Genomic DNA, 114981 nt, shown 5'->3' on the forward strand with positions numbered 1-114981 from the left:
CAAGGATGTCAGCGGAGTACGCAGATCATGGCCGATTGCGGCCAGCATCCGGGTCCGGTCTTCCACGAAGCGGTGAAGGCTCTGCTGCATGCGGTTGAATGCCTCTGCGGTCCGTCGGATATCGTCGGGCCCTTCCTCCGGCAGGGGCGGGAGAGACTCTCCGCGGCCTAAAGCCTCCGCCGACACGGCAAGCCGTCGAAGCGGTCTTGCGATACGGTTTGCCGTCAAAACCCCGATGACCGAGAGGACAAGAGCCGTTATCGACAAAGTGAAGAGGGATTGTGAAGTCCACCAGTTGTTGGGAATGACTTTGTAATAGGCGGAGTTCAGCCACCGCCCGTCTTGAAGCTGGACCGCAAGACCAAACCCGTCCCACTGGCCGATATAGGCGAACTTCGCCGGCTGTGGGAGACTCCACAAACCAGAGGCGGGCGTGACCCAGGCCTCGCCGGCGTTTTTCGCAACAATCCTCCTGCGCTCCTCCGGCCTGTCGATGGCTGCCGGCTGAACGCGCCATTCTGGCGGAAAATTCGGGAGGTTCGGCAGGGGACGTGCAAGCTCCTCGACGGCACGACCCCGCCAGGCATCGGGGTCATCTGGAGCCTGCTCGCTCAGCCAGAACCGGGCATAGCTGGTTTCGCTGGCGGCGAGGACGTCATGCCTCAGATTGAGCGGAATCGACTCCATGAGCCTGGTAATGGTCGCCGTGCGGCTGAAGAACTCGCTTTTTGATACTGCCTTGAGCGCCTTGTCGCGTTCATCCCAGGAGATCAGGAACGACAGTGCCTGGGAACACGCGAGCGCGAGGAGCATGAAACCGATAAACTGCGCAGCGAGACTTCTGGTCCAGAACCGTATCATTGCAGCACCACATCGGTGGAAAGACTGTAGCCGCCGCCCCAATGGGTCTTGATGATTGTCGGGTTCTTGGGATCGGCCTCGATCTTCTTGCGCAAGCGGCTGACCTGGTGGTCGATGCTGCGGTCGAAGATCTCCGCGGCTTTGCCGGCAGTCAAGTCGAGGAGTTGGTCGCGCGTGAGAACAAACCCGGGATGTTCGAGAAAAGCCTTCAGCAGACGGAATTCCACGGTGCTCAGGGACACGACAACGCCGTCCTCGTCGGTCAGTTCTTGCCGGCCGACATCAAGCCGCCATTGGTCGAACTTGATGACTTTTGCCTTGATGTTGTCGCGTTGCTGCGTTGGCAGGGTGGTTGCTCGCCGCAAGACGGCGCGGACGCGGGCGAGCAGTTCCCTGGGATTAAACGGCTTTACGACATAGTCGTCCGCTCCCAATTCCAAGCCGATGATACGGTCGGTATCATCCGCCATGGCGGTCAGGAATATGATGGGCACATCCGTCGTGCTGCGTATGTGTCTGCAGACCGAGAGGCCGTCTTCACCGGGCATCATGATGTCGAGAATGATGAGATCAAGAGCGTTCCGCTCGAGGATCTTGCGCAGGGCGGCGCCGCTGTCGGCCGAGCTGATGCGATAGCCTTGCTGCCCGAGATATTTCCCGACCAGATCCCGGATGTCCTGATGATCATCGACAACTGCGATATGGGATGATGCCTGCATGAACTGCCCTCTACACCCGGAAATTATAGCATTGCATCGGCAAGCCCTTCCATCGAATTCTCTAGCAAGTTCCCAAGGCCCGGCTCCCATGACGTGCCGCAGGATCGGACGTGAGATGGGATAGGGTGGGGTGGGACTGCAGCGAAATTGATAATTTTGGTTCCCGCTCATCCGCCTGAATTCAGACCGGAGAGGGGCCGCCGCGGCAATATTTGCGACCTTGCCGCGGACGGTGCCTTGAATGAACTGCGAGCTGTTAGTTCGGACGGTTGGCGCCCTCATAGTAGTCGCCGCTGTCGAACGGGCGACGATCATCGCGGGTGGTCTCGCCAAACACCGACTGGCCGGTCTGGTTCGGATAGCCGAAGGTCCTGGTGCTGTCGGCCCGCAGAGGATTGGCAGAACGCGAAGAAGCACCGCTCTTGGAGGCGCCTTCATAATAATCACCCTCGGCAAGTGCCGGGACGGCGAACGTGGCCGAAGCCAGCAGAGCAGCGATAGCGGTGGATAGGAAGATCTTGGTCATCAGTTTCTCCTTCAGTTTCGATAGCGTCTCCTTGACGCATCCCAAACATAGAAGGTGTTTGTCGCACGCGTATGCCGCAGAACAGGGAAATTGTCGCAAAGTATCGCAGCGCAACATTCCATTCCTCAACGTGGAGACAGACGATTTTACGCGGACCGGCTTGCAGTCGGTCCAGGCTGAGAGACGTCGCCAGGCTGCCCGTGAGGGCTCAAAAGCGGTCTGTGCCGCTCCATTTAGTGGGGGCCGCGCCTCTTGAGGACCTGACGCACCAGCGTCCCGTAACATTTCTTAATGTGACTACACAGTGCGGCTCCGCCCCATCGCTATCGTGTGACCAAACAAGCCAGGGCGCTCTGCGGCCCACTTAAAAGGTCCACTCAATGATCGCGTTATCGACCGTATCATCCACGCTTCGACGCTGCTGCTCGCTTTTCGGTAAAGCAGCGACGCTCGCATGCGTGTTTTCGACCGTGGCGTCCGCAGACGCCCAAATGCCGGTAACGACGATCGTCGCCAAGCGAGGTGCGCTGACGGAAAGGATCGAGGTGGTTGGTTCGCTCGCGGCGCGGGAAGAGATCGAAGTCTATCCCGCCGTCCTCGGCAAGGAGGTGCGGCAGATCTTGGTAGAGGCCGGACAACATGTTGAACGCGGCCAGGCGCTCGCGGTCCTGGACACGACCGAAGCCCTGATGTTGCTGGACAAGAACGCGGTGAGCCTCCTTCGCGTGCGTGCTGCCGTGGCGGTCGAGAGCAGCAAGATAGACGTGGCAACGGTCACCGAAGCCGAAGCGCGCAAGAAGCTTGAACGCAGCCGCTCGCTACAGCCAAAAGGTGCGATCGCCGACAACGTCCTCGAGGAAGACTTGAACGCTCACGCCCGAGCCGTCGCGGAGTTGCGACTGGCGCGCCAATCGTTGGAGCTCGCCAACGCAGATCAACAGCTGATCGCCAGCGAGCGGCGGGAAATCGAGCTGACTGTTCAGAGGAGCACCCTGCGGGCCCCCAGCTCGGGTCGAATCTTGAGCCGGAAAGCGCGTGTCGGTGCGATGACATCGAGTTCTGCCGGACCTCTTTTTGTCATCGCTGACGATGATGACATCGAGTTCGTGGCGCAGGTGACGGAGACAAGCTTCGTTCGGCTGCGCGAAGGCATGAGCGCCGAAATTACCTTGCCAGGACGCGACCAAGCCATCGCAGGAACCGTCCGGCTGAATGCCGCGCAACTCGATCCCAAGACAAGAAGCGGGACGGTGCGGATCGAACTTGCAGACAAGGCCAGACTTGTCCCAGGCGTCTTCGCGCGCGGTAGCATCAGTGTCGAAGACCGGCAGAATGTTCTCCTCCCGGGAACGGCCGTCAAAAGCACGGCGGCCGGCAACAACGTTTACGTCGTTTCAGACGGGCTCGTGGATATCCGCCCGGTCCGCATCGGATCCCAGCAAAGCGGCTTCGTGGAAATCCTCGACGGCATCCGCGAGGGAGAGGAGGTCGTCCTGAAATCAGGTGCCTTCCTGAAGGCACAGGAGCGGGTGAGGCCGGTATTGGCCGCGACGCCGGCAACGCGTGCCGACGCGTCTGCATCTACCCAAAATCGGCTCGGAGCTCGACTTCAATGAACATATCGGCCTGGGCAATTCGTAATCCGCTTCCCTCGATCCTCCTATTCCTAATCCTTGTCACCGCCGGTCTCTACAGCTTTTCACGGCTGCCCGTCACTTACTTCCCGACCATCGACGAGCCGGCTGTGAATGTGATTATCGACCAGCCCGGGGGAGCGCCGAGTGAGTTGGAGACTGAAGTTACGCGTCTTGTTGAAGACGCGGTAGCGTCTCTTGCAGGCGTAGAAGAGATCAAGTCGACCGTCACTCAAGGCCGTTCCGTTACCGCTGTCGAATTCGAGTTGGGCGTGATTTCGCCAGACCGCGCCATGGGTGACGTCCGCGACGCGGTTGCCAAAATCCGCAGCGACCTTCCCGATGGAATAGATGAGCCTGTGATCGAACGGGCCGAGGAGGAAGCACAGGCGGTGGTGACCTATGCCGTGACAAGCCAGGACATGACCGTTGCAGAGCTTTCGTGGTTCGTCGACGATGTTGTTGCCCGGCAGTTGCAGGGTCTGAAGGGCGTTGGCCGCATTGATCGTGTCGGAGGTGCTGACAGGGAAATCCATGTCGAACTCGATCCTTCGCGATTGCAGGCGCTCTCCCTGACGGCAAATGTTGTCAACGAAAGCCTCATCGCAAGCCAGTTGGATCGTTCCGGGGGCCGCAGCAACCTGAATGGCCGGGAACGGACGCTGACGACCGCCGCGGCGGCGCAGACGATTGCAGAACTTGGTGGTTCTCGCATCCTCCTGTCGGACGACGCCAGTGTGAAACTGGAAGATGTCGGAAACGTCCAGGATACGATCGCCGAAGCCCGCGCCTTTGCGACTCTGGATCAGGAGGACGTTGTAGGTTTCGCGGTCTATCGCTCAAAGGGTTCGAGCGAGCTCGCTGTTGCGAAGGAAGTGGCCACCGCACTGGAGAAGCTACATCTCGAACAGCCGTCGATCCGCTTCAAGCTGGTCGACGACAATATGTCCTACACGGCGGGCAACTACAACTCGGCCATGCATACCCTCTATGAGGGCGCGGCATTATCAATCGTCGTCGTATTTCTATTCCTGCGCGACTGGCGGGCTACGGTCGTAGCCGCAATCGCGCTTCCGCTTTCGATCATCCCGACCTTTTTTGCCATCGATCTCCTGGGCTTTTCCCTCAACATCCTCAGTCTGCTTGGGATCACCCTGGTGACGGGAATTCTCGTGGACGATGCGATCGTTGAAATCGAAAACGTGGTGCGTCACCGCGACATGGGCAAATCCGCCTACCGGGCTGCATTGGACGCCTCCGACGAAATAGGACTTGCTGTCATAGCCATATCCGCAACGATCATGGCTGTCTTCACACCCGTGGGCTTCATGAGCGGCGTGGTCGGACTGTACTTTCGAGAATTCGGGCTGACCGTTGCGATAGCGGTGTTCTTTTCACTTCTGGCGGCCCGCTTGATCACCCCAATCATGGCTGCATACATTATGACGAACGCTCCTCAGTCGCACATTCGGAAAGGGCGCCTGGTGTCGGCGTATGAGGGACTGCTGAAGGTCAGCCTGCGGTGGCGATGGATGACAGTCGGATCCGCATTTGCAGCTTTTGCACTGGCTTTATACGCCCTGACCTCCCTGCCGACCGCGTTTTTGCCGGAAGAGGATACGGGGCGGTTGACCCTTTCGGTGGAGCTGCCCCCTGGGGCGGCTTTGCAGGAGACACGAGCAGCGACGCACGGAATAGCCGCCCTGATCCGGCGGGATTCTGCGGTGGAAGGCGTATTCGTCAGGGCGGGGTCGAGTACGGTCGGACGGGAAGACATACGATATGCCGTCGTCCTGATCGATCTGCTCCATAAATCCGAGCGCGACCGTTCATCGTTCTCGATACAAGCCGATCTTGAAAAGGCGCTTTCCTCCATTTCGGATGTCAGGCTGCGCTTTCTCAACACCCGCGGTGGGCGGGACATATCTTTCGCTGTCCTGTCCGCGGATGGCGCTCTGGCTCAGCGAACAGCAGATGACATATTGCAGGAGCTCACCGCCGACAGAAACTTCGTCAACCCGACCGCCGACAACGCGGCAACGCGACCAGAACTGCGGGTGAAAATCGACGCGGACAAGGCTTCAACAATCGGTGTATCTCCGGCAGAACTTGCCCGCACGATCCGCGTATCGACCGTGGGCGACGTCGACAGCCGGCTGCCCAATTTCATCGACGGCGGCCGACAGATTCCAATCCGCGTGCTGCTCCAGACGCATGCTCGCGACGATTTGCCAACCCTTGAAATGCTGTCGGTACCGACGACGAGAGGGACGTCGGTTCCGTTGTCTTCGGTCGCCGACGTCAGCTTCGATGAGAGGGTCGCCGCCATCGAGCGATTTGATCGCCAGCGTCGCATCGAAATCTCAGCGGATATGGCTGACGGCATGACGTCGGGCCAGGGTCTCGACAGGCTGGCACAGCTCGATAGCGTCAAGAGCCTGCCGGCGGGCGTGCGCATTCAGGCGACGGGGGATTCCGATACCGAAGGCGAGGTGTTCTCAAGCTTTGCGGTGGCGATGGGATCGGGTGTCATGCTTGTGCTTGTGGTTCTCATCCTCCTCTTCGGAAGCGTGTTGGCGCCCTGGACCATTCTGGCCTCCCTTCCCCTGTCGATCGGCGGCGTTGCAGCTGGCCTCATGTTAAGCGGCAACGCCGTCTCGCTTCCCGTCGTCATCGGTATCCTGATGCTGATGGGGATCGTGACGAAAAACGCCATCATGCTCCTGGACTTTGCCATTGAACGCGAAGCCCATGGCTTGTCTCGGGTCGATGCGATCGTCGAAGCCTGCTCGGAGCGGGTTCGCCCGATCATCATGACCACGTTTGCCATGATCGGGGGAATGGCCCCCTCCGCGCTCGGGGTAGGGGACGGAGGCGAATTCAGGGCGCCGATGGCAATCGCGGTGATTGGCGGCCTGCTCGTGTCTACGGTTCTATCGTTGATCGTCATCCCGTCGCTCCACCTGATGGTTTCCGACTTTGGCGATCGTACCGCTCGGATCTTCAAGCCCTTCCTCCAGTCGGCCGAGATCTGAAGGTTGCAGGCGCCGCAAGGACGCTTGCACCACCAGCGGAGGGCCGGCCAACCACCTGGCCGGCCCTGCCGTATCGCCGAGCGGTTGCGGCGCTTATCGCCATGGCTGGGCACGTTTGGTATCACTGCGAGCAGCGATCGTAACAAAACTTCATAAAGCGAAATATTCGAGGACCAGCAGCCCGCCCATTGTAGGGTCCTCAAACAGGAAAAGACCTATGCAGCCCAATTCAGCATCCGCGAAGATATTGATCGTGGAAGACGACTTCGAAATCGGCAATCTTCTGGCGTCGACAATTCAGGAAAGCGGAATGCTGCCGACTGTCGCTGAGGACGGAAACGTGATGCAGTCGCTGCTTCGCAGCAATTCCTATGACCTGATCATCCTCGATGTCATGCTGCCGGGCGAAGATGGCTTGAGCATTTGCAAACGCATCCGTTCGGAAAGAACGATCCCGATAATCCTGCTGACGGCACTCGGAGAGGAGGTCGACCGGATCGTGGGACTGGAAGTCGGCGCCGATGACTACATTACGAAGCCCTTCAGCCCGAGAGAAGTGATCGCCCGGATTCGCAGTCTCCTGCGTCGCGCCTCTTACGGCCTGACAAGCAGCTCTGCTCAAAGGAAGCTGCGCTTCGACGGATGGGTGATTGACCCGATGCGGCGCCGGCTTCACGATCCCGGCAACGCTCGCATCGCTTTGACAACAACGGAATTCGATCTTCTGCTGGCGTTCTGCAGAAATCCGGGCAGGGTCATCACCCGCGAGGAGCTGCTCTTGTTTACCCATTCCGGGCTGGCTGGGCCGATCGAGCGCAGTATTGATGTGCATATCAGCCGCCTCCGCCAAAAGATCGAGGCCGATCCTCGCGAGCCAACGCTCCTGCAGACAGTCAGGCTGGGAGGATATACCTTTACCGCGTCGGTGGAGGAAGTCTGAAGTAGAGGCCCCAATCCGGCCGCGATCGCAGGGCCAGCACAAATAATCGAACAAGATCGCTTGGTGCAAGCCCGATGCTATGACTGGGAGCCGGCGCTTGGATGCCCGCTCCCAGCTGCCACGGCATTGCATCTTGCAGTCAAAAATATTGCGCAAGGCAACGCGTGTCGCCTGCTGGATCGGAAGCGATCCGTGCAGGCGACACGTCATTTATTTTCTCTCCCCGGTTTCAGAACTTGTAGCCGACAAAAGCAGAAACGGAAGGCTGGATCTTCTTCTCGACGATCGGGCTATCCGCGGCATCTCCGGTGAGCACGCCGATGCCTGCTTCACCACGCACCAACCAATGATCGCTCAGTGCGTATGTGGCGGAGGCAGAGAAATCGACACGCTTCAGGCCCGCTTCTGCTTTATATTCAGGCAGGCCTGAACGTGCCGATTGAGCGGCATTGACGCCAAAATAGGCCTGCATGTGCTTGCCATCGGCCACGGTGGCTTCGGCGCGTGCGCCCAGAATGAGACGTTCCGTGACCGGGGCCGAGTATTCTACCCCAAACTTTCCAATCAGGCTTTCGCTGCCGCCGATGGTCTGGTCGACGCTCGCATAGATTTCGACCGGGCCCCAATCATAGCCGACTTTTGCACCGACTGTCGCGGCGAAGTCGATGTCGCCGAGGCCGCGGAGGCGATCGCCGTCACCGTCATCCCGTCCCGATTCGTAACCAACTTCAGCGGAGATGGAAAATCCGTCGTGATCCAGGACAGTGACGCTGATCCCACCTGGATCGATTTCCAACCATTCGCCATAGGTGAACACCACGAAGGGAATAGGGCTGACTTCAAATTCATCGCTCCCTTCGTATTTGGGGTCGTAAGAAGCGCCGGCACCAATGATCAGGCTCCAATTGCGCTCCGGTTGGCGTTTGTCGAAACGCTGCTTGTCGAAAGGTGGCTCCGGCGTCTGCTCCGTGGCGGTCTGGTCGGCGCCATAGGCGTTTGGGGAAAATCCCGCAACGCTGATTGCGGCGCATAAGGCGAGGGGCGAAAGACGCCGCTTGGCTTTTTTAAGATGTAGCATGAGGGCTCCAGAACAGGTTATCAGTCCCCCCAATAGAGGAGCCTGTGACGGCTTGTGTTTCATGCCAGAGCCCTCCGGTGCGTGTTTTTTTGTTACGCTTTGTTGCAACTCGCCGCGATCAGCAACGAGGCGGCCCCGCCGTAACAAAACGTAATAATCGCGCAGCAGGAAACGCGGGATCTTGTGAGGGAATTCGCTTATATTTCTGCTTCGCCGAGCGACCTCGGCTCAAGCGCGCTTCACAAGCCAAACGAGTGCTCATGTTTTTCCGCCGGCTTCCAGGCCTATCGACGATCCATAGTCAGATCACGGGCGTTATTGTTCTCGGCCTCACCATCACCGTTTTAGGCGGCTCTTTTCTCGAGCAGCGTGTTGGAAATGGATATCCGATGGTTGACGTTGAGGAACTCGCCGATAGTGTGTTTACGATAGGTTCCATCCTCAAAACTGCCACACCCGAAGAGCGCGACATCGTTCTTCGTGCAGCCAATCGTGCCGGTTGGGATCTCAATCTGCGACCGCGCGCCTTGGCGGAAACGTTCAAGAACTCATCACCGCAGGAAAGCGTTCTGGACGCGACGATAGATTGGCTTTTTTCCCCCGACGGGAGGCAGACGCCACTCGGTGGCTGGCAAACCTTTGTTGATGACAAGCGCGTCGTCTCAACCGAGGTTGATGATAAAACAATCCTCGTTCTGGGCGGCCTTCCAAGCACGGCGTTCTGGAGTGAGGTCCTAGTCCGGGCGCCACACTATCTACTGGCACTCATCACCTTGATCGTGCTGTTTTCTTCGTTCGGGGTCTGGGCGATCACGCGACCGCTGCGGAAGATTGCTTCAGCGGCTGCGAATGCCGACCTCACGTCCGGCCGGGTAATCTTCGAAGAGGAAGGCAGCGTGGAGATCGTCGCTGTTGCACGCTCCTTGAACGGGATGAGCGATCGTATCACCGATATGATCCAAGGCAGGACGCGGATGCTGCGTGGGGTGAGCCACGATCTGCGCACGCCACTGACGAGACTGAGACTTCGAGTAGAGCGGGTCGGCGACGGGCAATTGCGCGATATGTTGCTGGCGGATATCTCTCGCATCGATAGCCTTCTCAAAGAGAGCCTCAGCTATCTGCGTGACGACCATCATCGTGAGCAGGTGGAAACGATCGACCTGGCAACGACGCTGCAGACGATTTGCAGCGAATTTGACGATGTGGGCCACAAGATCAATTATATCGGCCCCAATCATCTGTCCGCCAATTGCAAGCCTCTCGCGATAACGCGAGCAGTGACTAACCTTTGCGAAAACGCTGTGAAATTTGGCGATAAGGTCGCAATCGAGCTGAAGCGAAGCGGAGACAAGGTGGTTATCGACGTATCGGACAATGGCCCCGGGATACCGAAGCAATCACGTGCGCAGGTATTGGAGCCATTCTTCAAGCTGAATGCGGCCAGGACTGATGGCAACGCCGGGTTCGGGCTGGGATTGTCCATCGTTGCGGAAGTCGTGCAAGCCCACCGGGGGACGCTGGAACTCTTGGACGGGGAGCCATCCGGGCTCTTGGCGCGGTTGACGTTTCCAGCAGATCTCCAGGCTGACGGCGTCACCGCGCAGGTTCGGTGAACGCTTGCGCGAATGGCTTTGATCGGCCTGCGGGCGTGTTTTCTGGCTTCGCCTATCTGCGTGATAACCTTAGCTATTGCTATAACTCGGCGTTTGCCCGCTCCAGGCCGGCATTTGCTGTGGAGGCATGGGCCCCGGCGTCGAAATTGTCTGCGGCATTGGCGAGAGAAGCCAGCATCGCGTCCGCCTGTTTGAAGTATTGTTTGATCCATGGGACCGGACCGACGCCAAATCGCCTTTTCGATCCCCATCGCTGGCCTTCTTCGACCATCGTATCCCAGGGCCTCGGTTTTCCGTGGAAGACGATGATTTTCGCGTTCCGTGGCTGCTTGATCCTCGGCAGGAGCAGATTGATCGGAAAGTATTTCGTGCAGCTTCTCTTGAAGCTGACGCAGAAACCTGCCGGCCAGTAACTTTTTTGCCGCACCGCATGCGTCAGGTAGGACTGGTCGTTCTTGAATTGCGCGATGATCGCGTCGGCTTTGCTTACGAAATCGTGGTAAATTCCATCGACATTTCCTGCATGAAATCCAAAGACGGATGACTGGGCACCCCTGTCCGGCCTGAAGCTGTTTGGGAGCAGGCTCCAGAGATCCGGATTCCATTCCCGCTGGATCACAAAATGACGGCGCTCCCGAAGCAGACCGATCAGCGGGGCGAGTGATCGTTGGACCATGATGTCGAGATCGAGGAAAAGCACGACGTCTCCGGGCGGGAATAGACCCGGGGCAAACACGCCGATCTTGGGCCAGCACCCTCGTCTCCACGCCTGCTCAGGCAGGCCAAGGTTCGGGATATGACGAGTGAGAATGCTGGAAGCAAGGCCGCGACGATCGTCCGTCAGGCAGACAAAGTCGAATGGCTCCTCCATGTTGCGCAACACACCGGCATAAAGAGCATTGACATGGCTGGCGGTGAAAGCCGTACCCCATTTCATGCAAACAATCGTAACCAACATGCCGCTCCATCAATAATCTGGAGACGGTTTAAGCGACTTTGGTGCGGGTGATTGTTTATAGTTGTTATATGATGTTGCCGAATATTGTCATTGATGTCGGCGGTGCGGCTGAACCGATAGTGCCGCGGCTGAAGATACGTGCGATCAATTTGCTTCGGCCCATACTGGCCAAACAAGGTCAGATCGGCCGACCCCGGTTACCGGAAAACTCGCTCTCACTAAATCAAAAATCTTGATATAGATGAAGGGCAACGGCATGATCTGAAGTATGAAGCCGAATTTTCTCTCAATATCCGCCAACACCGGCAGCCTGGTTCTCAAGGGCCTGGCGTCACCCATCCGGGTCAACATCCTTCAACTTCTCCATGATCGGGGAAAGCTGAACGTCAACGAGATCAGCGCGGCGCTCTCGCTGCCGCAGTCGACGGTTGCCGTGAACATTCTGACCCTGGAGGAGGCCGGCCTCATCGAGACCTCTTCCGTCAAGGCGACCAAAGGCAATCAGAAGGTTTGCAGCGCCAAATACGACGAGATCATCGTTCGTTTCGACACCGCTGAAAAAGCGACCAGAAACAACCAGATCGAGGTCGCGATGCCTCTCGGGCTCTACACGAGTTGCGAAGTTTCTGCACCATGCGGGCTTTGCTCGCCGGAAGGTGTCATCGGCCTGCTGGATGTTCCCGATTTCTTTCTCGATCCCGGCCGGGTGCAGGCAGCGTTGATCTGGTTCGGCCGCGGCAATGTCGAATACAAATTTCCGAACAATGCCAAGCTTGTTAACTCGGCGGTCGAGGCGATCGAATTCTCGATGGAGCTCTCGTCGGAAGTGCCCGGCACGAACGTCAACTGGCCGTCCGACATAACGCTGTGGATCAACGAACATCGCATCGGGACCTGGACGTCACCCGGTGACTATGGCGACAAGCGTGGGGTCTACACGCCGCAATGGTGGAAGCTTGAAGGTTCTCAATACGGCAAGCTGAAGACTTGGCGCGTCACCAGGCAGGGATCATTTATCGACGGCGTATCGATCTCCAACGTCACAATCGACGACATCGGCCTGGCCGAGCATCATTCGATCCGGATGAAAATCGGCATAGAAGAGAATGCCCCCCACCCGGGGGGCATCAACGTCTTCGGTCGCGGGTTTGGCAACTACGACCAGGACATCATCATGCGGCTCTATCTTGCCTGACGGCAGGTAGGAGGCGCTACGACCCCGTCCTCGACTTCGGCTTCACAGGGAAGCGCCAAACCGGACGACGCTCCAGGACGCGGGAGGAACGGTGACCGTGACGCTGCCACTCGTCACGTCTATCTCCCTCAGATCGTGAGGCGCCACCTTGTTCGGTTCATTCTTGGTGTTGCTCGCCTTGAGGTCATGGTGATGCAGCGAATGTGCTCGCTGCAGCTTCAGCCCGCCAAAGCCGGTTGCCGCGACGTCAATCTGCATATCGTCGGAAAGGTGCCGGTTCAGGATGAAGAGGGTAACCGTCTTGTTCTCCTCCGAATGCACCGCCGAGAACTTGAGGTAAGGAACGGCGTCGATCTTGTCGTACAGGTCTTCCGTGTGCGTGGGGTCGTAATAGCGAGTGGCATAGGTCGGCGTATCGACGCGGGTCCTGAGGACGCTGCCCCTGCCAAGATTGCTGAAGTCCGAGAAGGGCCAAAAGATCGTCTGCCGCCAGGCCGGACCACCGGTTTCCGTCATGATGGGGGCGATGGCGTTTACAAGCTGGGCGAGGCATCCGGCCTTGACGCGGTCGGCGTGATTGAGGAGCGAGATGCATGCGCCGCCGAAGGCAAGCGCATCCTGCATGTCGTATTCCTCCTCCAGTATGGGTGGGGCAACAGGCCAGCCTTCCTTGACGCGGTTCTGTTCGCCGCGCCGGGTGCGATACCAGACATTCCATTCGTCGAAGCTCAGCATGATGCGCTTGCGGGAGCGACGTCGGGCCGCGACAGCATCGGCAATCGAAACCACCTCTTCGATGAAGCTGTCCATCAGGTCGGGGCTTGCCAGGAACGAAGGCGTATCGTCGGCATAATTGTTGAGATAGGTGTGGAGCGATATGAACTCGACATGATCGAACGTGTGTTCGAGGACGATCCTCTCCCATTCGCCATAGGTCGCCATTTTTCGTCCGGAGGATCCGCAGGCCGCCAGTTCGATCGTCGGATCGGTCATCCGCATCATCTTTGCCGTCTCGGCGGCGATCCGACCATACTCTTCGGCCGTTTTCGCTCCCATCTGCCAGCCGCCGTCCATTTCGTTGCCCAGGCACCAGAATTTGATGTCGTGCGGTTTCTCCCAGCCATGCTGTTGGCGAAGTTCGGAAAGGTGGGTTCCGGAAGGATGATTGCAATATTCAAGCAGATGGCGGGCTTCGTCCGGTCCGCGCGTGCCGAGGTTGACAGCCAGCATCGGTTCGATACCGGCAACTCGGCACCAGTCCATAAATTCGTTGGTTCCGAACTGATTGGTGTCGACGGATTTCCATGCCAGGTCGAGGCGGCGTGGGCGCTGCTCGACCGGCCCCACGCCATCCTCCCAATTGTAACCGGAAACGAAATTGCCGCCGGGGTAGCGCATGATGGTGGGATTGAGCTCGCGCACGAGCTCCAGAACATCCCGCCTGAACCCCTTTTCGTCAGCCGTTGGATGTCCAGGTTCGAAAATGCCGCCATAGACACAGCGGCCAAGATGTTCGACGAATGCACCGAACAGACGGTTGTCGGTTTCACCAATGATAAAGTCCCGGTCGAACCGGGCTTGGGCCTTGATCATCTCTCAAATCTCACTTTGCTTCAGGAAACGGGTAATTTGCCGCTAATGCGGCTGCAGCTCTGTCTCTTCGGTCGACGGCTGGGGTGATGCGCGCGCTTGCTGGGACGCGGCGCTGTCGCCGGTCAGCACGCCGCGACCGTTCGGGTCGGGAGACAGGATGGCGGACTTCAGGAGTTGCGAATACGGATGCTGGGGGTTGTCAAGGACCGAGCGAGCCTCGCCGCTTTCGACGATTTCACCCTTGCGCATGATGATGATCCTGTCGCTCACGTAATAGGCCGTCGCAAGATCGTGCGTGATGTAGAGGATCGAAACCTTGAGATCATCGCGCAGGGCACGAAACAGATTGACGATCGACATTCTCAGCGAGGCATCGACCATCGAAACCGGCTCGTCCGCGACCAGCATCGACGGGCCGGGGATAAGCGCCCGGGCAATCGCCACCCGCTGGAGCTGACCTCCGGAGAGCTCATGGGGAAACCGGCCGCGGACTTCGGCAATCGACAGGCCGACGTTGTTCAGCGCCCTGTCGGCAACGGCTTCCAGCTGCGCGGGTGAATGGGCGTCAGTGAAATTTTTTGCCGTCATGAACAGATAGCGATCGACGCGTTTCAGTGGATTGAACGCTTCGAAGGGGTTCTGGAAGATCGGCTGGACCTCTTTCATGAATCTTCGCCGCGCTCCCGTCCCACGGATCGAAGCCAGGTCGCCGCCCTTGAAGAAGATCGTCCCCGCGCTTGGCCGGACCATGTTGAGGATCATCCTCGCAAGTGTCGTCTTGCCGCTTCCGGATTCGCCGATGATCGTGAAGACCTGAGGTTCATCGCCCTCCAGGCGGAATGATACATTGTCGACGGCCCGGAATTCCTGACGGCCAAGCAGGCCGCCTCGTTTGTAGAGCCTGGTGACGCCGTCGAGATGCAGAAGAGGAGCCGTCATCGCTCTATCTCCAATTCCTCGTGCCGGTTTGGTTTTCCATCAGGTGTCGGCAGGACGTCCGAGCTCGCTGCGAAACATGCCACCCTGTGATCTTTGGCGAGGGTGGTAAGGGCGGGATTCTCATGTCGACAAATCTCCATCGCCAGTGGACATCGCGGATGGAAGCGGCATCCTTTTGGAGGATCGGCGAGGTTCGGCGGGGTTCCGTGAAGCCCGTCGCGTGTATGCCTGTCGCCGAGCGTCGGCAGGCTGGCGATCAGATGGGCCGTGTACGGATGCAAAGGGTTGGCAAAAACGTCGGCGGTTCGCCCTTCTTCGACAAGCCGGCCGGCATACATGATGCCGAGCCTGTCAGCGATATTTGCATGAACCGTCAGGTCGTGGGTCACGAAGATCATCGACGATCCGAATTCATGTTGTGTTTCCCGGATCATCGCCAGGACGTCTTTCTGGACGACAACATCGAGCGCGGTCGTCGGTTCGTCGGCGATGATGAACTCCGGCTTGCAAAGCGTTGCGAGCGCGATGCAAACGCGCTGTCGCATCCCGCCCGAGAGTTCGTGCGGATAGGAGCGGAGGATCTCAGCAGGAAGGCGCAGCCGTTCCAGATGGCGGCGCACCTCCTGGTCGAATTCGGCGCGTGGCAAATGCATGTGCCGGAAGGCGAAATCCTCGAACGTTTTGTGAATGCGACGAACGGGATTGAGCACGTTCATCGAGCCTTGCAGGATGTAGGAGAGGTGCCGCCAGCGTATGGCCGTGCGTCGTGCCGGGGGCAACGCATAGAGATCATCGTCGATGAAGCTGTAGTTCACCTGGCCGCCGACAATTTCCAACGGAGGCCTGATCGCAGCCGCGATCGCTTTGATGAACGTGGTCTTGCCGCAGCTGGATTCACCTGCAATGCCATAGATCTCGTGCTTGCGCACATGCATCGAGATCCCGTCGACAGCCCTTACCTCGCGGTCGATCCCGAAATATTTCATCCGGTAGTAGGCGCGAAGATCGCTCGTTTCCAGAACGTGGGCGTGCTCGCGGCCGGCTGAGGCTGAGATTTGCGTCATCAGGAATTCCCCATCCGATCGAGCCGGCTTCGCGGATCGATATATTCATTCATCGAGATGGCCAGCAGGAAGAGCCCGATGAACGTCAACGTCACGAAGAGGGTGGGAAAGAAGTACCACCACCAGACTCCGGACACCATTGCGCTGTGCTGGTTGGCCCAGAAGATCATGCCGCCGATGGTAGGGGTGTCGACATCTGTAAACCCCAGGACAGCAAGCGTGACTTCGAGCCCGATCGACCAGTTCATGTTGTTCATGAACGTCGAGAAGACGATCGGCAGCACATAGGGTAGATGTTCCTGCGTGACGATCCTCGGCATAGACATGCCGGAGAAAACGCTGGTGTTGGTGAATTCACGGGTTCTGAGGCTGATCATCACCGATCGAATAAGCCGCGCGTCATAGGCCCATCCGAGGCCCGCCATGACGAGCGCAAGCACGAACCAGGTCATGTCGTCCCGCAATACGAAATAGAGCAGGACCAGAAGCGGGAAGAGCGGAATGACAATAAAGGTATCGTTGATCGACATCAGGATGCGGTCGACGATTCCGCCCATATAACCGGAGATCAGTCCGATCACCAGGGAGAGTATCCGGCTGATGAGCGCCACGATGAAGCCGAAGGCGAGGGTATTGCGAATCGCAAAGGTCAATTGCCAGAAAATGTCCTGACCGCGCGAATTGGTGCCGAATACATATTCCAGCGACGGTGGCGCATCCAAGGCCACAAGGTAGGAGTCGATCGGCTCGTAGGGGGAGAAGAAGGAGGCAGCGGCGATGCCGAGGATGATCGCCATGATCATGCATCCGATCGCGAACTCGCCGTTATAGCGGAACAGGTCTCTCAGGACGGCAATCATTGGGTCACCTGTACGCGCGGGTCGATCAGGGGATAGATGATGTCGATGATGAAGACGGCTGCCGAGACCGCGATGATGGCAATCGACGTGATCCCCAGAACGAGCGAATAATCTGCTGCATGAACTGCCTCGACCAGGAGGCGGCCGATGCCCGGGTAGCCGAAAACCTGTTCGGTGATCACCGCGCCGTTGAATATGGCGCCGATCGACATCGCAAGGCCGGTGATCTGCGGCAGGAAGGCGTTGCGCATGACGTAGGACGTTACGAGTTTTTTGTCCGGCACGCCGGCGAGTGCAGCGTAGGTGACATAGTCGTCGGTAACGATATTCGAGACCAGCGCCCGCATTCCCATGAACCAGCTGCCGACACCGACGAGGATGAGGGAAAGCGATGGCAGAATGGAGTGCAACAGCGCGCTGCCCGCGAATTGTGGCGTCCAGCCGGTCGCAAGGTTCATCTCATAGCCGCCGCTGCTCGGCAGGATCGGCAGGAGGAATGTGAAGACGATCAACAGGACGAAGGCAACAATGTAATAGGGCACCGGATGGAGCCCCATCATGATCATGCCAAGGATCCGAAGGATACGATTGCGGCTGTAGTAGCCCGCCAGTCCGCCAAGGATATTGCCAATAAACCAGCTCAATATGGTGGACACTGTCAGGAGACCAATCGTCCAGGGAATGGCTCTCCCGATCAGTTCACTCACGGGCGTCGGAAATGCCGACAGCGAGGGGCCGAAGTCGAGCATGGCAAGTCGACGCCAGAAAATCAGATACTCCTCCCACAGATTGTCTCCGACGCCGTAGAGTTCCTTGAGGGACTGCCGAAGAAGCTCGATGGATTCGGGGCTGGAAAAGCCAAATGTGCTCACTTGTGCGACGGCATGCTCGACCGGATCTATCGGCGTAAGATGCGTGATCAGAAACGTGATGCTGATGCCGACGAAAACGACCAGCGCGAACTGCAGGACGCGCTTGGCCACGTAGATGGCGTAGGATCGCATTGATGCCTCGTATTTCGGGATGAGGTCTCCGCCCGGTGCCTTGGAGGCTCCGGGCGGCAGTTTCTCACTTTGCCGGCTTGGTCGGCTTCAAATTGACCATCATGTATTTAGTGTTGCCCCAGTTGGCGACCGGGTTCGTGTATGGCTTCGTTGCGAGGCTCGGGAAACCGGTCCAGTAGGTCGTGTCCATGGTCGCGAAGACGTTGTAAGCCATGAGCGGAATGATCGGCATTTCTTCCGCGGCCAGCTTCAGATAGTCGAGACCAAGCTCGACCCCACGGGGATCGTCGAAATCGATCGTGCGGATCTCCTCGATGATCTTGTCCAGCCTCGGTTCTTTCCAACGTTGCCAGTTTCTCGGCGGTTGCACCTTGCCGACATCGACAACAAACTGGGAATGCCAGCTGTCGAGGAAGAACGACAGGTCAGGGTGACCACCCCAGGTCTCGACGCTCCAGCCTATGAAGGTGTCGAAGTCGCCGACGCCTCGCCGGTCAAGCATCGTTCCCTGGGCGACGTCGATATTCGCATCGATGCCGAAACGCCGCCATTGTTGCGCGATGATCGATCCGGCGCGCGTCATGACCGGCCGGAGATCGCCTTCGACCATGACCTTCACCGAGAACGGTTGCCCGTTCGGTTGAAACCAGCGGTCCCCCTGTTTGGTGAAGCCGGCTTTCTGGAGAAGTTCGGTTGCCGCCTCCGGATCAGGTTTCCACCATCCCCTGCCAAACGCGGTCGCAATATCTGCCGGGTCCGTTGGTATCTGGTCCTTGAGGGACGGACGCAGCATTTCTGCGATCTGTTTGCCGATCGTCGGATCGTAGGGCTTGATCTTCCGCTTGCCCGTGTCGAGCTCGAAACCAGTCAGCCACTGCTCCATGGGTGCGAAATAGTATTTCGGATAAAGTCCGGTGGGCGGCACCCCGATCGCGGAGATGGTGGCTGCGCCGCGATAGGAGGCCATGCTGACGGCCTTGATGTCGATCAGCAGCGCCAGCGCCCAGCGGACGTCCTTGTTCTGGAATTTTTCCAGCCGATTGTTGAAGATGACCGAAGGCAATGTCGGATCAGGATGTGCATAGGGGAACCCCTTGAACCAGCTGACCGACGAGGGCGAGTCCTTGGCGAGCGTGAACATGCCCTCGGGGGACAGGTCATGGATGACGTCGAGACGATGATTGAGCTGCTCGATAACCCGCTTTTCGGGCGGTCCCGGGTCAATATAGGCGAGGTAACCGGGGCCGGGTTCGCCGAACCGGGCGACCGAGGTACGCTTCCAATCCTCGCGTTTCTTCCAGATGAACCACTTGCCGCCGCGGTCGAAATTGTGGAGCGTATAGGCACCCAGCCCAACCGGCGGGTTGAAGTCGAACTTGAGAACGTCGCCGACCTTCTCAAACACGTGCTTCGGCATCATCCACATGGCGTTCCAGCGAACCGTAAACAGCGCATGGAAGCGTGAATTGGGCTTTTTGAGTTTGAAGAGCACTTCCGTCGGGCTCTTCTTCTCGATCGCCGCGACGTTGATCTGGACCGGTGCACTCCAGCGCAGGCCGCTGGTCTTCATGTGGGTCTCGATGGTGAACACCACGTCGTCCGCGGTGAACTCGATGCCGTCGCTCCAGAAGACGCCGGAGCGGAGCTTCACGGTCATCTCCGTGAAGTTCTTGTTATAGATCGGCTTTTCGGTCGCAAGGGAATTGTCCCAGACGCCGTCGATGCCGTGATCGGGGTCGATGTACCAGAAAGTGTCCATCACGTTCTGATGGAGACCCGTCGATTGACCGCCGGCGTTGATGGCCCAGATGTTGAACCATCCGGCGTTTTTGATCGTCCCTTCCGGGTTTTCGAGAATCAGCAGCTGTTCTCGGGGCAAATCGTTACTCGGCACTTGCCCAAGCGCCGGCCTGGTCGCGAGAAAGGTCCCCGCGAGCCACATAAACGTCCTTCTCGAAAGCATGCCGTTATCCTCCCAGTTCCAGCGTGCTAATCGGCTATCCGAATGGCCTCGATACTGCCTGAGCGACTAAAAATGTCAACCGAATTTGTGATCTATATCATATTTGCGGATATAGTTCCGTTTGCACGGCAAAGGTCACGGGTGGGTGGAAGGGGACGCGCAAGCGAACTATGGCCAAAGGCATGTCTCATTTTCCCTCATGAACACGAGATGTTGCTTGTTCATCTGGTTGCCAAGACGGCATCATTGTTGCACCAACATTGCGTAGTATAGACTCGATTTTGCAAATGGGATCAAAGCTGAATGCGCATACGATATGGTTTCCTTGGCCTGTTCCTTGCAATCGCACCGTCGGCCTACTCCTTGGAACTTGGACCGCCGCCGGTCTTGTCGCCGCTGCAGGAGCAGGCGCAAGCCGCTCATTTGAGCGCACAGTTCCTGACGCGATATGCTTACAAGCCTGTTCCGCTCAACGATGCCTTGTCGGCTAAAATCATGGATCGGTTTATCGAGTCTCTGGATTCCGACCGGAGCTTTTTCCTGCAAGCCGACATCGACAAGTTCGCGGCCGACAGCACCAAGATCGATGATGCCATCGTCGGCGAAGACCTGAAGGTTCCGTTTTCGATTTTCAACGTCTATTCGCAGCGAGTTGTGGACCGCATGACATATGCGCGCAACTTGCTCAAACAGGGCTTCGATTTCAGCGTGCGGGAAGACTATTCCCTGTCGCGCGACAAAGAGCCCTGGCCGAAATCCGAAGAGCAGAGCAATGACCTCTGGCGCAAGCGCGTCAAAGGCGACTGGCTGCGGTTGAAACTGGCAGGCCAAGCCGACACGGCTATTCGCGATACCCTCGACAAACGTTACAAGAATATCCTGGAGCGCGTTTATACCTACAAGAGCGACGACGCGTTCCAGTCATTCATGGGCGCCTACACCACGTCCGTTGATCCGCACACGGACTATTTCGGCGCCGCCGCTTCGGCCAATTTCGACATTTCGATGAAGCTCTCACTGGTCGGTATTGGCGCCGTACTGCAGGAGCGCGATGGTTACACGACGGTCCGTGAGCTCGTGCCGGGTGGGCCTGCGCAATTGTCCGGAATGCTGGCGGTCGGCGACCGCATTGTCGGTGTTGGTCAGGGCGATGATGGCGCCATAAAGGAAGTCGTGGGCACGCGCCTTGATGAAGTCGTGCAAATGATCCGCGGGGCGAAAAATTCCGTTGTGCGCCTGGATGTCTTGCCGGCGGATGCCGGAGAGAACGGAAGCCGCCGCGTCATCAGCCTGGTGCGAGACAAAATCAGCCTCGAAAAACAGGCCGCAAAAAAGACCATCCTGCCCTTGGAGGACCGCGGTGTCGCGCGCAGAATTGGTGTGATCACCTTGCCGGCGTTCTATGAGGACTTCGAAGCGCGGCGAAAAGGCGAGAAAGACTACAGAAGCGCAAGCCGAGACGTTGCCAAGCTTCTTGGCGAACTGAAACGGGAAAAGGTCGACGGCGTCCTGATCGACTTGCGCGACAACGGTGGAGGCTCGTTGGCCGAGGCGATTGACTTGACAGGCCTGTTCGTCGGGAAAGGCCCGGTGGTTCAGCAACGCGACGCCGATGGCAAGATCAAGGTAGAAAGCGATGATCTGCCGACGCCTGCGTGGGCGGGTCCGCTCGGGGTATTGATCAATCGCGGCTCAGCGTCGGCCTCGGAGATTTTTGCCGCAGCGATACAGGATTACGGTCGCGGCGTGATCGTCGGCGAACCTAGCTTCGGTAAAGGTACCGTGCAAACGGTGGTCGACCTCGATCAGGTGGCCCATAACAGCAAACCAAAATTCGGCCAATTGAAACTGACGATCGCCCAATTTTTCCGGGTCGACGGCGGCACGACACAGCTGCGCGGCGTGACACCCGATATTAGCTTGCCGGGCCTCTCGGACCCGAAGACCCTTGGTGAAGCGAGTTATGACAATGCGCTGCCTTGGGGTCAGATCAAGCCTGCGAATTATGCGGCCGCAGGCAACAGGAGCGGGCTGCTGCAGCAACTGCAAGGCCGGCATGATACTCGGGTACAAAGCGATCGGGATTTTCAACGTTTCGCAGAAGACGCCGCAGAGCTGAAGGTGCAACGTGAAAAGCGTGTCATCTCCCTCAATGAAGTTGAACGTCGGAACGAACTCACTGCTCTTACGACCCGTCTCAAGGCGCGCGAGCAGGCAAACGATGGTTTGGTTCCCGATAAAGACGATGGCCTGCAAGCAAATGAGCGGAGCCTGAATGCTGATATCGCGATTGAAAATGCCCGCAAGAACGCCAAGGACGTCTTGAGAAACGAAGCAGCCTCAATTGTTGCCGATCAGGCCGATTTGGCTGAAAATGCGCGAAAGACCGGCACCCGATAAATGGGGGATGCCTACACCCAGAGCGTGGGCTTCTAAACCCCCGAACGGAAAGCGTTCCGCCTTGGGAGAAGTCCTTTCGTAGGGGGACGAAGTCAGATTGACCGGCCACCCGACGCACCTGAACAGACGGGTCAAGTCAGCAATAGACCGCGGCGCAAAATTAGGCCAGTTTGCTGCTACCAAGCAGGAGTAAGCTGCCCTTCATCGGCCGGAGAATAAGAGGCTCGAAAAGAGCCCCACTCAGCCATCGATCGGCCGTTATCAGCAATCGTTGGAGGTTGAATGGCTGGTCGTCTGGACGGTAAGATCGCGCTCATCAGTGGCGGCGCGGGTGGGTGCGGCCTTGCCGCCACCGAGCTTTTTGCGCGAGAGGGGGCGGCTGTGGGGATTGTCGATCTCCCGCATAGCCAGGGGGCGGCTGTCGCAGCACGGCTGCGTGAAGAAGGCCTGAAGGCTGCGTTTGCACCCGCCGACGTTTCCGACGAACTGCAGGTGAAACAGGCGGTAGACGCAATTTCCGGTGAACTCGGACCGATAACGGTGCTGTTCAATCATGCCGGAACGATCATCGTCCGGCCGTTCCTCGAAACTTCTGTGGCGGACTGGGACCGGCTGATGGCCATCAATGTCCGCAGCATGTTCCTGATGACCCGTGCGGTCCTGCCGCACATGATCAAGGCGGGTGGCGGGTCCATCGTCTGCACGTCGTCGATCTCGGCGGTCGCCGCGACACCGATGGAAGTTCTCTATGATACGACCAAGGGCGCCTGCCACATGTTTGCCCGGGCGATCGCGGTCGAATTCCGCGACCGCAACATCCGCTGCAACGCGGTTTGCCCCGGCTTCATCCAGACGCCACACGGCCAGAAGGAGGTCGAGGAACTGACCCGCTACGGCGTGGACGTCTCGGATGCAGCGATCACGGCTCAGCAAGGCAGGATGTGCCGGCCGGACGAGGTCGCCAAGGCGGCGCTCTACCTGGCGAGCGACGACGCCAGCTTCGTCAGCGGGACCCACCTGTTTGTCGATAATTGTTTTACAGCGATGTGAGGGGAAAACATGGCTCTGGAAAAAGGCGGCCTGTGGCGCAACTGGGTCGGCAATCAATATTGCGTTTCACAATTCAAAGCTTCGCCGGAAACGGAGGCTGAAGTGGCGGAGCTTGTCCACGAAGCCGACAGGCGTGATCTGGCAGTGCGTGTTTCGGGCTCTGGACATTCCTTCACACCCGTCGTCGGCACCAACGGGCTGTTGCTGTCGCTCGCAAACCTGCGCGGCGTGCAAAACATCGACCGTGATCGAAAACAGATCACGGTGGCAGGCGGAACACGCATCAACGAAGTCGGGAGGACGCTGAAAGAACACGGTCTTTCATTGATCAACCAGGGCGACATCGACAGCCAGGCTGTTGCCGGTGCGTTTACGACCGGGACCCACGGTACCGGGATCAAGCTCGGAAACCTGGCCTCATCGATTGCCGGCTTGCGTATCGTCACCGCGACCGGCGATGTCCTCGATATCGACGGTCGCGACAGTGACAGGCTGCACGCAGCCCAGGTCTCGGTGGGAACGCTCGGCGTTATCTCCTCGCTGACGCTCAACGTCATGGACGCCTATAATCTGCACGAGCGTCTCTGGCGGGACGATTTCGAGACCTGCATGGAGCGTCACGACGAGTTGGCTTCCAGGCACCGCCATTTCGGCTTCTTCTGGTGCCCGACGCCGGAAAGCCGTCATCTGTACTGCCTTCCCGACACGTCTGCGGTGTCGAGCACGAACAAGCTGGCCGATGTCTGCGAGATGAAGGTGATGGACATCACCGACGCCGCGCCGATGGAGAGCGAATTCGAAAAGATCGCCTACAGTTCCGAAGTCTATCCGATCGAATACGTGCCGAATTTCGTCGAACTGGAATATGCCGTTCCCCTCGAACACGGCAAGGCCGCGATAAGGGCTGTCCGGGATCTGATGCTGAACAAGCACACCAACTGTATCTATCCGATCGAATACCGCTTCACGGCCGGCGATCCGGCATGGATGAGCCCCTTTCATCGCCAGGACAGCATCACCCTGTCGGTGTCGGGTGGCCCAGGTATCGATTACTGGCCCTTCCTGAAGGATGTCGATCAAATTCTAGGCGGATACAATTCTCGCCCGCATTGGGGAAAGATGCATTTCCTCGACACGGACGACGTGACAAGGCTTTACCCTCGCGCCAAAGAGTTTCGAGCACTGAGACGGGATTTGGATCCGAAGGGCCGGTTCCTGAACGATCATTTGAAGATGTTGTTTGGATAGGCGTCAAGCTAGGCGAGCCTCGACTTGGCGCTTCGGCCGACCCGCTATCGTGGTGGCCGCGGCACATCCCATCAGTGCGGCAGGATCAGAGTTCGGGCCGGGTATCGCCCAGGGGTCTGGACCGCCGGGGCGATAGGGGTTATCTGGCAGGGCTTGTCGCGATGCTGAAAGCGTCGCCGAAACATCACCGCAGACACCCAAGGCCTCTTAAAGTGAAAAAAGTCCAGCGCAGCTTTGCCGTCGAGTACAGATCGGGTCGGCGAAAACTCAATTCCAATCCGAACTCGATCTGGGGAGACATGGATCTCAAGTCCGTGGCGCAGGATCTGCAGGACGAGGCAATGCCATTCGTGCCGGAAACTTCCGAGGTTGGCAGCCCCGGAATGTCTTTCGCCGGCGAACAACAGGCCGCGGCGTTGTTGACACCGCCGATCGAGCAGGAGACAAATGCATCGGCTTTACAGGAGACCATAATGGCCGACGAAAACAATACGATGACAGATGCTGACATGCCGACGGTTGCGGCGCCCGCACCGAAGAAGGAGCGCAAACCTCGCGCCAAAAAGGCGGCGCCCGAGACGGCCTCAGCCGCAATTTCGGCACAACCGGCAGCGGCTTCGAGTGCCGCAGCGGTCAAGCCGAAGAGAGGACGCAAGGCAAAATCCGACGAAGGTGCTGCAAGCGCCAAACGTGCGCCTGTCAAACGTGCTCCGAAGGCCGTGCAGGCAGCGACCGCGCCGTCGGTGGCGGCCGTTGACGAGTTTGCGGATCTTCTGCAGCTGGAAGAGGAAAACCAGAGACTGCGCAAGCAACTGGCTGAGAAGCTGCGTGCTGAAAATGCCGATCTGCGAAAGCGGCTCAACCTCGGTTGATCGGCAGCCGTCGGTCAAGCGCTGGCCGCATTCTCAAGGCTATATCGAGACGAATATCTTGGCGGCGGCTAGTCCCGCCGCCAACGCTTTTGCTCGCAGCCTGCATGCGGGATAGAATACGAGGTCGAATAAAATGGCGTCTCCATGGAAACTTCTTGCCCGGCTTGTGTCACCGCGACGTCAGCAACGCCAAGAACACGGCCCGACCGATGACGTGAAGCCGGACATATTGGCCATCGCCAAGCCGACTGAAACGGTCGCCGACAACGGGTTGAACGCCGCGGATCCTCTGGTCGACGAAAAGCCGGTCGCTTACGAACAATCGGAGGCGGTGTCAGCGGACGCGGATCATTCCGAAGAAACGGCAAGCGATATCCACGGCACGGCAGATATCGAAGGCGCCGGGCCCGCGGAGGCGGTTGATCCGGCCTTGTCCGATGAGGCCGATACTGCCGCACACACCGCACCAAAACCCTCCCAGGCGGGCGAAGGTGCAACGCGAAAGCGCAGCACCCGGGGCAAGAAAGCGGCAGGGGGTGAAGCCGTTCCGCCACCCTCTCCAGGCGTTCCCGCCGTTTCTGACGATGCAATCCGCCTTGATGACGAGATCAGGCTGCTGCGGGACCAGCTGGCGCGCAAGCTTCAGCTGCAAAATGCGCAACTGAAGAGGATGCTGGAGCGGTTCGAACGCTGAACGTGCCGTTGTCCATCGCACCCTAACCCAGCCAATGCAACTTGGCCAAGCTTCATGACGACCCCACAAATCCTCATGCTCCCCAAGATTGCACTTGATGGCCCCCGTTGGTCCGCTACAAAACGACGACGATAGCCACGAAGCAAAAGAATTTGGGATGCATGGCAAAAAAGGCAGATAGCGGAACGTCCAAAGTCGATCGCGCGGATGAGCCGCGGGAGCGGATTGTTGCGGCCGCGCGCGAAGTATTTATCGAGCAGGGGTTTGATCTGGCGACCGTTCGCGACATCACGAGGCGGGCCGATGTGAATGTTGCAGCCGTCAATTATTATTTCGGCTCCAAGGAGGAGCTCGTCAGCGAGGTGCTTAACCTGATGATGGAGCCCTATACCCATGCCCGGATAGAAGCTCTGGAAAAATGCGAGGCCTCAGCGCGGCCGGGATTCCCGATTTTGGAGGAGGTCGTCGGGGCTCTTGTCCGGCCGATGGTACAATTCAGCCGTGACGCCTCGGGCGCCCGTCCTTTGACGCGGCTGATCCTGCAGGTCCGTTCGCGGCCGCGTGAATCGACCAACCGTTTTTTCATACGTCGCGTCGATCCTGCCGTGTTCCGTTTTATCGATGCCTTTAGTCGAGCACTACCGGATATGCAGCGCCGCGATATTTTCTGGCGTTACAATTTCTCGATCGGCGCCATCATGCAGGTCCTGATCGATTCAGACCCGGCATCGTACCGCCTCAAGCAACTGTCCGGCGGCCTTTGCGATACCGATGACGACGAAGAGATCATCCGTCAGCTCTCGCGGTTTATCTGCACTGGATTCCAGGCGCCTGCCGTCGCGTGATGATGCCAAATCTCGAACTTACAGCTAGAAGCTGCTTAAGCTAAGATATACTTCAGTTTCTATCCAATATCGGGTCTACGCTGGATAATAATCTTTTTTATTGCCTTTTGAGAAAAAGGTTGGGGCATATATTTCAAGATTAGACTGTCTTTCCGGTTATCCCTTCGATCGCATGCGGGTTTTTCCAAAGTCACCGGCCGCTGCTTGATTCTTGGGCGGTCTGACCGATTAAAGTCATTGACTCCGCCTCGTCTCAAATTATGTTTCAAACATCGTTTAACATTCCTGGAGTCGTGCAATGACTGCTGCTGCCCCCAAGATCACCGGATCCTTCGTTGCCTTGATCACACCGTTCGACAAGTCGGGCGCCGTCGATATGGGCGCATTCCGCGCATTGCTTTCCTTCCACGAGGCGAACGGCACCTCTGCCGTCTTGATCATGGGCTCGACCGGCGAGGTATCCATGCTGTCGGCTGACGAGAAGAAGAAAATCATCGTCGAGACGTCGAAGATGAAAACGGCCAAGATGCCGATCTTCTTTGGCTGCACCGGCAACAACACGGACGTTACGATTGAAAATGTGAAGTTCGCCAGGGATAACGGCGCAGACGGCGCCATTCTCGCTGCGCCAGCGTATATCTGCGCCCCGGAAGCCGACATCGAAGGTTATTTCCTGGAGATCGCCGACGCGACCGACCTGCCCCTCGGGCTCTACAACAACCCGCCGCGCGTCAAGAGCGACCTGCATTGGGACCACCTGCTGCGCATCTTCAAGCATCCGAACTACGTCATTCACAAGGAATCCACTGCGCGTGTCGGGCAGGTTGCCCAGGTTCTCGCCGCGCGTCCGGATGTTTCGGTCATGTGCTGCGACAGCCCCAATCTCGGCCTCGTCGTTCCAACAATGAGCCTTGGTGGTCATGGCACCGCCAATATGGGCGGCAATATTGCCCCGGCCGAAGTGGCGGTGATGTCGCGTCCGTGGACGAGTTATGCCGAAGCCGAAGGCTTCCGCGACACCTATTTGAACCTTCTGCCGCTGCTGCATTACAATTACTCGGCGATCAATCCGGTGGCCGTGAAATCGCTGATGAAGGCTGTCGGACTGCCGGCTGGCGAACTGCGGCGGCCATTGACCGGCCTTGAAGGCGAAGCGCTCGCAAAGGGCATTCGCATCGTCCAGGATCTCGGCCTCGACAAGAAATACGGCTGGAAGCTGAAACCCGCTTCGGCCTTGGCCGCCTGAGGCTCGGCCGATGGATCTCGGGATCTCCGGTCGGAATGCTATCGTTACCGGCGCAAGCCGGGGCATGGGTAAGGCCGCCGCAATGGCTCTCGCGCGGGAGAATGTGGATCTGACCATCATCGCCCGCACGCCCGAAACACTGCAGGCGACAGCCGCAGAAATCCGCGCGGCTACCGGCGCCCGCGTCACCGCTGTCGTCGGCGATATTACCACGCTTGCCGGTCGCGAAGCCATTCTGTCTGTCTGCCCAAAACCCGACATCCTGGTCAACAACGCCGATGGCGAACTGCCCGGTGATTTCCGCAACTGGTCTCGTGAGGACTGGTTGCGGGGCATTGATCGGATGATGCTGACACCGATCGACATGATACGCCTGACTGTCGACGGAATGATGGAGCGCGAGTTCGGCCGCATCGTCAACATCGTGTCGCGGAGCGTCAAGATCGCCCAGGCCGAGCTTGGCATGTCGAATGCGGCACGCTCCGGCCTCGTCGGTTTCGTCGCGGGCCTGGCTCGGCAGACGATCGCCCATAATGTGACGATTAACAACATGCTCCCGGGCATTGTTGCTTCGGATGGCCAGCGCCAGCATGTCGAGGTACTTGCTCAGGAAAGCGGTCGTTCTTTCGACGAAATATGGGCCGCCCGTGCGGCACAGAATCCGGCTGGCCGTTACGGACGCCCCGAAGAAGTTGGCGCCTACATTGCCTTCCTCTGCTCGGCGAATGCCGGCTTCGTCACCGCTCAGAACCTGCTGATCGATGGCGGGCAATATCCCGGAACGTTCTGAGGTCGGAGCGGATTGCTGCTCGCCGCGAAGGATCCGCGATGCATAAAATGACTTTCGACTGCATACATCCTCTTGGAGCCAGAAGGAATCCATCTATGAACCGCTTCGCAACAGCATTGCTTTTTCTCTCGGTGACGCTGCCGGTGGCCGGCCTCGCCAAGGCGGACGACTATCCCAGTCGGCCGGTATCCATTGTCGTGCCTTATCCGCCGGGCGGTGCAGTCGATGGCGTTGCACGCGTTCTTGCCGCCGCGCTTTCGCTCAAGACCGGCAAGACCTTCGTGGTCGATAACCGTGCGGGCGGTGCCGGCGGCGTGGTCGGTTCGTCCGATGTGGTCAAGGCTGCTCCCGATGGCTACACCCTGCTGCTGAATGCGTCGATCCATGTGGTCACGCCGCTGATCAACAAGAACGTGCCTTTCGATGTCGTCAATGACTTCACGCATATCAGCGGCATCGCGGCTGGCCCGCTGCTGATCACCACCAATCCGTCGGACAAGGCCAACACGCTGAAGGAATTCTTCGCCGAGGTGAAGGCAAATCCGGATTCCTACAACTTCGCCACCTCCGGTTATGGCTCGGCCGGTCATCTGGCTGTGGAAGTCCTGAAGGGTGAAGCTGGCGTCGATACTGAAGTGGTCACCTACAAGGGAGCCGGTCCGGCCCTGACCGACATGATTGGCGGCCAGGTGCAACTGATCGCCGACCCGATCCTGTCGTCGCTGCCGCATGTCAAGGCAGGCCGGCTGAAGCCGCTTGCGGTGACCAGCCTGACCCGCTCGCCCCTGGCACCGGATGTCCCGACCGTTGCCGAGAGCGGCATGCCTGCATTGGAAATGCTCTCCTGGTACGGCGTCTGGGCGCCGAAAAATCTTGATCCAAAGGCGGCGGAATATCTCGGCAAGGTCCTGCAGGATGTTGTCACCTCCACCGAATTCAAGGACAAGCTGACGGTCTTCGGCTTCGAGCCGATGTACAAGACCAGCGCCGATCTGAGGACCTTCGTGGTTGACGAGACAAAGCGGTACCGTGAGATCGTCAAGACGGCCGGCATCAAGGTGGAATGAAGATGACGAAGGCTCCGAAAACGACGCAGCATTCGGAGCCTTCGGCAGGCCAGCGCCATGTCGGAACCCATTGGGGGTTCTACACGCATGATGGCTTGCAGGGCGCCATTCGTCCGATGGCGGGCGACCCCGACCCGGTGCAATTCGGTGGCGAACTTCCAGCCGACAGGCTTGCGCCGTGCCGCATTCTCAAGCCAGCAGTCCGGCGATCCTTCCTGGAAAATGGACCGGGCAATCGTGCCGGCCGGCGGGGAGCCGAGGCATTTGTCGAGGTTTCCTGGGAGGAGGCAATCGAGCTGGTTGCCGGCGAAATTCGCCGCGTCAGGGACGAGCATGGCAACGGCGCGATTTTTTCCGGTTCCTACGGCTGGTCGAGCGCCGGACGGTTTCATCATGCGCAAAGCCAGCTGAAGCGCTTTTTCAACATGAATGGCGGTTCGGTTCGTTCCGTCCAGACCTACAGCTATGCCGCTGGCGAGGTCATCCTGCCGCACGTCATCGGTTCCACCGATGGGCTGATCTCCGGCCACAGCCCATGGAGCCAGATCGTCGGCCATGCGGACCTGATCGTGATGTTCGGTGGCACGCCGCTTCGAAACGCTCAGGTCAATGCCGGCGGCGTTTCCCGCCATGAAACCCGCCAGTATCTGCTCGACTGCAAGGAGGCAGGCGCCCATTTCGTCAACATCGGACCCGTCCGGGATGATGCCGCAAGCGAGCTCGATGCCCAATGGATGGCTCTGAGACCCGGGACCGACGCCGCCCTGCTGCTGGCCATCGCCCACGTGCTGATCCAGGAGGATCGTCACGACGCAGCTTTCGTCGAACGTTATACCGTCGGCTTTGAAACATTGCGGGATTATCTGTTCGGTAAGGTGGACGGCGTCGTCAAGGATGTCGCCTGGGCAGCCGGCATTACCGGCCTTGAAGCGCAGGATATCCTCACCCTTGCCCGAACCATGGCCTCGAAAAAAACCTTCATCATGATGGCATGGGCGCTGCAACGCGCCGACCATGGCGAACAGGCCTATTGGGCGGCAATCGCGGTGGCATCGCTGCTGGGTCGCATCGGTCTGCCCGGCGGAGGATTTGGTTTCGGTTATGCATCCATTTCGGGCATCGGCCAGCCGGCGCCGGCCGTGAAATGGCCGTCGCTGCCGCAGGGGCAGAATGCCATCTCCGACTACATTCCGGTTGCGCGGATTGCCGACATGCTGCTTTCGCCGGGAGCGGAATACGACTACAACGGCAAAAAACGGATCTATCCGGACATAAGGCTGATCTATTGGGCTGGTGGCAATCCTTTTCACCATCATCAGGATCTTCATCGGCTGGTCGAAGCTTGGCAGAAGCCGGAAACGATCATTGTCCACGAGCACTGGTGGAATGCCAACGCCCGGCATGCCGACATCGTGTTGCCGGCCGCGACATTCCTGGAACGCGACGATTGGTTGCCAGCGGCCGCGAGAGTTTTCTCGGATATTCGACACACGCGGCAGCACCACCTGCGGACGTATTGTCGGATCACGAGATCCTGCGTCGCATTGCCAAAAAGCTGGGGACTGAAGCGGCGTTCACGGATGGATTGAGCGAACCCGAATGGCTGGAGAAGCTTTATGCCGACGCGCAGGCGAACGCTGCGTTGCGCGACATTTCCCTACCGGATTTTCCCACGTTCCAGAATGCGGGGCTGATCGAGGTGGAAAGCCAAAACGCGGACAGGCCTTTCCTTTCTGCGTTTCGCGCTGACCCGGTTGCCCATCCGCTGCGCACGCCGTCCGGTCTGATCGAGCTCTCCTCGGAGCTCATTGCCGGCTTCGACTATGCCGATTGCCCCGGCCATCCGGCATGGGTGGAACCGGCCGAATGGCTGGGGGGCAAACTGGCGGCCATCTATCCACTGCATCTCCTGTCCTGCCAGCCGCATGACAAGCTACACAGCCAGTGGGACCATGCAGCACCGTCGCGCCGGACCAAAAGCGGCGGCCGTCAGCCGGTGCGCATTCATCCCGATGACGCGTCGGCTCGCGGGCTGGCGCAAGGCGAGGTGGTGACCATTTCCAACGCCCGCGGTGCGTGCCTGGCGGTCGTAGCCATTACCGATGCCGTCATGCCCGGGGTCGTGCAGTTGGCGACGGGCGCCTGGTTCGATCCGGCGGACCCCTTGAAGCCGGGTTCACTGGAACTGAACGGCAATCCGAACGTACTGACGCCGGATCATGGGACGTCCCGTCTCGCACAGGGGCCAAGCTCGAACTCATGCCTTGTCGAGATCTCCCGCTTCATCGGCACGCCGCCGCATGTGCGCGCCTATCGCCCGCCTGATCTGGTTCCCGATCCGCGATCGAAAGCGTCCAACGGAAAGGAATGCCCGTGACCTTACGTGTCAATCCGCAATTGATTGCAGGGCTCCTGTTCGTATTGATCGGCGCGGCTTTCTTGTTGGGCAGCCTCGATCTCTCCTATGGTACCTGGCGCAAAATCGGCCCCGGTGCATTTCCGGGCCTGGTAGCCTCGGGCCTGATCGCCATGGGCCTTGTCGTCGCCTTTACGGCCGAGGAACATGACACCGGCAAAGAGCAACCGAGCCTTTATTCCTCGAAGGTCACGTTCATCATTGCAGCGATCGTGGTGTTTGGACTGGTCGTTCGCGGCGGCGGATTGCTGCCGGCGATCTTCTGTTGCTGCTTCATCTCCTCGTTTGCCTCACGTCCTTTGCAGCCGGCGAAATCAGCGTTGTACGGGCTCGGACTCGGTGCGGCCTGCAGCCTCGCATTCATCAAGGGGCTCGGTATGCCGATTGCCATCATCGGCCCCTGGTTCCGGTTTTAGGAAGATCACATGGAGACGCTGAACGCCCTGCTGCTCGGCTTTGACCAGGCAATCCTGCCGACGAACCTGTTCTGGTGCCTGATTGGCACGCTGCTCGGGACCCTCGTCGGCGTCCTGCCAGGCCTCGGGCCTGCCGCGACCATGGCCATCCTCCTGCCTTTCACCATCGGACTTGAACCGGTGACATCGCTGATCATGATGGCCGGCATCTATTACGGTGCACAATATGGGGGTTCGACGACGGCCATCCTTCTCAACCTGCCGGGCGAAGCATCGTCCGTGGTTACGGCGATCGACGGCTACAAGATGGCCCGCAACGGACGAGCGGGCGTGGCGCTGTCGACAGCGGCGATCGGCTCCTTTTTTGCCGGCACCGTCGCCACGCTGTTGCTGGCATTGTTTGCGCCTTCGCTTGCCGAAATTGGATTGCTGTTCGGCCCCGCGGAATACTTCTCACTGATGATCCTCGGGCTTGTCGCCTCTGTCGTGCTTTCGCGCGGATCGCTGCCGAAGGCACTTGCCATGGTCTTCATCGGCATTCTGATAGGCCTTGTCGGCCAGGACGTGCAAACTGCCGTGCCGCGTTTCACGCTCGGTTTTGAAGAGATGTCGAGCGGGATCAATTTCGTCGTCGTAGCGATGGGATTATTCGGCATCGGCGAGTTGATCAAAGATCTGGAAACCCCGGAAAGCCGTACGGCCATCAATGCACCATTTTTCTCGATGATCCCGTCGCGGGAAGACTGGCGCCGGATGGTTGCGCCGATCCTTCGCGGCACGGGGATCGGTTCCGTGCTGGGACTTCTGCCGGGCGGCGGCGCGCTTCTCGCCGCCTTCGCTGCCTATGCCGTCGAGAAACGCGTTGCCAACCCGCCCGAAGGTTTCGGCGGTGGTGCGATCGAAGGCGTAGCAGCGCCCGAGAGTGCCAACAATGCCGGAGCACAGACCTCGTTCGTCCCGCTGCTCACGCTCGGCCTGCCGGCCAATGCCGTCATGGCCTTGATGTTCGGCGCCCTGATCATGCAGGGTATCGCACCCGGGCCGACGCTGATTTCCGAACATCCGGACGTGTTCTGGGGCGTCATCGTGTCGATGTGGGTTGGCAATGTCATGCTGCTGGTCTTGAACCTGCCGCTGATCGGCGTCTGGACGCGCTTGCTGACGATGCCTTTCCACTATCTCTTTCCGGCTATCGTGGTGTTCTGCTCGATCGGCGCGTTCTCGCTCGGCAACTCGGTCTTCGATATTTGGCTACTCGGCGCCTTCGGCGTCGCCGGCTACGTCTTCGCCAAGCTCGATTGCGACGCGGCACCGCTGGTGATGGGCCTCATTCTCGGGCCGATGATGGAAGAAAATTTCCGTAGAGCCATGTTCCTCGCACGCGGTAATCCCAGCGTTTTTGTCGATCGTCCGATTTCGGCAGGTCTGCTTGTCCTTGCTGTGCTCGCCATCGCCGTGGTCGCCCTGCCGAAGATCAAGGCCGTCCGCGAAGAGGCATTTCAGGAATGAACCGGCTTATTCCAGTCACGCAGAGTGAAACGCCATGCATGTAGTGGTCATCGGAGCGGGTATCGTCGGTGCATCGACGGCACTCGAACTGTTGAACGACGGGCACGAGGTCACCATCGTCGAACCGGAACAGCCCGGTGGTCGCCACGCGGCGAGTTATGGTAACAGCGGCTGGCTGAGCCCCGCCTCGATCATCCCGATGTCGATGCCCGGCCTCTGGAGGAAGGTGCCCGGCTATCTTTCCGATCCCTCCGGGCCGCTGACCATCCGCTGGCGGCATCTGGTACGCCTCGCACCCTGGTTGCTGCGGTTTATGCTGGCCGGCTCGACTGGATCCAAGGTCGAACGGACCGCGAGAATTCTGGCGAGCCTCCTGAATGATGCTCCATCCCGGCATGCGGCACTGGCGGGAAAAATCGGACGGCCGGACCTAATCCACCGCAAGGGCCTGCTCTACGTGTACCAGGATCGCGCGGCTTTCGAGGCCGAGGCTTTTGCGTGGCGCCTGCGACGCGACAACGGCGTTTTCTATCGAGAGCTATCCTCAGCCGAACTGCACGAACTCGAGCCCAATCTTTCATCCCGCTACTCCTTTGCTGCCTTCGTCGAGGATGGCGGTCATTGCGTGGATCCGGGAGGCTATGTCGTAGCGATGGTGGATCATGCGGTGGACCTTGGCGCCCAGCGCATCAATGCAAGGGCGACCGGTTTCATTCTTACCGGCAACCGGCTTTCGAGCGTCCGGACAGAAGCGGGCATCGTGGCGTGCGACAAGGCCGTCATCGCTGCCGGAATACATTCGAAAAAACTTGCGGCGCTCGCCGGTGACACAATCCCGATGCAGAGCGAGCGCGGTTACCACGTGGTCGTTCCCTATCATCTGGGCAAGGGGGAGATGCCGATCATGCCGAGCGACGGCAGGATGGGCAACAATCCGACGCTTGCCGGACTTCGCATTGCCGGACAAGTCGAGCTGGCAAGTGTCGAGGAAAGACCGAACTGGACCCGCGCCGACATCCTGTTGAAACACGCGAAAGGAACCTATCCGGCACTGTCGGATATATCCGAGGACAGGAGTATCGAACGTTGGATGGGGCATCGTCCCTCGACTGCGGACGGCCTTCCGGTGATCGGTTTTTCGCGGTCTTCCGAAGATATCGTTCATGCATTTGGCCACGGTCATGTCGGCCTTGCAGCCGGACCGGTGAGCGGCGCGCTTGTTGCAGGCCTGATCGCCGGGCGCGAATGTGCCGTCGATCTATCGGCGTTGTCTGCCGCCCGTTTTCGCTGATCTGCAACGGCTGACGCGCCATGAGCAACGGCCGAAATTCGACGGGATGCCCGATCGTCCGCACGGATGCCGGAACTGAGCCGGTCCATCAAAAGTTCGTCTGACCCCATCGGCGGCGCGATCGTGTTACGCAACGTTACCGTATCACGCGACTTGATCTCCGAAATCGCGCGGCGGCATTCGAAATACCGAGCGCGAATATGGACCTCTCGAAGATCAAGACCCTGATCGACTTTGTCGGCCGATCGAGCATCACCGAACTCACCGTGACCGAGAAGGACCTGACGGTCCGGATCTTCCGGTCGCAGCCAATGGCGGGAGAGGCCTCCGCCGATTTGGCGCGGGGGCAACAGCCGGTTACGGGTGTGTCGATGGGGCCTGATGAACTGCCGGCTGTCGGCCACGCGTCGGCCATTCCCGTAAAAGCGCCGGTCTCCGGCGTGCTGCATCGCAGTTCGGCACCGGGCGAGGGGCCGTTCGTCAAGCCGGGAGACGAGGTGACGGAGGGGCAGACTCTCTTCATCATCGAAGCGATGAAGGTCTTCAACAAGATCGCCGCGCCGCGGTCCGGGCGTATTGTCAACCTGACCGAAATCGACGGCGGCGAAGTCGAGACGGGTGATCTGCTCGCGGAGATCGCGTGATGCCTGAGACATTCGACAGTCCCCCGCGTTTCGATACGGTTCTGATTGCCAATCGCGGAGAGATCGCGACCAGGATCCAGAAAGCCTGCCGGGAACTGGGTCTCAAGACGGTCGTCGTCTATTCCGAAGCGGATCGGCAGGCGCCCTATGGCAAGACCGCCGATAGCGCCTTGTGCATCGGCCCTTCGAGCGCGGCAAAAAGCTACCTCAACAAGGATGCTCTTCTTCTGGCGGCGCGCTTGACGGGCGCCGGCGCCATCCATCCCGGTTATGGTTTTCTCTCGGAAAATGCCGCATTCGCCGATGCCGTCGAAAAAGCCGGACTGGCGTTCATCGGTCCGAGCGCGTCGTCAATCGAGGCGATGGGCGACAAGATCTCGGCAAAGAGGGCAATGATCGCAGCCGGAGTTCCTTGTGTCCCGGGACCGGATACGGCGCTTTCCGACGATCCGGCCGCCGTCGAGCGCCTGGCCCTGGAGATCGGCTATCCCGTCATCATCAAGGCTGCCGGCGGCGGCGGCGGGCGGGGCATGCGTGTCGTGCCGGAGGCCGGTCTGCTGCAAGAGGCGGTCGCGCTCACCCGGGAGGAGGCGCGGCAGGCTTTCGGCTCGCCGTCGCTCTACATGGAAAAATTCCTCCAGCATCCGCGCCATATCGAAATCCAGGTCCTTTGCGACACCCATGGCAATGCAGTCTGGCTCGGGCACCGGGATTGCTCGATGCAGCGCCGCCATCAAAAGGTCGTGGAAGAGGCTCCGGCACCGGGGATATCGCCGGATGTGATCCGGCCCGTCGGCAGAGCCTGTGTCGAGGCCTGCCGCCAGATCGGTTATCGGGGCGTCGGAACCTTCGAATTCCTCTACGAGGATGGCGCTTTCTATTTCATCGAGATGAACACCCGGCTTCAGGTCGAACATCCTGTCACCGAAATGACAAGCGGGGTCGACATCGTGCAGGCGCAGATCAAAGTGGCTCAGGGTAATCCGCTCGATCTGGCCCAGGCTGATGTGAAATGCGAGGGGCATGCTTTCGAATGCCGCATCAATGCCGAGGATCCTAATACTTTCCTGCCGTCCGCCGGCGTCATCACCAGTCTCGCCCTTCCCGAAGGGATGGGCATCCGGGTCGATACCCATATCCATGCGGGGTACAAGGTGCCACCCTATTACGACTCGCTGATCGCCAAGCTGATCGTTCATGCGCCGACGCGGGCGGAGGCGATGGCAAGGATGCGCGAGGCGCTTGCCGGAACGCGGGTGGACGGAATTTCCACGAATATTCCCTTCCTGCGGGCACTCTTCGAGGACAGCGCGTTTGCGCGCGGCGAGACGGATATCCATTATCTCGAGCAATGGCTGAAACAACGGAGAGCGCCATGAGCGCGATCGATTTCAGCGATCCCGCGACGATCGCGTTTCTCACCGAGGCGCTGACGGCAGCCGGGGCAAGTGGCCTGGAAATCTCCTGGCCCGGCGGACGGTTGCGCATCGTCATTGCCACGGGGAATGAAGCCGGGGTCGATGTGTCCGTGACCCCTCGGCCAGCCCCGACGGCTCAGCCGCTGGTGGTCGTCAAGGCGCCGATGGCCGGCCATTTTTACCCAGGCAGCCCATCGCGGCAGGCAGCCACCGACCGTCTGCCATCGGTTCTCGCCGCAGACATCCTCGGTTTCCTTCGCGTCGGCCCCCTCCTGCTTCCACTTTGTGCCGGCCGCGCAGGTATTCTGACCAAGCAGCTTGCCGAACCCGATGCGCTGGTCGGCTTCGGCGATCCCCTGTTCGAGATCGAGCCTCAATCATGATTGCCACAATCAACAGCCATGCACCGCTGCGCGAAATCCTGCCCGCCACTCACGGCCGGGCTCGGGTTTCGTCGATCGGCGCGAGGTCCTTCCTGCTGGAGGCGCCGGGAGAATTCGATCTCGCCGCACAGCGCCGGATTTGGGCGCTCTCCCAGGCGGTCCGAGGCTGGCCGGATATCGCCGAAATCGTTCCGGGAATGACCAACCTTCTGACGATATTCCAGGAGGCGCCGCAGGATCCCGAGGCCGTCGTGGCGCGGCTGCTGAAGGCATGGGACAATGCCCGCAGCATCGATCTGGACGGAAAGACGATCGAAATCCCTGTTCACTACGGCGGGGAGCATGCGGCGGACCTGCCCGCGCTTTGCGATCTTGCCCGGCTCAGCGACCGTGAGATCGTCCGTATTCATCACGAAGCGACCTATCGTGTTTTTGCCCTGGGCAGCGCTCCAGGCTTCGGTTACCTGCACGGCCTCGATCCGCGCATCTACATGCCGCGAAAGACCGTGCCGTCGCTGAAGATGGCGAAGGGCTGCGTGACCATCGGCGGCATGCAGACCGGCGTTGCAATGCTCACCGGCCCGAACGGCTGGAATTCCATTGGTTTCGCAGAATTGCAGATGTTCGATCCGACGTCGCCCAAGCCGGCGATGATGGCGCCGGGCGATACGGTGCGGTTCGTGCCGGCTAGGATCGAGCTATGATCGAAATTGTGGAAACCGGCCCGTTCAATACGGTTCAGGATCTGGGGCGACCGGGGTATCGCGACATCGGCGTTTCGGGCAGCGGCGCGATGGATCCGCTTGCCGTGAGGATCGGCAATATCCTTGTCGGGAACGACGAGGGTGCGGCCGGGATAGAGGTGCAGACCTTCCCATTCAGCCTGCGTTTCGACCGGCGGACGGTCTTCGCGGTCACGGGCGCCGATGGCGATCCGATACTGGACAGATTGGAATTGCTTCCCTGGTGCGCCTATACCGCCGAGGCCGGACAGGTGCTCGAGCTGAAGCATCCTCCGATACTTGCGCGCGCCTATGTTTCCATCGGCGGGGGCCTGGATGTTCCATCGGTCATGGGGTCGCGCAGCACATCCCTGCGCGGCAGTTTCGGCGGCAATGCCGGTCGGCCTTTGGTAAAAGGTGATCGGATCGTGCTCGGTGACTGCGCCAACTTTGCCCCGGTTCCGGCGAACGGCCTGGCCGTCATCGAGCCCGCCGTGGCGCTCCGGGACGTCTTTCCGGATCTCGTTGACGGCGCGCTGCCGGTCCGTGCATTGCCCGGTGGCGAGCATGCCCTGTTTCCCAATGACGGCGACGCCTTCTGGAGCCAGACCTGGAAGATTTCTTCCCGTAGCGACCGGACGGGCTATCGTCTGTCGGGCGAGCCCATCAAGCCGACGGCGTCGGTTGAGATGCGTTCCCATGGGATCGTGCCCGGTGTGATCCAGGTCCCGCCCGGTGGGGAGCCCATAGTCCAGATGAGCGATGCGAACACGGCGGGTGGCTATCCGAAGATCGCCGGCGTGATCGAATGCGACCTGTGGCGGCTTGGCCAGGCCCGCATAGGCAGCCGCTTGCGGTTCGTGCGGTCCACGCACGCGGAGGCGCGCGCGGTGGAGCAGGCGGTCGCGCGTTATGTCGAAGACGTCCGGACCACATCTGAGATGGTCAAACGCGCCTTGAAGGCGATGGCCTGAAATACGATCGGTCAAAGGGAGTTGCCGATGAAAATCGATCTGAATTCCGACATGGGCGAAGGGTTCGGCCCTTATCGGCTATGCGACGACGAAGCGATGATGAAGGTCGTGTCGTCGGCCAATATCGCCTGCGGTTTCCACGGTGGCGATCCGGATACGATGGCGCGCATGGTGCGGCTTGCCAAGGCGAACGGGGTCGGCATCGGCGCACATCCGGGCCTGCCCGACCGGCTCGGCTTTGGACGGCGCGAAATGCCCTTCCAGGCGGATGAGTTGCGCCAGCAGATGCTCTACCAACTCGGCGCGCTGATGGCGATCGCCGCGAGCGAGCGTGTCACCGTCGGGCATATCAGCTTTCACGCCGCCATGGGCAATATGGTCAACCGCGACCCGGTGCTCGCCGATCTGATGATGGATGCCATTGCGACGGTGGAGCCGGGTCTTGTCGTGTTCGTGACGCCGGACAGCGAAATAGAGCAGGCGGCCAAACGGGCGCGGCTGAAGACGCTGGCGCTTTTCCTGGCCGACCGGGCCTATGATGCCGAAGGCAGGCTTGTTGTCCGCGGCCTACCGGGCGCCGTGATCAAGGATGAGGCTTCGGTGCGGGCAAGGGTGCGCCGCTTTCTTCTCGACGGAACTGTTGAGACTGTCGAGGGCGACACCATTGCCATGCCCGCTCGGTCGATCCTCGTGCACAGCGACACGCCGGGTTCCCTTGAACTTGCGCATATCGTCCGAAGCGAGATCGAAGCCTCCGGCGCGATGCTCGCGCCGGCTGCCGAACTCGCGCTTTGACCCACCGGCTGCCTGGTCGGCCGTCTCCCGTCCCAATCTTCGTCGAAAGTTAATGCCGATGTCTTCTACAGCCGATCGCCTGAAAAACGTCTCCATATCCGCCTCCGCTGCCATGACCCAACGCGCCCGGGAACTGGCCGCAAAGGGTATCAAGGTTGTCAGCCTCTCTTCCGGGGAACCGGACTTCCCGACGCCGCTGCATGCCATCGAGGCGGCCCATGCCGCGGCGCTTGGCGGTGATACGAAATATCCGCCGATGGACGGCACACCGGCGCTCAAGGCGGCGATCAGCAGGAAGTTCAAGCGGGACAACAATCTGGATTATGATGCCAGTCAGATCGTCGTTTCAGCCGGCGGCAAGCAGGTGATCTTCAACACGATGCTCGCCACCTGCAATCCCGGCGACGAAGTTGTCATTCCAACGCCCTCGTGGGTCAGCTATGCCGATATCGTCAAGTTTGCCGGTGGCGTTCCGGTGGCGGTGCCCTGTTTCGAGCAGGCCGGCTTCAAGTTGCGTCCGGAGGATCTGGAAGCCGCGATCACGCCGCGCACCAAATGGCTGATCCTGAATTTTCCCAACAATCCGACCGGTGCGGCCTGCTCCCGCGCCGAAATGGCGGCGATCGCGCAGGTCATGCTGCGCCATCCGGGCGTGTGGATCCTGACTGACGATATCTACGAACATCTGGTCTATGACGGTTTCGAATTCTGCACCATCGTCGACGCGGAACCCCGGCTCTATGATCGTGTCCTGACCATGAACGGCGTGTCAAAGGCTTACGCCATGACCGGCTGGCGGCTCGGCTTCTGCGCCAGCGGCTCCAAGGAGCTCATCGGTGCGATCAGCAATGTCAACGGGCAGAACGGCGGTGGCATCACCACGGTGACGCAGGCGGCGGCCATCGCGGCGCTGGACGGGCCACAGGATCTCCTGAGGGAGCGGGCAGGGATCTACCGCGAGAGGCGCGATTTCGTCCTCGACCGCTTGTCAGAGGTGGAGGGATTGCGTTGCCACAAGCCCGAGGGCGCGTTCTACCTCTATCCCAACATGTCCGGCTTGATCGGCAAGACCAGCAAGGGCGGGCGGAAGATCGAGACCGACATCGATTTCGTCATGGCTCTCGTGGACGAACATCATGTGGCGACGGTGCAAGGCGCAGCTTACGGCATGAGCCCCCATTTCCGCATTTCCTACGCAACGAGCATGGAAATGCTGGACGAGGGATGCGCGCGGATCGCCCAGTTCTGCAGGGACATGCGTTGACGCGTCTTCGATGATTCGGCGTGGCTGCGTCGTGCCGGAACTCGCCTTATGCTCTCAGCCGCGCGGTCAGCTCGAGAAGGATATTTTTGACCGCCAATGCCGGCTCGGACAGCGAGTTCTGTTCGGCAATGCAGAGTGACAGGGTTTCCTCGATCCGCGGGGAAACGAGCCGACAGATCAGCGGCTCGCCCGATTCCGTCACGATACGGTCGGCGATGGCTTTCGGCATGATGGTCGCTCCCAGACCGCTGCCCACGGCGCGCGCCAATGTCCTGACGATTTCAACCTCCGCCACGACTTTCAGGTTAATCCGGCTGCGCGTGAACGCGGTATCGACCGCACGGCGAACGAAGTTGTAAGCGGGCGGCATCAGAAGCGGCAAGCCGTCGAGAGCGGTAACCGGAATGGGCTTGCTGTCCGCTTCGATCGCAAAATCGCGGTGGGCGACGAGATAGAACTCCTCGCTGAGAATCGGCTCGAACCGTACGCCCTTGATCGGCCCGGCCCCGTGGATCAGCGCCATTTCCAGACGACCGTTCATGATCATCTGACTGTAGGTCTGGCCGACGCTTTCTGTGAGATGGAGCAGGATGCCGGGATGGCGCCTGCGCGTTTCGGCCAGCAGGTCCACGGACAGCGTGGCGGCACTGCTGAACGGCACGAGCCCTACCGAAACGCGCCCGGCAAGTGAGTTGCCGGCAGCGGAAGCGTCCGCCTGCGCCTGTTCCATCTGGCGAAGGATGATCTGCGCATGGCGGTACACCGCATGCCCCGCATCGGTCATGCTGACGCCCTGCTGGCTGCGGATCAGCAGCTTCTGACCGAAATGCTCCTCCAGCGCCGCCAGCTGCTGGCTGAGCGCGGGCTGCGCGATATGCAGCAGGTCGGCGGCGCGCGTGATGCTGCCGCTGTCGACGATCACGATGAAGGATTTGAGGCGTCTGATGTCCATTCGGATCTTTGTCTTTTTGTCTTGAGCAAACACATGTTTGCAGACGCGATCTTCTTTTGCAACGGCGCCGACCGTGATCCTGCCCGGTGATGGTCACCTGCCGACATTGCGGAGCCGAGCCTCCATAGCCGTTGCTTATTGCTCCACAAATAATCGGTCTTAGGCAAGAGATTAAAGGTTCGCTACTGTCTGCAGCAACAACAAGGGGATCCGAATGCCATTCTCCGATTACAAGACCGCACTGGTTACCGGCGCCTCCTCCGGTATCGGCGCCGCTGTGGTGGAGCGGCTTCGGCGTGAGAATATCGAGGTCCACGCGATCGCCCGCAGCGGCGATGCTCTGCAGGATCTGGCCAAACGCACGGGCTGCATCGCTCATGTGATTGACGTCACCGACCGCCCGACGCTCGCCGAACTGGCCGGTCGCGTCGAGTTCGATATCCTCGTCAACAATGCCGGCGTCGATCGGCCGAAGAAATTCCTGGAAGCAGACGAGAGCGATATCGACCTTCTCGTTGATGTCAATCTCCGTGCCGTCCTGCACATTTGCCGTTTGATCGTGCCGGGAATGGTCGCCCGCGATCGGGGCCATGTCATCAACATCTCCTCGATCGCCGGCAACTACAATTTCGGCGGCAACTCCATCTATCACGCAGTGAAAGCCGGCGTCGCCATGCTGTCGAACCAGCTGCGCATCGATGCTTTCGGTAAGCGCGTGCGGGTGACGGAAATCTGCCCCGGGCGGGTCGCGACCGACATTTTCAATCACGTGCACGGCGACGATCCCAGTATTCGCGAACGGTTCATCGATGGGTTCGAGCTGCCCCAGGCAGCCGATATCGCCGAAGCGATAGCATTCGCGATCGCCGCGCCGGTGGCCGTCAATATCGGCCACATGGAAATCACGCCGACTTTGCAGGTCATGGGCGGCCTGCAGACAGCCCGGCCGCAGCCGGCTCCCGCAGGTCCGGACAGTTCCAGGGAGCCGGGGCGGTGAACGGATTCGATCTCTGGGCCGTCCTGAGGAACCCTGAATATACCGCGATGCTCTTGCACGGCATCGAGATGACCTTTATCATCTATATCGGGTCGTGGCTGCTGGCCATGACCCTCGCGCTGCTGCTTCTGTGCATCCGGTTTTCGCCGCTCCGCTTTGGCGACAGGGCCGTGGCCGCCTATGTCTCCTACCATCGCAACGTGCCGACCCTCGTGCAGCTGATGCTGTGGTATTTCGGCATATTCACGCTGTTCCCGCCAGGCCTGACGTCCTGGCTCGCGGCCCACAATGCCGAAACGATCTTCGCCGTCATCGGCCTCGGCCTGTGCCAGGCAGCCTATTTCAGCGAGGACCTGCGGTCCGGCCTTCGCTCCGTAAGCCCGGGCCAGATGGAAGCCGCCAAGGCTCTCGGGCACAGCTATGTCTCGGCGATGCGCTTCGTAGTCATGCCCCAGGGTGTGCGCAATGCGCTTCCGCCGCTCATCAACCACAGTGTTTCCCTGTTCAAGAACAGCAGTCTCGCCATCGTTATCGGTGCGTCCGAACTGACGCATGCCGTGAAGGAAGTCGAAAACCTGAGCTTCCGCACCTTCGAAATCTACCTGGTCGGTACGGTTCTTTACCTGTTCTTCTCGCTCCTGATCATGGGCGCCGGCGCCTATCTCTCGATGCGCGCCGATCCGGCCCGGAGTGCGCGCGCATGATCAACGATGTCATCGCCATCATCCAGGACTACTGGCTTCTGCTGCTGATCGGTCAATATCCGAACGGCCCGCTCGGCGGGCTTGCAAACACGCTGATCCTGTCGGCGCTCAGCATCATGCTCGCCTTCCCGGTCGCCATCCTGCTGGCACTCGCGCGCCTTTCGAAATGGCGACTGCTGCGGTGGCCGGTCACCGCACTCGTCTATATAACCCGCGGTGTGCCGCTCCTGATGCTTATCCTCTGGAGTTACTTCCTCGTGCCGCTCTGGACAGGCGCAGACGTTCCGAGCTTCGTGACGATGCTGACCACGCTCGTCGTTTACCAGGGCGCCTTCCTGAGCGAGGTCGTACGCGCCGGCATTGTCGCGCTCGGCAGCGGCCAGATGGATGCCGCCCGTGCCCTCGGGCACAGCTCTCTCGGAGCGATGCGCTTCATCATTCTTCCGCAGGCGCTCTACAACATGATCCCGAGCATCATCTCGACCTTCGTCTCGACGATAAAGGACACGACGCTCGGATATGTCATCAATGTCCCGGACCTCACTTTTGCGGCCAGCCAGGTCAACAACCAGCTTCTGACGCAGCCCTTCCAGGTCTTCCTCATCCTCGCGGTCGTCTACTACGCGATCTGCTGGAGCCTGACGCATGTCGCCAACATAGTCGAGCGCCGCATCACGCGCCGCCGCGCGGGTCTTTCCGGCGGCGCAGCGCCGGTGGCCCTGGTGCCGGCCAAAATCATATCGGAGCAGCTATGAGCACCTCAGCCGCGTGGACCCAGCAGTTGCAGACAATCCACCTTTCGGACGTCTGTAAGAGTTATGGCGATTATCCGGTCCTCAAGAACATTGACGCCGAAGTTGCCCGAGGCGAGGTCGTGGTGATCTGCGGACCTTCCGGTTCGGGGAAATCCACCCTGATCCGTACGATCAACCGTCTTGAGGAGATCAACAGCGGATCGATCACCCTGGATGGTCAGAACATTCATGCGGCAATGCGGACGAGGGAGCTCAACCTGCTGCGCAGCCGGATCGGTTTCGTGTTCCAGAACTTCAACCTGTTCCCGCACCTCTCCGTGGTCGAAAATGTGGCGATGTCGCCGATCCGCGTGAAGGGCGTGGCGGCGAATGTCGCCCATGAGAAGGCGCTGAAGCTTCTCGATCGCGTTGGGCTCGCCGACAAGGCGCGGGCTTATCCCGGCCAGCTGTCGGGTGGGCAGCAACAACGGGTGGCGATAGCGCGCGCACTCGCCATGGAGCCGCCGGTCATGCTGTTCGACGAGCCGACCAGCGCCCTCGATCCGGAAATGGTCGGCGAGGTGCTGGCGGTCATGAAGAGCCTGGCATCGGAGGGCATGACCATGATCTGCGTCACACATGAAATGGGCTTCGCCCGCGATGTCGCCGACCGCATCTGGTTCATCGATGCGGGACAGATCCTCGAAACGGCCCCGCCCGACGAGTTTTTCAAGACACCCCGCCATCCCCGTGCTCAACGGTTCCTCGCCGATCTGCGCCATTGACACTCACCACCAATAACAAAGGAGAACAGCAATGAACTGGAAATACGCAACTCTTACCGCCGTGCTGGCGGGTACCTCGGCGGCCTTGCCGGCAAAGGCGGATCAACTCGACACGATCATGTCGGCCAAGACACTTCGCTGCGCGACGTTTGCCGACGTGGTGCCTTTCGCGGCACCCGATCCGAAGACCCGCGAGATGGCCGGCTTCGACGTCGATCTCTGCAATGCGATCGCCAAGGAACTGGGCGTCAAGGCAGAAATCAAGCCGGTCTCGGTCGAAGCGCGCGTGCCGGAAGTCAAGCTCGGCCGCGTCGACATCACGGTCGCCAATCTGGCCTATACGCTGAGCCGAGCGGAACAGATCCAGTTCAGCGATCCCTACTACCTTGCCAAGGAAATGCTGATCGTTCCGGCCGATGATCCCGGCAAGAAGAAGGTCGATTACGAAGGCCAGCGTATTGCCTCGACCAAGGGCTCGACTTCGGAAATGTCGATCAAGCTCAACAAGTCCGATCCGCTGACCTTCCAGGATACCGCATCCGCCTATCTTGCCGTCCAGCAGGGCAAGGCGCGTGGCATGGTGGCGAATACGATGACGACGACAAAGTTCGTCAACGAATCCAAGACCAAGGGCAAGGAAATGCGGATGATCGAGGACCCTATGCTGTTCCAGCCCATCGGGATTGGCATGGCAAAGGACAATCCGGCGCTGACGGCCAAGATCAACGAGGTGCTCCGCAAGCTTGACACCTCCGGCGACCTCAACAAGATCTGGGACAAGTGGCTTGGCCCGAATACGGAATACAAGATGGCGCGTAACGATAAGGTCGTGCCGCTCTCCGAACTGAAGTTCGACCCGATCCCCTGAGGCCTTTGGTCCGGGTACTCCATCCAATTGCAAAATCATCGAAGACTGCAGGCGGCGGGACGTGCCCGCCGTCGGCCTAACCGTGGGAGGTTTCCATGATCCACATCAAAGACATCGCCGAACGGCCGAGCAAAGCCGACATCGAGGCACTTTCCAAATTTTCGCCGGCGACCATCCACGAAGCGCAGGGACGCCGCGGAGCACTCTCCTCACGCCTGAAGCCGGTGGATTACCGGATGAAGCTGTGCGGCCCGGCATTCACGGTCAAATGCGCGCCGCGTGACAACATCATGCTTCAGCTCGCGATCAACTATGCCAAGCCGGGCGACATCATTGTCGTGTCCGCCGGCGAATACGAAGAGGCAGGCTCGTTCGGCGACGTACTTGCCAATGCCTGCCTGGCAAAGGGCATCGGTGGCCTGGTGACCGATACGGGCGTGCGCGACACGCTGCAACTGAGGGACCTCGGCTTTCCGGTCTTCTCCCTGAGCGTCTGCATCAAGGGTACTGTCAAGGAAACCATTGCGGCGGTGAACGACACGATCATCGTCGGCGGCGAGACGATCAATCCGGGCGACATCGTCGTCGGCGATGCCGATGGACTCGTCGTTGTCCGCCGTGCTGAAGTACAGGAGGCCGCCGTGCTTTCGCAGGCCCGCGAGGATGCCGAAGCCGGCTATATCGCTGCCTACAAGCAGGGCAAATCGGTGATCGAGGTCAGCAAGCTGGAGTCGGTGCTGAAAGCCAAGGGCCTGATCGTCGATGTCTGAGCCCGGCCGCGATTATCACGCGAAGCGCCGGACTTTCTTTTTCGGAAAGAGGTTTGAATGACCTTCCCATTATTTGATTTGGCCGGCCGGCGTGCGTTGGTGACGGGTTCGTCGCAGGGCATTGGGATGGCGCTTGCGCGGGGGCTTGCGCGGCATGGGGCTTCGGTCGTGCTGAACGGCCGCGACCCTGTGAAGCTTCAAGTCGCCGTCGATAGCCTCGAAAATGAAGGCTACGAGGCGAGGGCGGCCGACTTCGACGTTACCGATCCCGATGCCGTCAAACGCGGGGTCGATGCGATCGAGCACGGGATCGGTCCGATCGACATTCTGATCAACAATGCCGGAATGCAGTTCCGCAGCCCGCTGGAGGAATTTCCGGCCGATCGCTGGGAGCAATTGCTGAAGACCAACGTCTCCAGTGTCTTTTATGTCGGCCAGGCGGTGGCCAAGTACATGATCGGCCGAGGGCAGGGGAAGATCATCAACATCGCCTCGGTGCAGAGCGAGCTGGCACGCCCGGGCATCGCTCCCTACACGGCCACCAAAGGCGCGGTGAAGAACCTGACCCGCGGCATGTGCGCGGATTGGGCAAAGCACGGCCTGCAAGTCAACGCGATTGCACCCGGCTACTTCAAGACACCCTTGAACCAGGCGTTGGTCGATAACCCGGAATTCTCCTCCTGGCTTGAGAAACGCACGCCGGCAGCCCGCTGGGGCGATGTCGAAGAGCTCGTCGGGGCAGCGGTGTTTCTCGCCGGCAAGGCTTCCTCCTTTGTGAACGGGCACACGCTCTATGTCGACGGCGGCATCACAACCTGCCTTTAGGGAAGCCCGCCAAACGGGCGGCGACAAACCATCATCTACATCACAATGGAGGAATTCGATGGCCAAGCCGGACATCCTGCTCGTCGGGCCTTACCCGGAATGGGATCTCGTCGAACTGGAAGCGCAGTACAGCGTGCGCAAGCTCTACGAGGCTGAAGACCGCGATGCATTTGTTCAGGACCACGCGGACGGCATTCGCGCCATCGCCACGCGGGGTGAGCTCGGCGCCTCTGCCGAACTGATCGCCAGGCTGCCGAAGCTGGAGATCGTCTCGGTCTATGGTGTCGGTTATGACGCAGTCAATCTCGACGCCTGCCGCGCGCGCGGCATCCGGGTCACCAATACGCCCGATGTCCTGACCAACGACGTTGCCGACCTTGGCGTCGCGATGATGCTGGTCCAATCGCGCGGTATGATCGGCGCCGAGACATGGGTGAGGGACGGAAGCTGGGTGGAGAAGGGCCTTTATCCGCTGAAGCGTCGCGTCTGGGGGAGAAGAGCGGGCGTGCTCGGCCTCGGTCGCATCGGCTTCGAGGTCGCCAAGCGCCTCAAGGGCTTCGACATGGACATCGCCTATAGCGATGTTGCCGCAAAACCTTATGCGGAAGGGATGACGTTCATCGCCGATCCGGTGGAACTTGCCCGGCATTCTGTTTTCCTGTTCGTGACGTTGGCGGCCTCGACTGTCACGCGCCATATTGTTTCGAGGCATGTGATCGAAGCGCTCGGGCCCGAAGGCATGCTGATCAACATCTCGCGGGCCTCCAACATCGACGAGGAAGCGCTACTCGCCGCACTCGAAAGCGGAGCGCTCGGATCTGCGGCGCTCGACGTCTTCGAAGGCGAGCCGAAGCTCGATCCGCGGTTCCTGAAGCTCGGCAATGTGCTGGTGCAACCGCACCATGCGTCCGGCACGATCGAAACCCGCAAGGCGATGGGCAAGCTGGTGCGCGACAATCTCGCCGCCCATTTTGCAGGCGCCGCCCTGCCGACACCCGTTCTCTGAGGATAAGTCCATGAAAGCCGTCGTCATTCATGCCGCCAAGGACCTGCGCGTCGAAGAGAGGGAGGTCGAGGCGCTCGGGCCCGGACAGGTGGAGGTCGCCATCGAGGCCGGCGGCATCTGCGGCTCTGATCTGCACTATTACAATCACGGCGGCTTCGGCACCGTCCGGGTGCGCGAGCCGATGATCCTCGGCCACGAGGTTGCAGGAACGATTAAGGCATTGGGGGCGGGGACATCGGGCCTTGCCGTCGGCGACCGGGTGGCGGTGTCGCCGAGCCGTCCCTGCAATGCCTGCGACTACTGCCTGAAGGGGCAGCAGAACCATTGCCTGAACATGCGCTTCTACGGCAGCGCCATGCCGATGCCGCACATCCAGGGCGCATTCCGCCAGCGGCTGGTCGCAGAACAGTGGCAGTGCCACAGGATAGCAGATGGCGTCTCGATCAACGAAGCGGCGATGGCGGAGCCGTTCGCGGTAACGCTGCATGCGGTGGCCCGTGCCGGGTCGCTTACGGACAAGCGCGTGCTGGTCACCGGCTGCGGTCCGATTGGTGCATTGGCGATCATCGCTGCCCGTGCCCATGGTGCCCGAGAGATCGTCGCGACCGACGTCATGGGCGCGGTCCTCGACAAGGCGCTGGCAGTCGGCGCCGATCGGGTCATCGACGTCGCCAGCAATCCGGAACAGCTTGCCGCCTATTCCGTAAACAAGGGCTATTTCGACGTTCAGTTCGAGGCTTCCGGCAACGAACGCGCCGTACGCGCCGGCCTGGAAGTGCTCCGGCCCCGCTCGACGGTGGTCCAGCTCGGTCTCGGCGGCGACGTCGCCATCCCGCAGAACATCGTCGTCGCCAAGGAAATCGAGATGAAGGGCACCTTCCGTTTTCATGAGGAATTCGGTCTTGCCGTGGATCTTATCGGAAAACGCCGCGTCGATCTGAAGCCGCTGCTCACCGGTATCTTCCCGGTCGACAAGGCCGTGGAGGCTTTTGAGACTGCCGGCGACAGAACCCGGTCGATGAAGGTGCAACTGGCTTTCTAGCGATCGAACAGGATCGACAGGGTTGGCGTCAGTGGAATTGAAGCCGCGCCTCTGCCCGGACAACAAGAGTAGGAGGCGGCTTTTGAGAAGCCGCCTCCTACATTCTTGGGTTCAATACCTGCAGAATAGGATTCCCTTGACCTGCCGAGGCCCGGGCGAGAGCTCAAACAGTCTTTTTCTTGTACAGCAGTGTCGCCAGAGCGAGAACGCAGCCCACCGCACCGACGGTCGCGAAGATGTAGAAGTTCCATTGCGGTGCAAGTCCTGCTCCCAGGACTGCACCGCCGATGGCGGGCCCGATCATGCCCCCGACGCGACCGATGCCCAGCGAAAAGCCAAGGCCGGTGCCGCGAATTTCGACCGGGTAGAGATTTCCGACCAGGACATTGGCTAGAATCTGGGTTCCGATCGTTCCGGTTCCAGCCAGCGCAACCAGACCGTAGACCTGAAGGCCCTGGCCTACCTGGGTCAGCATCCAGATCGAGCATGCGCCGAGGAGAAACATTCCAGCCACGACCATCTTGACGTTGCCAAGGTCGGCAATTCTCGCGCCGATCAGCAAGCCGACTGCCGCACCAAGATTGAGCGTGACGGAGAAGAGAAGGGCGGAACCGAGGTCGTAGCCCATCTTGTTCATGATCGTCGGCAGCCAGTTCACCATGCCGAAAGTAAGCAGAAGCGAACAGAAATGGATGCCCCAGGCGTTCAGGGTCGGCAGCAGGCGGCCTTCGGAAAACAGCGACTTGATGCCTACCTGACGCAGAGCAGCAGGCCTTGGATTGGGATTGGGCAACCCATACTGATCTGCAATCCGATTGGCTTCTGCCTGGCGGTTCTTGGTCGCCAGCCATTCCGGCGATTCCGGGAGGAGGCGCAGGAACAGCGGAAGAAGCAGTATCGGTGCGCCGCCGATGAACATCAGCACGCGCCAACCGTAAGTCTCGATCAGCATAATGCCGAGAATGCCCGAGATGATGCCGCCGGCGAGATAGCCGAGAAGCGCCGTCGAGTAGGCCATGGCTTTCCGCTTGGGCGGAGAAAACTCGATGATCAAGGCAGTTACCGTCGGGAACAGCGCGCCCAGGCCAAGACCGGCGAGAAAACGGGTTCCTTCGAAAATCAGGAAGCTCGGAGCCAAACCGCTGCCGATCATCATCACCGAAAAGCTCAGGAGGCTCCCGATTATGACTTTGCGGCGGCCGATCCTGTCGGCAAGGGTTCCGGCAATCAGCGCGCCCAGCAGCATCCCGAACAGGGTGATTGACGCGGCTCTTCCGACCATGCCGGGCGTCAGAGCCCAGCTTGCCTCTCGAAGCAGCGAAGGTGCGACCGCACCATAAACGATAAGGTCATACCCATCGAAAAGGATCAACAGGCCGCATAGGGCGATGATCATGTTCGGGCTGCGGACGCGTTCCTTGGCGATAGCGACATCTTGTATGGTCATTTTCCCTCCCCACACATTTGAGTACAGGAAGTACGCTCCCGCCATCGGCAGGCCAGCATCGATCCATGTACAAATCCTCCGGATCGTCGTCGGCGTGTTTCCTCCCACACCGGACCCTCATCCCGAAGAGAGATGATGCCAGGACAACGATTGACGCGCCATTAGATACTTGCAGATAAAATATTTGCAAGTGCAAAAGTCATTGGTCGCTGGTTTTCCCTTTTCCGGACATGGCCGGCAGATTGCTGTGCATCCGCTTCAACGCACTTTTCAGGGCGGTGACCTCCTCTTTGGACATGCCCTGCACAGCCGTGGCCTCGAGTTCCATGGCAAGCGGCATCAGCTTTTCGGTCAGGGCCTCTCCCTGTGGGGTCAACCGAACGATGACGATACGGCCATTGTCCTCGGGACGGGTTCTGGAGACCAGCTTGCGTTTCGCCAGAGTGCCGACGAGCCGCGAGAGGGTGGAGATCTCAACCGAGACGACGTCGGCAAGGTCCCCAAGCGTACTTTCCTTGCGTTCCCTCAACATTGCCAACACTCGATACATGGCAACGCTGAGATCGTTCTCGGCAATTCGTTGTGAGAAGACCTCGGCGATACGCACGCCCGCACGGTTGAGCAGGTAGGGAACTGAATCGGTAAGTTTGTACATGTCTCAGTCTGCTGGCGAAATCTCGTGTGCGGCTGACCGCGGCTTGTTCCGACATGCACCTAAATGGCCCAAATGACAACACGAGCCGCTGGACCACTTCGCAAAAAGGATCAACATCGAACGAGAAATTGCCTGCAGTCTAAAATTTGCATTGACAATAGTTGCGTTTGCAATAATTTAACCCCAAGGAGACTCGGGAGGAACTCATGTCTGCCACAGCTGCCGCCGGCCTCATACCGGCAATTCCGCCTATCAGCGATGCGTTTCGCGCAACCATGCGCAGGTTTCCGGCGACGGTTACCGTGATATCCGCCTGCCGTAACGGAGCCGACCACGGCATGACCGCAACGGCGGTGACATCACTTTCCATGGAACCGCCGTCGCTGATTATCTGCCTGAACAACCGCACTTACCTGCACGACATGCTGCTGGAAGTGCCGGAATTTGCCGTCAGCGTTTTGACGCACGAACAGGTTTCCGTATCGGAAGGGTTCAGCGGAAAGATCGCTCCGGAACGCCGGTTCGACGCGGCCGATTGGGTTCGCCATGAACGGGGCATGATGGTCCTGGATTCGGCCCATGCCGCCGTGATTTGCCGTCGCATGGGTGCCGTTCCCTATGGAACGCATACGATCTTCATCGGCCAAGTGATAGACACCCGTCTTTCCAACGATACCACCCCATTAATGTACGAAAACTCGAATTATTGCGCGCCACAGCACGCGCCTTTTACCTCCCATAACTGAGGGCAGTTCCATGAACAGTACAGCAGCCTTGTTTCCCGCTTCGATGCGGGCGGAAAACGCATGTCTTGCCGAGCGCATCGCGCCGGTTCTTGATGAGATCCGCGCCACTGCTCGTGATACCGAGAAGGCGGGGCGGGTGCCGGCCCGCAATATCGACCTGCTGCGCGGCGTCGGGTATTTCGATATTGTCAAGCCGGGCCGTTTCGGCGGCGACCAGGGCTCCTTTGCAGAGCTTGTCGATGCCAATATCGAGCTGTCGTCGGCTTGCGCCTCGACCGGCTGGGTTGCGGGACTTCTCTCCGCACATCAGTGGCTTCTTGCGATGTTCGACGAACGGGTTCAGCAGGAAGTCTGGGGCACGAACGCCGATGCACTTGTATGCGGCTCCTATGCGCCGACGCGCATGGCGGAGCGCGTGGAGGGCGGCTTTCGCCTTTCCGGCGACTGGGCCTTTGCGAGCGGTTGCGAAAATGCGCAGTGGGCATTGTGCGCTGCCATCATCCCGCCAAAAATCGAGGGAGACCGCGCCGTCCCGTCCTTTCTCCTGGTGCCTGCAAGCGACTATACGATCGCCGAGACGTGGGACGTCGTCGGTCTGGCCGGTACCGGTTCCAAGAGCCTGATCCTGAAAGACGTCTGCGTGCCCGAGCACCGTGTCCTGGCTTTCCCGGATGCGACTGCGGGCAGAACGCCGGGTGGGCGGGGATACGAGGGCATCGGCCTTTTCAACATTCCGCTCCTCATGGGGATTCCGTTTTGCCTTGGCAGCGCTGCCATCGGTGCCGCAAAAGGCGCTTTGACCAGCTATCTCGACCATATGGGCACGCGGATCACGCGCGGCGCGGTCGCCGGGGGTAACAACAAGATCGCCGAGTTTCCGACCATCCAGCTGAGGGTAGCAGAGGCATCGGCATCTATCGACGCAGCACGCGAAATCATGCTGCGTGACGTGGCGTGGGCGCAGCAGCTGGCGCAGGCACGCGAAAACGGCACGGTCGAGATCACCGATGAAGACAGAATTCTGGCACGGCGCACGCAGTCCTTCGCCGTCAGCCTGTCCCTTCAGGCGGTCGAAGCCTTGAACGCCTCCACGGGCGGTCTCGGTCTTCAAATGTCCAATCCCGTCCAGCGGGCATGGCGGGATGCGAATGCCGTCGGACGCCACATTTCGATGAACTGGGACGCCGTTGGGACCATGGTCGGCCAGCATCTCTTAGGCCTGCCGCCCAAGGGTCAGTACTGATCCGTACACGCCCATTCTAGATTTGAGACAGAAAAGAGAGAGTATCGTGCAAGGCAAAATAGCGCTTGAAGAACACTTCGCCATTCCCGACACGCTGCAGGATTCGGCAGGTTTCGTGCCCGGAGACTACTGGACGGAACTATCGGCCCGCCTTCTGGACATACAGGACAAGCGCCTGCGGCTGATGGACGCTCACGGCATCGACAAGATGATCCTTTCCCTGAACGCTCCGGCTGTGCAGGCTATCCCGGACAAGGCCAAGGCTCTGGAAATTTCCCGCCGCGCCAATGATTTCCTGGCGGAGCAATGCCTCAAGAACCCCAACCGCTTTCTGGGTTTTGCGGCGCTGCCCCTGCAGGATCCGGATGCGGCGATACGGGAACTGCAACGCTGCGTGACGACGATGGGCTTCGTCGGCGCGCTGGTGAACGGGTTTTCGCAGGAAGGCGACGGCTTGACCCCGCTTTACTACGACCTGCCGCAATACCGTCCGTTCTGGGCGGAGATGGAGAAGCTCAACGTTCCTTTCTATCTCCACCCGCGCAACCCGCTGCCGCAGGATAGCCGGATCTATGCCGGCCACTCGTGGCTGATGGGCCCGACCTGGGCCTTCGCACAGGAAACCGCTGTGCATGCGCTGCGGCTCATGGGGTCCGGTCTTTTTGACGAGCATCCCGGCCTGCGCATCATTGTCGGTCACATGGGCGAGGGACTGCCCTATATGATGTGGCGGATCGACAACCGAAATGCTTGGGTCAAGGTCGAAAAGAGCTATCCCGCCAAGCGCCGCATCGCAGATTATTTCAACGAGAACTTCTACATCACCACGTCGGGGAATTTCCGCACCCAGTCGCTGATCGATGCCATGCTGGAAATCGGCGCTGACAGGATTCTGTTCTCCACCGACTGGCCGTTCGAGAATATCGACCACGCCGCCGACTGGTTTGATAGCACCACGATCTCGGAGGCAGATCGCCTGAAGATCGGCAGGACCAATGCACTTTCGCTGTTCAAGCTCGATCGTTGAACATGGCGCAACGAAGACGGAGTTGATGGGTGTGGTAGCGTCCTTCCAATACAATATCGGTCCGGCAAGGGTCATTTTCGGGCCCGGCTCGCTTGGCCAACTCGCCGACGCAATCACGGGGCAGGGCTGCAAGCGCGCCCTGATCCTGTCCACCCCACATCAAAGTGCGGAAGCCGAAGGTATTGCCGCCGTCCTCGGCCCGCTTTCGGCCGGCCTGTTTACCGATGCCACGATGCATACGCCGGTCGATGTGACCGAGCGGGCGATGGCAACTTATCGTGCCGCCGGAGCCGATTGCGTCGTTTCCCTCGGGGGTGGATCGACGATCGGGCTCGGGAAAGCGATCGCCTATCGCAACGATGCGCCTCAGATCGTGGTAGCGACGACCTATGCCGGCTCGGAAGTGACGCCGATCCTCGGCCAGACGGAAAACGGTGAAAAGACGACCGTCCGGGCCGCCAGCATACTGCCCGAGGTCGTCATTTACGACCCCGAATTGACCGTCGGATTGCCGGTCGCCATGAGCGTGAGCAGCGGCCTCAATGCGATGGCCCATGCCGTAGAAGGTCTCTACGCACGGGATCGCAATCCGATCTCCTCGATGATGGCAATGGAAGGTCTGCGCGCTCTGAAGCAGGCATTGCCACGGATTCTGAACGAACCGCAAGATCTCGGCGCGCGGGGGGACGCACTCTATGGAGCGTGGCTTTGCGGAACTGTGCTTGGCACCGTTGGCATGGCCCTGCACCACAAACTCTGCCACACGCTGGGTGGCAGCTTCGACCTGCCGCATTCAGAAACCCATGCAATCGTGCTTCCGCATTCCGCCGCCTACAACGCCCATGCAGCGGCAGATGAGCTGAAGTCGGCAGCCGATCTCTTCGGTGGCTCGCTGGGAGCCGGTCTCTACGACTTTGCCGCGTCGATCAACGCGCCTACGGCGTTGAGAGATCTCGGTATGAAGGAAGCAGATCTCGACCGTGCAGCCGATCTGGCCACCCGTAACCCGTACTGGAACCCGCGTCCTATAGAGCGCCAGGCGATCCGCGCCCTGCTGCAAAACGCCTGGGAGGGCGCGCGGCCGCAATAACGCATTCGGAGGAGTTTCAATGTCTCGATATTTCAGCGAGGAAAAATCCGCAGAAGCGGTCAACGCACGCATGGCCCAGGATATAGGGCCACGGCTGGCCGAGGTCATGGCATCGCTTGTCACGCATTTGCATGCCTTTGCGAAGGATGTCAGCCTTACCCAGCAGGAGTGGGAGACGGCAATCAGCTTCCTCACCCGGACAGGCCATCTTTGTCACGACGAGCGACAGGAATTCATCCTGCTGAGCGACGCGTTGGGTTTTTCCATGCTGGTCGATGCCATCAACAATCGCCGGCCGGAAGGGGCAACCGAAAACACTGTGTTCGGGCCGTTTCACGTCGAAGGAGCGCCAGTGCGCCAGATGGGAGAGACGATCTCTCTGGACGGCAGGGGCGAGAGTTGTCTTTTCAGCGGCTGCGTGCTGGATCTTGACGGCCACCCTGTCGAGGGTGCGCTGATCGATGTCTGGTCGGACAATTCCGATGGGTTCTACGACGTCCAGCAGCCGGACATTCAGCCAAAATGGAACAATCGCGGGATCTTCGTGACAGGCGCCGACGGCGCCTATAGTTTCGTCGGCATCAAGCCGGTTTCCTACCCGATCCCCGATGACGGTCCGGTCGGCCAGATGCTGAGATCGCTGGGCCGCCACCCATATCGCCCTGCCCATACCCATTATCTGATCACCGCGGAGGGATACCAGAAGCTCGTCACCCACACGTTTGTCGGCGATGACCCCTATCTGGCGTCGGATGCGGTCTTTGGGGTGAAGGACAGCCTGATCGCTCCCTTCGAGCGGATCGATGAAGCGACGATCTGGCGCTCCGATTTCAATTTTGTCCTGACCCCTTTGGATTGCCGCCGATGAACTCTCTAACTTCGTAAGTCGGATAACCTCCGTCTGCTGCGAGCCGGGGTGATGCACTCACCCCGGCCGGCATTCACGGCCAGGCGGCAGCCGCGCTGCCGCCCTCGTTGCGGCTCGACGCCGCGCTGATAGTGTCAGACGGCAATCTTGCCGCCACCCACCTTGGTGATCGCAACGACTGCAGGTCGCACTGGCATGTCGGGCTTGAAGTCCGGCCAGCGGGTGGAAAGGTCCTCGTAATAGGACGGACGGCCATGGCCCGGCCAGTCCTCGCCGCCATCGGCCGGATGCTGGACGGCGACGAAAGCGGTTTCGTCATCCGGTGTGAAGAGTGGACCGCACATCTCGGCACCGACGGGAACGCGGAAGAAGAGCTTGGACGTGGCGCGGGCTTCACCTTCCGTATCGACGGCCCAGAGACCGTCCGTTCGGCCGGTCGCCTTGTTGTTATTGCCATCGGTCGAGACCCAGAGCCGACCGGCGGAATCAACCGCGCAGTTATCCGGCATGCCAAACCAGCCGTTCTTGGTGGTCTCGGTGGAGAAGGTCGCGCCGACCGCCGCAACGGAAGGATCGCCGCACTTCAGAAGCACTTCCCACTTGCCGGAGGTCGCGGTGAAATCGCCGTCGTTTTCGGCGATCTCGATGATATGGCCAAAGGCGTTTTCTGCGCGCGGGTTGGCGGCATTGACCTGGTCGGCCTTGCGGCGGGTGTTGTTGGTCAGCATCACGTAGACCTTGCCGTTGACGCCGTTCGGCTGGACGTCCTCCGGCCGGTCCATTTTCGTGGCACCGAGCACGTCGCCCGCGCGCCGACATTCGATCAACACGTCCGCCTGGCTGTTAAATCCGTTGGCGGCGGTCAGCGGCCCCTGGCCGTGGATCATCGGCAGCCACTGCATGGTGCCGTCTTCGTTGAACTTGGCGACGTAAAGCGTTCCGTTGTCGAGCAGGTTCATGTTGGCTGCGCGGTCGTTCGGGTTGAACGTGCCTTCAGTCACGAACTTGTAGACATAGTCGAACCGTTCGTCGTCACCGAGATAGAAGACGACCTTGCCGTTCTTGGCGACGATCGATTCGGCGCCCTCGTGCTTGGTGCGGCCGAGCGCTGTACGCTTTTTCGGCGTGGAGGCCGGGTCCATGACATCCACTTCGACGATCCAGCCGAAGCGGTTCGGCTCGTTCGGCTCCTTGGCGAGATCGTAGCGGTCGTAGAAATTGGCCCACTCGTAGCTGCCTTCCGGAACGCCGTAACGCTTGTAGTTGGCGGCCTCTTTGTGGCCTTCCGGCAGCTTGCCGGAGAAATAGCCATGGAAATTCTCTTCCGCCATGATGTAGGTGCCCCACGGCGTGACGCCGCCGGCGCAGTTGTTGATCGTGCCGATGGCGCGCGTGCCAGTCGCATCGACATTGGTTTTCAGGCGATCGTTGCCGGCGGCCGGGCCGGTAATTTCCATCGGCGTGTTGGCAGTGATACGGCGATTGTATTTGCCGTCGGTGACGACCTGCCACTTGCCGCCGGCCTTGCGGATTTCGACGATGGTGCCGCCATGGGCCGCCATTTCGACATCCACCTGCTCCTTGCTGAGCGTGCCCTGCTTGATCTTGCCATCCACGACCTTGACGAGGCCTGGGAACATCAGGTGCGGGTTGGTGTATTCGTGATTGACGACGAGCAGGCCGTGCTCGCTCGAACCTTCGAGCGGAATGTAGCCGACATAGTCGTTGTTGTAGCCGAACTGCTTGCTCTGCGCATCGGCCGTCTGTTTGGTCGGATCGAATTTCGGCGCGCCGGGTAGGACGGCATCGCCCCAGCGCAGAAGGATGTCGGCGTCATAACCATCGGCCACGTGGTGGCTGGCATCAACGCCGGCTTCCACTTCGGTGAACTTGAAGGCGGACCCGCTCTTGTCCTGGGCACGGGCCTCGTCGGCGCTCATCAGGGCGACCGGGCTGACCGTGGCCGCGATAGCCGAGACGGCGAGCGAACCCTGCAGAAAATTCCGGCGCGAGAAACGCTTGCCGATGATTTCACCCATGGTCGGGTTGACGCTCGTGTTGTGGCCATCGCCATCCGCGTCTTCAAGCTGAGTCGTCGGGAATATCTTCTGGGAAGTGTGCTCGTTCATTGGCTCGCCTCTAAGTTAGGATTTGCCCCAAGTCTGGAGCCGTTCTAACCTAAAGTTACACTATTACAGGTATGCGACAGGCATCGCCGCGCCGTCCCTCTCTTGTCTCAGGGGTTCCAAATCTTTTTGAAGCCGGCGAAACCATAAGTGTTACCGCTGCGGGCGAGGCCTTCAAGGGAGTGTATTTCAGGGGAGGGTGGAGCCCGCCGCGCGGTAAGCAAGTTCTCGATGCGGCAGCCTATGCCGAACAGCGCCTCAGCCACCGTCCTGTGTGCGTCAGTGGGCGAAAAAGATCGAAAACCGGCCGGTTCGGACCCATCTTGATCTCGGTGGGGTCATGTCGACTTGGGCATTGCGCTCTGTGAATTTACGATGAACTCGCATATAAGGGCGGCGCATTCCTGATGATGCGTCTCAAGCAGAAGATGCGCCCCGTCGTAAATATGCATATCCAATCGGTTGAGCTCGCGGGCATAAGCCATTACCTCATCGAGCTCGAAATAGGGGTCGTGCCGCCCCCAGACTAGCAGCGCCGGCGGCTGGTGATCGCGATGATAGGCCGAAATCTCCGGAAAGCGGGCGACGTAGCGGCCATAGTTGCAGAAGATGCGAAACTGTATTTCGACCAGTCCGGGTCGGCTCATCCGTTCCCAGTCGAGATGCCAGCCTTCCGGCGCGAACTGCGGCTTGAGCCTATCTGGGATGTCGCCAACATATGTGTGCCGCACCCCCTCGAAATTCAGCCATTCGGGCAGGCTCGCGCGGTTCTCCAGGGTAGGTTCCGCCCAGTAGGCTTTGCTGGCGCCCCAAACTGGGCCGAGGCCTTCCTCATGGGCATTGCCGTTCTGAATGATGAGCCCAAGTACGCGGTCGGGTCGTGCCAGCGCCAGATAGTAGGCGACCGGCGCCCCGAAATCGTGGATATAGAGGAAGAACCGCTCCAACCCGATTTCCCGCGTCAAGGCATCGACCGTCCGCGCCATGGCGTCGAACGTGTACTCGTAGTCGTGGGGTGCCTCCGTAAAGCCGAAGCCGGGCAGATCGGGCGCAACGACCCGCGCGACGCTCGCCAGGGGACTGATGACGTCACGGAAACTGTAGGATGAGCTGGGTTGGCCATGGAGCAGCAGCAGACCGGGCGCATCGCGTCGCCCTGCCTCGCGATAGAACAGGTCTACCCCATCTACTTTGACTGTCTGATGCCTGGCCTTTTGCACGTCAAGCATGCCGACCTCCTCGTTTTTCTGACCCGCATGTCAACATTCAAGGAGTGAATTGGTTCACCTGAAAATCCTGCCGTCCGCCCCGTCGTGACCGCATCTGGCTGGATCGGGGCATCTCCAACCGGGCGCGATAAGGTTGGAGCGTTGCCATTTATCATCTGGCGCGCCACATTGCCGCCGCCGCTATAGGAGGAGTTCCATGCATACCGGAAGTGCCAAAGCAGGCCAGAACCTTGCCGGACGCAGGGAGTGGATCGGGGTCTGCGTGCTCTCGATTGCCTGCCTCATCTATTCGATGGATCTGTCCATCCTGTTCCTGGCCATTCCCGCGATCGTCGCAGATCTCGACCCGTCGGCCTCCGAACTCCTCTGGATCAACGACATCTACGGCTTCATGGTTGCCGGCTTCCTGGTCACGATGGGTACGCTGGGAGATCGGATCGGTCGTCGCCGCGTGCTGCTGATCGGAGCCGCCGCCTTCGGCGTCGCCTCGGCACTTGCGGCCTTTTCTACCACCGCGCAACAGCTCATCGTGTCGCGGGCGCTTCTCGGCATTGCCGGCGCGACGATCGCACCCTCAACTTTGTCGCTGATCGTCAACCTGTTCAGCAACGAGGCGGAACGTAACCGCGCCATCGGAATTTGGGGCACGGCTTTCGCCCTCGGTGGCCTGATCGGGCCGCTCCTGGGCGGCTTTCTGCTGCAATATTTCCACTGGGGGGCGGTATTTCTCATCAACATCCCGGTCATGCTCATCCTGCTGATAGCAGCTCCCATCCTGCTGCCGGAATACAAGAGCGCGGACGGCGCCAGGCTTGACCTCCTGAGCGTACTGCTGTCGCTCGCCACCGTGCTGCCAATCATCTATGGCTTCAAGCACGTGGCGGCAGACGGTTTTGACATTCGTCATCTGCTTCCCATCGGCGGCGGGCTCATTGTCGGCTGGCTGTTCGTGCGCCGTCAGAAAACCCTGCCGGATCCCCTGATCGATCTGAAGCTCTTTGCTCTGCCCGCCTTCACGGCCTCGCTTCTGGTAAACCTTGCCGGGATGTTCTTCGTGTTCGGCGTCTTTCTTTACCAGAACCTGTTCCTCCAGTTCGTGCTTGGCCTCACACCGCTCGAAGCGGCTCTCTGGTCGGTTCCCTCATCGATCGTCTTCACAGTCATGTCCTTGCAAGCCTATCGGTTCACCAACCGTTTCGGCCCGGTCCGTACCGTATTGCTGGGCCTGCTGATAAACTCTGCGGGCATGTTTCTGATGTCGATCGCCGCCTATTGCGAAAGCCTGTTCGGAGTTCTCGGCGCAACCATGGTGATCGCCGTCGGTTTCGTGCCGGTCGTGCTGACGACAACCGGCCTGATCGTCGGAAGCGCGCCGCCGGAAAAGTCGGGCTCCGCCTCGGCGATTTCGGAGACAAGTGCCGAATTCGGTGGCGCGCTGGGCATCGCGTTGCTCGGCAGCCTCGGCACCTTGATCTATCGCATGCTGATGGACGGGGTGAATGTTGCAGGCCTCGATGCCGCTGAGAGGGCAGCGGTGAAAACGACGATCGGCGGCGCCGTCGAAACCGCAAGGGCTCTTCAAGAGAGCGTCGTGCCGGCCTGGCTTGACGCGGCCCGCCAGTCTTTCTCGACAGGCTTTGCCAGCTGTTGCCTAGTTGGGATGGCGACGCTGCTCGTGCTCGCAGTCATCGCCCGAAAGATCTACGCCCGCGCAAATATCGACGAGCAGGCCGTTGCGTCTGCCCATTGAGAAAAAAGGTGGTTACATCGGCGAGCCATTAGGTTGCTGATCCTGTCAACGTAATTTCTCAGCTGAGGACTTACGTTCGAGCGCGCTCGCCTGCTGCATCCCAGCGGATGTCTGGCCCTTCGCTCTCCTGCAAATCGGCACGCGGGGACGGCTGGAAACCAAGCTCCAGACCAGGTTTGTCGAGGGAGCTCGACAATAAGGCACGCGGCGAACCAGGTGCTGCCGGAACCGCCATGGCCGCCCTGCGGGCGCAGGCTCCCGATCGTGCCGTCCATTGGGCCAAGCAGCTGCAGGCGGCATTCTACGCTCATGGCCTCAGCCTCTCCGAGTCGAGCACCGTCGCTGCCATAGCGTCCGCAAATGGTCTCGATAAGGGCAAGGTATTGCAGTCCCTTACCGGTGGCGTAGCACAAGCTCAGGCTGAAGCGGACTTCGCCTTGACCCGCACCCTGCGGGTATCTTCATATCCGACGCTGCTCTGGATCGATGGCACCAGCGTCCACCAGCTTCCCGCCACCGGCACGCCACTGGCCACGCTGAACGGCATCCTGGACGAACTGCTCGCGGAAAAACGGGCGGCCACAGCAACAGAGCCGCCTTCAATATTGGCCACCCTCACTGGAGCCGAAAGGTAGCCATAACTAGCCCTTGTATTGCCGACGAAAGCCAATCGGGGTGCGGTCCGTTTCACGCTTGAAGAACTTGGCGAAGTTGGTTGCCTCCTCGAAGCCCAGGCCCTCGGCGATAAGGTAAATGGGCCGGTCGGTGTGAACGAGGAGCCGTTTTGCCTCGAGGGCAATACGAGCCGTGATGACGCTCTTGGCGCTCTGGCCGGTGGCCTCCAACGCCGCTCGCGTCAGGCTTTTCTCCGTACAGCCCAGAGCCGACGCATAGGCGGATACCTGATGCCAGCCAGCATAGTTCTGTTCGACCAGCCGGCGAAACTTGGCGAAGCGCTGCACAGCCAAGCTCCGCGCGTCGGCACCGCCCACCTGCCGGTCCTGCAGAATTGTCAGCCGTAAAAGCAGTGCGCAAAGCTGGTATCGCAGCAGGGCGTGGACATCCTTGGCCATCGCGTCGATCGCCGCATCCAGCTGCATCCTGGTGATGATCTCGCTGACGGCATGAAAGTCCGCGGTCGACAACGACAAATGGTCCGGCAGCCGGTCCAGACCGAGAGCCGGCAACAGATCGGCGGTCGTCTGCGCTTCTGATGGCAGGAATTCGGCCCGGAACAGCACCATCCATCCATCCCACCCTTCATCACTGCCAAAGCTGTGAACCTGCCCTGGCCTGAGCACGAGGAGGGATCCGGCTGAGCAGGTGACCGGCTGAAAGTCCACCAGCTGGGTCACCGCACCATCGGTGACGCAGATCAGGGTGTGAAAGGTATAGTGGTACAGCGCCAGGATTTCCGCGCGGGCGACCCGGTGCCGCAAGTCAGTGAAGCGGAAGACCTCGACGTCGAGCTCGCGACCCCGCGGACGGTACGCGAGTTGATCCACCTTTGACGCGTTCCTTGCCATGTTTTGCCCTCATCAATCAGCAGAGATGTCCATTAAGTATCAGATTTTGGCCCGTATGCACCACGACAGCATGGCGCATCGCCCGTTATTACCACTCCATGAATAGCGCGGTTTCTCCCCGGCAGGTTTAACATCGGCAATGAAAGATAGAAAATGACCAATATCGATATCGCACAGAGCTACATCGAAGCCGTCCAGACCAACGATCAGGCCACGCTTGGCAGCCTGCTTTCCCCGCAGGTTATCTGGCATCAGCCGGGCGCCAACCAGTTCTCGGGCACCAAGAATGGAATTGCCGAATTCGGCGCCATGATGGGTGCCATGATGGCCAGGTCTGGCGGCAGTTTCGCCATCACCCATGCCCATCGCTATCTCGCTAACGGCAACCTGGTGGCCATTGAGATCGAGTTCGCCGGCCAACGTGAAGGCGCCCAGGTCAACCAGCCCGGTATTGATCTGCTGCGCATCGCCGACGGCAAGATCGTCGAAGTGTGGCTGTTCTCCTCGAACCCCGAGCAGGAAGACGCCTTCTGGGGCTGAAACGTCACCGAGCCACGGCGGCGGACCAAGGCGTCCCCGCCCATACTGTTTTCCAAATTCCACGAGTTTTACGATGACCGCGAACAACAGGCAGCTCGTCTTGACCGCCTATCAGCGCATTTCGGTGATCTGGATATCTCGGTCGTAGAAGAACGCAGTGGACCTGGCCTGGGAAGAACTCAGGCGCATGCCGCGCGACAAGGGCGAGGGCACTTTTCTGCTCAGCTCCGCGCTAAAGGGCATCGTGAGACGCTCGGCGCAATCGTCGAGAAACTAATGGTCAAGCACGGCCCGAAGCTTCGCTTCGAAGAAGTCATCTACCACGACGAGTTCCAGGTCAGGTACGCGATGTGAAGCGTGAGCCAAGCGTCCCGCCAGCCGCGCAGAGGCAGGCGGTACGCGAGCCCACAATAGCTACTTCAGGAAATCATCGGCTGCGACGACCTTGCCATAGGCGAAGCCAAGTGCCGCCATAAAGGCCGCGTGGACCTGGCCTGCCGGCACGATCATGCCGTTGAACTCGGCGTCGCGTGTGGCTGCGGCGTCTTGGACGACCGTGACGTTGTAGCCGTGGTCGGCGGCAGCTCGGGCGGTTGCGTCGATGCACATGTGTGTCATGGCGCCAACAATGATCACATCCGTGACACCCTCAGCATCGAGCTTGGCCTTGAGGTCAGTGTCCCGGAACGCGTTCGGATAATTCTTCACCACGACCTGCTCACCGCCGTTGGGACCGACTGCCGGAATGATCTCTGCGCCGGGAGAGCCGGCGACGAAGAATGGCGCGCCCTCGGGGCTCTCATGGCGCACGTGGATGACAGGCACACCCTTGGACCGGGCATGCTTGATCACCTCGGCCGCCTTTTTTACGGCGGCGTCAATACCAATCAGCGGCCAAGATCCCGAGGTGAGATAGTCGTTCTGGAAATCGACGACAACGATTGCTTGCTTGTTCATGGAGTTCATCCTTTCGAAGCGTCTCTTATGGACGGCAACCAAAGATGACGCTATTGGCGGTAATGACAAAGAACGGGTTGGAAACGACATATGCCCGAAACCATCGACATCGGCTTGCTAGAGTACCCTGGCGCGCAGGAGGCCGCTCTACTCGGCCTTGCAGACCTATTTGAGATCGCCAACCGCCCTGACCGACCGACCCTGAGAGTGGCGAGATGGCGGATCGAGAGCGATTATCTGGTCCCTACCGAACCGAGCGGCCACCCAAGCGTGGTCATCGTTCCTTCGGGCAAAGGGGGACCAGTCCCTTCTGAGGTCGCCCGTACTTTCGCAGCGGGTTTGCGACGATTGCATTCAGCCGGCACGATCTTGGCCTCAGTTTGCGTCGGCGCTTTCATTTTGGGCGAAACCGGCCTGTTGAACAGGCGGTCAGCCACCACTCATTGGGGCGCTGCTGAGGCATTCGTGGCGCGCTTCCCCGACGTCAATCTAGACGTCGACCGGCTGATTATCGATGACGGCGACATCATCACCGCTGGCGGCATGATGGCCTGGACGGATTTAGGGCTGAAGCTCGTCGAGCGCTACCTCGGCCCCACGGCGATGATGGAGACCGCAAGCACACTGCTCATCGATCCTCCCGGCCGGGAACAGCGATATTACAGTACCTTTGTGCCTAGCCTGAACCACGGTGACACGGCGGTGCTCAGCGCGCAGCACTTGCTTCATGCGTCGTTCGCGGACGACATCACGCTCGCCGACCTGGCGAGCAAGTCGAGGCTCGAGGAAAGGACCTTCCTGCGCCGGTTCCGCAAGTCGACGGACATGACGGTCACCGAGTACCTCCAGCGGTTCCGCATGAACAAGGCACGCGAGTTGCTCCAGTTCGGCAAGTATCCCGTGGAAGTGATCGCCTGGCGCGTTGGGTACACGGATGCAAGCGCGTTCAGGAAGGTGTTCCAGAGGATCGTAGGTCTGTCGCCATCCGAGTACCGGCGACGTTTCCGCGCGTAGTATCCGCTGTTGATGAAGGATAGGGGCCTGATGCACTATAGACCAGCCGCCGCTTAAGCAGCAGCTCCCGGTTTGGTCCGCCATCATTCCAGCCGGCCCAAAGCGGACGGTCTGCAAGCGGCCCCATAAAAGACCTTCCGAGCGTTACTTGGGTGCGGCCAATCCGGGAGCAAGGTGATGCCGAATCTTGGCGCGGCCTCGCGGAGACGCTCGATCTCCTCAGGCGTCGGCGTTCCTACGATTTCGTTCGGCTGCAGTTCGTGGCCACCCTCCTCGAGAAAGCGTTCAAATAGAGCGGGGGTCCCGATCAAGATGTATCTGCAAGGATTGCCGCTCATGTTTGTAAGCTGGTGTGGAATGCCGCGGGGCAGGAAGATGCTCTCGCCCGAAGTCAGGCGTCGAGGCTGGCTATCGAGCACCGCGGTCAGTTCTCCTTCTATGACGTAAACCGTCTCGTCGTCCCTGGTGTGGACATGGATCGGTATCTTCGTGTTTCCGTCACTCTTGTTCTCGAAGAGGCAAAACTGGCCGGCGGTCTGTTCTCCGGACAACAGGCACTTCATGACGATGCCTGCAAGAACGAACTCCTTGCTTTCGATGTCGCGCATTGTCTGCTCCTTCCTCGAACGAATCGCCCAGGCAAAGGGTTGAGGAAACCATTCGATGCCTGGAGGACCTTCAAGCCGCTTTTCGCGCTTGGTAGGCTTCGATGACCCCGCTGGCAGCTTCAGTGTCGTCTATCCAGGGGAAGAGATTCTGCAGCTTCGAGAAATTCCCGAAGAACCGCTTGTCCGTTTCGAGAGGTCAGGCGCTGGCTAAGAATGCCCGGCTGACGCCACGCGATCGAGAGCCAATTGTTATGCAGGTCGAGAGCGGACAGACGCAGCGGGCGGTCGCGAAAACCGCAGGCGTCTGCCTGCGAACGGTCCGCAAATGGCTCGACCGGTATCGCCGCGAAGGATCGGCGGGATCGCCGCCCCCACAGATGTGGGCTCAGTTGGGCGGTATGGATTGTGCCACCGATCATTTGATCGCCGGTTGTCGGCCGTCGGAATTCAGTTCGCTACTTCATCGACATCAGGTTCGTGATCAGACATGGCTTGATTTCAAATACTGGCGCGGGAACCTCGGAACAACCGATATCTCTCAGCTGTTCGGGGGACAAATGTGCGATTGCCCGACGTCTTGTGATGGTCAGTTGCCAGGTTATGAGAACCCGGATTACAGCCACTGTGGTTTTCAGCGCGAATCCAGGCGGGCGCACTCTCGACAACTTACGGCTGCTGCGGGTTTCGTTGTGAGGCATTTCGGCCTCCCATTTTTCCAGATCAGGGGCATATTCTTGGGGGTGGACGGCAGAACGCCTATTCCACTCTGTTTTACACCTTACGGCTTGCGGCCGATTACGCCGCCGCTGGCGGCGGGCGCGTCGAACCAGACCGTCTCGACGTGCCTAAATCCGGCTTCCTCGATCCATGCCGAATATTCGGCCGGCGTGTAGTTTCGTCCTCCTTCCGTCTCGATCAGCATGTTGAGGCTCATCAGCGCGGCCGACACTGGCCCGGTCTTTTCGTCATCGACAAGAAGCTCGCTGATGACGACTGCACCGCCGCTCGGCAAAGCCTCGAAGGACCGGCGCAGCAGGGCGCGGTTCGTCGCCTCGTCCCAGTCGTGCAGGACCATCGACAAAAGATGTACGTCATGCCCCTCCGGAAGACCATCGAAGAAGCTGCCGCCAACGGTATCCACGCGGTCAGCCAGGCCGGCCACGGCAATCTTGCCTGCGGCGATCTCGGCGCCATGCGGCAGGTCGAACACGGTAGCACAAAGCGCGTCATATTGCTTGCAGAGTTCGATGTCATAGGCGCCAGATCCGCCGCCGATATCCAGCAGCCGGCGGAAACGACTGAAATCCATGGCTTCGCCGAGCTTGCGCGCACTCATCGCGGACATCGAATGCATCGCTTCCCAGAAGTACGCCAGCATTGTCGGATCCTCGCCGTCGAACAGCGAGGATTGTACCTCCGGGTCCCACGTGGTTGGCCGGTTCGTTGGCAGCGCTTCGACAAGTTTGCCCCAGCCCGCGTAGAGCCGCTTGTCGGCCATCAGCACGAAGCCACCGAAGTAGTTCGGTGTCCCGCGCACGAGATAGGCTTCGCTTAACGGCGTATTGCGATAACGGCCGTCCGTTTTCTCCAGAAGCCCGAGTGCAGCGCAGCCGGTCAACAGCATCTCGGCCGGGCGTGGATGTAGACCGAGCGCTTGCGCCAGCTCGCCGGCAGTCGCGCCCGGGCCGCCCGCAAGGCGGCTGAAGAGGTCCAGCTCGTGGCAGCGGCCAGGGTCTTGAAGGCCCAGAACCCGGCGAAAGCGCCATCAGCGGGACGGCGGAAGGAAGCTCCGGCGTAGCAATCGGCTGGACGTTCATATGCTTGGCCGGACGTGCTGCCTGCGAAAATTGACTGACCATGATCACCTCTCTTTCAGAGCATGTCACAGCCGCAACCGGCTGGCCTGTGGCCATCCATTCGGCGAACTGTGGCTCCTGTCTGCTCAGGTGCAAATCTGGGTGCGCAGGGCTACGCTACGATTTCAGAAGGAGAAAATTTGGTTACGGTTGAAACTTATGTCATTTGGCCGCAGCCGGCTGACTTGCGCAGCAATTCTGCGCCGTAGGGTGCGCCGCTGGTCAAGTTTCGACCGGGGGTGTATAATCTTCACGCGTGCAGGTTCAGTCCTATGGCGCCGTTCCTCACGTGGGTATCCGTTGTGGTCGTTGTTGTCTGTGACAAGAATGGAGAGGAATTGTTATGGCACATTTTCACGTGATCGCGGGAGGCGCCAGGAAGGCGGCCTATCCCACCGTGCGGCGCATCCATGTGGCGGATGTCTTCACCTCGCTGCGTCAGGGGTTGGATGATTTCTGGACCAAGCCGTCGCACTACGTCTTTCTTTGTCTGATCTACCCTATGGCCGGCGTGGTCCTGGCGTATTGGACATCCGGCGCCAATGCGCTGCCGCTGCTGTTTCCGCTCATGTCAGGCTTTGCCCTGATCGGTCCGATAGCGGCGCTTGGTCTTTATGAGATCAGCCGTCGGCGGGAGCTTGGCCTTGACACTTCCTGGCAGCATGCGCTCGAAATCAGGCATTCCCCGGCGGTCCCGGCAATCCTTGCCATCGGCCTTATGCTGGCGGTGATTTTTATCCTGTGGCTTCTGACGGCGCAGTCGCTCTATGTCAGCCTGTTCGGGCCGGAACGGCCGGAATCGCTGTTGATTTTCGTCAACGAGGTGTTCGCGACGAGCAGGGGTTGGCAGCTGATCCTCTACGGAATTGCTGTCGGCTTCCTCTTCGCTCTGGCCGTGCTTTGCACCACAGTCATTGCATTTCCGCTGCTTCTTGATCGCGACACCGGTGCGGCGACAGCGGTTTATACTTCGATGAAAGCCTTCGTGGTCAATCCCATGGAATTCATGCTCTGGGGCCTCATCGTGGCGGTGCTTCTGGTCGTCGGCTTTGCGATGTTCTTTGCCGGTCTGGCTATCGTGATCCCCGTACTTGGGCACGCGACCTGGCATCTGTATCGCAAGGTTGTTGAACCGGAATCCGTCTTGGGGAGCGGCACCGGTCGGTAGGTCGGAAAACCGGCTTCGGCACTGCCCGTCAGGGACCAGTGCCGAAGAAGGCGAGGCGGGTGAATATCGTATAGTCCGCTTCCGATACCATCAGCGCGACGAAAACCAGCACCAGTAGCGGCGGCAGCAGGATGGCGTAGACGAGCGCCAGCCGCTCCCAGGCCATGTGCATGAAGACCGCAACGATCAGCCCAGCCTTCGCCATCATGAACAACAGGATCAGCGTCCATCTGAGATAACCCTGGAGGCCGAGATAATCGACCATGTAGGAAAAGGCACTGAGTACGAAGAGCAGGCCCCAGACGAAGAGGTAGAGCCGGATCGGATGCTGCTGCCCGGTTTGGAGCTGCTGTCCAGATTGGATGTGTGCATGCGCCGTTGTCTCGTTCATGACGACCTCACCACAGATAGAAGAATGCGAAGATGAAGACCCAGACCAGATCGACGAAGTGCCAGTAGAGGCCCATGATCTCGACGCCCTCGTAGCGGCCTCTCCGGCTGGTGAAGAAACCGCGCCGTTCCTGGTCGAAATCGCCGCGCCAGACCTTGCGGGCGACGATGAGGAGGAAGATGACGCCGATCGTGACATGGGTGCCGTGAAAGCCGGTGATCATGAAGAAGGTCGATCCGAACTGTGCTGCCCCCCAGGGGTTTTCCCAGGGACGCACGCCTTCGGTGATCAGCTTCGTCCATTCGAAGGCCTGCATGCCGACGAAGCCTGCCCCGAGGAGCGCCGTCAATAGCATCAGCATTGCGGTCCTGTGGCGTTCCTGGCGATAGCCGAAATTGACCGCCATCGCCATGGTGCCGCTGCTCGAGATCAGCACGAAGGTCATGATCGCGATCAGGATCAGCGGCACGTCCTGGCCGCCGATATGCAGCGCGAAGACCTCGCTCGGATTGGGCCATGCGACCGGCGTCGACATGCGGGCGGTCATATAGGCGATCAGGAAACAGCCGAAGACGAAGGTGTCGCTGAGCAGAAAGATCCACATCATCGCCTTGCCCCAGGAGGCGGTCTTGAAGGCGCGTTGATCCGACGCGAAATCGGCGGCGACACCGCGCAGGCCCGTCGGCCTGAGGTCTGGCTCGCCATGTGTCCCGATAGTCTGTGCCATCTGCAAATCTCCTGGTTGAGCTCCCTTGGTTCGGCCCCTAGGTCAGCAATGTGCGGCAGAGATCGAAGAAGTCATTCGCCCAGCCGGCAAAGAGCGCAAAGAGCAGGAGCCAGACGGCGAGCATGAAATGCGAATAGATGGCGGAAAGATCGATGCTGAGGCGCAGCCTGTCCGGCTGAACGTCGCTCGCGAATGCCCTGACCGTCGTGTGAGCGAGCACGGCGAGCCCGCCGAGGATATGCAGGCCGTGCAGTCCGGTGAGCATGTAGAAGAAGCTGTTGGCGGGATTGTCGGCCAGCAAGTAGCCGGCCGCCGTCAGTTCCCGCCATGCCTGGACCTGTCCGACGAGAAAAAAGAGGGCAAGCGCAAATGCGGCGGCAAGCACCGGCCGCAGGCTCTCCATGTGGCCGTGCCCCGCTTCTCTTCTCGCCCATTGCAGCGCGACACTGCTTAAGGACAGTGCTGCGGTGTTGACCCAGAGCAGCCGGGGAACCGGTGTGCCCCACCAGTCCGTCGATGCCATGCGCATGAAATAGGCGCTGACGGCAAGACTGAAGAGTGCGCCGACGACGCCGAGAAACACGAAGAGGCCGATCTTCACCGCCGGTACGGGCGGCTGTTGCCGATCGGCGCCGTGATGATCCGGCAACTGCACGGACCCGGTTTCGAGCCAGGGTTTCGAGGCCAGCCGCTGTCCGGAAAGCCACCAGACGATGATGGCGGCGATAACGGCAAGGAAGATCAGCGTGACGCTCATGCCGGAACCTCCCGTGTAACGCCGCCATCTGCCGGCACGGTCTGCGGAATGAAGTCCTCGGCCGCTCCCGGCACGCTGTAGTCATAGGCCCAGCGGTAGACCACCGGCAGCTCCTTGCCCCAGTTGCCGTGGGCAGGCGGCGTCTGCGGCGTCTGCCATTCCAGCGTCGTTGCCCGCCATGGATTGCCACCTGCCTCCCTGCCGCGGAAAAGGCTCCAGACCAGATTGAACAGGAAAACCATCTGCGCGGCCCCGACGATCAGCGCCATGACCGTTATGAAGATGTTCAGCGTATGGGCCGAAGGCGGAACGAAAGCCGTCTCTCCCATCTCGAAGTAGCGGCGCGGCACGCCGAGCAGGCCGAGGTAATGCATCGGGAAGAAGATCGCATAGGTGCCGAGGAAGGTGGTCCAGAAGTGGATCTGGCCGAGCGTCTCGTTCAGCATCCGTCCCGTTACCTTCGGATACCAGTGACAGATCGCACCGAAGATGACGAGGATCGGCGCCACGCCCATGACCATGTGGAAATGCGCGACGACGAACATCGTATCCGACAGTGGCACGTCGACGACGACATTGCCGAGGAACAGGCCCGTCAGGCCACCATTGACGAAGGTGACGATGAAGGCGAGCGCAAAGAGCATCGGCAGCGTCAGGTGGATATCGCCGCGCCATAGCGTCAGCACCCAATTGTAGACCTTGATCGCCGTCGGGACGGCGATGATCAAGGTCGTGGTGGCGAAGAAGAAGCCGAAGGCCGGGTTCATGCCGCTGACATACATATGGTGCGCCCAGACGATAAAGCTGAGCGCGCCGATGACGACGATCGCCCAGACCATCATGCGATAGCCGAAGATGTTCTTGCGCGCATGCGTGCTGATCAGGTCAGAAACGATGCCGAAGGCCGGCAGTGCGACGATATAGACCTCCGGATGGCCGAAGAACCAGAACAGGTGCTGGAACAGGATCGGGCTGCCGCCGCCATGTTGCAGCTGCTCGCCCATTTCGACGATGGCAGGCATGAAGAAGCTCGTGCCGAGCAGGCGGTCGAACAGCATCATGACGCAGGCGACGAACAGGGCAGGGAAAGCGAGCAGCGCCATCACGGTGGCGGTGAAGATGCCCCAGACGGTGAGCGGCATGCGCATCAGCGTCATGCCGCGCGCGCGTCCCTGCAGCACCGTCACCACATAGTTCAGGCCACCCATGGTGAAACCGATGATGAAGACGATCAGCGAGGAGAGCATGAGGAGGATGCCCCAGTCCTTGCCGCCGGGCGTACCTGACAGGACGGCCTGCGGGGGATAGAGCGTCCAGCCGGCACCTGTCGGGCCGCCGGGGGCGAAAAAGCCCGCGGCCAGGATCAGTACGGCCAGCAGGTAGATCCAGTAGCTCAGCATGTTCGCATAAGGGAACACCATGTCTCGCGCGCCGACCATCAGAGGAATGAGATAGTTGCCGAAGCCGCCGAGAAACAGCGCGGTCAGGAGATAGATCACCATGATCATGCCGTGCATGGTGATGAACTGATAATAGTGATCGGCATCGATGAAGGCGAAATAGCCGGGAAAGGCAAGCTGCAGACGCATCAGCCAGGAGAGCACCAGCGCCACGAGGCCGATCGCGATGGCGGTCAGCGAATATTGCACGGCGATGATCTTGGCATCCTGGCTGAATACATATTTCGTCCACCAGCTTTTCGGATGATAAAGCTCGACATCCTCGACCTCGGCGGAGGGGATGGCGCCTGCGCTGCCGGATGGAATCTCGACCATGATGTCTCTTCCCTTTCCTTCCGATGCTGCCTGAAACCGTTTCACCGGTTCAGTTTGCCGGTCGCGGCTCTCCCGATGCCATAAGCTGGGTGAATGTCTGCTGCTGCCCGAGCCAGGTCTGATAGTCCGCCGCTTCCTCGACGACGACGGTCCCGCGCATTTGCGCATGGCCGATGCCGCAGAGCTCGGCACAGAGAATCTCGAAGCTTCCCGTCCGTGTCGGCGTGAACCAGAAATAGGTGATCATGCCGGGGATCATGTCCATCTTGGCGCGGAATTCCGGCACATAGAAATCGTGGAGGACATCGACGGAGCGCAGCAATATGCGCACCGGCTTGCCGACCGGCAGATGCAGCTCGCCGCCCTCGATGATCACGTCGTCGAGGCCGCTTGCGTCGTTCTTATTCAGGCCGAGCGGATTTTCGGGGCTGACGTCGCGCGTCTCCGCACGGCCGAGCTTTCCGTCCGCGCCCGGCAGGCGGAAACTCCACAGCCACTGCTGGCTGACGACCTCGACCGGTACGGCATCGTCAGGCACCGTGATGAACTGGTTCCACACCACGAGGCCGGGCGCCAGCATCGCCGCGACGCCGACTGCCGTTCCCGATGCCAACAGCCATTCCAGCCTGCGGTTTTCAGGCTCATAGGCCGCCTGGCTGCCTGGCTTGTGCCGGAAGCGGAAGACGCAATAGGCCATGAACGAAACCACCGCCACGAAGACGATGCCGGTGATCCAGAAGGTGATGACGAGCGTGCTGTCGATATAGGTCCAGTTGGACGCGATCGGCGTCCACCACCACGGGCTCAGCACATGGAACAGCACGGAGCCGACGACAATCAGGACGAGAATCAGCACAACAGCCATTTCCGCCCCTCCCTGAGCAGGTCGACCGTGAAACCACATTCTGCAGAAATACGGGTTATTATCGCACGAATGGAAAAGATGGGCAATTACTGCAATTTAGGCATGTCCACCCGGTCGTCTCTCAGACTGTCACTGGGAATATTGCTTGAGATAGGCGATGAGATTGGTGATCTCCTGCTCGTCCTTCACACCAACGAAGGCCATCTTGGTGCCCTTCACCTTCGCTTTTGGATTGTGCAGATAGTCGCGCAACGCCGCCTCGTCCCAGACAAGACCGCCGTCTCCGGCCGCCTTCATCCCGGTCGAATAGGCGAAATTGGGATGTGTTCCGGCCTTTCGGCCGAACAGCTTGTTCAGCGACGGACCGACCTTGTTCGTGTCGGAATCGACGACATGACAGGTCGCGCATTTCTTGAAAACGGTGGCGCCCGCCGTCGCGTCACCTTCCTGAGCTAGGGCATCAAGCGACGAAACGGCGACGATGGACGCGCCGATCAACAGAACAACACGATAGGTCATGGCAAACCTCATCCTCCTCAAGGTTGCCCAATTGCCACATCATCCGCCGTCATCTTCGCGCGGATATGTTTGCGATCACTAAAAGAGTAGTCCTCCGGGTTGGCAAGTCAACCGGCCCCACAAGAGGTTCGCGGATCATATCTGGCCCAATGGCCCTTTGAGGATGCGATCAAGAAAGCCTGGACCTGTGACGGCTGGAAGCCCCGAGGGGTCCGCGCCGTCTGCCAGGAGGCCTTCAACGCGGGACCGACACGCAGTGCAGCATGAGATCAATCAGCGCTCTATGTGAGTAGATAGACAAGGATTGCGGCTCCCAATAACCAAAGCCCGCTCAGAAGGCCTAGAGAAACAGCAACCGTTCTGCGGTCAACTTGAACCCACGGCCGCTGTGGACCGCGCAGGCTCATAGCAGACGTGTTATTGGGCGTGGTCACTCCGAAGGCCGATATGCTTTCCTCAGCAGAAGATGCTTTTGATGGTCTCGCGTTCATGCCAGTCTCATCCAATTTTGTCCGTGATTTTTCACCGAGTCCAACCAAATCCATTCGATTTCTCGACTTGAGGGCAATGGCCCCCTGAACACGCCAGCGACGATTGCTGACCCGAGAGAGAGCTTGGCGGTCTCAAGCAATGTTGTGGCGCTGACCAAAGATCTCACCGCCGATCTCCGGAAGCTTCTCGTCAATTTTGATGGTATTCCGCCGGAGTTGATTGCCGGCGCGCTGACCCGGTGCGCCCACGAGATCATGTGCCTGCAAAAGTTGTCCCAATACTCGTCGGTTGCGGTGGAAGTTTACCAGATATTCGCTACACTCCCTGACCGAACTGGACGACGGCGACAGCCGTGTGGAAGTTCCACTGCCGCAGGGCCGCCCCCAGCGGTTACCCCCACTGCGGCAAGGGCTCGACGTGCTTCCATACCGCCCGTCGAGCCCTTCGTGCCGCCCCCACTGCACCGTCCAGCGACCTCAACCGTCGACCATGATCCGATCGCGGTTCCCGCTCATTGATAGGTTTGACTTGATGTTTTGCGTGAGTGCTTGGTCGCCGTAACATCTGGATCACCAGTAAGCTCCTTGGTGATCGCTTCAAGCGTCACGGAAAGTCCAGCCTCGACCTCGACCGATTTGAGGCCTTTTGCGATCTCTCTCGCGTAGATCACTAGCCTCGCCAGAGCGACGAGTTCTACTTCCATATCAGTTTGCAAATCCGAGTATGCCATGCACCGACCCCCAACTTGTGTGGGCAATCTAAAACTCTTTGAGGGTCGTCGGGCGTGACATCGCCGTGACACAACGCATGGCTGATGACGCTAGCCATCACGCCAGAGAGACGTTCGGTTAAATTCAAAGTGGGTGGAGGGAGAATACGTGTCGGCCCGGCGCAGAGCGTCGATCAGGGCGATGGCGTCCGCTCTTTTTTGGTCCACATAGTTGTGGCGAAGAATTCGCAGCAATTCGTTGGTGCGAGCACTCGCAATTTCCGGGCAGTTTGCGACGATTGCGTTCCAGCTGCGGACCTTGAAGAACAAAGATCGCGCCCTTTCTTTGAGCAGCTCTGCCTCCTGATCGCTGATGAGACCGTGCGTGCAACAGTTGGCGACGGTAGCGTCTACATTGACCATCGGGATGGTGACGGCGACATATCCAAGCTCTTCCGGTCCATGCAGCAGTGCGACATCCGCATCGTCGACACGGGTTTCGCTCGCATAGGCCGCAAAGATTTCGCCAATGCCAGTCATGCCGAAGGCGTGACACTCTGCCGCCCGCAAGGCACCCATGCTCGCCGCTCCAAAGACCGCAACGCCTTTTGATAGACCGTAGAGAATTTCCTTGTGCCAGACGGGGGCGACATATTCGAAGGAGCCGTCGATCAATCCGATGGCCCGCGCACCTTCGTCGACCGCCAGCCGCACATCTCCCTGCATCGCCGGCGGCTTTACAATTATATCATCAGTGACGAAACGTCTTGCCTCCGGAAGGCTTGGACCGACAAAGAGTACTTTCATGAGGTAAACGATGCTGTCATCGCCCTGTCGCCAAATCTGCGCCGGCGCTCTCCCTCAGGGCTTTCCAGTCCGGGCACCAATATCTTGACGACCGCAAAAGGTGATGTCGGCTCGCTCAATCGAACGGCGATTGCTTGCGTGATATCCGACCGCTTCAAGTTCCCCAAGATTCCTGCAAGGTCGTTCGGACCGGGCAAGGGCACGCCGCGTGAAGGATCAGCAGAAAACAACTTTAACAACCTCTCCGGCAGTGGTCGCCGATAGGTCTCATGGAATACGTCGTCACGTGCGCCACTGATATAGGTGACCCGGGACTGTGCGGCTTCCGTCAGCGCGCGCACTGCAGCGCGCTCGCTGGATGGATGTGCACCACAGCCGAACGTCACGTCGACATACCGTGGCGCATGGGACGCGAGCGCGGTTTTCGCCGCAAGGAAGGCGCCGATACACGGTATGCCGATATCGCTTGTCATGTCGAACATGCGCAGCAGGATGTCCGCTTCCTCGATTTTCGCGATAAGGGACCTAACGTCCTCATCGCTGAATGCGTCGGGCTCCAGACACCTGGAGTGCTGACCGGATTCAGGAAGAACCTGCCACAAGACATGAGCGTCGCGTTCGATGCGCTCGACAAGGCCGTGGAAAATGGCCTCGTCATGCGTGTTGCCCGATGCAAGGCCATCCGAAGATTGCCAGTACCGGCAGTTCGACAGGCTCCGATCGAGGGACACGGCTTCGGCCGGAACGTAGACGCGGTCAGAACCGAAGAGGTCTTCTCCCGCCGCAAATGCCATAATGTCGGTTGCTCGGGGAGGGGACTGGTTCCGGCCAAGAAGCGGTACAAGCAAGTCGACCCGCTCGTCGGCATCTGAAAGAGCTGACGCGGAGACAGTCTCGATTGACAGGAACGGATCGCAAGCGACAGCCCGCTCTATGGCCTCCATGACCGCGGATGTTCTCGCATCGGCATCGGTAAGCCCTTTGCCTTGAGCAACCACGATCGATTTGGCGTTTGGAGTATAGGCGCACCAGACCGGAATACCGATATGATCGAGCCCGGTCTGGCGGCCAATGCGGGTTATCCCGAGCGTCTTCAGAAAAGGACGCACCCGCTCATAGGTCTCCTCGGGCGAGCAGATGCGGTCCATCGCTTACGCCGTCGGCAGCTTAGCCATCGAAGACACCAGAGAAAGCCTGTTCGGAGGAAGAGACTGCAACCGCCAAATTGACGTCTTTGACAATTGTTCCCCCTGCATTTCTAAGATCATTTGCCGCAGCCAGCGGCCCGGAAACGGGCGGCTGCATCGGCAGGACGGTTCCCGCATCAATGTCCGCCAGATAAAGCTGATTGTCTCCGGGCAGCCCGATTATCACAACTCTTGCCATATGTTACCCCCTTGGTTTTAGGTACTAAAAAATCTAAAAACCGGCTTTTACCAGGCCTTCCCGGTAAAGTTCCTTCTGCCATTGCTCTTTGACCGGCAGCACGGAGAGCCATTTGTCGAGATCGAATTGCGGATTGAGCTCCTGAGCCTTGCGGCGATGGGCGCGTGCCTTCGCGGTATCGCCAGCCATAGCATAACTCGCCGCAAGCAATCTCCGGGCCGACGAGGAGTCGCCCATTCGGTCGATGTAGCTGATAGCCTGATGAAATTCACCCAGGAAATAGCTGGCGCCGGCCGCAATCCAGAAATAATCGTCGGGGCATATCGGATTTAAGCGGATCGCTTTGTTGATCTTTGCCAACCCATCGGCGGGCTTCGATGCATGAACCAGAGCGTCGGCATACCCGCATATTGCGTCGGCAAGGTGTGGGCTCAATCCCTCCGCGCGATCGAATGCCTCTAGGCTCCCGTCGACATCGCCGCGGTAAAGCCTCGATAGCCCAAGCTCGCGGTGCGCCGATGCCAGTTCCGGCTCCAAGGCCACCGCTTTTCTTGCCGTTTCCTCCGCCTGAACCAGCAGTTCGGTCTCTCCCCGTGCCGTCAAGACCCATTCCCAGGAGTAGGTACGGGACAAACCCGCCAACGCCGGCGCGAAATCCCCGCGCATTCGCAGCGTTTCTCGAAATGCATTTCTAGCCCGGCGCACGTCAGGGAGCGTGAACTTGTTGAGATGCTGGGCGCTTGCAAGATAGGACCTATAGACATCCGGATGAGCACGGTAATCGGCGAGCACAATTTCGGTGCGCTGGAGGTGGCCGCTGATGGCCATCACGATCATCTGCGCCACTTGTCTGCGGTGTGAAGCAAGTGAGCTGGCATTGAGGCGGAAGCGTTCCGCCCACAAAACGCTGTCCGAGGGAAGGAAGATCATCTGCACGAAGAGACCTTCGCTGCTGATGTTGGTGTCGAGGACGTAGGAGATGGAATGTCTCTCCAGCTGAGCCATCTTATCCGCATCCTGCCGGATGCGGGCAGCCGTATACGGAGCAACGACCGCCACCGTCCTCAAGGAGCAAAGACTTATCGTGATATCTTCCATCAATGCGCGGGCTGGATAAGCCGCGTTTTGCTCTGCTTCCTGGGGGGGAAGCAATACCAGCCGGGGCAGTTCCGTGGGCATTGAGGGGACGACTGCTGTCCCTACGGGCAACGTGAACTCAGCTCGACTGACCGATGATCTAGAGGATCCAATTTGGTCTTCATGACGATGCGCCCCAAGCAGCACCTCGCGTACGGCGGAATCGCCCGGATCGTGTTCGAGGAGTTGTTTTGCGCTATCCTTGACATCGGCCCATTCCGACCGACTTGCCGCGGCAGCTTGTGCCTCGAAGAGCCCCGCGCGAAAACGTTGCCACTGGACCGACCGTTGTTTCTCGACCCATGGTTTTAGGCCGACAGGTAAATTGGCTTCATCCATAAACTGCCGCGTCATCAATTTCGACATTGCGTTCAATCGCGGCAGCGCTTCAAGATCACTGGAGAAGACGGAGAAATCCGCCTCAACGGGCTCGGCGGATAGCTGTACGGTCGAAGCCGTGAAATCGAGTGGCGCGGGCCAGCCGTCCACGGCGCATTTGCGCACGCGCTCGGTCATTTTTCGAAAGTTGATCTTGGCGGCGTCTTGATCGCCTGCCCAAAGCAGTCGCGCCAGATAATCTCGCGGCAGTTCAAATTCACCGCTGGCCAACATATAGGCGAGGCCGAACAGTGCCTTCTGTGGCAGTGGCAGCGTCCCTCGGTCCTCGTCAGCAAGCCAAAGGCCTCCGAATGTCACAAGCCGGAGCATCGGAACGATCCGTTAACGCGTTGCGCCCGGATCCGCGTGATCGCGATCCAGACCTGACGGGGCCCCCAGGGATTTGACCAGTTGAACGATGTTTTGGCGCAGCTTCGCATTCGCCACCCTCTGGAATGCCAGATTGAGTTCCACCCCCTCGCGGGTTGCCAGAAAGGAGGTCACCGCATCTTCCTCGTGCACGACAGGCTTGCTATCGGTCGTCGATGACGGGATTGGCGCATCGGCAAAGAAATAGCCAACAGGCGTGTCCAGTATAGTTGCAATCATCTGAAGACGACTGGCGCCAACCCGATTGGCTCCCTTTTCGTATTTCTGCACTTGCTGGAAAGTAATCCCAAGCCCGTCGGCCAGTTTCTCCTGAGACATCTTCAGCATGGCCCGCCTCAGCCGGATCCTTGATCCAACATGTATATCAATCGGGTTCGGCTTCTTCTGATCCATCACTGCACCCTCTGTCACCGCTACACAGTGGTATAAACGGAGACTTCGTGCAACTGGGACCTGCCGGCAAAGGTGTGCACCATGTAGATTCATGGCAAACCACGACCTGCGCGCCTTCCAAGCTTTTCCAGTGCGCCTGATCTGGGCGCGGAGTTTCTGTCGGGACACTTCCGCAGGCGTTTTTTAGCCAAGGCTTCTCGATGGCGAAGATCATCTGCGTCGCCTCGCTTGCTCTCTAACTCGCTATTCCGCGCTTCGAAACGTTCCTAGCAGTCTTTTGCAATTCCGAGATCCAGCTACCAGTATGCGATCTCTGCAGTCGCCGGGCATCAAGGGAGGGGACCATGGTTCACTGGAAAAATTGGATGAGGAATGGCTTGGGTGCGGCGGCGGGGGTGCTGTTTTATACGGTGGGCGCCTGGGCAGCCGATCAGTATCCCATCTCGACGGTGCGCATGATCGTGCCCTACGCCCCTGGCGGCGGCGGTGACATAACCGGCCGGATGATCGCGGATGAACTCAGCAAGCGTCTTAAGACCACGGTGGTCATCGAGAACATCGGTGGCGCTAGCGGCACGATCGGCACCGAAAAGGCGGCCCGCGCCAAGCCGGACGGAGGGACGCTGCTTCTCGCCGGCAGCGCCATCTTCACGATCGCGCCGCATATCACCAGGATCGGTTTCGATCCCCTCAAGGATTTCGTCGCCATCGCCAATGTCAGCGAATCCGTGCGCATGCTGAGTGTGCCGGCATCGCTCGGGGTGAAAAGTTACCAGGAACTGGTGGCCTACGGGAAAGCCAATCCAGGAACCCTGAACTACGCTTCGGTGGGGGTCGGTTCGACCGGCCATATTATCGGCGTGGATTTTCTGCGGACTGTGGGCGTCACTGCCAGGCACATTCCCTATAGTGGGGCCTCGCAAGCGGTTCAGGCGCTTCTCTCGGGAGATGTGCAGTTCGTCATCGACGCAATGGTCATTCCGCCGTCGCGCGAAGGCAAGCTCGTGCCCATCGCCGTGCCGAGCGAGGCGCGCCTGCCTGACTTCCCTGAGGTGCCGACGTTCCGGGAAGTGGGCCTGAAGGACATCCGCTCCGGTGGCTGGCAGGCGGTCATGGCGCCCGCCGGCACGCCGAAGGAACTTGTCGTCATGATCGAGAAGGCGCTGAAGGACGCCGATGCCAGCCCGGAATTCCGCGCTGCTCTCACCCGCGCCGGCTTCTCGCCGCGCTTCCGCACCAGCGTGCAGCTTCAGCAGGAGCTTGAGGCCGAATATGCCTATTTCGGCGAGTTGCTGAAGAGCATGGAGCTCCCCAAGAAATAACCCGTCGGAGCAATCCGGATAAGACAGCCACACCAACACGCGCGGACCTGCTGGCGCGTATCGTTTAGTATAGGCCAACAAGGATCCAAATATGCAGGAGAGACGCTCGACCGCCCCGACCCTGAGCGCCAAGGTGGCGGAATGGATGACAGGGTTTCCGCTCGATACGGTTCCGGCAGACGTCCTGGAAAATACGAAATTGCGGATTTTGGACGTCGTCGGGGTGATGATCGCATCGAGCCGGCTCGACGTAGTTTCGGCCGCACGGCGCTCCGTGGCGGAATCGGACGGCGGCCAGGGGAGCGCCTTTTCCGTGATGGGCGTTGCGCCTTCGACACCCGCGAGTGCGGCCTTCATCAACGGGGTCATGTCCGCCGTTCTCGAATTCGACGACACACATATCCAGTCTAACATCCATGCGACCGGTGTCGTGCTGTCGGCCCTGCTGCCGGAATGCGAGCGTCTCGGTCTTTCGGGTAAGAACCTGTTGGACGCCGCGCTGATCGGCAGCGAGCTGTTATGCCGTCTTGGCCTCATCTCACCGGTGCGGATGCATGAGGTGGGGTTCCATCCGAGTTCCGTCTATGGCGTCTTCGGCGCGGCCTGGGGGCTTGCGCATCTACGGGGCTTTTCGGTCGAGCAGACGGTGCATGCGATCGGTACGGCGGCCAGCCTCTCGGCGGGCTCGATTGCCTCGTTTGAAGACGGTACCTCGACCAAAACCTTGCATATCGGCATGGCGGCATCGTCGGCAATCCGCGCTGTCGCACTGGCGAACCAGGGCATTTCCGGTCCCTATCCGGTCTTCGAAGGCAAGTTCGGCTGGTTCAAGAGCTATTTTCAGTCCAAACCCGAGTTCCGTTTTTCGGCACTGACGGACGAACTCGGCGAGCGCTGGGAAGTGTTGAACATCGCCTCGAAGGCGCATCCTTGCGCATATACGATGATCCCGTTCATCGCCGCGGCGATCGAGCTTCGCGATGCTCATGGCGTCAAGCCGGAAGATGTGGATGTCATCTATTGCGATATAATGCCCCGTTCCTTTGCGACCGTCTGCGAGCCGGTCGAAGAAAAGCGCCGGCCGCGGACCTCCTGGCACGGGCGTATCAGCTTGCAACATACGGTCGCCGAAGCGCTGGTGCTTGGCCGGATGGACAAGGATGCCTACGCGCCGGAGAACCTCGTCAACCCGCTCATCAACGCGATGGCAGATAAGGTCATCCACCGGCCGGATTTGGTGGCCGCACATGATATCAGCCGTTCGCGCGCGACCGTCTCCGTCCGCCTGAAAGATGGACGCGAACTATCTCATACGATCGAGGATATGCCGGGCACCCGCCGCAACCCGGTCGCCCGCGAGGGCTATCTGCAGAAATTCCGGGCGAATGTTCGTGGCGTGATTTCCGACGCGGCGGGCCAGGAACTGGCGACAGCTCTGCTCAATTTGGAGGAAGCCGAGGACATTGGCGCTCTGTTCAGGGGGCTGCGCGGGTAAAGTCACTGATGGCACTCGAATTTACAGCCGCCCGGAGGACGACGTAGGCCTCAATCCGCCGCCTCCTGTGCGCCTTTCCTTACGAAAGATGTGGTGGCAGCCAGCAGGATCGCGATGCCGAGGACCACGAAGGTGAGGCTGATCGGGCGGTTGATAAAGGTCATTGGATCGCCGCGCGACAGTGACAGGGCACGTCTGAAATTCTCCTCGAACATCGGCCCGAGCACGAAGCCGAGGATGAACATGGCAAGGCTGCAGTCGGCACGCTTCAGGAGGTAGCCGACGACCCCGAAGATGACGAGGGTCAGGATCTGCAACGATGAGAAACCGATCGAAAAGACCCCGACGCAGGCAAAGGCGAGGACGAACAGATAGAGCCAGTGATACGGCACGGTCAGCAGCGTCACCCACAGGCCGATCAGCGGCAGATTGAGGATGACGAGCATCAGGTTGCCGATCCACATCGATCCGACCAGTCCCCAGAAAAGCTGCGGATTGTTGGTAATCATGCTCGGGCCCGGATTGACGCCCTGGATCAGCAGCGCACCGAGGAAGAGCGCCATGACCGGGCTGCCGGGCACGCCGAGCATCAGAGTGGGGATGAAGGCGGTCTGCGATGCCGCATTGTTGGCCGCCTCGGGAGCCGCAACACCTTCAACCGCGCCGCTGCCGAAACGACCGGGCTGTTTCGAAATGCTCTTCTCGACCATGTAGGCGGAGAACGAACTCATCGCGAGGCCTGCGCCGGGCAGCATGCCGAGGAACGACCCGAGCGCCGTGCCGCGCAATACGGCCGGCCAGGCCTGACGGAATTCCTCGCGGTTCGGCCAGAGACGGCCGACCTTTGAGGTGACCAGTTCCGGCGTCCCCGTGCTGCCGATTGTGGTGATGATTTCCGATACCGCGAAAAGGCCGACGGCAAGCACCGCGAAGTCGATACCGTCGCGAAGTTCCGCAATCCCGAAGGTGAACCGGAAGACGCCGGAGGCGACATCGGCACCCGCCAAGCCCAGAAGCACGCCGAGAACTGCCGAGCCGATGCCCTTGACGAAACCGCCCTTGGCAATCGAGGCGGTAGCGACAAGCGCGCAGAAGACGAGGGCGGCATATTCCGCCGAGCCGAATTTCGCGGCTACCGAGGCCATGGCGGGTGCCGCAAGCGCGATCAGCAGCGTGCCGACGGTGCCGGCAAAGAAGGAACCAAGCGCGGCAATGGCGAGCGCCGAGCCTGCGCGACCCTGACGTGCCATCTGGTAGCCATCCAGGCAGGTGACCGCCGACGATGCTTCGCCGGGAAGATTGAGCAAGATCGAGGTCGTCGATCCGCCATAGGCGGCGCCATAATAGATGCCGGCCAGCAGGATCACCGAACCTTCTGGCGGTAGTCCGAAAGTCAGCGGCAGGAGCAGCGAGATAGTGATGATCGGGCCTACGCCCGGCAGCACGCCGATGGCGGTTCCGAGCGTGACGCCGAGTAAGCAATAGAAGAGGTTGTCGATGCTGGCGGCGACTTGCAAGCCCAGCGCAAGGGAAGAAACGAAGTCCAGCACGCTAGATACTCCAGTCGAACAGGTGGAATGGAATGCCGAGACCGAAATGGAAGATGCCCAGGATGATGGCGACGATCGCCAGGGTCAGGGCGGGCAATTCCTTCAGCCGGCTGCGTTTGTCCGCAAGCCAGCCGAGACCGATCAGTGCGACGACGCTTGGCAGCAGTCCCACACGGTCGATAAGCAGGCTGAAGACAAACAGCGCCGCGAGGATCGCCAGGAATGGCCGGATTTCCTCGCGCGGTATGAGCGCAATGGCTGCCGCACCCGCATTCGCCAGTGTGGCTTTCATCAGGAGGGCTATGCCGAAGACGGAGAGTGTCGTGCCAAGCAACACCGGTAGGGCGCCCGGCCCCATTTCCGAAAGGTCGCCGAAGCCGTAGTCCAGGCCGAGATAGACGGCGATGCCGCCAGTTGCGGCGAACAGGATACCCACCGCATGGTCTGCATGAAATGTCATGATCGATCCCAATGTTCGAGGCCAGTGCCCAGGCCTATGTTCAAGCTATGCTGGCTTGACTGATCTGCGCTGGAGATCTGTTGGCGGCCGACTAAATCCCAAGTTGTTCCCACCCTCCTTCGCAACGAGCTGAAGATATCGGCCGAGACAGATGGCTAGCCTACAAGAAGGCGGCTATACAAAGATAAAGACGGCTCGTTCCGATGTTCGAAACGGGCAGGTGCATATAGCGCGGTATGGTGGTTTCCATCTCTCTGAACCGCACCGGGTTTGCCGGAGGCCATTTCGTTTAAGTTATGCGGCCATGGCTGGTTCGTCCAGCATGGCGTAGTACTGCTCTTCGGCTTCGGCTGGCGGTCCGATGGGCTCCAGAAGTCGTCGGTGGTTGAACCAGTCGACCCATTCAAGAGTGGCGAATTCCACTGTCTCGAAGCTCCTCCATGGTCCACGCCGATGTATGACCTCGGCCTTGTAGAGACCGTTGATTGTCTCGGCGAGGGCGTTGTCATAACTGTCGCCGACGCTTCCGACAGAAAGCTCTATGCCAGCTTCCGCCAAGCGCTCGGAATATCTAATCGACACGTATTGGGCAGATTCAACCGGTCGCCGCAACACTCTCGATCATATCCGATTTGAGCATCCCGTCGAAAGCCTCTGCAGGTGTGCGCCAACCCAGCGTCTTGCGGGGCCTGCTATTGAGAGTGTGCGCTGCAGCGCTGAGTTCATCAGGCCCTTGCTGGCTCAGATCTGTTCCTTTCGGAAAGTACTGGCGTAGCTGGCCGTTGGTGTTTTCGTTGCTGCCGCGTTGCCAGGGGCTTTGAACCGGCGGTTCACCCGGTCAAGCGGGCTCGGGGCCGTCTTGTCAGAGAATGTCGCGCGGATCGGCTTTCCGCGAATGATGCCCTGTAGGCTCATCGACCTCATAAGCCTGGCGACCGTGCAGCGGGCGACATCGAAGCCTTCACGCTTCAATTGCCGCCAGACCTTGCGAACGCCATAGACGCGGAAGTTCTGCTCGAAGACACGACGTATCTCGATCTTCAGACTGATATCGCTGTGGGCGGGGATCGACAGGCGATCCACATCCAAGCGCTTGGCGACGTTCTCGTAGTAAGTTGACGGGGCAATCGGCAATAGTCTGCAGATCGGCTCGACCCCGAAGACGCCTCGGTGTTCGTCGATGAACGAGATCATCGTTTGAAGGGGCGGTCGAGTTCCGCCATCGCGAAATAGCCAGACGCCTTGCGCAGAATCTCGTTGGCCTGACGAAGCTCACGGTTCTCCCGCTCAAGAGCCTTCATCTTCTCGACCACATCACTCGGCAAGCCTGCTCGTTTGCCGCTGTCGACCTCGGTCTTCTTCACCCATTCATGCAACGTGGCTGGCGAGCATCCGATCTTGGCCGCAATAGATGAAACGGCAGCCCACCGTGACGGATGTTCTGCTTCATGATCCAGGACCATGCGGATGGCACGCTCACGGACTTCAGGTGAAAACTTGTTCGTTGTCTTGCTCATGATGGCTCCACTTTCTCAGAAGTTGGAGCCTCCGGCAAACCCGGTGCGGTTCACTGCCATCCTTCAGGCAAACGGCAAACTGTCCTTTGCGATCGCCTGGGGGGCGACGTGCTTCCTCACTTCGCTCCCAATCTACTCGGAACTGATGGCGCGCGCTCGCGTGTCCGGGAAGGCAGTCGGATATATTGCAGCCACAGCAGCGGCGAATGGCCTCGCGGTCGCAATACGCAACGCAAGCCCCTTCGAGGCCGCCGGATGAAAGTGATCAATCCATGGTCCCAACAAAGGTGATATTTGGCTAAGTGTCCTTGACTCCGATTTCCACCGAGACCACCGAAGAGGAAGTGCCCGAAAATCGCTCGGAATTCCTACTCAGCGCCGCGGAGGATCCAGTGTTGGAAGAGACTTCGCGTGAGCGGCCGCTTCGCCGGAGTAGGGGAAATCCTCACCGAGCTGGCGGTCGCCGTCATAAACTTTGAAGGTCGGTCCCTCGAGCTCAACAATCCTATAACCGTTGACGAACTCGACCTTTGGCGTTTTCCATCCCATATCAGCTTCCTTCTCAGAATCTCTAAAGCCGCAGCACGCGCTCGCCGGCACACTACAGCATTCTTTGTCCCGGAATCACCAGGACGACTTGCATCCGCTCATGTTTATCAGGCGCTTGGTAAGCGGCACCATCATCGCGGCACGCCGATCCGATCAAAACGGTTTCGTTACGAAAAGCACGACGATCGTCGAAAGCCCGAGGAGCATTGCCGTTTCATCGCCCTATAGATGGAGCCAGCTTCGCATAGGTGCTCTTGTTCTAGTAGCCATTCCTGATGAAGCCGCTCAGTCGACAGATCGCCCGGCTTCATCCCTCCCTGAACTCGCCCTTTCCTGAACCGCCGGCCGTCCGGTCCGTTCAATGGGGATCGGTATCGTGTCTGCAACTCGTAAGTTATGACGTCCTCCATCTGCCAACCCTCCTCAGCAATCATTGAAGGGAGTGCGGGTCGGGGAAGAAGTCCAGCTGGTGTGCCTTCCTGTGTGAAAGCGAGACGCAATTAACCTTTCGGTAACGAAGCCGGAGCATGAGTCTGCGGCTCAATCGCTGAGAGGTTTTGTTATGCGTGTTTCCGGTGGTGCTGTGCTTTTGGTTATCCCGATTATTGCTGTGCTGCTGTTTGGCGCGTCGCTCGCTTGGGACCAACTCGACAAATTGGATCCCATCGTGACTGGCACTATCCAATAGATAGATAGTTATGCCGTCCTCAACCAACTCCCACGCTCGCTTTTGGGTGAAGAAGAACTTGGCGGTGGTGCCCGGTTGCCATTGCAATCATCGGCATGAGTCCCATCTTGGCAGGGAGGAGGACTATTTATGGTCCGCCTTCTCTGTCTTCTGCGATCAGGAGGCGGTAACACCAACCGAGCGCTTTGGGGCCATAACCTCTGCTGCCATCCGTCAACACGCGGGTATAAGGATACGCCACGGTTCCCGCGACCAGCTGCGCCCTGGTGGCAACTTCCACGAAGCCGCCGTTCTGCATGATGGCGACGCGATCGCAAAGATGCGCGACCGCGAGATCGTGGCTGACGAGGATATAGGTCAGTTTCTCCCGATCGCGCAGATCCTTTAATAAGTTGAGGATTTCCGCCTGAATGGATACGTCGGCATGCTCGGCACCGATGTCGGCCCGGTGCGCATTCCGGGCGTCGTCGCTCTCAACGAGGATGAGCGGCGGATCCTGCGCGGCATTGTCGACCGCGTCAAAACGAAGCGCTCGCCGCCTGACGGGAGAAAACTAAAGTGCGTATTACCGGAATAAAGACATAGATGCAGCGCATCGACGACCGTCCTCGCCTGTTGCTCAAGATCGAGACCAGCGAAGGCATTTCCGGCTGGAGCGAATGCTACAATCACGGCCCCGACTTGGCGCTTCCGCCGCTTCTCGACTACCTTTTCCACCAGATCGAGGGCGAGGTCCCGCGCCGCGTGGAATTCCCCGCCCTGAAGCCCACCCAGCAGTGCTGGTTTCCTCCCGGAGCGCTCGGCCTTGCCGCGATTTCTGCAATCGACCACGCGTTGTGGGATGTCGCCGGCAAGGCTGCGGGTCTGCCGGTCTACATGCTGCTGGGCGGCAATGTGCGTGACCGCGTCCGTGTCTATTGCGGCGTCTATACCGCACCCGATCCACAGGACGCGCTCGATCAGACGCTCAAGCTCCATGAAGACTACGGTTATACCGCGTTCAAGCTAGGCCCCTATCGCCGCGATCTTCACAACAGCCGCTGGGGGCGAACTGGCAAAGGAAACGGGCGACTATTTCGGCAAGATCCGTGAGATCACCCCTCCGCATTTCGAATTCGCCTTCGATGCGCATGCGAAGGTCTACGAATCCTACCAGGCCGTCCAGCTGGCTGCGACGATCGCGCCCTATGATCCGCTTTTCTACGAAGAACCAATACGACCTGAACATATTCCCGCTTGGGCGGAGCTGAAATCGAAGGTAACGGTGCCATTGGCGACCGGCGAATCTCTCTACAACCGCTTCGAATTCCTGTCGCTGCTGACCTCGCGCGGCGCCGACATCATCCAGCCCGACATTTGCGTCGTCGGTGGCGTCACCGAAATGCGCCGCATCGCGGCGGTTGCCGAAGCGCATTGCGTGACGATCGCGCCGCATAACCCAATGGGTCCGCTGGCAACAGCCGTGAACATCCATTTCTGCGCCGCCCAGCTGAACTTCAAGATCCTCGAGTTCAAGCCGCATGTGCACGCGCCCTGGGCGCTCGACCCGTATATGCCGGTGGATGGATATATGAACCAGCGCCCGGATCGCCCGGGCTGGGGTCTAGAGATCGACGAAAAAGTGCTGGCCACGGACGATTACATTCACTGGGAGCGGAAGATCACCTGCAAGCCGGACGGCTCGACCGCCTGTCCCTGAGAGCAGGGGCCTGGTCACGATAATAGCGCGCCGCGTTCCCGGCTGTTGAGGAGCAAATCCTCCTGACCGGCTGGACGACCACGCGAGTTACGGCATCAGGCTTCGGAAGCCACGCTTGTTGCCGTGTCGGGACGTCAGTGCCGTGACATAGGCATCATGGGAAGCGAAGCCCGCGAAATCCTCGATGTGAGAGGTAAGCGATGCACATCTGACAAGATGCCGCGCCGCGTGTTTGTAGCGGCTGGATCGTGCGTTCTCGAGCGTGAAGTCGATCATGGAGCGCAGCACGATTGTTGCCGCGAGCGGATGTTTCTCGGCCAGCGCTTCTGCCGCCGGCGTCATCAGGTCGTAGAGATCGCCATTGAGTTCTCCCTTTCGCTTCAGCACGAGCTTGGCCGCCTCGGCCAGTGCTGGCCAGTGCAGGAAAAACGCGAGTGCTCGATGCACCTCCGGAAATGCTTGGGCAAAAGCGAACGCCTTTTCCTCGGCCTCCATGTCATCGAAGTCCGGCAACCGGCGGATAAAGGCACGCAGGTGCACGTCGTTCAGTGACTGCTCAAACCACTTCCATCGATCCGCCTGCGCTTCGTCCGCGCCCCCCAAGGCTTCGAGTACCTCGACACGGGCGAGTTGCCACTCGATCGGAGCGTCGACACGGCTCCGGGTGTCGATCGCGTCCAGCGTTTCGAGTGCCTCGGCGGCGCGTCCTGCGGAAAGGAGCCGACGAGCGATGTCTGTCGCCACCAGGGGCGCCTTGCGGGTTTTTTCTGGCTGCTGGGCGATATACGCATCCACGTCGCCCTGGGCATCGGCGATTTCCTGCAAGGCAATGCGCACCGTCCGTTCCCGGTGATTTCCGTAGACTTGGACTTCGTGGATCGCTCCTTGGCTGCTCCAGCCGAGAACCTGACAGCCGCTTTGGACTACCTTGTCCTCAGGTTCCTTCGACCACTGCATGAGCAGGGCCTGTAGTCGTTCAAGGCCATCCTTGCCGAGCGCGGGCGCCATAGCCGCAATCAGCGGATCATACTGGCCATAGTCGTTGTTCTGCACCGCAGCGCAGATCTTGTCGGCAAGGGCGTCCTTCTCGACACCGGCCGACGTGGCGATCACACCGGCGTCCACGCATGTCTGGTGGAAGCTTTCGATGATCGAGCTGCTTTCGTTGGCGGACCTCTGAAAGATGGGATCGGCCAGCGCCAGGAGTTGCCAGGCGAGCTCCAGGGCTTCCTTCGGATCGTCGGGGGCAACGACATCGACGATCGTTTTGCGCTGCGTCTCCAGGTCTGCCGTAACTGCCTTCACCTTGCGCCAGTTTATGACGGTTCGCGAACGGGCAATGCTTGCGAACCGCTTGCGCACTTCGCGTGCAATCTCGGCACCGCTGTGATTACCGGCAAGCTCCATGCGAAGCCGTCGTTTGTTTGCGGCGCTGCCGGTGCTGATCTCGATGAGCAGTTCGGCCAGACGCGGCGCGCCGAGCGTTTCCAGATTTTTCGCGTTGAGTGTCGTCTTGGCTGCCATCGATTTCCGCTGTCGTTTGCATCCAACACTAGCCTTGCGGCCGGATGGCGCAAGGTAGCAATGGCGTGCCTTTAGATTTAGGCGTTTTCTGCTTGCTCGAGGCGGAATGACTGGGCGTGTGCCATGGAAAGAAGCTCTTGACGGATGCTGTCGGCATCATATCCCTTGTCAACAAGGAGACGACGGCCCCTGTTTACTGGCATTCCACGCGGCTTCGTTCGGCGTATCAAGGACAATGATCGTTGGTCGGTGACCAGTTACGGAGTCTTGGGTCATTTTAGTTCCCTTTGGCGCCTGCGCGTAGTTGAGCATCCTCATTCAAAAAATGGACCCCGTCGATGTTGGACCGATAGGGCTCAGGCACTGCCAGCGACTGTGGCTGAAGACCGAGCCGTGCATCTTCGGCATTGAAGGATAAAATGACCTGAGACATGAAATTCTTTTAGAAACCAACCTTGTTCCATTTGCCTTTGGGACTGACCGGCGTCGAGGTCGTCCGGCGATATCGTGAAGCTCTTCCGCAGCACACGGCACGCGGGATCTGGAGGGCCGTCGGCGGTGACCTGGTATTCCAGAACCCTGCCACCCGGTTCGCGCGCCTCCATGCCGCGCATCAGCCGGTCTATAAATATCTCTATGGTCCCGTCGAGCCGAACGAGCTTGGCGCGCCACACGGTGCGGAGGTCGGCGAGGTCTGGTATCGCCAGGGAATGGACGTCAGCCATCTGCCGACCCGCCAGTCCGTCAGGGATAGGACCTTCGCGACAGCGGTTCACGACGTCTGGGTCTCGTTTATTCGCGACGCGGCGCCTGAGACGCCGGCAGGCAGGTGGCCTCGTTATTCCGGCGCAAAGCCACAGGTCCTGCATATGGAGAAGGGCGTATTCCGCCTCTCGATCGATCCCTTCGACAGCCGAACGGCGCTTTGGGAAAGGCCGCCCGCCTAACCAGGCTTCCCTGGGGCGAGCCTGTCGCTTTATGGGCTTCGCTTCGATGATGGAGATTGCCGATCTTGTTCAATCCACCTCTAGCTTCCGCTGAGCAAATCGACCTATGGGTATTATCGGGCAATCCGAGCCGGTCTAAGAAGACATCTAGTCGGCTTGCAACAATTGCCAAGCTTTGCGGTCTTGCCGAATTCGGGATTTTGGATGCCCCCTGACTATCTGGATACGAAACAGCTCGAGGCGTTCGTTGCCGTGATCTCGATCGGCAGTATGACAGGAGCTGCCAAAGCGCTGGGCAAGTCGCAGCCGGTGATTACCCGGCTCATACAAGATCTGGAGCAGGAACTCGGATTTCCGATCCTGCATCGCAAACGGTCCGCGGATAGCGCCGACGGAGCATGGCGTGGCCTTCTTTGCGCAGGCGGAGCTGTTCTTGAGCGGATTGCGCACGATCAGCGAACGTGCCCGGTCGATCGCGACAGCGCGGGCGACGCCTATCGAGGTGGCGTCGATCCCGGCCATCGCCGCGAGCATTGTCCCGCTCGCCCTCAGTGACTTACCCGCGGACCAGTTTCCGGATCATGTCCACCTTCGAAGCACGTCGGCTGAAAATGTCGTGCAGGCGGTCGTGGCGCGAACTGCTGATATCGGCATCGCAAGCCTTCCGCTGGATAATCCGGGGGTGGATGTGCATTGGGTGGGCGAAGTCCCCTGTGTCGCCGTTGTCGCCGTAAACGATCCCCTGGCCGGTCTCGATCTGCTTTCCGCGGAAAACCTGAAGGGCCGCCGGCTGATCGCTTCCGCCAACCCCTATCGGCTGAGGATGAGGATCGACAAGGCACTTGCGGAACAGTCGATCGAAACGGGTGGAATTATCGACAGCAATGCGACTTATGTGTCGCTCGCGCTGGCTCGATCGGGACTTGGCGTGGCGATCGTTGAGTCCGTTACTCTGACGGGCCTTCCGATCAAGGATGTGGTGATCCTGCCGCTCGCCTTCCACATTCCGTTCTACTGGGGCGTCATCACGGCAACCGGCGTACCGCTGCCTGCGACTGTTGAGCGGCTGATCTCCTCGATCGAGCGCCGGGCAATGGACGTGCCGCATTTTCGCAGGCTTGAGGCAATACCACCCGTTTAGGAAGCTGACACTGATTTGGTGCTGAAACTTCGCCTTCAGATGCCTCGCTCAAGACGACGCCGCAAGCAAATTCAGGAGATTTGATACCGATGTCGACTGAGAGAGATCCAGGAGGTTGTCGTAGAGATCATCGGTCGCATGTCCGGAGCCCCAACGAGCGCAATCGAAGAATTTGCTTCGTCGCTGGCCGGCATCGAGGGGGGCCTCGATCGATCCCTTGGCGTGAAGCCGTTGGCTGGACAGGCCCGTACCGTCCCGCAGTGTCACAGTCAGCACATGCGGAAGACGATCATGACCGTACTCCTCGCCTGATGTGTAGGAATGCATCTCGATCCGCGACATCAGCGCAAGGACGTCTGCCTGTCGAAGGGCGGCGGGCGCGAAGTTCGACAGGCTGAGCGTGTCCTGCAGCATCGCCCTCGCAAGGCAATACGGCATCGAGAAGCGGGCCTGCATCTCGTTCTCGGGCCTAGGATAAGCAAGATTGCGGGCGGCTGAAATCCCGACTTTGACGTCGATACGATCGATCTCACCGGCACTCAGCCGATATTCTTGTTTCAGGTCGAAAAGTGCGTCGATTGCCCGATGCGTCGAGGCGCAGCAAGGATGGCGCTTGGTGACGAGACCGCGGGTTTCAATGATATGGGCTTCATCCAGCCGCCAGTCCGCCCAACCTTGGGCTTCACCGCCGCCAAAGAGATCCAAAAAACCCTGCGGGCGCTCAAGGATGTCGAGCCGGCCGCCGCTGCCTGACATTGCCAGCAAGGCGGCTTCGACTGCATTGCGCGCTGCAATTCCGGCATGCAGCGGTTTGGCCGGGGTGCCGAACTGGCCCTTGGGGCCGGATGCCATCGAGATGGCCAGGCTCATGGCCTGCGCCGTCTCCTCGATGTTGGCGCCGAGGAGGCGCGCGACGCCGGCGGTCGTTCCGATCGCGCCGACCGTGGAGGTACCATGCCAACCTCTGTTGTAATGGGAGGGATTGACCCCAAAACCGACCGCCGCCTGGGCCTCGAGCCCGGTGAGATAGGCTTCCAGAAACGGCTTGCCGCTGATCGGGCGCTGCGAATGTATGGTGGCGAGCAGGGCCGGCACCAGAACTGCGGACGCATGAGCCCGGCCGGGATGAAAATTATCATCGAAATCGAGAGCATGAGCCGCCGTGCCGTTCACAAGTGCCGCCACCGAGGGCGACGCGTATCCGCCTGTGACAAGCCATCTGGAACCGCCGCCCGATATCTCACTGCCGAAAGCCGCGGTAACCGCCGCTACGCTTGCATCCTTGGTGCCGGCGATCATGCATCCGAGCGTGTCGATAACCGCGTCGCGGGCGCGCTCCATGGCAAGAGATGAAAACTCCGTCCGCGCTGAAAGCTGTTGGGCGATATCGAATAGGATCGTGGTCATTGACGAATGTCTTTCGCTGCGCTTGGTACACGGGCAAAAGTGTTCGACTTCGACGAAGGCCGCAATCTTATGCGGTTTTCGAATAAGTCTATCGAAGGAAGGGGTTCTCCATGGTGAAGGCGGCGATCAGCCTGAAGCATATCGAGGCCTATGACGCGATCGCCGCCACCGGCTCGACGGTTGCCGCAGCATTGGAGCTCGGCATTTCGCAATCGAATGCAAGCCGGCTACTGCAGCAGCTGGAGGATTATCTCGGCGTTCGCCTGTTCGAGCGTGACAAGAACCGCCTGGCGCCGACGCGTGAAGGCCTGCAGCTCGGACCGGAAATCCGCGCCATCGCAGATCGCCTGCGTGTGCTTAAAACGGCGGCCATCGAATTGGAGAACGGTCGCTCCCGCGACATGCTGCTGAGGCTTGCTTTTCCGGCCAGTCTATCGTCGAACCGGATACCGAAAATGATCCGAGATTTTCTTGCCGCCAACGGCCCGATGCGGGTGGAACTGGCCTCCGGCAATTATCTGGCGCTTGAACGCATGGTTGCCGATGGTGAAGCCGATATCGGTTTCGCACGCCTGCCGCTGGCAACTCCCGGACTGCGGCAGGAAAAGCTGCTGCCGTCGCGAATTGTCTGCGTACTGCATCGCGATCATCCGCTCGCCGAGCGGTCATCGCTGACGATCGCCGAGCTGAAGGGCCACGATCTCATCGTCCTCAATCGCGAACGGCCCGTCCGCCACCAGCTTGAGGCGCTGTTCTATCAGCACGGCTTGCGGCAGCGGCCGTTGCTGGAGGCGCATTCCGTCGCAAGCGCCTGCGCACTGGCGGCCGAGGGTCTTGGCATTGCGCTGGTCAGTGAACTGATCGCCCGCGAATACGCGGCGCTGCCCTTGCGGTTCGTCGCGCTTGAACCGGATCTGCCGGTCACATATTGCCTGCTCAGCGGCGAAAAATATCCGCTGTCACGGGCCGCCGGCCTGTTCCTGCAGAGCATTGCCGGCTGGTCATGAGCGAAATGTTTTCACCCGGGGCGTTGCCAACAAATAGTAGGCTGTAGAGTTGCAGCAGGATTTGACCAATTTTCCCAGTTTGCGTTGACCCACGAAATGCAGCGTATCGGATTGATGGCAAACATGTTTCAAAAGGTCTGAGTGGATCTCGGCGAAATGAAAAAATGGCTCAAATTTACGCGATAATTAACATATCACGGCACCGCTTCCTTTTGAGGCACCCGTTACCACAGCAATACGATGCAGCAACAGATCGATGGACGCATGTGCGTCAATGCACATTAACGCGTCCGCTCATCTCGAAAATATCCCCCCGTGGATTTGACCACATTGTCGGACAGGATTGATCTTGTCTGCCACCAACTGCCGTTCATTATGGACCGCTCCTCGTAAATACTCGCTTGGGTCCGTACTTGGAGTTCTTGCGCGTCGTTTGGTAGAACGTTCAAAATAGAGAAAGTAGCTTTCTACGAGTCCGCGTTCGCCGGGGCTTAGTCGAGGCCTTGCGCGCTCGACGACCCGCATGGATGGACACCGATTGGCCTGTTTCAAGGGCGGCTGAAACCGGCGTCGGCGCAAGGGGTGTGCGAAGCATCCCGACAGATTGCGCTCCGGCCTTATCGGGCGCGCCTTGCATGCACAATCGCGAGGCTCACGCAGAGATCGGTAACCCGGCGCGACGCCCCTTAGCCAATCCCTAGAAGATATCAGCCGGGATCGGAACACGGGCCACTTTCGATATGAACACCTGCTCGCTGGAGCAATCCTCACCGACGATGAGCCTGCGCCGCCAACCGATCAAGATATCTTGCGGGATATAAAGCTAGTCAAAACCTCGCCAGCGAGATATCCAAAGGAATATCTCGCTTAAGGATCGGAGAGGAAATCATGAACGTTTATCGGCATTCCTGGATCAGGCTCGCGGTGAGGTCGGTGGCAGCCGCCCTCGTGTCGATCGCCTCGTTTGCCGCTCCCGCCGCAGCGCAGGAAAAAGTCACCGTCTTTGCAGCAGCCAGCATGAAGAACGCGCTCGACAACGCTAATAAGGCATGGGCGACCCAAGGAGGCGGGCAAGTCACCGTTTCCTACGCCGCAAGTTCGGCGCTCGCCAAGCAGATCGAAAGCGGCGCGCCAGCGGATATCTTCATTTCGGCCGATCTCGACTGGATGAAATATCTCTCCGACAAAAAGCTCGTGAGGGAAGACGCCAGGTTCAACTGGCTCGGCAACCGGATCGTGCTGGTCGCCGCCAAGGACGCCGCCAAGCCGGTCGACATCAGGCCGGGCTTCGATCTCGCGGGCCTGCTCAAAGGCGGCAGGCTCGCCATGGGTGAGCCGAACGCGGTTCCGGCCGGCAAATACGCCAAGGCCTCGCTCGAAAAGCTTGGCCTCTGGTCGTCGGTCGAAAAGAGCGTCGCAAGCGCCGAAAGTGTGCGCGCAGCACTCGCGTTCGTCTCGCGCGGCGAAGCGCCTTACGGCATCGTCTACCAGACGGATGCGGCCGCCGATCCGGGTGTCGCCATCGTCGGCACGTTGCCGGCCGACACCCACCCGGCGATCATTTATCCGATCGCCATCCTGTCGGAATCGAAGTCCAAGGATGCGCCCGCCTATCTCGACTATCTGAAGTCGGCCAAGGCAGCGCCATTCTTCGAAAAGGAAGGTTTTACGGTTCTGAAATAGCCGCAAGCACCTCGGTAAACACTCATCGAAACGGCCCCTTTCGGGGCTGTTTTTCGTTTCCGACCGAACCGTTCTCAAGAGCGAGCCTCTCCGCCCAGCGCTGTCCGAATCTCGATTTCAACCGGTCTCACGCGATCGTTTGTTCTCGAATCCCGAACATTCCGTTTGGAAATCATGCCCTAGCGACCTCGATTGGGTTTCCCCATCTCCATGACCGGAAGCAGACAACGCTTCCAAATACCACCGAGCGGATGCCGGCTCCCAAACGGCTCCGTTTAGCAACTGAGGAATACGATAATGAAGACAGTACTTTCCAGTTTCGCCGCAGCCATGATCGCTTCGGCTTCCTTCGCCGGCGTCGCCCTTGCAGAAGGCGATTATTATCAGGGTGCGACCAAGGGACAGGCAACGGTGCAGACCAACGACAAGGTCGACAATGTCAGGACCGGCAGCATCGATCAGGTTCGCGCCAACGACAATCGCGGCGACCAGCCGATCTTCAAGCATGAAAGCCGCGACAATCGCTAGCCGCAGCTCATTCAAGATACCGAACATCGTCCGGCAGGCAGGTCGCAAACTCAAGCCCCGGACGAACTCTGAAAGGACTAGGACAATGAAGACTTCCATCTCCGCTATCGCCGCCATGATCGCTGCCGCTTCCTTCGGAGGCTCGGCTCTCGCCGACGGCGACTATTTTGAAGGCACCTCGAAGACGCATGCTTCCGCCCGGGTCAACGGCGGCAATGTGGACGACGTCCGCACCGGCAGCATCCAGATCCGCGACACCGATCGCCAGGAAAGCCAGTCGATCTTCGGCAACACGAGCCGCGACAACCGCTAAGCCGTCGCGCATGAGAACCAAGGCTCCAAGGGCCTTCGTTCAGTAGACCATCTTGTGAATGCGATGGTGCAGGGAGAGCAGCGGCAGACCCGGCGCTCTCCCACCGCCTTTTTCAGAACCCTCCAATAACTTTCCCGCCAGGATCTAGCCATCAGACCCGTCTCGATATATCCAATGCGATATATTGCATCGCGGCTATGGATGGGATCGGCGTTTGGACTGGCTGGCATTGAGCGATGAGGAATGGACCGCGATCAGGCTCAGCCTGAAGGTTTCCGCCGTCGCCATGATCGTCAGCCTGCCGTTCGGTCTTCTCGTCGCCTACCTGCTTGCCCGCGGAAGATTCTGGGGCAAGTCGATCCTGAACGGCGTCGTCCACCTGCCGCTTATCCTGCCACCGGTCGTCACCGGCTTTCTGCTGCTGATATTGTTCGGGCGACGCGGGGTCATCGGTGCCTTTCTCAACGAATATCTCGGCATCGTCCTCTCCTTCCGCTGGACGGGTGCAGCACTTGCCTGCGGCGTCATGGGCTTTCCGCTGATGGTACGGTCCATCCGGCTGTCGATCGAATCCGTCGACCGCAAGCTGGAAGAGGCGGCCGGCACGCTCGGCGCCGGACCCACCTGGGTTTTCATCACCGTGACGCTGCCGCTCATCCTGCCAGGCGTGATCGCTGGCATGATCCTCGCATTTGCCAAGGCGATGGGCGAGTTCGGCGCGACGATCACCTTCGTCTCCAATATTCCCGGTGAAACCCAGACCCTTTCGGCAGCCATCTACACGTTTACGCAGGTGCCGGGCGGCGATGCCGGGGCGATGCGGCTGACGCTGGTCGCGATCGCCATCTCGTTTGCAGCGCTTCTCGCCTCGGAGTTCCTGGCCTATCTGGTCGGCAAGAGGGTTGATATCGAATGACCCTCGTCGTTATGGCACGGCAGACTCTGGGAGAGTTTGTCCTCGACGCGGGCTTCACCTCGGATGGCGGCGTGACCGCACTGTTCGGGTCTTCGGGCTCCGGCAAGACGTCGCTGGTGCGGGTGATCGCGGGGCTGTCGAAGCCGGATCACGGGCGGCTGGTGGTTGATGGCGAAACGCTGTTCGACACCGAAAGCGGCATTTTCGTGCCAAAGCACAAACGACGTTTCGGCTACGTCTTCCAGGAAAGCCGGCTTTTCCCGCACCTCTCGGTGCGTCAGAACCTTGCCTATGGCCGCTGGTTCGCACCCAAGACCACGCAGCCGGAAGATTTCGATCGGATTGTCGAACTGCTGGGCATCGGCCTGTTGCTGGAGCGGCGGCCGGGGAAGCTTTCAGGCGGCGAAAAACAGCGCGTCGCGATCGGCCGGGCGTTGCTCTCCGCTCCGCGTCTCCTTCTGATGGATGAGCCGCTCGCCGCGCTCGACGACCTGCGCAAGGCCGAGATCCTGCCTTATCTCGAGCGCCTGCGCGACGAAACCTCGACACCGATCGTCTATGTCAGCCATTCGGTCTCGGAGGTGGCGCGGCTTGCCGACAAGGTGGTGATAATGAAGGAGGGCCGGGTCGAGGCCGTCGGCACGCCGTCGGAAGTCCTCTCTATGCCTTCGGCGGATCGCCGCGATGCCGGCGCGGTGCTGACCGGCACGGTCGAGACGATCGATATCCCGCACCGGCTGGCGACGATCCGGCTGTCGCAGGCGCAGATCGTGGTGCCCAACGCGCATGCCGAAGAAGGTCGGAGCGTCCGCGTGCATATCCCCGAACGGGACGTCATGGTCGCCACCCGGCGGCCGGAAGGACTGAGCGCCCTCAACATCCTTGACGGCATGATCGCCGCGATCGAGCCGGACGGGGACGGCATGGCCCGCATCCACATTCGCTGCGGCGGAGATACCGTGCTCGCCCGCATCACCGCACTTTCCGTCGAACGGCTCGACCTGAAGCTGGAAAAGCCGGTTTTTGCCGTGATAAAGACAGTGGCGCTGGAACGGTAGGCGGGCATTGATCTTACGTCGACTGTGAACTATAGATTACATATGATCGAAATTCGCAAGACGGCAACCTTTTCAAAATGGTTCAGCGAACTTCGGGACCATAACGCCCGAATGCGAATAGTTACGCGCATTCGCCGCATGGAAATTGGCAATCTTGGCGATGTGAAGCCAGTCGGCGAAGGCGTCAGCGAGGCGCGTATTACCTACGGTCCTGGCTACCGGCTCTATTTCATCCAACAGGGCCAGGAAATCATCATCTTGCTCTGTGGCGGAGACAAGAGCACCCAAAGCAGGGACATCGCTTCGGCAAAACAGATGGCGAAGGAGATATGACAGTGCCTATTGAAACGACGAAATGGGACGTTCAGGACTACCTGAAGACGCCCGAAGCGCGCGTTGCTTATCTCGAAGCAGCTTTCGAGGACGGGGATCCGAAACTTATCTCGATCGCCCTTGGCGATGTTGCCCGCTCCATGGGCATGACCAATGTCGCCAAGGAAGCGGGCATTACCCGCGAGGCGCTCTACAAGGCGCTGAGCGATAAGGGAGATCCGAAGCTCTCCACGTTGCTCGGTGTCTTGAAGGCCCTCGGACTCCGAGTCACGGTGGTTTCCACCAACGAAGCCGCATAGGCTCCGGCCTCAGCAGACGGCAGAACGATTCTTCGAAGAAATTTTGCACACGCGTACATTTTGTCATCCGGGTGTTAAGGAGCCCCGCTAGACCGCTTCCTGTTGATGATCTTCAGCGCTTCCGCAGCCTCGGCCGACAGGTCTTTCAGGGTTCGGAACAAGGCATTTCGCTCTTCGGGGAGTAAACCATGACTGTTCTTCCGATACTCAAGTCCGCCACGCTCGCGGCCGTTCTCCTGGCCTCGACCGCTGTCTTCGCGTCCGCCAAGGATGTCACCATTTCCGTCTGGTCCGGCGGTTCCGGGCCGAACGACAACTACCGCACCGATGCATTCGATATCGCAGCCGATATTCTCGAGCGTGAAGCCGCCATCCGCGGCCAGCAGCTCAACATCATCGTCCAGAAGACGCCCTATTCCGGCTGGGAAGACTTCAAGCAGGCCCTGACGCTGGCCGCCGAAGCCAAGAAGGCTCCGAACATCGTCGCCACCGGCCATGAAGACATCGGCCCATGGGCGCAGGCCGGCCTCATCGTTCCGGTCGAGAAGTTCATCGACCTCGACAGCTGGCCGATCAGCGACATCTATCCGAACCTGATGGAGATCACCTCCTTCAATGGTAGCGTCTACGGCATCCCGCAGGACGCCGAATCCCGCCCGTTCTTCTTCTGGAAGCCTTACATGAAGGCGATCGGCTATTCGGATGCCGATATCGAGGCCCTGCCGGCCAAGGTCGAAAAGGGCGAATATACGCTCAAGAACGTGCTCGAAGACGCCAAGAAGATGCAGGACAAGGGCCTCGTCCAGGCTGGCTACGGCTTTTATCCGCGCACCAATAACGGCCCGGACTACTGGCAGTTCTACACGTCCTTCGGCGGCGTGATGGAAGAGGAAGGCAAGCTCGTCTTCGACAAGGCCGCGATGAAGCGCACCTACCAGTATTTCGCCGATCTCGTGAAGGCCGGCGTCACCAAGAAGAACCATGTCGGCATGCCGGGCGACCAGTGGTGGAAGGAAGTTGCCACCGGCAAGGCCGGCATCTGGCACGGCGGCACCTGGCATTATGCCCGCCTCGTCAACCAGGAAGGCCTGAAGGACTTCTTCACCAACGTCCAGTTCACGCTGGTACCGGGCGGCGAGGGCGGCAAGGCCAACACGCTGACCCATCCGCTCGCTTACCTGCTGATGGCCGGCCATACCGAAGAAGAAAGCCAGATCGCTGCCGACCTGATCAAGATCGCCTCCGAGCCGCGCATCAATGCGCTGCATGCGATCAAGTCCGCCCATCTCGGCATCTCGCCTTCCGAAACCAAGGTCGACCTATATGCGGCCGATCGCTGGGCTTCGGAAGCCACCGAACGCCTTCTGCCGCATGCCAACGCCATGCCGAACAATGCCGATTTCGGCAAGTACTGGACGATCATGTGGAAGAACTTCGAAGCCTCCTGGACGGGCGCCAAGACCGCCGATGCCGCGGTCAACGATGCCGAAGCCGAGCTGAAGTCGACACTCGGCGCGGCGATCATCATCCGCTGATGCCAGGCGACTTATCCTGCTCGGACAGGGCGGGATAAATCGTGGACTGTCCGGGCGAAACTCCTCGCCCCGAACTGTGGGCGGCGATCACTCCGCCGCCCACACCCCATCCGTCTCCCAAGGCTTCACCCATGCGAACGTCACGAACGCTCGGACTGGTGATGATCGCGCCCGCCGCGGTCATGATCTTCCTGTTCTTCCTGATGCCGGTCGTCCTGACCGCCATCTTCGCCATGACCAACATGACCACCGCGACCGGCATTTCCGGCGGCGCCTGGCAGGTCACGCAGGGCGCCATCAACCGCCTGAAGGCAGACATGCCGGAACTTGCGGGCGGCATTGCCGAACCGCGTTTCGTCATCGACGAGGAGGGGCTTGCAGCGCTGGAGGCCTTGAAGCTCAAGGCAGGTTTCAGCACTGAACTGCGCACCAGCCACATGGGCGAGGTCTTTCCCTCGCGCCGCGAGGCCGAACGCATGATCAAGGCGCTGAAGGACCGGCCCTCGACGCGCGAGGTCAAGCAGATCTCCGACCTCTTCAACCGTTCGGTTCTGAATACCCGGTTCGAGACCCGAGACGGACTGATGGCGAGCCTCAAGAAGCTGGGTTTCGCTCTGACGCCGGCCGAACAGGAGACGGTCGCCACCGCCACCTATACCGGCTGGGTGTGGACGACGGAAAATTTCAGGATCATCGGCAACTCGCCGGACATGGCGCAGATCTTCCTCAACACCGCCTTCTACGTCTCAGTGACGCTGCTCTTGTTCAACGTCAGCTACGCTCTCTTCCTCGCCATCACGACCCATTACATGCCGGCTTCGACCGCATCCATCTTCCGCGCCATCTGGCTGCTGCCGCGCATCACGCCGGTGGTCATCTACGTGCTGATGTGGAAATGGCTGACCTGGGACAGCGGCTTCATCTCGATGTTCATGGGCCAGTTCGGTTATCCGCCGAAGAACTACCTGCTCGACAGCGCCTACAACGCCTGGTTCTTCGTGATCCTGATCAACGGCTTCATCGGCGCCTCGATGGGCATGCTGGTCTTCTCGTCGGCCATCAAGGCGATCCCGCAGACGCAGTTCCATGCAAGCGAGGTGGACGGCGCCAACCGCTGGCAACAGGTCCGCCACGTCATCCTGCCGCAGCTTCGCTGGCCGATCCTGTTCGTCACCTGCTACCAGACCCTGTCGCTGCTCGCTTCCTTCAACGAAATCCTCCTCTCGACCCGCGGCGGGCCGGGGCGGGCGACCGAAGTCTGGTCGCTCGCCGCCTACCACACCGCGCTCAACAACTATACCGGCAACCTGGAATATGGGCTGGGCGCGGCCATGGCCCTGGTGCTGGTGGTTGTCGGCATCGTCCTGTCGCTCATCTACCTGCGCATCTTCCGTTACGATACGCTGATCTCCAAGCCGCTGATCGAGGATTGAGCATGGCCGAAAAACCGCAAATCTCGTCCAACACCACCTCGGCGAATTTCTCGAGCCTCCCGGTGATCCTGCTGCTCGGCCTTTTCAGCCTGCCGCTGCTGGTGATGTATGCCTATCTCTTCATCGACACGATCAGCGACACCGAGGCCGGCTCGCTGATCCCGAACGAGTTCACGCTGCGCCACTGGAGTTTCCTCTGGGAGACCAAGGCCGGCAAGCCGAACATCTGGCTCGTCACGCTCAACACCTTCATCTTCGCAAGCTGCATCACCGGCGTCATCCTCACGGTCTCCTCGATGGCGGGTTACGTGCTGTCGCGCCTCAACGTGCCGGCACGCGGCTTTTTCCTCGCCGGCGTCATGGTGCTGCATGCCTTCCCGTCGGTGACGCTGATCATCGCCATCTTCATCGTGCTGCAGTGGATCGGTCTCTACAATTCGCTGATAGGGGTGATCCTGGTGAAGGCGGCGGTCGAGCTTCCGCTCGGCATCTGGTTGATGAAGGGGTTCTACGACACCGTGCCCTGGGAAATCGAGATGGCCGGCACCGTCGACGGCGCCTCGCGCTTCACGGTCTGGCGCCGGCTCGTGCTGCCGCAGATCAAACCAGCGGTGATGGCACTTGGCCTCTTTTCCTTCCTCACCGGCTGGAGCGAGTTCATCATGCCGCAGGTGCTGGCGCCGGGCGCGAAAGTGCAGGTCCTGTCGGTCTATCTGGCGGGCCTGATCATCGACGACAACAATTTCGATTTCGGCACCTTCAAGGCCGTCGGCGTCTTCTACGTCGTGCCGGTGCTGATCCTTTACGTCTTTTTCCAGAAGCATCTCATGAACATCTATGGCGGAGGCACCAAGGGCTGATGCGTATCCTGCTCGACAAGTTTTCCAAGAGTTTCGGCTCCACCAAGGTCATCGAGGACATGGATCTCGAAGTGGGTTCCGGCGAAATGCTGGCGCTGCTCGGGCCTTCCGGCTGCGGCAAGTCGACGACGCTGTTTGCCGTCTGCGGCATTCATCGGCCGACCTCGGGCCGCATCATGTTCGGCGACAGGGACGTCACCCATCTGCCGAGCCAGGAGCGCAATGTCGGCGTCGTCTTCCAGTCCTATGCGCTTTATCCGCATATGACGGTGGAGGAAAATATCGGCTTCCCGCTGATGGTGAAGCGGGTTGCCTCCGCCGACATCAAACAGCAGGTCGCTGGCATCGCAGCCCTTGTCCATATCGAGGATCTCCTCGGGCGGCGCCCGGCGCAGCTTTCCGGCGGCCAGCAGCAGCGCGTGGCGCTCGCCCGCGCCCTGATCCGCCGGCCGGACGTGCTGCTTCTCGACGAACCGCTCGCCAATCTCGACGCCAAGCTCCGCCTCGAAATGCGCTCGGAAATCCGGCGGCTGCAGAAGGAAACCGGCATCACCGCCATCCTCGTCACCCACGACCAGGTCGAGGCGATGTCGATGTGCGACCGCATCGCCATCATGAAATCGGGCGAGATCGTCCAGATTGCCACCCCGTCGGAAATGTACAAGGATCCTCGGACGTCCTTCGTCGCCAGCTTCCTCGGCAATCCACCGATCTCCTTCCTCAAGGGCCAGGCGCAGCACGGGGCTTTCGTGCTTGGCGGAAGCGGCTTGCGCCTGCCGCTCGCCACCCTGACCGGCATTCCGGACGGAACCGCGCTCAGCCTTGGCGTCCGCCCGGAGCATTTCGGGACAGCGGGCGGTGTGCCCGTCGAAGGCAAGGTCGTGTTTGCGGAAACGCAAGGCCGCGAAAACCTCTACGACGTCGTTCTGCCGGACGGTTCCGTGCTGCGCTCGATCCAGCCGGTGCGCGACGACGTGAAGCCGGGCGACAGCGTGCGCTGGAACCTCGACAGCGCCTCGACCTTCGTTTTCGCCGAAGACGGACAGAGATTGTGACGGAGGCTTTGATGCACGACTTTTCCGCCTTCTTCGACAAATTCGGCTGGCCGGAAGGGAAGGGCCGGCTGCCATTCTGCATCGGCCATCGCGGCGCGAGCGGCCATGAACGGGAAAACACGCTCACGGCCTTCCGCCGCGCTGCCGAACTCGGCGCCGAAATGTGGGAACTCGACACCCAGATGACGTCGGACGGCGTGGTCGTCGTTTCCCATGACGACCATCTGCAACGCGTCTTCCAGCGGGACCTGTTTATCTCGCAGATGAGTTTTGCAGAGCTGCGCGAGGCGGTGCCGGATGTGCCGAGTTTCACGGAAGTCGCCGCACTCGGCCGGGAGACCGGTTGTGGCCTTTACGTCGAGCTGAAGCGGCCGGGCACCGGTCCGCTCTGCTGGCAGCACCTGAAGGACATGGACCAGCGTTTCGCCTGCCTCGGCTCCTTCGATGTCGCCCAGGTGCGCGAGCTGCGCGAGATGGGCTGCGATTATGCGCTTTCGGTGCTGATCCGTGTCGGCCACGATCCGCATGCGGCGGGGGAGGCGGCGGCCGCCGACATCCTGCATCTGTGCTGGGAAAAGGCGAGCGAGACGCCGCAGGAATTCGTGACCGAGGAACTGATCGACAGGGCTTTCGGCGATGGCAAGGAGCTCGTGCTCTGGCACGAGGAGCGACCGGATGTCCTGAAGGACATCATGGCGCTGCCCGTGCTCGGCATCTGCACCGACCTGCCGGACCTGATGAGACCAAGGGAAACGAACGGCATGTCCCGCGAGCCACGCCGCGTCACCTCCTTCGACGTCGCCCGGGCGGCCGGCGTCTCCCGCGCCGCCGTGTCACGTGCCTTCACCCCGGATGCCAGCGTTTCGGAAAAAACCCGGCAGAAGGTCTATCAGGCGGCCAAGGAACTCGGCTACCGGGTCAACTATCTCGCCCGCAGCCTCACCAACAAGCGGTCCGATTTCGTCGGCCTAGTGGCGGCCGGCCTCGACAACCCGTTCCGCACCCAGCAGCTCGAACATCTGGCCCGCGCGCTGATCGCCCGCAATTACCGGCCGATCCTGCTGCCGACCTCCAAGGAGGCCGACAGCGCCACCGTCATCGGCCAACTGCTGCACTACGCGGTCTCAGGGGTGATCATCACCTCGGATGCGCCGCCCTCGCACATCTTCGAGGAATGTGCGGTCGAGGGCGTGCCGATCGTGCTGGTCAACAAGGGCGAGGATTTTCCCTTCGTCGACCGGGTCGTCTCCGATGACCGGATGTCGGGTTACACGGCCGTCGACCACCTCGTCGAATCAGGCGCCAAGAAGCTCGCCGTCATCGCCGGCACGACTGTTTCCTATTCCTCGCGCCGGCGTGCTGAGGCTTTTCAGAGTCGCTGCCAGATGCTCGGGCTCGATGCGCCGCTCATCCCGGTTGCCATCAACGACTACGCCCATGGGCACGAGGCGGCGCAGGCGCTGATCGACATGGGCATAGACGGGGTGTTTTCGGTCAACGACTACATGGCTTGCGGTGTCCTCGACGGGCTCGCCAGGGCCGGCCGGAGCTACGGCTCCGTCAAGGTAATCGGCCATGACGACATCCCTCAGGCAAGCTGGTCGGCCTATGATCTCACCACCTTCGTACAGCCCTGCGACGTACAGGCGGAACAGGTGATCGATCTCCTGACCAGCCGGATGTCCGAACCGGACGCCGTGGCTCGGGTGGAATTCACGCCGGTGACGCTGATCAAAAGAAGAAGTGCATAAATGGCATCTGCATTCGATCTCTCCTCCCTGCAATCGCGCGAAAGGACCGCAATCGAGGTCGCCCGCCGGGTCGGCATGGGGGCGGCCGCCTTCCGTGCCGAGGCGCTTCCCGAAACGCTCGGTGTCGAGAACAAGGGCCTGCAGGATTTCGTCACCGTTGCCGACAAGCGGGCCGAAGAAGCGATCCGCGCATCCCTGCTCGGTGAATTCCCCGACGATTCCTTCATGGGCGAAGAGGGCGGTGGACATTCCGGAGAACGCGGCACCTGGGTGGTCGATCCGATCGACGGCACCACCAATTTCATCCGCGGTTTTCGGCACTGGGGGGTCTCGATCGCCTTCGTCTCCGGTGGCGAAATCCTGCTCGGCGTGATCTATGACGCCGCACAGGACCGGGTTTTCCATGCGATCCGGGGTGAGGGCGCCTTCAAGGAAGGAAAGCCGATCACGGCGGCCAAGACCAGTGATCCCAACCACGCGATCGCCATTCTCGGCCATTCGCGCCGCACCGATTTCGAGGACTACATCGCCGTCTCGCGCAGGCTTTACGAGCGCGGCATCGACTATCGCCGCATGGGCGCGGCCGCCATCGGCCTCATCCGCGTCGCCGAAGGCGTGTCAGACCTCTATTACGAACGGCACCTTTCTTCCTGGGACATGCTCGCCGGCGTGTTGATCGCCGCGGAAGCCGGTGCGACGATCGCCGTGCCGCCGCTCGAGGAATTGCTTTCGCGGGGCGGGCCGGTGGTCGCCTGTTCGCCGGGGCTTGCCGGCGAATTCGCCTTCCTGATGGAGATGGAAGGCCTGCTCGCTGCTGCGCAGTAGGGCAGGCAGATGGCAGACGGCATCGACGGCGACTTAGAAGGAGCCTGGGCGGGATGCAACCTTCACCCCAGAATGATATGAATAGGCGGATATTCACAATCCATGGGTGGACACGATGGCAGGCGCTTCACGTCACGACGCATGGCAGGCGGGCGACAGTTACGAAATCTACATGGGGCGTTGGAGCCGGCAGATTGCGCCGCGCTTCATCGAGTGGCTTGAACCCGACGATGATCTTGATTGGCTGGAGGTCGGCTGCGGGACAGGCGCGTTGAGCGGCCGCATCCTTTCGGATACCAATCCGAAATCCCTTATCGCCGTCGATCCGTCCGAAGGGTTCCTGGAGAAGGCTCGCTCGACGATCGCCGATCCGCGCGTGGAATTTCAAATCGGCAATGGCGAAGCCCTGTCAATTCCATCGGGCACCAGGGACATGATCGTCTCAGGCCTGGCTTTGAACTTCATACCAGACCGCGAAAAGGCGCTTCTGGAAATGCAGCGGACTGCGCGCACCAAAGCCACCATAGCCTTCTACGTCTGGGATTATCCAGGCGGTGGAGTGGAATTCATGCGGGCTTTCTGGACGGCTGCGACAGAACTGGATCCAGGCGCACGCGACCTTACCGAAGATCGACGCTTCCCCTTCTGCACACTTGAGGGATTAACCGATCTCGCTCACCGAGCCGGGCTTTCCCACGTGGAGGCGACGAAGATCGAAGCGCCCACACGCTTCCAGAATTTCGACGACTTCTGGCATCCATTCACGCTGGGTGCTGGCCCCGCACCCGGTTACTGCGCCAACCTGAAGACGGCCGAACGAGAAAAGCTGCGGGAAAAGCTCCAGGAAAATCTGCCGACGGCAGAGGACGGGTCCATCCCGCTTCGGGTGAGAGCATGGGCAATCCGCGGCAGAAAGCAGTAAGGGGCCTCCGGGGCAACTTGGGCGGCAACGCAAAATGAACGCGTCGGAGCCATTGCCTAACCTATTGTTTTTCCTGTCTATGCCGTTCACTGGTATTCGGATTTCACCTCTGCTAAGTGATATCTATGCCATTCGAAGACAAAAAGAAAAGTCGTGTGACGCTTCTCGACGTAGCGCGGCGCGCCAATGTGTCCCGCGCCACCGCCTCGCTCGTCATCCGCAAGAGCCCGCTGGTCGGCACCGAGACGCGGGCGCGGGTCGAGGAGGCGATGCGCGAGCTCGGCTATGTCTACAACATGGGGGCCGCGCGGCTGAGGGCCGAACGCAGCCACACGGTCGGCGTCATCGTGCCCAATCTGACGAACCCGTTCTTCGCCGAACTGCTGTCCGGCATCGAGGCAGGGATCGATTCGGCCGGCATGGTGGTGATCCTCGCCAATAGCGGCGATCTGGTCGAACGGCAGGACATGGTGATGCGGCGCATGCGCGAGCACGGCGTCGATGGCGTCATCGTCTGCCCGGCGGCTGGCACCGAGCCTGCATTTCTTCACCAGCTTGCCGAATGGGACCTGCCGCTGGTGCAGGTGCTCCGCCAGATCTCCGAAGAAGTCGATTATGCCGGGGCCGACTATGCGGCCGGGATGCGCCAGGCGGTTGATTATCTGGCCTCGCTCGGCCACCGGACGATCGCGTTTGCCGTCCAGGGGCCGATCCATTCCGCCTATCGCGAGCGTGTCGAAGGGTTTCGCGACGCCATGCAGTCGCGCGGGCTCGATCCGAGCATGATCGTACGTGTACCGAACCAGATCGGCGAAATCGCCGACGCGGCGCATCTCTTGTTCGACGAGCACGAGCAGCCGACGGCGGTGATCTGCTTCAACGACGTGATCGCACTCGGCCTTTCCGCCGGCCTCTACGACCGGGGCCTGAAGGTCGGCGAGAATTTTTCGCTGATCGGTTTCGACGACGTGACGGACGCGGAGGCGATGCGGCCGAGGCTCACCTCCGTTTCCACCGCACCCGTGACCATCGGTGCGAATGCCGCCAGGCTTCTCCTCGACCGGCTGCCCGATCCCATCCGCCCGGCTCGGAGGGTCGTGAATGAAACGGTTTTACATATCCGCCAGTCCTGCGGGCCGATCGCCATTTCGCCTGACAACAATCCGCCAGCTTCCGGTTGACGTCCGGATGAAAAGCTTTTAGATCGATCTAAATGGAAAGGCGCCGCAGAGGAGTGGCGCTCTTTCGACATCATTGGGGAGGTCCCAAGTTGTACGCTTTCAATTTCGAGCCCGTATTTGCGGGTTTCGACCAGCTTCTGCTCGGCGCCTGGCTGACGATCCAGCTTTCGGTGGCAGCGATGATCATCGGCTTGATCGTCTCGATCGCCTGTGCCGCGGGCAAGACCTCCGGTATCGCGCCGCTGCGCTGGGTCATCGACGCCTATATCGAGATCATCCGCAACACGCCGTTCCTGGTGCAGATCTTCTTCATCTTCTTCGGCCTGCCGTCGCTCGGGATTTTTCTGACCCCGAACAGCGCGGCGCTCGTGGCACTAGTCGTCAATTTCGGCGCCTACGGCACGGAAATCATCCGCGCCGGCATCGAGTCGATCCAGAAGGGGCAGATCGAAGCCGGCACGGCGCTCGGCCTCTCGAAGCTGCAGGTCTTCCGCTACATCATCATGAAGCCGGCGCTGCGCACCGTCTATCCGTCGCTGACCAGCCAGTTCATCTACCTGATGCTGACCTCGAGCGTCGTTTCGGCGATATCGGCCGACGACCTTGCCGCCGCCGGCAACAATCTGCAGTCGCAGACCTTCGCGAGCTTCGAAGTCTATATCGTCATCACGATCATGTATCTCGTCATGTCGGTCGGTTTTTCTACGATCTTCTCGATGATCGAGAAGGCTGCCTTCAAATATCCGTTGAGCCGATAGGAGCCTGGCCATGCCATTGATCAGACCTTTCGGCATCAACGAATTCTGGATCATCGTGCTCGCCGCGCAATGGACGATCGCACTGTCGGCGATCGCCTTCGCTGGCGGGGGTATCGGCGGCCTGCTGATCGCGCTGCTGCGTGTCTCGGATGCGAAGCTGCCGCGGCTGATCGCCACCGGCTTCATCCGCGTCTTCCAGGGAACGCCGCTCTTGATGCAGCTCTTCCTGGTGTTCTTTGGCATGAACATCCTCGGCTTTGCCATCAATCCCTGGCTTGCGGCAACCGTCGCGCTCACCCTGCATGCGAGCGCCTTCCTCGGCGAAATCTGGCGCGGCTGCATCGAAGCGGTGCCGCCCGGCCAGCGGGAAGCCGCGACCGCGCTCGGCCTGCGCTACTACAACCGGATGCGCTACATCGTCCTGCCGCAGGCCTTAAAGATCGCGGTGGCGCCGACGGTCGGCTTCCTGGTGCAGCTCATCAAGGGCACCTCGCTTGCGGCAATCATCGGTTTTACCGAGCTCACCCGCCAGGGCCAGATCATCAACAATGCGACATTCAGCCCGTTCATGGTGTTCGGCACGGTGGCCGCGGTCTATTTCGTCCTCTGCTGGCCGCTTTCGGTGCTGGCACGACGCATGGAACTCAGATTTTCCCGCGCAACGGCACGTTGACGGGACCCGAGCCGGAGGGAGGAAAGCCGGCACAACAGAAAAGGGTAGGAACATGAATATTTCTAGACGCATGGTTATGGCCGTCATCGGCGCAGGCCTGATGATGGGCGCAGGCGCCTCCACCGCATCGGCACAGACCGTGGAAAGCATCAAGTCCGCAGGCACCGTCAAGATCGGCATGCTGGTCGACTTCCCGCCCTTCGGCATCATGAACACCTCGAACGAGCCGGACGGTTATGACGCCGACGTGGCAAAGCTGCTCGCCAAGGAATTCGGCGTGAAGGTGCAGATCGTTCCGGTTACCGGCCCGAACCGCATTCCCTATCTGCAGAGCAACCAGGTTGACCTGCTTGTCGCCTCGCTCGGCATTACCGAAGAGCGCGCCAAGAGCGTCGACTTCTCGCAGCCCTATGCCGGTATTTCGATCGGCGTGTTCGGCGCCAAGGCGACCGAGGTCTCCAAGCCGGAAGACCTGTCGGGCAAGACGATCGGTGTTGCCCGCGCCTCGACGCAGGATACCGGCGTCACCAAGATCGCTCCGAAGGATGCCAAGATCCAGCGTTTCGATGACGATGCCAGCGCCGTGCAGGCCCTGCTGTCAGGCCAGGTTCAGCTGATCGGCGTCTCGAACGTTGTTGCCGCCCAGATCGAAAAGGCAGCTCCCGGCCGTTTCACCCAGAAGCTGCAGCTCAGCCAGCAGGTTCAGGGCATTGCCGTCCGCAAGGGCTCGACCGAGCTGTTGACGGCTGTCAACGCCTTCATCGCCAAGGTCAAGGCCAATGGCGAGCTCGGCAATATCCATGAAAAGTGGCTCGGCGCGCCGCTGCCGGACTTCGTCGCCAACGCCAAGTAAGACCAGAACCACGCCCAGAACTGAGATCGAAAAGGAGTTCCTCATGACGACTGAGGTGAACGCAAACGCATCGGCCGCGGCCACGCGAGGAACTTCCGAACTTGCCGTCAGGATGGAAGGCGTCAACAAGTGGTATGGCGGCTTTCACGCGCTGAAGGACGTCGAATTGTCGGTCAACCGGGGGGAGCGGATCGTCATCTGCGGCCCTTCCGGCTCCGGCAAGTCGACGCTGATCCGTTGCATCAACCAGCTGGAGACGATCCAGAAGGGCAAAATCGTCGTCGACGGCCATGACCTGACCGCCGGCGGCAAGAACGTCGATATCGTCCGCCAGGAGACTGGCATGGTCTTCCAGCAGTTCAACCTCTTCCCGCATATGACCGTCCTGGAGAACTGCACGCTGGCACCGATTAAGGTGCGGGGCATTTCGAAAGTCGAAGCCGAAAAGATCGCCCGCAAATACCTGGAGCGGGTGCGCATTCCCGAACAGGCGGAAAAATATCCCGCCCAGCTTTCCGGCGGTCAGCAGCAGCGCGTGGCGATCGCCCGGGCGCTGTGCATGAACCCGAAGATCATGCTGTTCGACGAGCCGACCTCGGCGCTCGATCCGGAAATGGTCAAGGAAGTGCTCGACACCATGATTGACCTTGCCAAAGAGGGGATGACCATGCTCTGCGTCACCCACGAAATGGGCTTCGCCCGCCAGGTCGCCGACCGGGTGATCTTCATGGACCGCGGCGAAATCCTCGAAACCGCCGCTCCGGGAGAATTCTTCGGCAATCCCAAGAACGAGCGCCTGAAGATCTTCCTCGGACAGATCTCTTAGACGCTGCTGTCAACTATTGAAATTTAAGGAGTTCCGGACATGAAACCCGATATCCTGCTTGTGGAACCGATGATGCAGTTCATCGAAGACCAGCTCGACGCCGCCTATACCGCGCATCGGCTGTATGACCCGGCGCAGAAGGAAACGCTGGAAGCGGCGTTGCAGAACATCCGCGCTGTCGCAACCGGCGGCAGCACCGGCCTTTCCAACGAGTGGATCGAGAAGCTGCCGTCGCTCGGCGTCATCGCCATCAACGGCGTCGGCACCGACAAGGTCGATCTCAAGTTCACCCGCAGCCGCAATATCGACGTCACCACCACGCCTGGAGTGTTGACCGACGATGTTGCCGACATGGGCATCGCGCTGATGCTCGGCGTGCTGCGCCATATCGCCAAGGGCGACGCATTCGTGCGTGCCGGCAAGTGGGGTGCCCAAGGATTTCCTCTCGGCAACAGCCCGAAGGGCAAGCGTGTCGGCATTCTCGGCCTCGGCCAGATCGGCAAGGCCTTCGGCCGCCGCGCCGAAGCCTTCGGCATGGACGTGCGCTTCTGGAACCGCTCGCCGGTCAAGGACACGACGTGGAAG

General features: G+C 60.1%; 109 protein-coding genes, 6 pseudogenes and 1 other annotated feature (2 of these 116 cut by a window edge). Of the genes and pseudogenes, 77 read left to right on the forward strand and 38 right to left on the reverse strand.

Features of this window, described 5'->3' with window-relative positions; all coding sequences use genetic code 11:
* The 3 genes from C5J24_RS19775 to C5J24_RS19785 all read right to left on the reverse strand — a co-directional run.
* On the reverse strand, positions 1-861 hold the 5' portion of the coding sequence (locus tag C5J24_RS19775) for an ATP-binding protein (protein ID WP_105403295.1). 624 nt of this gene lie to the left of the window's left edge; the window shows 861 of its 1485 coding nt (coding positions 1-861); its start codon is at positions 859-861; its stop codon lies beyond the left edge, outside the window.
* On the reverse strand, positions 858-1580 hold the full coding sequence (locus tag C5J24_RS19780; protein ID WP_046637031.1) for a response regulator: 723 nt from the start codon (positions 1578-1580) through the stop codon (positions 858-860). Before C5J24_RS19780 ends, C5J24_RS19775 begins: the two co-directional genes overlap by 4 nt.
* 256 nt (positions 1581-1836) lie before the next feature.
* Positions 1837-2106 carry a hypothetical protein gene (locus C5J24_RS19785; protein WP_105403296.1) on the reverse strand — a complete coding sequence of 90 codons (270 nt, stop codon included), beginning with the start codon at positions 2104-2106 and terminating at the stop codon, positions 1837-1839.
* 491 nt (positions 2107-2597) lie between these two features.
* Between C5J24_RS19785 and C5J24_RS19790 the strand changes: the two genes are divergently transcribed.
* From C5J24_RS19790 to C5J24_RS19800, 3 genes are all read left to right on the forward strand, one after another.
* Positions 2598-3722 carry an efflux RND transporter periplasmic adaptor subunit gene (locus C5J24_RS19790; RefSeq protein WP_105403297.1) on the forward strand — a complete coding sequence of 375 codons (1125 nt, stop codon included), beginning with the start codon at positions 2598-2600 and terminating at the stop codon, positions 3720-3722.
* Positions 3719-6775: an efflux RND transporter permease subunit gene (locus C5J24_RS19795; protein ID WP_105420258.1), complete on the forward strand. Its 3057-nt coding sequence runs from the start codon at positions 3719-3721 to the stop codon at positions 6773-6775. The genes C5J24_RS19790 and C5J24_RS19795 overlap by 4 nt, the downstream gene beginning before the upstream one ends.
* 217 nt (positions 6776-6992) lie before the next feature.
* Positions 6993-7715: a response regulator transcription factor gene (locus C5J24_RS19800; RefSeq protein ID WP_046599364.1), complete on the forward strand. Its 723-nt coding sequence runs from the start codon at positions 6993-6995 to the stop codon at positions 7713-7715.
* Positions 7716-7944: 229 nt separating this feature from the next.
* Here C5J24_RS19800 and C5J24_RS19805 read toward each other — a convergent pair whose 3' ends face one another.
* A complete protein-coding gene (locus C5J24_RS19805; RefSeq protein ID WP_105403299.1) occupies positions 7945-8793 on the reverse strand; it encodes a MipA/OmpV family protein in 849 nt (282 codons plus the stop codon).
* Between the two features lie 77 nt (positions 8794-8870).
* Between C5J24_RS19805 and C5J24_RS19810 the strand changes: the two genes are divergently transcribed.
* Complete coding sequence (locus tag C5J24_RS19810; RefSeq protein WP_245437445.1) at positions 8871-10409, forward strand: ATP-binding protein; 1539 nt, start codon at positions 8871-8873, stop codon at positions 10407-10409.
* Positions 10410-10488: 79 nt separating this feature from the next.
* Here the strand turns inward: C5J24_RS19810 and C5J24_RS19815 are convergent, their stop codons facing one another.
* Positions 10489-11367: a glycosyltransferase gene (locus C5J24_RS19815; RefSeq protein WP_172724062.1), complete on the reverse strand. Its 879-nt coding sequence runs from the start codon at positions 11365-11367 to the stop codon at positions 10489-10491.
* Positions 11368-11635: 268 nt separating this feature from the next.
* Between C5J24_RS19815 and C5J24_RS19820 the strand changes: the two genes are divergently transcribed.
* Positions 11636-12562 carry a transcriptional regulator gene (locus C5J24_RS19820; RefSeq protein ID WP_105420260.1) on the forward strand — a complete coding sequence of 309 codons (927 nt, stop codon included), beginning with the start codon at positions 11636-11638 and terminating at the stop codon, positions 12560-12562.
* Between the two features lie 42 nt (positions 12563-12604).
* On the opposite strand, the gene C5J24_RS19825 is transcribed toward C5J24_RS19820, so the two are convergent.
* The 6 genes from C5J24_RS19825 to C5J24_RS19850 all read right to left on the reverse strand — a co-directional run bounded on the left by C5J24_RS19825 (position 12605) and on the right by C5J24_RS19850 (position 19985).
* A complete protein-coding gene (locus C5J24_RS19825; RefSeq protein ID WP_371674728.1) occupies positions 12605-14152 on the reverse strand; it encodes an alpha-N-arabinofuranosidase in 1548 nt (515 codons plus the stop codon).
* A gap of 45 nt (positions 14153-14197) precedes the next feature.
* Positions 14198-15094: an ABC transporter ATP-binding protein gene (locus C5J24_RS19830; protein ID WP_105403304.1), complete on the reverse strand. Its 897-nt coding sequence runs from the start codon at positions 15092-15094 to the stop codon at positions 14198-14200.
* The gene (locus C5J24_RS19835; RefSeq protein WP_105403305.1) at positions 15091-16158 is read right to left on the reverse strand and encodes an ABC transporter ATP-binding protein; all 1068 of its coding nucleotides are present in this window, start codon (positions 16156-16158) and stop codon (positions 15091-15093) included. The genes C5J24_RS19830 and C5J24_RS19835 overlap by 4 nt, the downstream gene beginning before the upstream one ends.
* On the reverse strand, positions 16158-17018 hold the full coding sequence (locus C5J24_RS19840) for an ABC transporter permease (RefSeq protein ID WP_105420262.1): 861 nt from the start codon (positions 17016-17018) through the stop codon (positions 16158-16160). Before C5J24_RS19840 ends, C5J24_RS19835 begins: the two co-directional genes overlap by 1 nt.
* A complete protein-coding gene (locus C5J24_RS19845) occupies positions 17015-18022 on the reverse strand; it encodes an ABC transporter permease (protein ID WP_105420264.1) in 1008 nt (335 codons plus the stop codon). Before C5J24_RS19845 ends, C5J24_RS19840 begins: the two co-directional genes overlap by 4 nt.
* A gap of 64 nt (positions 18023-18086) precedes the next feature.
* Positions 18087-19985: an ABC transporter substrate-binding protein gene (locus tag C5J24_RS19850; RefSeq protein ID WP_105403308.1), complete on the reverse strand. Its 1899-nt coding sequence runs from the start codon at positions 19983-19985 to the stop codon at positions 18087-18089.
* A 303-nt stretch (positions 19986-20288) separates the two neighbouring features.
* On the opposite strand from C5J24_RS19850, the gene C5J24_RS19855 reads away from it, so the two are divergent.
* The 21 genes from C5J24_RS19855 (at position 20289) to C5J24_RS19950 (ending at position 42029) form a co-directional block, all read left to right on the forward strand.
* Positions 20289-22385 (forward strand): carboxy terminal-processing peptidase, encoded by a 2097-nt coding sequence (locus C5J24_RS19855; RefSeq protein ID WP_105403309.1) that lies wholly within the window; start codon positions 20289-20291, stop codon positions 22383-22385.
* Between the two features lie 282 nt (positions 22386-22667).
* The gene (locus tag C5J24_RS19860) at positions 22668-23435 is read left to right on the forward strand and encodes an SDR family NAD(P)-dependent oxidoreductase (protein ID WP_105403310.1); all 768 of its coding nucleotides are present in this window, start codon (positions 22668-22670) and stop codon (positions 23433-23435) included.
* A gap of 9 nt (positions 23436-23444) precedes the next feature.
* Positions 23445-24683 (forward strand): D-arabinono-1,4-lactone oxidase, encoded by a 1239-nt coding sequence (locus C5J24_RS19865; RefSeq protein WP_105403311.1) that lies wholly within the window; start codon positions 23445-23447, stop codon positions 24681-24683.
* 212 nt (positions 24684-24895) lie between these two features.
* Complete coding sequence (locus C5J24_RS19870; RefSeq protein ID WP_105420266.1) at positions 24896-25555, forward strand: transcriptional regulator; 660 nt, start codon at positions 24896-24898, stop codon at positions 25553-25555.
* 133 nt (positions 25556-25688) lie between these two features.
* The gene (locus C5J24_RS19875; RefSeq protein ID WP_105420268.1) at positions 25689-26249 is read left to right on the forward strand and encodes a hypothetical protein; all 561 of its coding nucleotides are present in this window, start codon (positions 25689-25691) and stop codon (positions 26247-26249) included.
* Between the two features lie 161 nt (positions 26250-26410).
* Positions 26411-27094, forward strand: coding sequence for a TetR/AcrR family transcriptional regulator (locus C5J24_RS19880; RefSeq protein ID WP_105420270.1), 684 nt, complete (start codon positions 26411-26413; stop codon positions 27092-27094).
* 298 nt (positions 27095-27392) lie between these two features.
* On the forward strand, positions 27393-28340 hold the full coding sequence (locus tag C5J24_RS19885) for a 4-hydroxy-tetrahydrodipicolinate synthase (protein WP_105420272.1): 948 nt from the start codon (positions 27393-27395) through the stop codon (positions 28338-28340).
* Between the two features lie 10 nt (positions 28341-28350).
* Complete coding sequence (locus C5J24_RS19890) at positions 28351-29130, forward strand: SDR family NAD(P)-dependent oxidoreductase (RefSeq protein WP_105420274.1); 780 nt, start codon at positions 28351-28353, stop codon at positions 29128-29130.
* A gap of 95 nt (positions 29131-29225) precedes the next feature.
* Positions 29226-30197, forward strand: coding sequence for a tripartite tricarboxylate transporter substrate binding protein (locus C5J24_RS19895; protein WP_105403317.1), 972 nt, complete (start codon positions 29226-29228; stop codon positions 30195-30197).
* Between the two features lie 2 nt (positions 30198-30199).
* On the forward strand, positions 30200-31786 hold the full coding sequence (locus tag C5J24_RS19900; RefSeq protein ID WP_245446722.1) for a molybdopterin-dependent oxidoreductase: 1587 nt from the start codon (positions 30200-30202) through the stop codon (positions 31784-31786).
* The gene (locus C5J24_RS32410) at positions 31783-32574 is read left to right on the forward strand and encodes a molybdopterin dinucleotide binding domain-containing protein (RefSeq protein WP_245446724.1); all 792 of its coding nucleotides are present in this window, start codon (positions 31783-31785) and stop codon (positions 32572-32574) included. Before C5J24_RS19900 ends, C5J24_RS32410 begins: the two co-directional genes overlap by 4 nt.
* Positions 32565-33029 (forward strand): tripartite tricarboxylate transporter TctB family protein, encoded by a 465-nt coding sequence (locus C5J24_RS19905; RefSeq protein WP_256427177.1) that lies wholly within the window; start codon positions 32565-32567, stop codon positions 33027-33029. The genes C5J24_RS32410 and C5J24_RS19905 overlap by 10 nt, the downstream gene beginning before the upstream one ends.
* A gap of 9 nt (positions 33030-33038) precedes the next feature.
* Positions 33039-34538: a tripartite tricarboxylate transporter permease gene (locus C5J24_RS19910; RefSeq protein ID WP_105420276.1), complete on the forward strand. Its 1500-nt coding sequence runs from the start codon at positions 33039-33041 to the stop codon at positions 34536-34538.
* A gap of 34 nt (positions 34539-34572) precedes the next feature.
* Complete coding sequence (locus tag C5J24_RS19915) at positions 34573-35829, forward strand: FAD-binding oxidoreductase (RefSeq protein WP_105420278.1); 1257 nt, start codon at positions 34573-34575, stop codon at positions 35827-35829.
* 200 nt (positions 35830-36029) lie between these two features.
* Positions 36030-36473 (forward strand): acetyl-CoA carboxylase biotin carboxyl carrier protein subunit, encoded by a 444-nt coding sequence (locus C5J24_RS19920; protein ID WP_105420280.1) that lies wholly within the window; start codon positions 36030-36032, stop codon positions 36471-36473.
* Positions 36473-37852, forward strand: coding sequence for an acetyl-CoA carboxylase biotin carboxylase subunit (gene accC / locus C5J24_RS19925; RefSeq protein ID WP_105420282.1), 1380 nt, complete (start codon positions 36473-36475; stop codon positions 37850-37852). Before C5J24_RS19920 ends, accC begins: the two co-directional genes overlap by 1 nt.
* Positions 37849-38274 carry an acetyl-CoA carboxylase gene (locus C5J24_RS19930; protein ID WP_105420284.1) on the forward strand — a complete coding sequence of 142 codons (426 nt, stop codon included), beginning with the start codon at positions 37849-37851 and terminating at the stop codon, positions 38272-38274. Before accC ends, C5J24_RS19930 begins: the two co-directional genes overlap by 4 nt.
* Positions 38271-38978, forward strand: coding sequence for a 5-oxoprolinase subunit PxpB (gene pxpB / locus C5J24_RS19935; RefSeq protein WP_105403323.1), 708 nt, complete (start codon positions 38271-38273; stop codon positions 38976-38978). Before C5J24_RS19930 ends, pxpB begins: the two co-directional genes overlap by 4 nt.
* Positions 38975-39970 carry a biotin-dependent carboxyltransferase family protein gene (locus C5J24_RS19940; RefSeq protein WP_105420286.1) on the forward strand — a complete coding sequence of 332 codons (996 nt, stop codon included), beginning with the start codon at positions 38975-38977 and terminating at the stop codon, positions 39968-39970. The genes pxpB and C5J24_RS19940 overlap by 4 nt, the downstream gene beginning before the upstream one ends.
* Positions 39971-39997: 27 nt before the next feature.
* On the forward strand, positions 39998-40765 hold the full coding sequence (locus C5J24_RS19945) for a 5-oxoprolinase subunit PxpA (protein ID WP_105420288.1): 768 nt from the start codon (positions 39998-40000) through the stop codon (positions 40763-40765).
* 52 nt (positions 40766-40817) lie between these two features.
* Positions 40818-42029 carry a pyridoxal phosphate-dependent aminotransferase gene (locus tag C5J24_RS19950; protein WP_172724063.1) on the forward strand — a complete coding sequence of 404 codons (1212 nt, stop codon included), beginning with the start codon at positions 40818-40820 and terminating at the stop codon, positions 42027-42029.
* A gap of 46 nt (positions 42030-42075) precedes the next feature.
* Here C5J24_RS19950 and nac read toward each other — a convergent pair whose 3' ends face one another.
* A complete protein-coding gene (nac, locus tag C5J24_RS19955) occupies positions 42076-42981 on the reverse strand; it encodes a nitrogen assimilation transcriptional regulator NAC (protein ID WP_046666147.1) in 906 nt (301 codons plus the stop codon).
* Between the two features lie 214 nt (positions 42982-43195).
* On the opposite strand from nac, the gene C5J24_RS19960 reads away from it, so the two are divergent.
* The 9 genes from C5J24_RS19960 (at position 43196) to C5J24_RS20000 (ending at position 50712) form a co-directional block, all read left to right on the forward strand.
* Positions 43196-43978 (forward strand): SDR family oxidoreductase, encoded by a 783-nt coding sequence (locus tag C5J24_RS19960; RefSeq protein WP_105420289.1) that lies wholly within the window; start codon positions 43196-43198, stop codon positions 43976-43978.
* Entirely contained in the window at positions 43975-44682 is a 708-nt protein-coding gene (locus C5J24_RS19965; protein WP_105403327.1) for an amino acid ABC transporter permease, read from the forward strand. Before C5J24_RS19960 ends, C5J24_RS19965 begins: the two co-directional genes overlap by 4 nt.
* Complete coding sequence (locus C5J24_RS19970; RefSeq protein WP_105403328.1) at positions 44679-45437, forward strand: amino acid ABC transporter permease; 759 nt, start codon at positions 44679-44681, stop codon at positions 45435-45437. The genes C5J24_RS19965 and C5J24_RS19970 overlap by 4 nt, the downstream gene beginning before the upstream one ends.
* The gene (locus tag C5J24_RS19975) at positions 45434-46201 is read left to right on the forward strand and encodes an amino acid ABC transporter ATP-binding protein (protein ID WP_105420291.1); all 768 of its coding nucleotides are present in this window, start codon (positions 45434-45436) and stop codon (positions 46199-46201) included. Before C5J24_RS19970 ends, C5J24_RS19975 begins: the two co-directional genes overlap by 4 nt.
* A gap of 31 nt (positions 46202-46232) precedes the next feature.
* Complete coding sequence (locus tag C5J24_RS19980) at positions 46233-47069, forward strand: ABC transporter substrate-binding protein (RefSeq protein ID WP_105420293.1); 837 nt, start codon at positions 46233-46235, stop codon at positions 47067-47069.
* A gap of 95 nt (positions 47070-47164) precedes the next feature.
* Complete coding sequence (locus C5J24_RS19985) at positions 47165-47839, forward strand: 4-carboxy-4-hydroxy-2-oxoadipate aldolase/oxaloacetate decarboxylase (protein WP_105420295.1); 675 nt, start codon at positions 47165-47167, stop codon at positions 47837-47839.
* A gap of 57 nt (positions 47840-47896) precedes the next feature.
* Positions 47897-48664, forward strand: a complete 768-nt coding sequence (locus tag C5J24_RS19990) for an SDR family oxidoreductase (protein WP_105420297.1) — start codon at positions 47897-47899, stop codon at positions 48662-48664.
* Between the two features lie 58 nt (positions 48665-48722).
* Positions 48723-49670: a 2-hydroxyacid dehydrogenase gene (locus tag C5J24_RS19995; RefSeq protein WP_105420299.1), complete on the forward strand. Its 948-nt coding sequence runs from the start codon at positions 48723-48725 to the stop codon at positions 49668-49670.
* Positions 49671-49680: 10 nt separating this feature from the next.
* The gene (locus tag C5J24_RS20000; RefSeq protein WP_105420301.1) at positions 49681-50712 is read left to right on the forward strand and encodes an L-idonate 5-dehydrogenase; all 1032 of its coding nucleotides are present in this window, start codon (positions 49681-49683) and stop codon (positions 50710-50712) included.
* A gap of 163 nt (positions 50713-50875) precedes the next feature.
* On the opposite strand, the gene C5J24_RS20005 is transcribed toward C5J24_RS20000, so the two are convergent.
* Entirely contained in the window at positions 50876-52159 is a 1284-nt protein-coding gene (locus C5J24_RS20005; protein WP_105420303.1) for an aromatic acid/H+ symport family MFS transporter, read from the reverse strand.
* A gap of 199 nt (positions 52160-52358) precedes the next feature.
* On the reverse strand, positions 52359-52814 hold the full coding sequence (locus C5J24_RS20010; RefSeq protein ID WP_046627575.1) for a MarR family winged helix-turn-helix transcriptional regulator: 456 nt from the start codon (positions 52812-52814) through the stop codon (positions 52359-52361).
* 206 nt (positions 52815-53020) lie between these two features.
* Here C5J24_RS20010 and C5J24_RS20015 point away from each other — a divergent pair, with 206 nt between their 5' ends.
* The 5 genes from C5J24_RS20015 to C5J24_RS20035 are packed head-to-tail and all read left to right on the forward strand — an operon-like array spanning position 53021 to position 57788.
* Positions 53021-53560, forward strand: a complete 540-nt coding sequence (locus C5J24_RS20015; RefSeq protein ID WP_105420305.1) for a flavin reductase family protein — start codon at positions 53021-53023, stop codon at positions 53558-53560.
* A gap of 10 nt (positions 53561-53570) precedes the next feature.
* The gene (locus C5J24_RS20020) at positions 53571-54803 is read left to right on the forward strand and encodes a flavin-dependent monooxygenase (RefSeq protein ID WP_105420307.1); all 1233 of its coding nucleotides are present in this window, start codon (positions 53571-53573) and stop codon (positions 54801-54803) included.
* A 46-nt stretch (positions 54804-54849) separates the two neighbouring features.
* Positions 54850-55830, forward strand: coding sequence for a gamma-resorcylate decarboxylase (tsdA, locus tag C5J24_RS20025; protein ID WP_105420309.1), 981 nt, complete (start codon positions 54850-54852; stop codon positions 55828-55830).
* Positions 55831-55855: 25 nt separating this feature from the next.
* Positions 55856-56920 (forward strand): maleylacetate reductase, encoded by a 1065-nt coding sequence (locus C5J24_RS20030; protein ID WP_371674692.1) that lies wholly within the window; start codon positions 55856-55858, stop codon positions 56918-56920.
* A gap of 19 nt (positions 56921-56939) precedes the next feature.
* Entirely contained in the window at positions 56940-57788 is an 849-nt protein-coding gene (locus tag C5J24_RS20035; protein WP_105420311.1) for a dioxygenase, read from the forward strand.
* A 134-nt stretch (positions 57789-57922) separates the two neighbouring features.
* On the opposite strand, the gene C5J24_RS20040 is transcribed toward C5J24_RS20035, so the two are convergent.
* Both C5J24_RS20040 and C5J24_RS20045 read right to left on the reverse strand, forming a co-directional pair.
* The gene (locus C5J24_RS20040) at positions 57923-59917 is read right to left on the reverse strand and encodes a PhoX family phosphatase (protein ID WP_105420313.1); all 1995 of its coding nucleotides are present in this window, start codon (positions 59915-59917) and stop codon (positions 57923-57925) included.
* 335 nt (positions 59918-60252) lie between these two features.
* The gene (locus tag C5J24_RS20045) at positions 60253-61143 is read right to left on the reverse strand and encodes an alpha/beta fold hydrolase (protein ID WP_105420315.1); all 891 of its coding nucleotides are present in this window, start codon (positions 61141-61143) and stop codon (positions 60253-60255) included.
* 196 nt (positions 61144-61339) lie between these two features.
* On the opposite strand from C5J24_RS20045, the gene C5J24_RS20050 reads away from it, so the two are divergent.
* A complete protein-coding gene (locus tag C5J24_RS20050; RefSeq protein ID WP_105420317.1) occupies positions 61340-62893 on the forward strand; it encodes an MFS transporter in 1554 nt (517 codons plus the stop codon).
* A gap of 233 nt (positions 62894-63126) precedes the next feature.
* A complete protein-coding gene (locus C5J24_RS20055; RefSeq protein WP_105420319.1) occupies positions 63127-63528 on the forward strand; it encodes a hypothetical protein in 402 nt (133 codons plus the stop codon).
* A gap of 6 nt (positions 63529-63534) precedes the next feature.
* Here C5J24_RS20055 and C5J24_RS20060 read toward each other — a convergent pair whose 3' ends face one another.
* Positions 63535-64419, reverse strand: a complete 885-nt coding sequence (locus C5J24_RS20060) for a helix-turn-helix domain-containing protein (protein WP_105420321.1) — start codon at positions 64417-64419, stop codon at positions 63535-63537.
* A 153-nt stretch (positions 64420-64572) separates the two neighbouring features.
* Here C5J24_RS20060 and C5J24_RS20065 point away from each other — a divergent pair, with 153 nt between their 5' ends.
* On the forward strand, positions 64573-64959 hold the full coding sequence (locus C5J24_RS20065; protein ID WP_105403344.1) for a nuclear transport factor 2 family protein: 387 nt from the start codon (positions 64573-64575) through the stop codon (positions 64957-64959).
* A gap of 414 nt (positions 64960-65373) precedes the next feature.
* Here C5J24_RS20065 and C5J24_RS20070 read toward each other — a convergent pair whose 3' ends face one another.
* Positions 65374-65916, reverse strand: a complete 543-nt coding sequence (locus C5J24_RS20070) for a cysteine hydrolase family protein (protein ID WP_105420323.1) — start codon at positions 65914-65916, stop codon at positions 65374-65376.
* Between the two features lie 90 nt (positions 65917-66006).
* On the opposite strand from C5J24_RS20070, the gene C5J24_RS20075 reads away from it, so the two are divergent.
* Positions 66007-66930, forward strand: coding sequence for a GlxA family transcriptional regulator (locus tag C5J24_RS20075; RefSeq protein WP_105420325.1), 924 nt, complete (start codon positions 66007-66009; stop codon positions 66928-66930).
* Positions 66931-67013: 83 nt separating this feature from the next.
* Here the strand turns inward: C5J24_RS20075 and C5J24_RS20080 are convergent, their stop codons facing one another.
* Positions 67014-67538, reverse strand: a complete 525-nt coding sequence (locus C5J24_RS20080; RefSeq protein WP_105420327.1) for a cupin domain-containing protein — start codon at positions 67536-67538, stop codon at positions 67014-67016.
* Between the two features lie 101 nt (positions 67539-67639).
* Here C5J24_RS20080 and C5J24_RS32685 point away from each other — a divergent pair, with 101 nt between their 5' ends.
* On the forward strand, positions 67640-68431 hold the full coding sequence (locus C5J24_RS32685; protein WP_172724064.1) for a helix-turn-helix domain-containing protein: 792 nt from the start codon (positions 67640-67642) through the stop codon (positions 68429-68431).
* Here the strand turns inward: C5J24_RS32685 and C5J24_RS20095 are convergent.
* Positions 68317-69285 (reverse strand): methyltransferase, encoded by a 969-nt coding sequence (locus tag C5J24_RS20095; protein WP_371674729.1) that lies wholly within the window; start codon positions 69283-69285, stop codon positions 68317-68319. The two genes, C5J24_RS32685 and C5J24_RS20095, sit on opposite strands and share 115 nt — an antisense overlap.
* Positions 69286-69737: 452 nt before the next feature.
* On the opposite strand from C5J24_RS20095, the gene C5J24_RS20100 reads away from it, so the two are divergent.
* On the forward strand, positions 69738-70562 hold the full coding sequence (locus C5J24_RS20100; protein ID WP_105420331.1) for a DUF2189 domain-containing protein: 825 nt from the start codon (positions 69738-69740) through the stop codon (positions 70560-70562).
* Between the two features lie 28 nt (positions 70563-70590).
* Here the strand turns inward: C5J24_RS20100 and C5J24_RS20105 are convergent, their stop codons facing one another.
* The 12 genes from C5J24_RS20105 to C5J24_RS20160 form a co-directional block, all read right to left on the reverse strand.
* On the reverse strand, positions 70591-70953 hold the full coding sequence (locus C5J24_RS20105) for a cytochrome C oxidase subunit IV family protein (RefSeq protein WP_046664679.1): 363 nt from the start codon (positions 70951-70953) through the stop codon (positions 70591-70593).
* Between the two features lie 7 nt (positions 70954-70960).
* The gene (locus tag C5J24_RS20110; RefSeq protein ID WP_105420333.1) at positions 70961-71680 is read right to left on the reverse strand and encodes a heme-copper oxidase subunit III family protein; all 720 of its coding nucleotides are present in this window, start codon (positions 71678-71680) and stop codon (positions 70961-70963) included.
* Between the two features lie 37 nt (positions 71681-71717).
* A complete protein-coding gene (locus tag C5J24_RS20115; protein ID WP_105420335.1) occupies positions 71718-72437 on the reverse strand; it encodes a cytochrome c oxidase subunit 3 in 720 nt (239 codons plus the stop codon).
* Positions 72434-74212: a cytochrome c oxidase subunit I gene (locus tag C5J24_RS20120; protein WP_105403358.1), complete on the reverse strand. Its 1779-nt coding sequence runs from the start codon at positions 74210-74212 to the stop codon at positions 72434-72436. Before C5J24_RS20120 ends, C5J24_RS20115 begins: the two co-directional genes overlap by 4 nt.
* 49 nt (positions 74213-74261) lie before the next feature.
* Complete coding sequence (locus C5J24_RS20125) at positions 74262-75077, reverse strand: cytochrome c oxidase subunit II (protein WP_105403359.1); 816 nt, start codon at positions 75075-75077, stop codon at positions 74262-74264.
* A 129-nt stretch (positions 75078-75206) separates the two neighbouring features.
* Positions 75207-75596 carry a cytochrome c family protein gene (locus tag C5J24_RS20130; RefSeq protein WP_105403360.1) on the reverse strand — a complete coding sequence of 130 codons (390 nt, stop codon included), beginning with the start codon at positions 75594-75596 and terminating at the stop codon, positions 75207-75209.
* A 1003-nt stretch (positions 75597-76599) separates the two neighbouring features.
* Positions 76600-76818, reverse strand: a complete 219-nt coding sequence (locus C5J24_RS20135) for a hypothetical protein (protein WP_172724065.1) — start codon at positions 76816-76818, stop codon at positions 76600-76602.
* A 90-nt stretch (positions 76819-76908) separates the two neighbouring features.
* Complete coding sequence (locus C5J24_RS20140; protein ID WP_105420339.1) at positions 76909-77604, reverse strand: TfuA-like protein; 696 nt, start codon at positions 77602-77604, stop codon at positions 76909-76911.
* Complete coding sequence (locus tag C5J24_RS20145) at positions 77601-78752, reverse strand: YcaO-like family protein (RefSeq protein ID WP_105420341.1); 1152 nt, start codon at positions 78750-78752, stop codon at positions 77601-77603. The genes C5J24_RS20140 and C5J24_RS20145 overlap by 4 nt, the downstream gene beginning before the upstream one ends.
* Before the next feature lie 19 nt (positions 78753-78771).
* Positions 78772-78990, reverse strand: coding sequence for a hypothetical protein (locus C5J24_RS20150; RefSeq protein ID WP_105403364.1), 219 nt, complete (start codon positions 78988-78990; stop codon positions 78772-78774).
* Positions 78991-79023: 33 nt separating this feature from the next.
* Complete coding sequence (locus C5J24_RS20155; protein ID WP_105420343.1) at positions 79024-80835, reverse strand: peptide antibiotic resistance protein; 1812 nt, start codon at positions 80833-80835, stop codon at positions 79024-79026.
* A 12-nt stretch (positions 80836-80847) separates the two neighbouring features.
* Positions 80848-81288 (reverse strand): helix-turn-helix domain-containing protein, encoded by a 441-nt coding sequence (locus tag C5J24_RS20160; RefSeq protein ID WP_105403366.1) that lies wholly within the window; start codon positions 81286-81288, stop codon positions 80848-80850.
* A gap of 365 nt (positions 81289-81653) precedes the next feature.
* On the opposite strand from C5J24_RS20160, the gene C5J24_RS20165 reads away from it, so the two are divergent.
* Complete coding sequence (locus tag C5J24_RS20165) at positions 81654-82610, forward strand: tripartite tricarboxylate transporter substrate binding protein (protein ID WP_172724066.1); 957 nt, start codon at positions 81654-81656, stop codon at positions 82608-82610.
* 91 nt (positions 82611-82701) lie between these two features.
* Positions 82702-84105, forward strand: a complete 1404-nt coding sequence (locus C5J24_RS20170; protein WP_105420389.1) for an MmgE/PrpD family protein — start codon at positions 82702-82704, stop codon at positions 84103-84105.
* Positions 84106-84155: 50 nt separating this feature from the next.
* On the opposite strand, the gene C5J24_RS20175 is transcribed toward C5J24_RS20170, so the two are convergent.
* The 3 genes and pseudogenes from C5J24_RS20175 to C5J24_RS32690 form a co-directional block, all read right to left on the reverse strand.
* On the reverse strand, positions 84156-85652 hold the full coding sequence (locus tag C5J24_RS20175) for a tripartite tricarboxylate transporter permease (protein ID WP_105420582.1): 1497 nt from the start codon (positions 85650-85652) through the stop codon (positions 84156-84158).
* Between the two features lie 4 nt (positions 85653-85656).
* Complete coding sequence (locus C5J24_RS20180; RefSeq protein ID WP_105427761.1) at positions 85657-86115, reverse strand: tripartite tricarboxylate transporter TctB family protein; 459 nt, start codon at positions 86113-86115, stop codon at positions 85657-85659.
* A gap of 294 nt (positions 86116-86409) precedes the next feature.
* Positions 86410-87632 (reverse strand): annotated as a pseudogene (locus C5J24_RS32690) (IS3 family transposase).
* Positions 87235-87351: a sequence feature (AL1L pseudoknot), on the reverse strand. (Overlaps the previous pseudogene by 117 nt.)
* A 60-nt stretch (positions 87633-87692) precedes the next feature.
* Here C5J24_RS32690 and C5J24_RS32415 point away from each other — a divergent pair.
* Both C5J24_RS32415 and C5J24_RS31980 read left to right on the forward strand, forming a co-directional pair.
* Positions 87693-87923, forward strand: a pseudogene (locus tag C5J24_RS32415) (VapC toxin family PIN domain ribonuclease); the annotation flags it as partial.
* A 120-nt stretch (positions 87924-88043) separates the two neighbouring features.
* On the forward strand, positions 88044-88409 hold the full coding sequence (locus C5J24_RS31980; protein WP_172724055.1) for a hypothetical protein: 366 nt from the start codon (positions 88044-88046) through the stop codon (positions 88407-88409).
* Positions 88410-88996: 587 nt separating this feature from the next.
* Here C5J24_RS31980 and C5J24_RS32420 read toward each other — a convergent pair.
* Positions 88997-89290 (reverse strand): annotated as a pseudogene (locus C5J24_RS32420) (hypothetical protein); the annotation flags it as partial.
* 3 nt (positions 89291-89293) lie between these two features.
* On the opposite strand from C5J24_RS32420, the gene C5J24_RS31990 reads away from it, so the two are divergent.
* A complete protein-coding gene (locus C5J24_RS31990) occupies positions 89294-89446 on the forward strand; it encodes a hypothetical protein (RefSeq protein WP_172724070.1) in 153 nt (50 codons plus the stop codon).
* 8 nt (positions 89447-89454) lie between these two features.
* A pseudogene (locus C5J24_RS20220) lies at positions 89455-90568 on the forward strand (mandelate racemase/muconate lactonizing enzyme family protein).
* An 87-nt stretch (positions 90569-90655) separates the two neighbouring features.
* On the opposite strand, the gene C5J24_RS20225 reads toward C5J24_RS20220, so the two are convergent.
* Positions 90656-92092, reverse strand: coding sequence for a DUF6880 family protein (locus C5J24_RS20225; protein WP_105420395.1), 1437 nt, complete (start codon positions 92090-92092; stop codon positions 90656-90658).
* 455 nt (positions 92093-92547) lie between these two features.
* On the opposite strand from C5J24_RS20225, the gene C5J24_RS20230 reads away from it, so the two are divergent.
* The 3 genes from C5J24_RS20230 to C5J24_RS20235 all read left to right on the forward strand — a co-directional run bounded on the left by C5J24_RS20230 (position 92548) and on the right by C5J24_RS20235 (position 94180).
* Positions 92548-93039 carry a carboxylesterase family protein gene (locus C5J24_RS20230; RefSeq protein ID WP_245437448.1) on the forward strand — a complete coding sequence of 164 codons (492 nt, stop codon included), beginning with the start codon at positions 92548-92550 and terminating at the stop codon, positions 93037-93039.
* 270 nt (positions 93040-93309) lie between these two features.
* Positions 93310-93594: a LysR family transcriptional regulator gene (locus C5J24_RS32425; RefSeq protein WP_245437468.1), complete on the forward strand. Its 285-nt coding sequence runs from the start codon at positions 93310-93312 to the stop codon at positions 93592-93594.
* Positions 93542-94180, forward strand: coding sequence for a LysR substrate-binding domain-containing protein (locus C5J24_RS20235; RefSeq protein ID WP_245437469.1), 639 nt, complete (start codon positions 93542-93544; stop codon positions 94178-94180). The genes C5J24_RS32425 and C5J24_RS20235 overlap by 53 nt, the downstream gene beginning before the upstream one ends.
* 48 nt (positions 94181-94228) lie before the next feature.
* Here the strand turns inward: C5J24_RS20235 and C5J24_RS20240 are convergent, their stop codons facing one another.
* Positions 94229-95587, reverse strand: a complete 1359-nt coding sequence (locus C5J24_RS20240) for an MmgE/PrpD family protein (RefSeq protein WP_105420397.1) — start codon at positions 95585-95587, stop codon at positions 94229-94231.
* A 69-nt stretch (positions 95588-95656) separates the two neighbouring features.
* Between C5J24_RS20240 and C5J24_RS20245 the strand changes: the two are divergent.
* From C5J24_RS20245 to C5J24_RS20350, 22 genes and pseudogenes are all read left to right on the forward strand, one after another.
* Positions 95657-96594, forward strand: a pseudogene (locus C5J24_RS20245) (LysR family transcriptional regulator).
* An 888-nt stretch (positions 96595-97482) separates the two neighbouring features.
* Positions 97483-98277, forward strand: coding sequence for a molybdate ABC transporter substrate-binding protein (gene modA / locus C5J24_RS20250; protein ID WP_105420399.1), 795 nt, complete (start codon positions 97483-97485; stop codon positions 98275-98277).
* A 297-nt stretch (positions 98278-98574) separates the two neighbouring features.
* On the forward strand, positions 98575-98805 hold the full coding sequence (locus C5J24_RS20255; RefSeq protein ID WP_105420401.1) for a hypothetical protein: 231 nt from the start codon (positions 98575-98577) through the stop codon (positions 98803-98805).
* Positions 98806-98890: 85 nt separating this feature from the next.
* Entirely contained in the window at positions 98891-99118 is a 228-nt protein-coding gene (locus C5J24_RS20260; RefSeq protein ID WP_105420403.1) for a hypothetical protein, read from the forward strand.
* Between the two features lie 214 nt (positions 99119-99332).
* Entirely contained in the window at positions 99333-100034 is a 702-nt protein-coding gene (gene modB, locus C5J24_RS20265) for a molybdate ABC transporter permease subunit (RefSeq protein ID WP_105420405.1), read from the forward strand.
* Positions 100031-101092: a molybdenum ABC transporter ATP-binding protein gene (gene modC / locus C5J24_RS20270; RefSeq protein ID WP_105420407.1), complete on the forward strand. Its 1062-nt coding sequence runs from the start codon at positions 100031-100033 to the stop codon at positions 101090-101092. The genes modB and modC overlap by 4 nt, the downstream gene beginning before the upstream one ends.
* 42 nt (positions 101093-101134) lie before the next feature.
* Complete coding sequence (locus tag C5J24_RS20275) at positions 101135-101425, forward strand: type II toxin-antitoxin system RelE/ParE family toxin (protein ID WP_105420409.1); 291 nt, start codon at positions 101135-101137, stop codon at positions 101423-101425.
* A 2-nt stretch (positions 101426-101427) separates the two neighbouring features.
* Positions 101428-101724 carry an addiction module antidote protein gene (locus C5J24_RS20280; protein ID WP_105420584.1) on the forward strand — a complete coding sequence of 99 codons (297 nt, stop codon included), beginning with the start codon at positions 101428-101430 and terminating at the stop codon, positions 101722-101724.
* Between the two features lie 188 nt (positions 101725-101912).
* The gene (locus tag C5J24_RS20285) at positions 101913-103259 is read left to right on the forward strand and encodes an extracellular solute-binding protein (RefSeq protein ID WP_105420411.1); all 1347 of its coding nucleotides are present in this window, start codon (positions 101913-101915) and stop codon (positions 103257-103259) included.
* A 131-nt stretch (positions 103260-103390) separates the two neighbouring features.
* Positions 103391-104692, forward strand: coding sequence for a carbohydrate ABC transporter permease (locus C5J24_RS20290; protein WP_105420414.1), 1302 nt, complete (start codon positions 103391-103393; stop codon positions 104690-104692).
* A gap of 2 nt (positions 104693-104694) precedes the next feature.
* Positions 104695-105552, forward strand: a complete 858-nt coding sequence (locus C5J24_RS20295) for a carbohydrate ABC transporter permease (protein ID WP_105420416.1) — start codon at positions 104695-104697, stop codon at positions 105550-105552.
* Positions 105552-106607 carry an ABC transporter ATP-binding protein gene (locus C5J24_RS20300; protein ID WP_105420418.1) on the forward strand — a complete coding sequence of 352 codons (1056 nt, stop codon included), beginning with the start codon at positions 105552-105554 and terminating at the stop codon, positions 106605-106607. Before C5J24_RS20295 ends, C5J24_RS20300 begins: the two co-directional genes overlap by 1 nt.
* Before the next feature lie 8 nt (positions 106608-106615).
* Positions 106616-107353: pseudogene (locus tag C5J24_RS20305) on the forward strand (glycerophosphodiester phosphodiesterase); the annotation flags it as partial.
* 15 nt (positions 107354-107368) lie between these two features.
* A complete protein-coding gene (locus C5J24_RS20310) occupies positions 107369-108358 on the forward strand; it encodes a LacI family DNA-binding transcriptional regulator (protein ID WP_105420586.1) in 990 nt (329 codons plus the stop codon).
* A complete protein-coding gene (locus C5J24_RS20315) occupies positions 108359-109183 on the forward strand; it encodes an inositol monophosphatase family protein (protein WP_105420420.1) in 825 nt (274 codons plus the stop codon). It begins immediately after the preceding gene.
* A gap of 115 nt (positions 109184-109298) precedes the next feature.
* On the forward strand, positions 109299-110105 hold the full coding sequence (locus C5J24_RS20320) for a class I SAM-dependent methyltransferase (protein WP_105420422.1): 807 nt from the start codon (positions 109299-109301) through the stop codon (positions 110103-110105).
* 125 nt (positions 110106-110230) lie between these two features.
* Positions 110231-111286 carry a LacI family DNA-binding transcriptional regulator gene (locus C5J24_RS20325; protein ID WP_105420425.1) on the forward strand — a complete coding sequence of 352 codons (1056 nt, stop codon included), beginning with the start codon at positions 110231-110233 and terminating at the stop codon, positions 111284-111286.
* A gap of 89 nt (positions 111287-111375) precedes the next feature.
* Positions 111376-112044, forward strand: coding sequence for an amino acid ABC transporter permease (locus tag C5J24_RS20330; protein ID WP_105420427.1), 669 nt, complete (start codon positions 111376-111378; stop codon positions 112042-112044).
* Positions 112045-112060: 16 nt separating this feature from the next.
* The gene (locus C5J24_RS20335) at positions 112061-112717 is read left to right on the forward strand and encodes an amino acid ABC transporter permease (protein WP_105404968.1); all 657 of its coding nucleotides are present in this window, start codon (positions 112061-112063) and stop codon (positions 112715-112717) included.
* A 52-nt stretch (positions 112718-112769) separates the two neighbouring features.
* On the forward strand, positions 112770-113570 hold the full coding sequence (locus C5J24_RS20340; RefSeq protein WP_105420429.1) for a transporter substrate-binding domain-containing protein: 801 nt from the start codon (positions 112770-112772) through the stop codon (positions 113568-113570).
* 43 nt (positions 113571-113613) lie between these two features.
* The gene (locus tag C5J24_RS20345; RefSeq protein WP_105420431.1) at positions 113614-114396 is read left to right on the forward strand and encodes an amino acid ABC transporter ATP-binding protein; all 783 of its coding nucleotides are present in this window, start codon (positions 113614-113616) and stop codon (positions 114394-114396) included.
* A gap of 69 nt (positions 114397-114465) precedes the next feature.
* Positions 114466-114981: the 5' portion of a 2-hydroxyacid dehydrogenase gene (locus C5J24_RS20350; protein ID WP_172724077.1), read on the forward strand. 390 nt of this gene lie beyond the right edge of the window; only the first 516 of its 906 coding nucleotides appear in the window; its start codon is at positions 114466-114468; the stop codon falls past the right edge of the window.

Origin of the sequence: Neorhizobium sp. T25_27, from assembly GCF_002968565.1 — a bacterium.
Taxonomy (GTDB): domain Bacteria; phylum Pseudomonadota; class Alphaproteobacteria; order Rhizobiales; family Rhizobiaceae; genus Neorhizobium; species Neorhizobium tomejilense.

Excerpts from the sequence above, each read along its gene's own strand:
- C5J24_RS19780 (WP_046637031.1), bottom strand. The coding sequence starts at position 1,580 with ATGCAGGCATCATCCCATATCGCAGTTGTCGATGATCATCAGGACATC.
- C5J24_RS19785 (WP_105403296.1), bottom strand. The coding sequence starts at position 2,106 with ATGACCAAGATCTTCCTATCCACCGCTATCGCTGCTCTGCTGGCTTCG.
- C5J24_RS19790 (WP_105403297.1), top strand. The coding sequence starts at position 2,598 with ATGCCGGTAACGACGATCGTCGCCAAGCGAGGTGCGCTGACGGAAAGG.
- C5J24_RS19795 (WP_105420258.1), top strand. The coding sequence starts at position 3,719 with ATGAACATATCGGCCTGGGCAATTCGTAATCCGCTTCCCTCGATCCTC.
- C5J24_RS19800 (WP_046599364.1), top strand. The coding sequence starts at position 6,993 with ATGCAGCCCAATTCAGCATCCGCGAAGATATTGATCGTGGAAGACGAC.
- C5J24_RS19805 (WP_105403299.1), bottom strand. The coding sequence starts at position 8,793 with ATGCTACATCTTAAAAAAGCCAAGCGGCGTCTTTCGCCCCTCGCCTTA.
- C5J24_RS19815 (WP_172724062.1), bottom strand. The coding sequence starts at position 11,367 with ATGTTGGTTACGATTGTTTGCATGAAATGGGGTACGGCTTTCACCGCC.
- C5J24_RS19820 (WP_105420260.1), top strand. The coding sequence starts at position 11,636 with ATGAAGCCGAATTTTCTCTCAATATCCGCCAACACCGGCAGCCTGGTT.
- C5J24_RS19830 (WP_105403304.1), bottom strand. The coding sequence starts at position 15,094 with ATGACGGCTCCTCTTCTGCATCTCGACGGCGTCACCAGGCTCTACAAA.
- C5J24_RS19835 (WP_105403305.1), bottom strand. The coding sequence starts at position 16,158 with ATGACGCAAATCTCAGCCTCAGCCGGCCGCGAGCACGCCCACGTTCTG.
- C5J24_RS19840 (WP_105420262.1), bottom strand. The coding sequence starts at position 17,018 with ATGATTGCCGTCCTGAGAGACCTGTTCCGCTATAACGGCGAGTTCGCG.
- C5J24_RS19845 (WP_105420264.1), bottom strand. The coding sequence starts at position 18,022 with ATGCGATCCTACGCCATCTACGTGGCCAAGCGCGTCCTGCAGTTCGCG.
- C5J24_RS19850 (WP_105403308.1), bottom strand. The coding sequence starts at position 19,985 with ATGCTTTCGAGAAGGACGTTTATGTGGCTCGCGGGGACCTTTCTCGCG.
- C5J24_RS19855 (WP_105403309.1), top strand. The coding sequence starts at position 20,289 with ATGCGCATACGATATGGTTTCCTTGGCCTGTTCCTTGCAATCGCACCG.
- C5J24_RS19860 (WP_105403310.1), top strand. The coding sequence starts at position 22,668 with ATGGCTGGTCGTCTGGACGGTAAGATCGCGCTCATCAGTGGCGGCGCG.
- C5J24_RS19865 (WP_105403311.1), top strand. The coding sequence starts at position 23,445 with ATGGCTCTGGAAAAAGGCGGCCTGTGGCGCAACTGGGTCGGCAATCAA.
- C5J24_RS19875 (WP_105420268.1), top strand. The coding sequence starts at position 25,689 with ATGGCGTCTCCATGGAAACTTCTTGCCCGGCTTGTGTCACCGCGACGT.
- C5J24_RS19880 (WP_105420270.1), top strand. The coding sequence starts at position 26,411 with ATGGCAAAAAAGGCAGATAGCGGAACGTCCAAAGTCGATCGCGCGGAT.
- C5J24_RS19885 (WP_105420272.1), top strand. The coding sequence starts at position 27,393 with ATGACTGCTGCTGCCCCCAAGATCACCGGATCCTTCGTTGCCTTGATC.
- C5J24_RS19890 (WP_105420274.1), top strand. The coding sequence starts at position 28,351 with ATGGATCTCGGGATCTCCGGTCGGAATGCTATCGTTACCGGCGCAAGC.
- C5J24_RS19895 (WP_105403317.1), top strand. The coding sequence starts at position 29,226 with ATGAACCGCTTCGCAACAGCATTGCTTTTTCTCTCGGTGACGCTGCCG.
- C5J24_RS19900 (WP_245446722.1), top strand. The coding sequence starts at position 30,200 with ATGACGAAGGCTCCGAAAACGACGCAGCATTCGGAGCCTTCGGCAGGC.
- C5J24_RS19905 (WP_256427177.1), top strand. The coding sequence starts at position 32,565 with ATGCCCGTGACCTTACGTGTCAATCCGCAATTGATTGCAGGGCTCCTG.
- C5J24_RS19910 (WP_105420276.1), top strand. The coding sequence starts at position 33,039 with ATGGAGACGCTGAACGCCCTGCTGCTCGGCTTTGACCAGGCAATCCTG.
- C5J24_RS19915 (WP_105420278.1), top strand. The coding sequence starts at position 34,573 with ATGCATGTAGTGGTCATCGGAGCGGGTATCGTCGGTGCATCGACGGCA.
- C5J24_RS19920 (WP_105420280.1), top strand. The coding sequence starts at position 36,030 with ATGGACCTCTCGAAGATCAAGACCCTGATCGACTTTGTCGGCCGATCG.
- accC (WP_105420282.1), top strand. The coding sequence starts at position 36,473 with ATGCCTGAGACATTCGACAGTCCCCCGCGTTTCGATACGGTTCTGATT.
- C5J24_RS19930 (WP_105420284.1), top strand. The coding sequence starts at position 37,849 with ATGAGCGCGATCGATTTCAGCGATCCCGCGACGATCGCGTTTCTCACC.
- pxpB (WP_105403323.1), top strand. The coding sequence starts at position 38,271 with ATGATTGCCACAATCAACAGCCATGCACCGCTGCGCGAAATCCTGCCC.
- C5J24_RS19940 (WP_105420286.1), top strand. The coding sequence starts at position 38,975 with ATGATCGAAATTGTGGAAACCGGCCCGTTCAATACGGTTCAGGATCTG.
- C5J24_RS19945 (WP_105420288.1), top strand. The coding sequence starts at position 39,998 with ATGAAAATCGATCTGAATTCCGACATGGGCGAAGGGTTCGGCCCTTAT.
- C5J24_RS19950 (WP_172724063.1), top strand. The coding sequence starts at position 40,818 with ATGCCGATGTCTTCTACAGCCGATCGCCTGAAAAACGTCTCCATATCC.
- nac (WP_046666147.1), bottom strand. The coding sequence starts at position 42,981 with ATGGACATCAGACGCCTCAAATCCTTCATCGTGATCGTCGACAGCGGC.
- C5J24_RS19960 (WP_105420289.1), top strand. The coding sequence starts at position 43,196 with ATGCCATTCTCCGATTACAAGACCGCACTGGTTACCGGCGCCTCCTCC.
- C5J24_RS19970 (WP_105403328.1), top strand. The coding sequence starts at position 44,679 with ATGATCAACGATGTCATCGCCATCATCCAGGACTACTGGCTTCTGCTG.
- C5J24_RS19975 (WP_105420291.1), top strand. The coding sequence starts at position 45,434 with ATGAGCACCTCAGCCGCGTGGACCCAGCAGTTGCAGACAATCCACCTT.
- C5J24_RS19980 (WP_105420293.1), top strand. The coding sequence starts at position 46,233 with ATGAACTGGAAATACGCAACTCTTACCGCCGTGCTGGCGGGTACCTCG.
- C5J24_RS19985 (WP_105420295.1), top strand. The coding sequence starts at position 47,165 with ATGATCCACATCAAAGACATCGCCGAACGGCCGAGCAAAGCCGACATC.
- C5J24_RS19990 (WP_105420297.1), top strand. The coding sequence starts at position 47,897 with ATGACCTTCCCATTATTTGATTTGGCCGGCCGGCGTGCGTTGGTGACG.
- C5J24_RS19995 (WP_105420299.1), top strand. The coding sequence starts at position 48,723 with ATGGCCAAGCCGGACATCCTGCTCGTCGGGCCTTACCCGGAATGGGAT.
- C5J24_RS20000 (WP_105420301.1), top strand. The coding sequence starts at position 49,681 with ATGAAAGCCGTCGTCATTCATGCCGCCAAGGACCTGCGCGTCGAAGAG.
- C5J24_RS20005 (WP_105420303.1), bottom strand. The coding sequence starts at position 52,159 with ATGACCATACAAGATGTCGCTATCGCCAAGGAACGCGTCCGCAGCCCG.
- C5J24_RS20010 (WP_046627575.1), bottom strand. The coding sequence starts at position 52,814 with ATGTACAAACTTACCGATTCAGTTCCCTACCTGCTCAACCGTGCGGGC.
- C5J24_RS20015 (WP_105420305.1), top strand. The coding sequence starts at position 53,021 with ATGTCTGCCACAGCTGCCGCCGGCCTCATACCGGCAATTCCGCCTATC.
- C5J24_RS20020 (WP_105420307.1), top strand. The coding sequence starts at position 53,571 with ATGAACAGTACAGCAGCCTTGTTTCCCGCTTCGATGCGGGCGGAAAAC.
- C5J24_RS20030 (WP_371674692.1), top strand. The coding sequence starts at position 55,856 with ATGGGTGTGGTAGCGTCCTTCCAATACAATATCGGTCCGGCAAGGGTC.
- C5J24_RS20035 (WP_105420311.1), top strand. The coding sequence starts at position 56,940 with ATGTCTCGATATTTCAGCGAGGAAAAATCCGCAGAAGCGGTCAACGCA.
- C5J24_RS20040 (WP_105420313.1), bottom strand. The coding sequence starts at position 59,917 with ATGAACGAGCACACTTCCCAGAAGATATTCCCGACGACTCAGCTTGAA.
- C5J24_RS20045 (WP_105420315.1), bottom strand. The coding sequence starts at position 61,143 with ATGCTTGACGTGCAAAAGGCCAGGCATCAGACAGTCAAAGTAGATGGG.
- C5J24_RS20050 (WP_105420317.1), top strand. The coding sequence starts at position 61,340 with ATGCATACCGGAAGTGCCAAAGCAGGCCAGAACCTTGCCGGACGCAGG.
- C5J24_RS20055 (WP_105420319.1), top strand. The coding sequence starts at position 63,127 with ATGGCCGCCCTGCGGGCGCAGGCTCCCGATCGTGCCGTCCATTGGGCC.
- C5J24_RS20060 (WP_105420321.1), bottom strand. The coding sequence starts at position 64,419 with ATGGCAAGGAACGCGTCAAAGGTGGATCAACTCGCGTACCGTCCGCGG.
- C5J24_RS20065 (WP_105403344.1), top strand. The coding sequence starts at position 64,573 with ATGACCAATATCGATATCGCACAGAGCTACATCGAAGCCGTCCAGACC.
- C5J24_RS20070 (WP_105420323.1), bottom strand. The coding sequence starts at position 65,916 with ATGAACAAGCAAGCAATCGTTGTCGTCGATTTCCAGAACGACTATCTC.
- C5J24_RS20075 (WP_105420325.1), top strand. The coding sequence starts at position 66,007 with ATGCCCGAAACCATCGACATCGGCTTGCTAGAGTACCCTGGCGCGCAG.
- C5J24_RS20080 (WP_105420327.1), bottom strand. The coding sequence starts at position 67,538 with ATGCGCGACATCGAAAGCAAGGAGTTCGTTCTTGCAGGCATCGTCATG.
- C5J24_RS32685 (WP_172724064.1), top strand. The coding sequence starts at position 67,640 with ATGACCCCGCTGGCAGCTTCAGTGTCGTCTATCCAGGGGAAGAGATTC.
- C5J24_RS20100 (WP_105420331.1), top strand. The coding sequence starts at position 69,738 with ATGGCACATTTTCACGTGATCGCGGGAGGCGCCAGGAAGGCGGCCTAT.
- C5J24_RS20105 (WP_046664679.1), bottom strand. The coding sequence starts at position 70,953 with ATGAACGAGACAACGGCGCATGCACACATCCAATCTGGACAGCAGCTC.
- C5J24_RS20110 (WP_105420333.1), bottom strand. The coding sequence starts at position 71,680 with ATGGCACAGACTATCGGGACACATGGCGAGCCAGACCTCAGGCCGACG.
- C5J24_RS20115 (WP_105420335.1), bottom strand. The coding sequence starts at position 72,437 with ATGAGCGTCACGCTGATCTTCCTTGCCGTTATCGCCGCCATCATCGTC.
- C5J24_RS20120 (WP_105403358.1), bottom strand. The coding sequence starts at position 74,212 with ATGGTCGAGATTCCATCCGGCAGCGCAGGCGCCATCCCCTCCGCCGAG.
- C5J24_RS20125 (WP_105403359.1), bottom strand. The coding sequence starts at position 75,077 with ATGGCTGTTGTGCTGATTCTCGTCCTGATTGTCGTCGGCTCCGTGCTG.
- C5J24_RS20130 (WP_105403360.1), bottom strand. The coding sequence starts at position 75,596 with ATGACCTATCGTGTTGTTCTGTTGATCGGCGCGTCCATCGTCGCCGTT.
- C5J24_RS20135 (WP_172724065.1), bottom strand. The coding sequence starts at position 76,818 with ATGGCATACTCGGATTTGCAAACTGATATGGAAGTAGAACTCGTCGCT.
- C5J24_RS20140 (WP_105420339.1), bottom strand. The coding sequence starts at position 77,604 with ATGAAAGTACTCTTTGTCGGTCCAAGCCTTCCGGAGGCAAGACGTTTC.
- C5J24_RS20145 (WP_105420341.1), bottom strand. The coding sequence starts at position 78,752 with ATGGACCGCATCTGCTCGCCCGAGGAGACCTATGAGCGGGTGCGTCCT.
- C5J24_RS20150 (WP_105403364.1), bottom strand. The coding sequence starts at position 78,990 with ATGGCAAGAGTTGTGATAATCGGGCTGCCCGGAGACAATCAGCTTTAT.
- C5J24_RS20155 (WP_105420343.1), bottom strand. The coding sequence starts at position 80,835 with ATGCTCCGGCTTGTGACATTCGGAGGCCTTTGGCTTGCTGACGAGGAC.
- C5J24_RS20160 (WP_105403366.1), bottom strand. The coding sequence starts at position 81,288 with ATGGATCAGAAGAAGCCGAACCCGATTGATATACATGTTGGATCAAGG.
- C5J24_RS20165 (WP_172724066.1), top strand. The coding sequence starts at position 81,654 with ATGAGGAATGGCTTGGGTGCGGCGGCGGGGGTGCTGTTTTATACGGTG.
- C5J24_RS20170 (WP_105420389.1), top strand. The coding sequence starts at position 82,702 with ATGCAGGAGAGACGCTCGACCGCCCCGACCCTGAGCGCCAAGGTGGCG.
- C5J24_RS20180 (WP_105427761.1), bottom strand. The coding sequence starts at position 86,115 with ATGACATTTCATGCAGACCATGCGGTGGGTATCCTGTTCGCCGCAACT.
- C5J24_RS31990 (WP_172724070.1), top strand. The coding sequence starts at position 89,294 with ATGCTCGGCACCGATGTCGGCCCGGTGCGCATTCCGGGCGTCGTCGCT.
- C5J24_RS20225 (WP_105420395.1), bottom strand. The coding sequence starts at position 92,092 with ATGGCAGCCAAGACGACACTCAACGCGAAAAATCTGGAAACGCTCGGC.
- C5J24_RS32425 (WP_245437468.1), top strand. The coding sequence starts at position 93,310 with ATGACAGGAGCTGCCAAAGCGCTGGGCAAGTCGCAGCCGGTGATTACC.
- C5J24_RS20240 (WP_105420397.1), bottom strand. The coding sequence starts at position 95,587 with ATGACCACGATCCTATTCGATATCGCCCAACAGCTTTCAGCGCGGACG.
- modA (WP_105420399.1), top strand. The coding sequence starts at position 97,483 with ATGAACGTTTATCGGCATTCCTGGATCAGGCTCGCGGTGAGGTCGGTG.
- C5J24_RS20255 (WP_105420401.1), top strand. The coding sequence starts at position 98,575 with ATGAAGACAGTACTTTCCAGTTTCGCCGCAGCCATGATCGCTTCGGCT.
- C5J24_RS20260 (WP_105420403.1), top strand. The coding sequence starts at position 98,891 with ATGAAGACTTCCATCTCCGCTATCGCCGCCATGATCGCTGCCGCTTCC.
- modC (WP_105420407.1), top strand. The coding sequence starts at position 100,031 with ATGACCCTCGTCGTTATGGCACGGCAGACTCTGGGAGAGTTTGTCCTC.
- C5J24_RS20275 (WP_105420409.1), top strand. The coding sequence starts at position 101,135 with ATGATCGAAATTCGCAAGACGGCAACCTTTTCAAAATGGTTCAGCGAA.
- C5J24_RS20285 (WP_105420411.1), top strand. The coding sequence starts at position 101,913 with ATGACTGTTCTTCCGATACTCAAGTCCGCCACGCTCGCGGCCGTTCTC.
- C5J24_RS20290 (WP_105420414.1), top strand. The coding sequence starts at position 103,391 with ATGCGAACGTCACGAACGCTCGGACTGGTGATGATCGCGCCCGCCGCG.
- C5J24_RS20295 (WP_105420416.1), top strand. The coding sequence starts at position 104,695 with ATGGCCGAAAAACCGCAAATCTCGTCCAACACCACCTCGGCGAATTTC.
- C5J24_RS20300 (WP_105420418.1), top strand. The coding sequence starts at position 105,552 with ATGCGTATCCTGCTCGACAAGTTTTCCAAGAGTTTCGGCTCCACCAAG.
- C5J24_RS20310 (WP_105420586.1), top strand. The coding sequence starts at position 107,369 with ATGTCCCGCGAGCCACGCCGCGTCACCTCCTTCGACGTCGCCCGGGCG.
- C5J24_RS20315 (WP_105420420.1), top strand. The coding sequence starts at position 108,359 with ATGGCATCTGCATTCGATCTCTCCTCCCTGCAATCGCGCGAAAGGACC.
- C5J24_RS20320 (WP_105420422.1), top strand. The coding sequence starts at position 109,299 with ATGGCAGGCGCTTCACGTCACGACGCATGGCAGGCGGGCGACAGTTAC.
- C5J24_RS20325 (WP_105420425.1), top strand. The coding sequence starts at position 110,231 with ATGCCATTCGAAGACAAAAAGAAAAGTCGTGTGACGCTTCTCGACGTA.
- C5J24_RS20340 (WP_105420429.1), top strand. The coding sequence starts at position 112,770 with ATGAATATTTCTAGACGCATGGTTATGGCCGTCATCGGCGCAGGCCTG.
- C5J24_RS20345 (WP_105420431.1), top strand. The coding sequence starts at position 113,614 with ATGACGACTGAGGTGAACGCAAACGCATCGGCCGCGGCCACGCGAGGA.